At 64.4% G+C, this 87,282-nt stretch carries 97 protein-coding genes and 1 pseudogene; 54 read left to right on the forward strand and 44 right to left on the reverse strand.

What is annotated here, in order from left to right; genetic code table 11:
* Both E4S61_RS26885 and E4S61_RS23080 read right to left on the reverse strand, forming a co-directional pair.
* Positions 1-156, reverse strand: a pseudogene (locus tag E4S61_RS26885) (carbohydrate ABC transporter permease); the annotation flags it as partial.
* Positions 157-197: 41 nt separating this feature from the next.
* Positions 198-1,646: an extracellular solute-binding protein gene (locus E4S61_RS23080; protein WP_135306180.1), complete on the reverse strand. Its 1,449-nt coding sequence runs from the start codon at positions 1,644-1,646 to the stop codon at positions 198-200.
* Between the two features lie 122 nt (positions 1,647-1,768).
* Between E4S61_RS23080 and E4S61_RS23085 the strand changes: the two genes are divergently transcribed.
* From E4S61_RS23085 to E4S61_RS23100, 4 genes are all read left to right on the forward strand, one after another.
* Positions 1,769-2,545, forward strand: a complete 777-nt coding sequence (locus E4S61_RS23085) for an SDR family NAD(P)-dependent oxidoreductase (protein ID WP_135306181.1) — start codon at positions 1,769-1,771, stop codon at positions 2,543-2,545.
* Positions 2,546-2,833: 288 nt separating this feature from the next.
* Entirely contained in the window at positions 2,834-3,865 is a 1,032-nt protein-coding gene (locus tag E4S61_RS23090) for a galactitol-1-phosphate 5-dehydrogenase (RefSeq protein ID WP_135306182.1), read from the forward strand.
* Between the two features lie 251 nt (positions 3,866-4,116).
* On the forward strand, positions 4,117-4,887 hold the full coding sequence (locus E4S61_RS23095) for an IclR family transcriptional regulator (protein WP_135306183.1): 771 nt from the start codon (positions 4,117-4,119) through the stop codon (positions 4,885-4,887).
* A gap of 558 nt (positions 4,888-5,445) precedes the next feature.
* Positions 5,446-6,036: a 50S ribosomal protein L15e gene (locus E4S61_RS23100; RefSeq protein ID WP_135306184.1), complete on the forward strand. Its 591-nt coding sequence runs from the start codon at positions 5,446-5,448 to the stop codon at positions 6,034-6,036.
* A 99-nt stretch (positions 6,037-6,135) separates the two neighbouring features.
* Here E4S61_RS23100 and E4S61_RS23105 read toward each other — a convergent pair whose 3' ends face one another.
* The gene (locus E4S61_RS23105) at positions 6,136-7,107 is read right to left on the reverse strand and encodes a phytoene/squalene synthase family protein (RefSeq protein ID WP_135306185.1); all 972 of its coding nucleotides are present in this window, start codon (positions 7,105-7,107) and stop codon (positions 6,136-6,138) included.
* 247 nt (positions 7,108-7,354) lie between these two features.
* Positions 7,355-8,944 (reverse strand): bacterio-opsin activator domain-containing protein, encoded by a 1,590-nt coding sequence (locus tag E4S61_RS23110; RefSeq protein WP_135306186.1) that lies wholly within the window; start codon positions 8,942-8,944, stop codon positions 7,355-7,357.
* 158 nt (positions 8,945-9,102) lie between these two features.
* Here E4S61_RS23110 and E4S61_RS23115 point away from each other — a divergent pair, with 158 nt between their 5' ends.
* Positions 9,103-9,384, forward strand: coding sequence for a DUF7562 family protein (locus E4S61_RS23115; RefSeq protein ID WP_135306187.1), 282 nt, complete (start codon positions 9,103-9,105; stop codon positions 9,382-9,384).
* A gap of 59 nt (positions 9,385-9,443) precedes the next feature.
* Entirely contained in the window at positions 9,444-10,769 is a 1,326-nt protein-coding gene (locus tag E4S61_RS23120; protein WP_135306188.1) for an RNB domain-containing ribonuclease, read from the forward strand.
* Positions 10,770-10,773: 4 nt separating this feature from the next.
* Here E4S61_RS23120 and E4S61_RS23125 read toward each other — a convergent pair whose 3' ends face one another.
* Positions 10,774-11,130 carry a winged helix-turn-helix transcriptional regulator gene (locus E4S61_RS23125; protein ID WP_135306189.1) on the reverse strand — a complete coding sequence of 119 codons (357 nt, stop codon included), beginning with the start codon at positions 11,128-11,130 and terminating at the stop codon, positions 10,774-10,776.
* Between the two features lie 92 nt (positions 11,131-11,222).
* On the opposite strand from E4S61_RS23125, the gene E4S61_RS23130 reads away from it, so the two are divergent.
* From E4S61_RS23130 to E4S61_RS23135, 3 genes are read left to right on the forward strand one after another with little or no spacing between them, the layout of a single operon-like run.
* Positions 11,223-11,972: an ABC transporter ATP-binding protein gene (locus tag E4S61_RS23130; RefSeq protein ID WP_135306190.1), complete on the forward strand. Its 750-nt coding sequence runs from the start codon at positions 11,223-11,225 to the stop codon at positions 11,970-11,972.
* Positions 11,969-12,184: a hypothetical protein gene (locus E4S61_RS26410; RefSeq protein WP_245180921.1), complete on the forward strand. Its 216-nt coding sequence runs from the start codon at positions 11,969-11,971 to the stop codon at positions 12,182-12,184. The genes E4S61_RS23130 and E4S61_RS26410 overlap by 4 nt, the downstream gene beginning before the upstream one ends.
* 2 nt (positions 12,185-12,186) lie before the next feature.
* Positions 12,187-13,587 (forward strand): hypothetical protein, encoded by a 1,401-nt coding sequence (locus E4S61_RS23135; protein WP_245180922.1) that lies wholly within the window; start codon positions 12,187-12,189, stop codon positions 13,585-13,587.
* Positions 13,588-13,593: 6 nt separating this feature from the next.
* On the opposite strand, the gene E4S61_RS23140 is transcribed toward E4S61_RS23135, so the two are convergent.
* A complete protein-coding gene (locus E4S61_RS23140; RefSeq protein WP_135306191.1) occupies positions 13,594-14,211 on the reverse strand; it encodes a transcription antitermination protein in 618 nt (205 codons plus the stop codon).
* 70 nt (positions 14,212-14,281) lie between these two features.
* Between E4S61_RS23140 and E4S61_RS23145 the strand changes: the two genes are divergently transcribed.
* A complete protein-coding gene (locus tag E4S61_RS23145; RefSeq protein WP_135306192.1) occupies positions 14,282-15,457 on the forward strand; it encodes an MBL fold metallo-hydrolase in 1,176 nt (391 codons plus the stop codon).
* On the opposite strand, the gene E4S61_RS23150 is transcribed toward E4S61_RS23145, so the two are convergent.
* The 3 genes from E4S61_RS23150 to E4S61_RS23160 form a co-directional block, all read right to left on the reverse strand.
* A complete protein-coding gene (locus tag E4S61_RS23150; RefSeq protein ID WP_135306193.1) occupies positions 15,454-15,747 on the reverse strand; it encodes a DUF6432 family protein in 294 nt (97 codons plus the stop codon). The two genes, E4S61_RS23145 and E4S61_RS23150, sit on opposite strands and share 4 nt — an antisense overlap.
* Before the next feature lie 72 nt (positions 15,748-15,819).
* A complete protein-coding gene (locus E4S61_RS23155; protein WP_135306194.1) occupies positions 15,820-16,113 on the reverse strand; it encodes a hypothetical protein in 294 nt (97 codons plus the stop codon).
* Between the two features lie 484 nt (positions 16,114-16,597).
* Positions 16,598-18,004: a PKD domain-containing protein gene (locus E4S61_RS23160; protein ID WP_135306195.1), complete on the reverse strand. Its 1,407-nt coding sequence runs from the start codon at positions 18,002-18,004 to the stop codon at positions 16,598-16,600.
* A 171-nt stretch (positions 18,005-18,175) separates the two neighbouring features.
* On the opposite strand from E4S61_RS23160, the gene E4S61_RS23165 reads away from it, so the two are divergent.
* Positions 18,176-19,051, forward strand: coding sequence for a DUF7093 family protein (locus E4S61_RS23165; RefSeq protein ID WP_135306196.1), 876 nt, complete (start codon positions 18,176-18,178; stop codon positions 19,049-19,051).
* Between the two features lie 38 nt (positions 19,052-19,089).
* Positions 19,090-19,482: a DUF5611 family protein gene (locus E4S61_RS23170; RefSeq protein WP_135306197.1), complete on the forward strand. Its 393-nt coding sequence runs from the start codon at positions 19,090-19,092 to the stop codon at positions 19,480-19,482.
* A gap of 225 nt (positions 19,483-19,707) precedes the next feature.
* Here E4S61_RS23170 and E4S61_RS23175 read toward each other — a convergent pair whose 3' ends face one another.
* The 4 genes from E4S61_RS23175 to E4S61_RS23190 all read right to left on the reverse strand — a co-directional run bounded on the left by E4S61_RS23175 (position 19,708) and on the right by E4S61_RS23190 (position 22,583).
* Positions 19,708-20,463 (reverse strand): ABC transporter permease, encoded by a 756-nt coding sequence (locus E4S61_RS23175; RefSeq protein WP_245180929.1) that lies wholly within the window; start codon positions 20,461-20,463, stop codon positions 19,708-19,710.
* 128 nt (positions 20,464-20,591) lie between these two features.
* Positions 20,592-21,536, reverse strand: coding sequence for an ABC transporter ATP-binding protein (locus E4S61_RS23180; RefSeq protein ID WP_135306198.1), 945 nt, complete (start codon positions 21,534-21,536; stop codon positions 20,592-20,594).
* Between the two features lie 96 nt (positions 21,537-21,632).
* Positions 21,633-21,992 carry a cell division protein SepF gene (locus E4S61_RS23185; protein ID WP_135306199.1) on the reverse strand — a complete coding sequence of 120 codons (360 nt, stop codon included), beginning with the start codon at positions 21,990-21,992 and terminating at the stop codon, positions 21,633-21,635.
* Positions 21,993-22,103: 111 nt separating this feature from the next.
* Entirely contained in the window at positions 22,104-22,583 is a 480-nt protein-coding gene (locus E4S61_RS23190) for an RNA-binding protein (protein WP_135306200.1), read from the reverse strand.
* A gap of 150 nt (positions 22,584-22,733) precedes the next feature.
* Here E4S61_RS23190 and E4S61_RS23195 point away from each other — a divergent pair, with 150 nt between their 5' ends.
* Positions 22,734-23,645: a cobalamin-binding protein gene (locus E4S61_RS23195; protein WP_135306201.1), complete on the forward strand. Its 912-nt coding sequence runs from the start codon at positions 22,734-22,736 to the stop codon at positions 23,643-23,645.
* 12 nt (positions 23,646-23,657) lie between these two features.
* Here E4S61_RS23195 and ubaA read toward each other — a convergent pair whose 3' ends face one another.
* Complete coding sequence (gene ubaA, locus E4S61_RS23200) at positions 23,658-24,479, reverse strand: SAMP-activating enzyme E1 (RefSeq protein ID WP_135306202.1); 822 nt, start codon at positions 24,477-24,479, stop codon at positions 23,658-23,660.
* Positions 24,480-24,675: 196 nt separating this feature from the next.
* Complete coding sequence (locus tag E4S61_RS23205) at positions 24,676-26,175, reverse strand: carboxypeptidase M32 (RefSeq protein WP_135306203.1); 1,500 nt, start codon at positions 26,173-26,175, stop codon at positions 24,676-24,678.
* A gap of 159 nt (positions 26,176-26,334) precedes the next feature.
* Here E4S61_RS23205 and E4S61_RS23210 point away from each other — a divergent pair, with 159 nt between their 5' ends.
* A complete protein-coding gene (locus tag E4S61_RS23210) occupies positions 26,335-26,640 on the forward strand; it encodes a hypothetical protein (protein ID WP_135306204.1) in 306 nt (101 codons plus the stop codon).
* A gap of 37 nt (positions 26,641-26,677) precedes the next feature.
* Here the strand turns inward: E4S61_RS23210 and E4S61_RS23215 are convergent, their stop codons facing one another.
* From E4S61_RS23215 to E4S61_RS23275, 13 genes are all read right to left on the reverse strand, one after another.
* Positions 26,678-27,832 carry a M20 family metallopeptidase gene (locus E4S61_RS23215; RefSeq protein WP_135306205.1) on the reverse strand — a complete coding sequence of 385 codons (1,155 nt, stop codon included), beginning with the start codon at positions 27,830-27,832 and terminating at the stop codon, positions 26,678-26,680.
* A gap of 44 nt (positions 27,833-27,876) precedes the next feature.
* On the reverse strand, positions 27,877-28,338 hold the full coding sequence (locus E4S61_RS23220) for a histidine kinase (RefSeq protein WP_135306206.1): 462 nt from the start codon (positions 28,336-28,338) through the stop codon (positions 27,877-27,879).
* Between the two features lie 106 nt (positions 28,339-28,444).
* Positions 28,445-29,224, reverse strand: coding sequence for an urease accessory protein UreF (locus E4S61_RS23225; protein WP_135306207.1), 780 nt, complete (start codon positions 29,222-29,224; stop codon positions 28,445-28,447).
* A complete protein-coding gene (locus E4S61_RS23230) occupies positions 29,221-29,778 on the reverse strand; it encodes an urease accessory protein UreE (protein WP_135306208.1) in 558 nt (185 codons plus the stop codon). The genes E4S61_RS23225 and E4S61_RS23230 overlap by 4 nt, the downstream gene beginning before the upstream one ends.
* Complete coding sequence (locus E4S61_RS23235) at positions 29,778-30,704, reverse strand: urease accessory protein UreD (RefSeq protein WP_135306209.1); 927 nt, start codon at positions 30,702-30,704, stop codon at positions 29,778-29,780. Before E4S61_RS23235 ends, E4S61_RS23230 begins: the two co-directional genes overlap by 1 nt.
* On the reverse strand, positions 30,704-31,321 hold the full coding sequence (ureG, locus tag E4S61_RS23240) for an urease accessory protein UreG (RefSeq protein ID WP_167768625.1): 618 nt from the start codon (positions 31,319-31,321) through the stop codon (positions 30,704-30,706). The genes E4S61_RS23235 and ureG overlap by 1 nt, the downstream gene beginning before the upstream one ends.
* 2 nt (positions 31,322-31,323) lie before the next feature.
* Entirely contained in the window at positions 31,324-31,689 is a 366-nt protein-coding gene (locus E4S61_RS23245) for an urease subunit gamma (protein WP_135306211.1), read from the reverse strand.
* Complete coding sequence (gene ureC, locus E4S61_RS23250; protein ID WP_135306212.1) at positions 31,686-33,392, reverse strand: urease subunit alpha; 1,707 nt, start codon at positions 33,390-33,392, stop codon at positions 31,686-31,688. The genes E4S61_RS23245 and ureC overlap by 4 nt, the downstream gene beginning before the upstream one ends.
* Positions 33,389-33,850 (reverse strand): urease subunit beta, encoded by a 462-nt coding sequence (locus E4S61_RS23255; protein WP_135306213.1) that lies wholly within the window; start codon positions 33,848-33,850, stop codon positions 33,389-33,391. The genes ureC and E4S61_RS23255 overlap by 4 nt, the downstream gene beginning before the upstream one ends.
* Positions 33,851-34,015: 165 nt before the next feature.
* Complete coding sequence (locus E4S61_RS23260) at positions 34,016-34,804, reverse strand: energy-coupling factor ABC transporter ATP-binding protein (protein WP_135306214.1); 789 nt, start codon at positions 34,802-34,804, stop codon at positions 34,016-34,018.
* Positions 34,801-35,595 carry a cobalt ECF transporter T component CbiQ gene (gene cbiQ, locus E4S61_RS23265; protein WP_135306215.1) on the reverse strand — a complete coding sequence of 265 codons (795 nt, stop codon included), beginning with the start codon at positions 35,593-35,595 and terminating at the stop codon, positions 34,801-34,803. The genes E4S61_RS23260 and cbiQ overlap by 4 nt, the downstream gene beginning before the upstream one ends.
* Positions 35,582-35,887, reverse strand: coding sequence for a PDGLE domain-containing protein (locus E4S61_RS23270; RefSeq protein ID WP_135306216.1), 306 nt, complete (start codon positions 35,885-35,887; stop codon positions 35,582-35,584). The genes cbiQ and E4S61_RS23270 overlap by 14 nt, the downstream gene beginning before the upstream one ends.
* The gene (locus tag E4S61_RS23275) at positions 35,887-36,525 is read right to left on the reverse strand and encodes an energy-coupling factor ABC transporter permease (RefSeq protein ID WP_135306217.1); all 639 of its coding nucleotides are present in this window, start codon (positions 36,523-36,525) and stop codon (positions 35,887-35,889) included. The genes E4S61_RS23270 and E4S61_RS23275 overlap by 1 nt, the downstream gene beginning before the upstream one ends.
* Before the next feature lie 105 nt (positions 36,526-36,630).
* On the opposite strand from E4S61_RS23275, the gene nikR reads away from it, so the two are divergent.
* From nikR to E4S61_RS25730, 12 genes are all read left to right on the forward strand, one after another.
* Positions 36,631-37,041: a nickel-responsive transcriptional regulator NikR gene (nikR, locus tag E4S61_RS23280; protein WP_135306218.1), complete on the forward strand. Its 411-nt coding sequence runs from the start codon at positions 36,631-36,633 to the stop codon at positions 37,039-37,041.
* A 99-nt stretch (positions 37,042-37,140) separates the two neighbouring features.
* The gene (locus E4S61_RS23285; RefSeq protein ID WP_245180924.1) at positions 37,141-37,593 is read left to right on the forward strand and encodes a Mov34/MPN/PAD-1 family protein; all 453 of its coding nucleotides are present in this window, start codon (positions 37,141-37,143) and stop codon (positions 37,591-37,593) included.
* A 293-nt stretch (positions 37,594-37,886) separates the two neighbouring features.
* Positions 37,887-39,437, forward strand: a complete 1,551-nt coding sequence (locus E4S61_RS23290; protein ID WP_135306220.1) for a sodium:solute symporter family protein — start codon at positions 37,887-37,889, stop codon at positions 39,435-39,437.
* A gap of 249 nt (positions 39,438-39,686) precedes the next feature.
* Positions 39,687-40,709 carry an AbrB/MazE/SpoVT family DNA-binding domain-containing protein gene (locus E4S61_RS23295; RefSeq protein ID WP_135306270.1) on the forward strand — a complete coding sequence of 341 codons (1,023 nt, stop codon included), beginning with the start codon at positions 39,687-39,689 and terminating at the stop codon, positions 40,707-40,709.
* 231 nt (positions 40,710-40,940) lie between these two features.
* On the forward strand, positions 40,941-42,050 hold the full coding sequence (locus E4S61_RS23300; RefSeq protein ID WP_135306221.1) for an agmatinase family protein: 1,110 nt from the start codon (positions 40,941-40,943) through the stop codon (positions 42,048-42,050).
* 397 nt (positions 42,051-42,447) lie between these two features.
* On the forward strand, positions 42,448-43,776 hold the full coding sequence (locus E4S61_RS23305; RefSeq protein ID WP_135306222.1) for an urea ABC transporter substrate-binding protein: 1,329 nt from the start codon (positions 42,448-42,450) through the stop codon (positions 43,774-43,776).
* A 1-nt stretch (position 43,777) separates the two neighbouring features.
* Entirely contained in the window at positions 43,778-44,665 is an 888-nt protein-coding gene (locus E4S61_RS23310; RefSeq protein WP_135306223.1) for an ABC transporter permease subunit, read from the forward strand.
* Complete coding sequence (locus tag E4S61_RS23315; RefSeq protein WP_135306224.1) at positions 44,666-45,820, forward strand: ABC transporter permease subunit; 1,155 nt, start codon at positions 44,666-44,668, stop codon at positions 45,818-45,820.
* Positions 45,817-46,608: an ABC transporter ATP-binding protein gene (locus E4S61_RS23320; protein WP_135306225.1), complete on the forward strand. Its 792-nt coding sequence runs from the start codon at positions 45,817-45,819 to the stop codon at positions 46,606-46,608. Before E4S61_RS23315 ends, E4S61_RS23320 begins: the two co-directional genes overlap by 4 nt.
* Positions 46,605-47,309: an ABC transporter ATP-binding protein gene (locus tag E4S61_RS23325; protein ID WP_135306226.1), complete on the forward strand. Its 705-nt coding sequence runs from the start codon at positions 46,605-46,607 to the stop codon at positions 47,307-47,309. The genes E4S61_RS23320 and E4S61_RS23325 overlap by 4 nt, the downstream gene beginning before the upstream one ends.
* A gap of 66 nt (positions 47,310-47,375) precedes the next feature.
* Positions 47,376-49,256, forward strand: a complete 1,881-nt coding sequence (locus E4S61_RS23330; protein ID WP_135306227.1) for a PINc/VapC family ATPase — start codon at positions 47,376-47,378, stop codon at positions 49,254-49,256.
* Between the two features lie 312 nt (positions 49,257-49,568).
* On the forward strand, positions 49,569-49,736 hold the full coding sequence (locus E4S61_RS25730; RefSeq protein ID WP_167768622.1) for a hypothetical protein: 168 nt from the start codon (positions 49,569-49,571) through the stop codon (positions 49,734-49,736).
* Positions 49,737-49,877: 141 nt separating this feature from the next.
* On the opposite strand, the gene E4S61_RS23335 is transcribed toward E4S61_RS25730, so the two are convergent.
* Positions 49,878-50,144, reverse strand: coding sequence for a MarR family transcriptional regulator (locus E4S61_RS23335; protein ID WP_135306228.1), 267 nt, complete (start codon positions 50,142-50,144; stop codon positions 49,878-49,880).
* 183 nt (positions 50,145-50,327) lie between these two features.
* Between E4S61_RS23335 and E4S61_RS23340 the strand changes: the two genes are divergently transcribed.
* The 3 genes from E4S61_RS23340 (at position 50,328) to E4S61_RS23350 (ending at position 53,070) form a co-directional block, all read left to right on the forward strand.
* Positions 50,328-50,624 (forward strand): EMC6-like membrane protein, encoded by a 297-nt coding sequence (locus E4S61_RS23340; protein ID WP_167768623.1) that lies wholly within the window; start codon positions 50,328-50,330, stop codon positions 50,622-50,624.
* Positions 50,625-50,627: 3 nt separating this feature from the next.
* Positions 50,628-52,466 (forward strand): ribosome biogenesis/translation initiation ATPase RLI, encoded by a 1,839-nt coding sequence (locus E4S61_RS23345; protein WP_135306229.1) that lies wholly within the window; start codon positions 50,628-50,630, stop codon positions 52,464-52,466.
* 199 nt (positions 52,467-52,665) lie between these two features.
* Positions 52,666-53,070: a DUF7522 family protein gene (locus E4S61_RS23350; RefSeq protein ID WP_135306230.1), complete on the forward strand. Its 405-nt coding sequence runs from the start codon at positions 52,666-52,668 to the stop codon at positions 53,068-53,070.
* 82 nt (positions 53,071-53,152) lie between these two features.
* Here E4S61_RS23350 and E4S61_RS23355 read toward each other — a convergent pair whose 3' ends face one another.
* Positions 53,153-53,368 carry a hypothetical protein gene (locus tag E4S61_RS23355; protein ID WP_135306231.1) on the reverse strand — a complete coding sequence of 72 codons (216 nt, stop codon included), beginning with the start codon at positions 53,366-53,368 and terminating at the stop codon, positions 53,153-53,155.
* Between the two features lie 83 nt (positions 53,369-53,451).
* Complete coding sequence (locus tag E4S61_RS23360; protein WP_135306232.1) at positions 53,452-53,973, reverse strand: archaemetzincin family Zn-dependent metalloprotease; 522 nt, start codon at positions 53,971-53,973, stop codon at positions 53,452-53,454.
* Between E4S61_RS23360 and E4S61_RS23365 the strand changes: the two genes are divergently transcribed.
* The 5 genes from E4S61_RS23365 to fer all read left to right on the forward strand — a co-directional run bounded on the left by E4S61_RS23365 (position 53,968) and on the right by fer (position 57,284).
* On the forward strand, positions 53,968-54,417 hold the full coding sequence (locus tag E4S61_RS23365; RefSeq protein WP_394346469.1) for a UPF0146 family protein: 450 nt from the start codon (positions 53,968-53,970) through the stop codon (positions 54,415-54,417). The two genes, E4S61_RS23360 and E4S61_RS23365, sit on opposite strands and share 6 nt — an antisense overlap.
* Positions 54,418-54,467: 50 nt before the next feature.
* Positions 54,468-55,334: a TIGR01548 family HAD-type hydrolase gene (locus E4S61_RS23370; protein WP_135306233.1), complete on the forward strand. Its 867-nt coding sequence runs from the start codon at positions 54,468-54,470 to the stop codon at positions 55,332-55,334.
* A 65-nt stretch (positions 55,335-55,399) separates the two neighbouring features.
* Positions 55,400-55,789, forward strand: a complete 390-nt coding sequence (locus E4S61_RS23375) for a hypothetical protein (RefSeq protein ID WP_135306234.1) — start codon at positions 55,400-55,402, stop codon at positions 55,787-55,789.
* A 54-nt stretch (positions 55,790-55,843) separates the two neighbouring features.
* The gene (npdG, locus tag E4S61_RS23380; RefSeq protein WP_135306235.1) at positions 55,844-56,509 is read left to right on the forward strand and encodes an NADPH-dependent F420 reductase; all 666 of its coding nucleotides are present in this window, start codon (positions 55,844-55,846) and stop codon (positions 56,507-56,509) included.
* A gap of 91 nt (positions 56,510-56,600) precedes the next feature.
* A complete protein-coding gene (gene fer, locus E4S61_RS23385; protein ID WP_135306236.1) occupies positions 56,601-57,284 on the forward strand; it encodes a ferredoxin Fer in 684 nt (227 codons plus the stop codon).
* A gap of 72 nt (positions 57,285-57,356) precedes the next feature.
* Here the strand turns inward: fer and trxA are convergent, their stop codons facing one another.
* Complete coding sequence (trxA, locus tag E4S61_RS23390; RefSeq protein ID WP_280663826.1) at positions 57,357-57,668, reverse strand: thioredoxin; 312 nt, start codon at positions 57,666-57,668, stop codon at positions 57,357-57,359.
* A gap of 64 nt (positions 57,669-57,732) precedes the next feature.
* On the opposite strand from trxA, the gene E4S61_RS23395 reads away from it, so the two are divergent.
* From E4S61_RS23395 to E4S61_RS23410, 4 genes are all read left to right on the forward strand, one after another.
* The gene (locus tag E4S61_RS23395; protein WP_135306238.1) at positions 57,733-57,888 is read left to right on the forward strand and encodes a preprotein translocase subunit Sec61beta; all 156 of its coding nucleotides are present in this window, start codon (positions 57,733-57,735) and stop codon (positions 57,886-57,888) included.
* A gap of 189 nt (positions 57,889-58,077) precedes the next feature.
* Positions 58,078-58,452 carry a DUF7532 family protein gene (locus tag E4S61_RS23400; protein WP_135306239.1) on the forward strand — a complete coding sequence of 125 codons (375 nt, stop codon included), beginning with the start codon at positions 58,078-58,080 and terminating at the stop codon, positions 58,450-58,452.
* Positions 58,449-59,855, forward strand: a complete 1,407-nt coding sequence (locus tag E4S61_RS23405; RefSeq protein WP_135306240.1) for a DUF402 domain-containing protein — start codon at positions 58,449-58,451, stop codon at positions 59,853-59,855. The genes E4S61_RS23400 and E4S61_RS23405 overlap by 4 nt, the downstream gene beginning before the upstream one ends.
* 43 nt (positions 59,856-59,898) lie before the next feature.
* Positions 59,899-60,261, forward strand: coding sequence for a hypothetical protein (locus tag E4S61_RS23410; protein WP_135306241.1), 363 nt, complete (start codon positions 59,899-59,901; stop codon positions 60,259-60,261).
* Here E4S61_RS23410 and E4S61_RS23415 read toward each other — a convergent pair.
* Both E4S61_RS23415 and E4S61_RS23420 read right to left on the reverse strand, forming a co-directional pair.
* A complete protein-coding gene (locus E4S61_RS23415; RefSeq protein ID WP_135306242.1) occupies positions 60,258-61,658 on the reverse strand; it encodes an LVIVD repeat-containing protein in 1,401 nt (466 codons plus the stop codon). The two genes, E4S61_RS23410 and E4S61_RS23415, sit on opposite strands and share 4 nt — an antisense overlap.
* 50 nt (positions 61,659-61,708) lie before the next feature.
* Entirely contained in the window at positions 61,709-62,290 is a 582-nt protein-coding gene (locus E4S61_RS23420) for an LURP-one-related/scramblase family protein (protein ID WP_135306243.1), read from the reverse strand.
* Between the two features lie 117 nt (positions 62,291-62,407).
* On the opposite strand from E4S61_RS23420, the gene uvrA reads away from it, so the two are divergent.
* The 4 genes from uvrA to E4S61_RS23440 all read left to right on the forward strand — a co-directional run bounded on the left by uvrA (position 62,408) and on the right by E4S61_RS23440 (position 69,091).
* Entirely contained in the window at positions 62,408-65,377 is a 2,970-nt protein-coding gene (uvrA, locus tag E4S61_RS23425) for an excinuclease ABC subunit UvrA (protein ID WP_135306244.1), read from the forward strand.
* Between the two features lie 151 nt (positions 65,378-65,528).
* Complete coding sequence (locus tag E4S61_RS23430) at positions 65,529-67,418, forward strand: S9 family peptidase (RefSeq protein WP_135306245.1); 1,890 nt, start codon at positions 65,529-65,531, stop codon at positions 67,416-67,418.
* 149 nt (positions 67,419-67,567) lie between these two features.
* The gene (locus E4S61_RS23435) at positions 67,568-68,551 is read left to right on the forward strand and encodes a WD40/YVTN/BNR-like repeat-containing protein (protein ID WP_135306246.1); all 984 of its coding nucleotides are present in this window, start codon (positions 67,568-67,570) and stop codon (positions 68,549-68,551) included.
* 96 nt (positions 68,552-68,647) lie between these two features.
* Complete coding sequence (locus E4S61_RS23440) at positions 68,648-69,091, forward strand: DUF5518 domain-containing protein (protein WP_135306247.1); 444 nt, start codon at positions 68,648-68,650, stop codon at positions 69,089-69,091.
* Between the two features lie 163 nt (positions 69,092-69,254).
* Here the strand turns inward: E4S61_RS23440 and E4S61_RS23445 are convergent, their stop codons facing one another.
* Positions 69,255-69,851 carry a hypothetical protein gene (locus E4S61_RS23445; RefSeq protein WP_135306248.1) on the reverse strand — a complete coding sequence of 199 codons (597 nt, stop codon included), beginning with the start codon at positions 69,849-69,851 and terminating at the stop codon, positions 69,255-69,257.
* A 6-nt stretch (positions 69,852-69,857) separates the two neighbouring features.
* Positions 69,858-70,433, reverse strand: a complete 576-nt coding sequence (locus E4S61_RS23450) for a hypothetical protein (protein ID WP_135306249.1) — start codon at positions 70,431-70,433, stop codon at positions 69,858-69,860.
* Between the two features lie 141 nt (positions 70,434-70,574).
* Between E4S61_RS23450 and E4S61_RS23455 the strand changes: the two genes are divergently transcribed.
* Positions 70,575-71,657: a geranylgeranyl reductase family protein gene (locus E4S61_RS23455; protein ID WP_135306250.1), complete on the forward strand. Its 1,083-nt coding sequence runs from the start codon at positions 70,575-70,577 to the stop codon at positions 71,655-71,657.
* 34 nt (positions 71,658-71,691) lie between these two features.
* On the opposite strand, the gene E4S61_RS23460 is transcribed toward E4S61_RS23455, so the two are convergent.
* Complete coding sequence (locus E4S61_RS23460) at positions 71,692-71,940, reverse strand: hypothetical protein (protein WP_135306251.1); 249 nt, start codon at positions 71,938-71,940, stop codon at positions 71,692-71,694.
* An 83-nt stretch (positions 71,941-72,023) separates the two neighbouring features.
* Here E4S61_RS23460 and E4S61_RS23465 point away from each other — a divergent pair, with 83 nt between their 5' ends.
* Positions 72,024-72,251, forward strand: a complete 228-nt coding sequence (locus tag E4S61_RS23465) for a DUF7860 family protein (RefSeq protein ID WP_135306252.1) — start codon at positions 72,024-72,026, stop codon at positions 72,249-72,251.
* A 37-nt stretch (positions 72,252-72,288) separates the two neighbouring features.
* Here the strand turns inward: E4S61_RS23465 and E4S61_RS23470 are convergent, their stop codons facing one another.
* The 5 genes from E4S61_RS23470 to mutL form a co-directional block, all read right to left on the reverse strand.
* On the reverse strand, positions 72,289-73,077 hold the full coding sequence (locus tag E4S61_RS23470) for a YihY/virulence factor BrkB family protein (protein ID WP_135306253.1): 789 nt from the start codon (positions 73,075-73,077) through the stop codon (positions 72,289-72,291).
* An 83-nt stretch (positions 73,078-73,160) separates the two neighbouring features.
* Positions 73,161-74,243 carry a CAF17-like 4Fe-4S cluster assembly/insertion protein YgfZ gene (ygfZ, locus tag E4S61_RS23475; protein ID WP_135306254.1) on the reverse strand — a complete coding sequence of 361 codons (1,083 nt, stop codon included), beginning with the start codon at positions 74,241-74,243 and terminating at the stop codon, positions 73,161-73,163.
* A 38-nt stretch (positions 74,244-74,281) separates the two neighbouring features.
* Positions 74,282-75,523, reverse strand: a complete 1,242-nt coding sequence (locus E4S61_RS23480) for a carboxypeptidase regulatory-like domain-containing protein (RefSeq protein ID WP_135306255.1) — start codon at positions 75,521-75,523, stop codon at positions 74,282-74,284.
* Positions 75,524-75,603: 80 nt separating this feature from the next.
* A complete protein-coding gene (locus tag E4S61_RS23485) occupies positions 75,604-76,548 on the reverse strand; it encodes a PfkB family carbohydrate kinase (protein WP_135306256.1) in 945 nt (314 codons plus the stop codon).
* Between the two features lie 97 nt (positions 76,549-76,645).
* Positions 76,646-78,748: a DNA mismatch repair endonuclease MutL gene (gene mutL / locus E4S61_RS23490; RefSeq protein WP_135306257.1), complete on the reverse strand. Its 2,103-nt coding sequence runs from the start codon at positions 78,746-78,748 to the stop codon at positions 76,646-76,648.
* A 133-nt stretch (positions 78,749-78,881) separates the two neighbouring features.
* Here mutL and E4S61_RS23495 point away from each other — a divergent pair, with 133 nt between their 5' ends.
* From E4S61_RS23495 to E4S61_RS23515, 5 genes are all read left to right on the forward strand, one after another.
* Positions 78,882-79,073, forward strand: a complete 192-nt coding sequence (locus E4S61_RS23495) for a hypothetical protein (RefSeq protein ID WP_135306258.1) — start codon at positions 78,882-78,884, stop codon at positions 79,071-79,073.
* A gap of 75 nt (positions 79,074-79,148) precedes the next feature.
* A complete protein-coding gene (locus E4S61_RS23500) occupies positions 79,149-80,405 on the forward strand; it encodes an HAD family hydrolase (protein ID WP_135306259.1) in 1,257 nt (418 codons plus the stop codon).
* Positions 80,406-80,582: 177 nt separating this feature from the next.
* Positions 80,583-81,089 (forward strand): hypothetical protein, encoded by a 507-nt coding sequence (locus E4S61_RS23505; RefSeq protein WP_135306260.1) that lies wholly within the window; start codon positions 80,583-80,585, stop codon positions 81,087-81,089.
* A gap of 154 nt (positions 81,090-81,243) precedes the next feature.
* Positions 81,244-81,516, forward strand: a complete 273-nt coding sequence (locus E4S61_RS23510; RefSeq protein WP_135306261.1) for a hypothetical protein — start codon at positions 81,244-81,246, stop codon at positions 81,514-81,516.
* Positions 81,517-81,703: 187 nt separating this feature from the next.
* Positions 81,704-82,252, forward strand: a complete 549-nt coding sequence (locus E4S61_RS23515; RefSeq protein WP_135306262.1) for a stage II sporulation protein M — start codon at positions 81,704-81,706, stop codon at positions 82,250-82,252.
* Positions 82,253-82,263: 11 nt separating this feature from the next.
* Here the strand turns inward: E4S61_RS23515 and E4S61_RS23520 are convergent, their stop codons facing one another.
* The gene (locus E4S61_RS23520) at positions 82,264-82,902 is read right to left on the reverse strand and encodes a YIP1 family protein (protein ID WP_135306263.1); all 639 of its coding nucleotides are present in this window, start codon (positions 82,900-82,902) and stop codon (positions 82,264-82,266) included.
* Between the two features lie 197 nt (positions 82,903-83,099).
* Here E4S61_RS23520 and E4S61_RS25735 point away from each other — a divergent pair, with 197 nt between their 5' ends.
* The 4 genes from E4S61_RS25735 (at position 83,100) to E4S61_RS23535 (ending at position 84,860) form a co-directional block, all read left to right on the forward strand.
* Positions 83,100-83,273, forward strand: a complete 174-nt coding sequence (locus E4S61_RS25735) for a hypothetical protein (protein ID WP_167768624.1) — start codon at positions 83,100-83,102, stop codon at positions 83,271-83,273.
* Positions 83,274-83,441: 168 nt separating this feature from the next.
* The gene (locus tag E4S61_RS23525; RefSeq protein ID WP_135306264.1) at positions 83,442-83,942 is read left to right on the forward strand and encodes a hypothetical protein; all 501 of its coding nucleotides are present in this window, start codon (positions 83,442-83,444) and stop codon (positions 83,940-83,942) included.
* A 101-nt stretch (positions 83,943-84,043) separates the two neighbouring features.
* The gene (locus tag E4S61_RS23530) at positions 84,044-84,436 is read left to right on the forward strand and encodes a DUF7344 domain-containing protein (protein ID WP_135306265.1); all 393 of its coding nucleotides are present in this window, start codon (positions 84,044-84,046) and stop codon (positions 84,434-84,436) included.
* Positions 84,437-84,569: 133 nt separating this feature from the next.
* Positions 84,570-84,860: an SUI1 family translation initiation factor gene (locus E4S61_RS23535; protein ID WP_135306266.1), complete on the forward strand. Its 291-nt coding sequence runs from the start codon at positions 84,570-84,572 to the stop codon at positions 84,858-84,860.
* A 190-nt stretch (positions 84,861-85,050) separates the two neighbouring features.
* Here E4S61_RS23535 and E4S61_RS23540 read toward each other — a convergent pair whose 3' ends face one another.
* On the reverse strand, positions 85,051-86,238 hold the full coding sequence (locus tag E4S61_RS23540; RefSeq protein WP_135306267.1) for an orc1/cdc6 family replication initiation protein: 1,188 nt from the start codon (positions 86,236-86,238) through the stop codon (positions 85,051-85,053).
* A 520-nt stretch (positions 86,239-86,758) separates the two neighbouring features.
* Here E4S61_RS23540 and E4S61_RS23545 point away from each other — a divergent pair.
* Positions 86,759-87,282, forward strand: a 524-nt coding sequence (locus E4S61_RS23545; protein ID WP_135306268.1) for an IS6 family transposase, incomplete at its 3' end; no start/stop codon positions are given.

Here is an 87,282-nt window from a genome sequence, read left to right on the forward strand (position 1 = left end):
GAGGTACAGGTCGTAGGCACCGGGGAAGAAGGTGATCATCACCATCACCAGCACCATCGGTGCGATGAACCAGTACGGGAGGTAGTCGTTCCAGACATCCCGTACCCTGGCGAGGGCTGGCTTACTCGTCGTTTCCGTTTGTGTTGGTGTGCTCATGGGTGGAGTGACATATTATGATACGGCTTAGCAGTCACGCGTTAGCCGCTGTAGATGTCCTCGGCGGCCTGCGCCGCATTGGTCATCGCGGCTTCGGCGGACTTCTGGCCGGCGATGGCGCGTTGCAGTTCCTCGGAGTATCGCTGACCCCACTCGGGATACTTGGCGTCGAACGGGTCCGGCTTCGCTTCCTGCAGGGATTCGAGCGTGACCTGCGCGAAGTTGTCGCCGACACGCGAACGGAACTCCTCGTTCTCCCAGACGGACTGACGCACGGAGAACGCGGCGCTGCTATTCAGGTGCATCCACGTGTTCGTCGGCTCCGAGGTCGCCCACAGCATGAACAGGAACGCCTGCTCGGAGTTCTTGGCATTCTTCGACGTGGAGATCTGCCAGTTGAACGCGTTCGGGGCAAACTGGCCGTCGGCCGGTTTGGGTGCCTTCGCGATGCCGATAGAGTCACCAACCGACGAGTCCGAGCCCGTCAATCCGGGCCAGAACAGGTTGGCGTCGCTGACGATGTGACCTGCACGGCCCTCCTGCATGGTCGAGAGGACATCAGACCACGTCTGGCTGGACGCGCCTTCGGGACCGTAGTCCTGCAACAGCGTAGAGTACCACTCCGCCGCGCTGATGGCCCCTTCCGAGTCGAGTCCGGAGTCGTCCGGGAGGCTGTCCCAAAGTTGTGCTCCGTACTCTCGGAGGAACATGTTCTGGATGTAGATGTTCATCCCGTAGCCCTTCTGTCCCCGGCCCACTGTCCCGACGATGTCAGATTCGTTCTCGTGGATGGTCTTAGCGTTCTGCCGGAACTCCTCGAGAGTCTCTGCGACTTCGAGTCCGTGTTTCTCGTAGAGGTCAGTCCGATAGAACTGGGTCAGGACCTCGACGGTAATCGGCAGGCCAGTCCATTTGTCGGTGTAACCACCGCCGTGGGCCTGCACTCTCGACGCTTCGAAGAGGTCGTCCGGTTTGTACCAGTTCTCGTCGTACAGGCTGTTGTCCTCGAAGTAGGGATCGAGGGGCTGTATCCACCCTTCTTCGCGGAATTGGTTGACGACCTGGTCCATGAAGAAGACGTCGAACTGACCAGCGCCCGTGCTGACGTCTGTCTGTCGCTTGGTCCGGAACTGCTGTTCCGGCAGGACGTTCCAGACGACGTCGATGCCGGTCAGTTCCTCGAAGACCGGAACGGCCGGTTTGATGTTGTCGACCCACGCGTGACTGACGGCACCGATATTGATCGACGACCCCTCGAACTGTTTCCACTCGATGTCGGCCCCGGTGTACTTATCGAGCGAGATGGGCAGTTCCCCGTCGTTGCTGGTCCCGCTCGACCCGTTTCCGCTCGATCCGTTACCGCCACCGCCGCCTCCGTCGCCACCGCTACCGCCCCGCGTACACCCGGCAAGACCGCCGAGAAGGCCGACACTGGCCGCTTTGATGAAGTTACGCCTCTTGTGCTGATATCGATTGCGCTCGCTTGTCATTGGTCTCCGCCTCACCTGCCAACGAATCCCCCATAGGCAATAAAGTTAATCATTTGTAGAGTACGATACACGGTGCCCCACCCCCAATCATTATATATTATAGGTGAAAAACCGATTGCTGTATGGAGTACGACTTCACAGACCAGACCGTCCTCATCACTGGAAGCGGCAGAGGGATGGGAAAAGCAGCGGCGGAGAAGTTCGCAGAGAACGGCGCGAGCGTCGTCGTCAACGACCTCGACGCCGAGGTGGCGGAATCGACCGCCGCTGAACTTCGAGATATCGACGCGGACGCCGTCGGTATCGGTGCCGACGTGAGCGACAGCGCCGAAGTCGCCGCGATGGTCGAGACGGCGACCGAAGAGTTGGGCACTATCGACGTACTGCTGAACAACGCCGGCGTCGGCGACGCCGGTCCGTTCCTCGACGAGCAGTACGACGACACCTTCCAGTTGAACCTCGACGTCCACCTCCACGGGTCGCTGAACTGCATCCGCGAAGTCGTCGACGGGATGGTCGAGCAGGGGTACGGGAAGATCGTCAACACCACCTCGATACACACCAAGAACGCCGTCGGAATGTCACCGGCCTACGACGTCGGCAAGTTCAGCCTGCTCGGACTGACAAAGAGTCTCGCGCTGGAGCTCGGCCGAGAAGGTGTGCGGGTCAACGCCGTCGCGCCGGGCTGGGCGGACACACGGATGACGGACGAGTTCAGCGACGCCGTCACCGAACAGATTCTGGACAACAACCCGCTCGGGCGGTTCGCCGACCCGGAGGACGTGGCCAACGCGATGGTGTTTCTCGCGTCGCCGGCCAGCGACTACATCAACGGCCACGAGCTCCGCGTTGACGGCGGGCAGGTCCCCATCGATAGCTGGCGACTGGATAACCGATAACCCCACAGCGACCCCAGCAACAAGCTATTTATCTCGTGACCGGAATAGTTCCCCTCGTTGGACCGAGGCGTCGACTGTCGTCACCGACTGGAAACGGTACTCGGGCGGCGTTGGACTCACAACCATTGGCAACGGGGCACAACGTGACGCGCGACGTGACGGAACTGACCGGTCACGTCACTGGAGCGACGGAACGAACGAACCAAAGCGAGCACCTATGAGACCAGACAGACACACTCCGAAACGCACCGAGCGACCGACCATCAGAGACACCGAAGGAGGCAGATAATGCGCGCATCGACACTGACGGACATCGGCGAAATTACGGTAGAGGAGCGCGAGCGACCGGAACCGGCAGCTGACGAGGTCCTCGTCGAGGTCGGTGCCTGTAGCGTCTGCATGACCGACTACCACATGTACCACGGCACATTCCCCATCGAGACGCCGCTGGTGCCGGGCCACGAGGCGGCGGGTACCGTCGCCGATGCCGGGAGCGACGTTACCGGCTTCGAAGCAGGTGATCGCGTCGCGGTCAACCCGACGGTTCCCTGTAACGCCTGTTCGTACTGCAAACGCGGGGAGACGCACCTCTGTGAGAACAACACCAGTATCGGCGGCGCGGGCGACACCATCCTCGACGGCGCGTTCGCCGAGTACGTCCGCGTCCCAGCCATCAACGTCGAGGACATCGGCGACATGTCCTTCGAACGGGCCGCACTGGCCGAGCCGCTGGCCTGCTGTGTCCACGGCGTCGAGCAGGTAGACCTCACACCGGGAGACAGCGTCGCCATCATCGGTGCCGGTCCCATCGGACTCTTACTGTTACAGGCGTTCCGCAACGCCGGTGCCGCCCCCATCGTCGTCTCCGAACTCGACCCGGAGCGGCGCGAACTCGCGGCCGAACTCGGCGCGGACGCCGTCGTCGATCCCGACGAAGTCGACCCCGAAGAAGCCATCCCCGAGGCCGCCGGCGGCCCGGTGGACGTCGGCGTCGAGGCTATCGGCCTCGTCCCGACTATCGAGCAAGCCAACGCGGTCACTGCCAAAGGCGGGTCTACCCTCATCTTCGGCGTCCCCGAACAGGACGCGACGCTCGAAATCAGCCCGTTCGACGTGTTCTTCGACGAGGTGGGCTATCGGGGATCGTACTCCCTGACCACGGAGGACTTCGAGCGAGCCATCACAATGCTCCGATATGATCGCGTCGACGCCGACTCGCTCATCACGGAGCGAATCGGGCTCGACGAGTTGCCAACGGCCTTCGAGCGGATGGGCAACGCCGAGGGACTGAAGAAAATCGTCGTCCCCGGCCGCGACTGACCGCACCCTCCGTAGCGACGTGTTTTACGTTCCGTCTGTCCAGTCTCCCCACGTAGTCGAGCCGCTATTGCCACGTCGGGACAACGACGCTGTTCTTCTCTACAGAACGAATAGATTTCCGCAGCTACGCGCGCAAACGAACCATATATATCCGGAAAACCATGATAGATTTGGCATGCGAACTGTTGACAAAGTCAGGAGTGTTCTGCTCTAAAGAACAGGTTTTTCACTGTCCCACTCGTGGCGTCTGTATGGACGACACACCGGAATATGCCGTCGAAGCAACCGGAACCTCGCTGTCGATCCTCGAAGCGCTCGTCGCTCACGAGGAACCGCTGGGCGTCACGGCCCTGGCCGACCGCGTCGGCGTCTCGAAGAGCGTCGTTCACAACCACCTTTCGACGCTTCGCGCACGCGGCTACGTCGTCAAGCGATCAGCGGGCTACGAACCGTCGTTGCGGACGCTGAATCTGGGCAACCGGACACGGGAGAAACTGCCCATCTACCGGGACGCGAAGCAGGCCCTCGACAACCTCGCGGCCGCGAGTGGTGAGACCACCACGCTGTTCGTTCTCGAAGCGAGCGCGGCTGTCCCGGCGTACATCTCTCAGCCGTCGAATGGGTGGGATCCCGAGTTCCGGGAGGGCGAACGGCTCCCGATTCACGTCAACGCACCGGGGAAGTCGATACTGGCCTCGCTGTCCGACGACCGCGTCGAGGAGATAGTAGACGGTACCAAACTCCACGCGCTGACTGAGGCCACGATCACCGACACCGACGCGCTCGAAGACCAGATCAGCCGTATCCGAGACGACGGCATAGCGTTCTGCAGAGAAGAACAATACGAGGGGATCGTCGGCGTCGCCGCGCCGATCTACACGGGCGAAGCGGATTACGTCGCCGCGCTCGGTGTCTGTGGTCCCGTCGATCGACTGAGTGGCCGATATCTCGAAGAAGACGTCACTGGCCAAGTGCTCAGTACTGCGAAGTCAGTGCAGGTCACGCTCACGAGCAACGGATAGAACGCACCCAAATAACACCAGTACATGTGTTACTCACGTAGTCTGTCGTACTGGGTCTCGATAAGATCCTGTCGCCCAAATACAGCTGGTGGAAATAGACATTCTAAATATGCCCCCATATTATCACAGATATCAAGAATATGGCCGTGTTTTGGGCGTTACATATTTGAATTTCCCCAAATAAGAATATAATCTGCATAGATCTACCTATTATTCGCTAAAGCGCCGAGAACTACCCAAATATAGCACTATATAGAGAGTGATCGCGGCAGCAGATACCGTTGTCGTTGGAAGTGGCATGCCCGCTTCCATTGTCGTCGTCTCCGCTGTCGCTCGGCTATCGCAGTCGGTCCACAAGTCATCTCCGTCCCTCGTCCACTGTCAGACCGCCACACGCGTGACCACAGTTCGAACTGTTTAAGGGCGCGAATACGGAACAATCGGTAACTCGCTGGACGACGGGCACCAGCGGGCACCTGCGTGTGCAGGTCGGGATGTGAGCCGCCGCGGCACTCGTCGCAGGCGACTTGAACCACGCAACGCCCGTGGTGAAACACAATGGCACGAAGTGCATACTCGTACATCCGAGACGCGTGGCAGAGCCCCAAGGAAGGCAAACTCGCCGAGCTGCAGTGGCAGCGACAACAGGAGTGGCGCGACCAGGGCGCAGTCGAGCGCATCGAGCGACCGACTCGCCTGGATAAGGCCCGCTCGCAGGGTTACAAGGCCAAGCAGGGCGTCGTCGTCGCTCGCGTCTCCGTCCGCAAGGGGAGCGCGCGCAAACAGCGTCACAAAGCCGGCCGCCGGTCGAAGCGTCAGGGCGTCACGCGCATCACTCGCCGGAAAGACATCCAGCGCGTCGCCGAGGAACGCGCCGCCCGAGTCTATCCGAACCTGCGCGTGCTCAACAGCTACTCGGTCGGACAGGACGGCAGCCAGAAGTGGCACGAGATCATCCTCGTCGACCCCGAACACCCGGCGATCCAGAACGACGACGACCTCTCGTGGATCTGTGAGGACCACCAGACAGACCGCGTCTTCCGCGGCCTGACCGGTGCCGGCCGTCGCAACCGTGGTCTCGACACGAAGGGCAAGGGTGCAGAGAAGACCCGACCTTCGATTCGGTCGAACCGCGGCAAGGGCAAGTAAGCGACCGACCGCTCCGTTTTCACGCTACTCTCGCTGTTTTCTCCGTGCGCTCTCAGCCGGGAGTGGCGACAGTGCCGTGGTGAGCGAAACTGGTGGTGTTCACCCGCGCCACGTCGGCTGGCCGTGGCTGGCGACTTCCGTCGGCGTCGTCCCCGAACCGCGTTCAGAGACGGCGCTGACGGCGTAGAACGTGGCTTCGGGGTCGCTGTTGCGCCGCCAGTGCCACCACGTCCGAGCCAAGAGCCAGAGGCGACGGCGGCGGGTCAGTTCCGGCGTCGCCGTGAGTACGTCGTACCCCCGTTCCCGGATGAGCCGATGGTGTTCCGCGTACAGCACCGCCGCCAGCAGGACGCCGAGCTGGCAGTCCTCGGGCAGGTAGCGGATGCCCGTGACGCCCTCGCGGTACAGTTCCTCCGTACGGGTCAACTCCTCTTCCATCACCGCACGGAACGCGTCGTCGACATCGGCGTCTGCGAGTTGCTCTTCGGTGACGCCGTGGCGGGAAAGCGTCTCCTGTGGGAGATACACCCGGCCGTAGTCGTGGATGTCCTCGCGCACGTCACGGAGGAAGTTCGAGAGCTGAAACGCCTCCGCCAGCGCGGCGGCGTGGGGGAGCGCCTCCTCTTTCCCGGGCGGGTCCATCACCATCGTCATCATGTTGCCGACGGCGACGGCCGACCCGCGCATATACCCCCGGAGGTCCTCGAACGTCTCGTAGCGGGCCTGGTCGATATCCATCTCCATCGCGTCGACGAAGACGTTCACTTCCTCGTCGGGGATGGCGTGTTCGGCACGGAGATCCTGAAACGCCGAGAGGACGACGCCGTCGTCGGTGTCGTCCGGTTCGCGGTTTCCAAGTGCAGTCTCCCGGATCGCTTCGAGCCGTTCGTGCTGGACCGCTGGCGACGGACCGTCGGGTTGGTCGACCACCTCGTCCGCGATACGGAAGAAGGCGTACATCACGTAGGTCGGATAGCGGATACGTTCCGGAAGTAGGCGGGTAGCGAGGTGAAACGTCCGACCGGTCTGCTGTTGGATCGATTTGCTGGTGCGGATATTATCAGATGGCATTGAGTTCTGTCGACAGCGTGGTCAGCGGACGATACTCGGAATCTCGACAGCCGGGGGTATGGAACGTGGTCGGTCCCGTCACGCACGCCGCCGGTATTCGAGTTTCGTTCCGCCCGATACTGACGGCGGTATTCGATAGTCGAGTGACACTTCGTCTACATACAAATAGGGAGAGTGCGACTTTAAACTGTGTGCCCAACTGCTTTGGAGGGACGGCGCGGCGGCTCGCCTGTCGGACCCGGACGTGTCACCAGGTTTCGAAGACCGCTTCGAGCAGTTTCCGCTCGCCAGCGCGGAGGTGCTGGTGGAACGTCGAGGGGCAGATGTCCATCGATTCGGCCAGTTCCTCGCCCGAGACGTCACGGGGCCACTCGAAGAAGCCGCCGAGGTACCCCTTGCGCAGCGCCGTCAACTGGCGGTTGGTTAGATTGTCTTCGAGCGTGGCGAGAAACGCCTGCCGCGACATCGGCGGTTCGTCGCGGTCACGGACCGACAGCAGGTCCGTCCCGGGGTAGACGTCCCGGACGTGTTCGACCACAGCACGGGTCTCGGTGGCGGCCGGGAGCATCACGGTAACGACGGCGTGGTCGGGTGTCACGACGATGTCACGGGTCTCGGCCCCTCGGTCGGCCAGTAGCGAGATGACGGGTGGGTCCGCGACGGTGAACTCGAACAGCGACATCGACTCCGCCGTCGAGACGTGTGTGACGGCGCTGACCTGCGGGTGGTCGGCAGCCGTCGCACACACCGTCGAGGGGTCGTCGGTCTCGACGAGGAAGAACATCGCTGACTCCTCGTCGCCCGCGACGCTGCCGCCGTACTCCAGCCGACAGCCCAGTTCGCGGGCCAGCGAGACGAAGAAGATGTCGTCGTCGCGTATCTGGAGTTCCAGTTCGGTGAAGTTGTCAGCCCTGAGCAGGCGGCTGGTCTCCGTCGCGTCGATCGCCGTCGAGACCGCCTGTCCGACGGCTCCGAGGACGGCCCGTTCGCGCGAGTCAAACACGTCGCCTCTGTCGGCATAGACGGTGAGTACGCCGTAGAGTGACTCCCCAGCGACGAGCGGGACGGCCGCCAGCGACTCGACATCCTCGCCTGCGAGCGTTCGGTGGACAGCGCGTATCTCGCCGGTCTCGACCTGCGTCGACTCGGTTCGGGCGGCGACTGCAACAGGGTCGTCGTCGGCCATCGGGATACCGACGTCCGTCTCGCCGTCGGTTCCGTCAGCTGACACCGCCGCTGGACGAAGCGTCTCGTCACGGACATCGAATTCGGCGATCCACGCGAAGCGGTAAGAATCGACAGTCGCCAGTCGGTCGACGACCGTCTGTTGAATCTCCGAGCGCGACCCCGCGGTCATCACGTCGCCGACGACCGCCGTGATGAGGCCGTCGAGTCGGTCGACGAGGTGTTCCAGTTTCGAGCGCTCCGCTTGCAACTGCTCACTGCGGCGCTCGGCGTCCAACTCCGCTAGTTTCCGCTGTGTGATATCGACGTGCGCGACGACGACGCTGCCCGCTTCCTCGGGTGGCAACGGCGCGACGCGCATCATGAACCACTGTTTCTCCTCGGGGGAGTGACACGGATACTCCAGAGTAAAGAGGTCGCGATCGCCGTCCATGACGTCTTTCAACCCTGCGACGGCCTCGGCGGCGTACTCGTCGGCTTCGACATCCGTCGTCTCGAAGTAGTTCACGCCCTGCATGTCGCCGTCGTCCACGCCGGCGAACTCTTGCCAGGCACGGTTCGTCACGAGGATCGTGCCGTCGTCGTCGAGGACGGCGACGTTGATGGGCAGCGTATCGAGCGTCGAACGCGCGAGTGTCTCTGGTGGCTTCATCGCGGTAGATCCGGCACGGATGGGCCGATAGCTGGTGTAATGGCGGCAGGCGAATAAACGTGTGGACGGCCAGCCCCATCAGATAGGTATCAGAAACGTCCCCCCGAGGAGTTGCCCGGGCGGAAAAATCTATACCGTGGCAGTCGCTATCTCGAGGTATGTTCGGCTCCCGGACAGACCGGGAGATGGTGACCTGCATCGCCTGCGGGGAACGCCTCTCGCGGTCGGACGCCCGCGAATACGACAAGCACGGCGACCGGTGGGAGCGCCGTGATAAGACCTTCGAGTACGTCTGTAAGGCCTGTTTCAGCGAGATGTCTCGCCATCCCAGAGGCGACCTCGAAGCGACGCTCGACGCCGCCGGCGCGGGTGAGACCGACCGCGGGACCTTTCTGGAGCAGTTTCGGGAGTTGTCTCGGAGCGGATCGGAACGAGAGTAGCGAGCGGCCGAAATCCCCACCCCGACAGTCCTAACTACACCCTGGGCGTAGCCGGGGGCATGACCACCGAAGACGCCCAGTCGGCCGCAGGGACGCCGGAGGGGCAGGGCCCCGTCGAAATCGACGAAGAAGTCGCCCGCCATCTGGAGAACAAACGTGAGGAACTGTTCGAGAAGTTCGGCATCCGCGACGAGTTCCCGCCGGAAGTCCTCGAAGAGGCCAAAGCACGCACACAGGACGTGCAAGCCGAGATTCAGGAGGAAGGCGAGGAGCGCCGGGACCTCCGGGACCTGACGACGTGGACGACCGACCCAATCGACGCCCAAGACTTCGACGACGCCATCTCCGTCGAGGAGCGCGACGACGAGTACGTCCTGTGGGTCCACATCGCCGACGTGACCCACTACGTCAACCCCGACACCGCGATGTGGGACGAGGCCGTCGAGCGCGGCAACACCGTCTATCTGCCCGGTTACACCATCCACATGCTCCCGCCAGTGCTCGCGGAGACCGTCTGCTCGCTGGTCCCCAACGAGGACCGACTGGCCCACACCGTCGAGATGCACCTCGACAAGGAGGACTTGGGCTACGACGAGATCGAGATCTACAAGTCCATCATCGAGAGCGACGCCCGTCTGACCTACACCGAGGCCGAGAACTTACTCGACGACCCGGACACCGCCGGGGATCACTTAGAAGACGAAGCCGTCGACCTCGCCGAGAAGACCCGCGAGGTCTGGGAGTTGGCCGACCGGATGCACGAACAGCGAAAGGAGGAGGGGTCGCTCGTCCTCAACCCCGCGCGGGACCGCGCCCACACCATCATCGAGGAGTGCATGCTGAAGGCCAACAAAGCCGTCACCCACGAGCTCATGTGGGGCCGCGGCGTCGAGGCGATGTACCGCGTTCACCCGCAACCCAGCCCCGACGAGTGGGACGAGGCATTAGTCGAGATTCAGGAACTCGACGGCGTCTCCATCCCCGGCTCGGCGTGGGACGACCCGCGCAAGGCCGTCAACGCGACGCTCGAAGACGCCCCACAGCGCCAACTCGATAAGATCCAGTGGGCCGTGATGAAGGTGATGCCCCGCGCGAGGTACATGAACGACCCCTTCGGCGGCCACCACGCCCTCAACTTCGAGATCTACGGTCACTTCACCTCGCCCATCCGCCGACTCTCCGACCTCATCAACCACTGGATCGTCTACACCAACGACGTGCCCGAGGACCTCGTAGCGCTCTGTGACCGGGCCAACGACCGACAGAAGGACGCCGAGCAGTGCGAGCGCGAGTACAAACAGTTCCTCGAAGAAGTGGGACTGGACCCGTCCGCGGTGAACAACCGCGGCATCGAGATCGTCGACGAGGACGAGGAAGAAGAGTAGCGAATCAAGACGGCGCTTCGTTTTCCGGGAGATACTGCTGACTCCACTCCCACAGTTCGTCGATGACCGGCCCGAGGTCGGTGCCAGCGTCGGTCAGTGCGTACTCGACGCGGACGGGTTTCGCGTCGATGACATCGCGGCTGACCACGCCGGCGGCCTCCAGGTCGTCGAGCGACTCCGAGAGCACCTTATCGGAGATGCCCTCGACGCATGCTTTGAGGTCGTTGAAGCCGATGGGGCCTTCTCGCTGAAGAGTGTGGATCAGGATTGGGTGCCACTTCTTCCCCAAGATGGCGGTTGCCCGGCGGAGTTGCTGGCGTTCGCCGGCGCGTCTCCCCACCCCCTCCCCATCGGAGTCCATGCTTTCGCGTTCAGGTGGGCCGAACATATAGGTACTGGCAGTCCCGAGGCGAGTGGACAAGACCTATTGAGCAGTCGGTCGGCATCGGAAATATGTGCCCTCCACCAGCGATCTCCACAGAGAACCTGACCAAACGCTACGGCAACGCCGTCGCCGTCAGTGACCTCGACCTCACCGTCGAATCCGGCGAGGTGTTCGGCTTCCTCGGTCCCAACGGAGCTGGCAAGACCTCGACCATCCGCATCCTGACAACGCTGACCGAACCCACTTCTGGGACGGCGCACGTCGCCGGCCACTCGGTGAACGACCGTGCCAGCGTCGTCGAACACATCGGCGTCCTCCCCGAGGACCCGCCGCTGTACGAGGAGCTCACCGGCCGCGAGCAACTGGAGTACATCGCGGGGTTGCGCGGCTACGAAGACTGGGACCGCGTCGAATCCCTCCTCGAACGGTTCGACCTCGCCGCGGACGCCGACCGCCGCGTCGGGACGTACTCGAAGGGGATGAAACAGAAGGTCGGCCTCGTCCAGGCGCTGTTGCACGAACCCGAGGTGCTCTTTCTGGACGAACCGACGAGCGGCCTCGACCCGCGGGCGGCCCGGACGGTGCGTGACACCATCAGCGAGGTCGCCGCGGCCGACACCACCGTCTTCCTCTCGACGCATATTCTCCCGGTCGTCGAGGAACTGGCCGACACCGTCGGCGTGCTCTACGACGGCGACCTCGTCGCCGAAGGTGCACCCGCCGACCTGACCGACGACGTCGAGGCTGGCAGCACGCTCGAAGACGTGTTCCTCGACGTGACGAGCGAGCACGAGCACGAGCAATCGGCGGAACGATGACTCGGCCGAACGCCCGTCGCGTCCGACTCGTCGCTCGCACCGAACTGCGCCGCACGTGGCGCAATCTCCGCGACAGCACCCGCGGCGTCGTCATGCTGCTCGGTGGCGGGCTCATGATTCCCCTGTATAGCCTCGGTATCGGCGCGTCGCACACTTCGGCGCGAGTGCGCTCGCAGAAACCGACATACAGCAGCTACGCTCGGCCGCACTGAGCGTGCTGGCGATGTTGCTGGCGCTCGTCGTCTTCGTCGAACTCCAGCGCTCGGCAAAGCAGATCGGTGAACCCGACGGACTCGACGGTCTGCTGACCACGATCCCCTACACCGACGTACTCGCAGGGGTCCTCACTGCCGAGTTCGGGAGAATACTCGGTGCGCTCGGGGCCCCACTGCTCGCACTCGCCGTCGGACTGACGGTCGGGACCGGCCACCCGCTCGTCTTCCCGGTGGTCCTGCTGACGACGCTACTCGTGACCGCGCTGGGCACGCTCCTCGGCTACGCCGGTGGGCTGGCGGTGAAGCTCGCCGCCGCTCGCTCGGAATTCGTCGCCCGGCACCGTGCCAGTATCGGCTCCGTCGCCTCGATGGGCCTCGTTATCGGCTGGATCGGCCTCTCGACGGTATCGTCCGTCCAACAGTCGGTGCTCCGAGCAGTCACGCACTCGCCGCTCGTCTGGATTTCCGACGTCGTCCTCATCGCGTTGCCGAACGTTTCGGCCGCCCCGCTCGCAGCGGCCGGCGGCGGGGCGCTCCTCCTCGGGAGCGTCGTCGCTGCCGCCGTCGGGACCAGATGGCTCGCCCGAGCAGTCTGGTACGTCGATCCCGTACAACCGGACCACGATTTCGACGCGGACGAGCGGACACTCTCCGACCGCCTCCTCACCGGACGCGTCTCGACGGCGACCCGCGTGGTCGCCCAGAAGTCCTGGCTCCGAGCGAAGCGCTCGCCGTTCACCGTCCAGTTCGCCGTCGCGCCGCTCTTCCTGCTCGTCTATCAGGGTCAGTTCCTGCTGACCGGTGGCCCGGCCCCGGTGACGCTCCCGCTGACGGCGGGACTGGCCAGTGCGTCGGCGTTCGGCGCGGCGTTCACGCTCAACCCGCTCGGCGGCGAGGAGCGCGTCCTCCCGCTGACGTTGACTGCGGACGTCTCCGGCCGGGAGTTCCTCACGGGGCTCGTTCTCGCAGGTATCCTCCCGGGCCTCCCCGTGACGATGGCTCTGGTCGGGAGTCTCGGCGTCGTCGCCGGACTCGACCCGACCGCGCTCGGCACCGTCCTCGCTACGGCGTTCGTCACGACGCTCGCCGCCCCCGCGATCGCCGCCGGAACAGGCATCGTCTTTCCGAAGTTCGAGACCTCGTCGGTTCACGGCCGCGAGGTGACCGTCCCCAGCAGTTGGGCATTCCTGTCGTACTTCGTCCTCCTCGCCGTTGCCGTCCTCCCGGCGAGTGTGGCGTTTCTGTTCGCCGTCGATCCGCCCTTCTCGGTTTCCCTCCCCGTGAACACGGCACTCTTGCTCGGCGTCGGCTTCGGCGTCACCGTCGTTCTCCTCGGTGCCATCGGCGGCCTCAGCTACCGCTACGCCGCGACCCGCGTCGCCACCTACCGTCTCCCCTAACCCGGCTCAACAGATCGGTTTCGGATCCAGCCCCATCTCGGTCAGCGTCTCAGCGTACTCCTCGTACGCGACGTCGATCGCTTCGATAGCCGCGTCTCGGGCCGTCTCGCACCCCTCGTCGTCGAGTTCCGCGAGCGCGTCTCGTGCCGGGTCGAGATCACTCGCGTCGGCGCGTATCTCTCGGAACGTGTCGGCACTGTTCTCGTCGGCTTCGTTGACGAAGAAGCTCACAACCTGCAGATAGAATCGGTCGGCGACGAGCGGGGCCGCCACGAGTCCTGCACCGACCCGAGCGGCCGGCCCCTGGACTGTTTTGAGGTGCGTCGAGAGCGCGTCCACCTCATCCGCCGTTCCGACCTCTGACACGGTGTCGATACGGTCAGCCCGCTCGGTCGCCTTCGAAGTCGCGTCGGCGAAGCGGTCCCCGACCGAGCCTTCGCTCTCATCGGCCCACGTGGCCAGCGCGCTCGCTCTCCCACGTTCGCGTGCGATCGCAGCCTCGCGGACAGCATCGCTCGTCAGATTTGCGCCCGTCACCGCGACGAGCAGCTTGTCCGATCCAAGCCGTTCCAGTTCGCTCGCGCTCGCCTCTCGCACCGCATCGAGTGTGTCGACCGCGTCCATACCGTCGAGAGGGGCGCTCGGCGCATAGAACCTCCGCCCGATTTATCGCCCGGCGGCACCTAGCTCGCGTATGGCTGAGGAGCACCCCGACCCGCCGGCCGACCACCCGTCGCTGTCGGCGGCCGACCTAAAACGCCGCCTCGACGCCGGCGACCCCGTCCGCCTGCTGGACGTTCGTGACCGCGACGAGTTCGAGCAGTGGCACGTCGACGGCCCGTCGGTCACCGCGACGCAACTCCCGTTCAACAAGTTCCTGCAGGCGAAAGTGACCGACGGCGTGGCGGACCTCGCCACGGAGATTGCCGGCGACGGCCCCGTCACGGTCGTCTGCGCCCGCGGCGAGGCGAGTGCGTTCGTCGCCGGTCTCCTGACCGACCACGGTTTCGACGCCCGCAACCTCGCCGATGGGATGGAAGGCTGGGCCCGCCTCTACGAGAGTCACGAGATTCCCTGCGACGACGCTACCGTCCTTCAGTACCAGCGTCCCTCGTCGGGCTGCCTCTCGTATCTGGTGGTCAGCGACGGCGACGCCGCCGTCGTCGACCCGCTCCGGGCCTTTGTCGACCGCTACACTGCCGACGCCGCCGACCGCGACGCCACGCTCCGCTACGCCGTCGACACCCACGTCCACGCCGACCACGTCAGCGGTCTCCGCAAACTCGCTGTCGACCACGGCGTCGAACCGATGTTGCCTACTCGCGCTGCCGACCGCGGCGTTGCCTTCACCGTAACCGAACTCGACGACAGTGCTGCGATTGCCGTCGGGTCGGCGACGCTCGCCGCGGTCCCCCTGCCCGGCCACACAACCGGCATGACTGGCTTCGCCGTCGGCGACATCCTCCTCACCGGCGACAGCGTCTTCGTCGAGAGCGTCGCCCGGCCTGACCTCGAATCTGATGCCGACGGGACCCGCGACCTCGCGCGCTCGCTGTACGAGACGCTGACCCAGCGACTCGCCGATGTCCCCGACGAGACGCTCGTCGCGCCGGGGCACTACTCCGAGAGCACCAAACGCGCCGACGATGGGACGTATACCGCCCGCTTAGGAGATATTCGTGAACACCTCCCCGCTTTCGAGATGGACCGCAAAACGTTCGTCGAGCGCATCTGTGCCGACATCCCGCCGCGGCCGGCCAACTTCGAGCGCATCGTCGCCATCAACCTCGGGACCGACGACGCCGACGCGGACACCGCTTTCGAACTCGAACTCGGTCCCAACAACTGCGCGGTCGCGCCGATGGACTAAAACGGGAGCCGCCGGCGAAGCTGTTCGAACAGCGAGGTCTCCTCCTCCGTCTCCGCTGGCCCGACGACATCCTCGTCGGGTAAGATGACCGTCCGCTCGCCGTTGTCTTCGACCTCGATGAGGTCGTCCTCTTTGAGTGCCGAAAGCGCCCCCTCGATCTGGTCGATGGTCACCTCCGCCCGCGACCGAATCTCGAACACCGTCATCCCCTCCTCGTGGCGGTCCGCGAGCGCGTCGAGCACCGCAACCTCCGTCTCGTCCCGGTCACGGTACTCGGGCTTCGCTCTCATATCCCCCTCTATACCCGGATGGCTCTTGGGTCTGTCCCTCATCGGCCCAAGCGACAGCCCGTCCAGCGAGCGTTACGATGGCTCTGCTTCTGTTGTGGAGGGAGTGTAATGCGGCGACCCCGGTCCGTATTCCAAGGTCCGGAGGAACTCTGCCCAGTAGCGAATCCCGCTCCACTCCTCGCTGAGGAACTTGTTCGCCATCGACTCGTTGACGTATGTCGTCCGATACAGTTCGCCATCGCGTTCGAGGACAGCGCGATGGTTCACTCGTTCCGGGACGTAGCTTTCGTCGACGGATTCGAACGTATCTGTTCGGTAATCTTCGACGAGGAACGCATAGATCCGTATTAGCGAGAAATCTTGCATTTCTAAATTCTCTAAGTCAAGAAGATACGTTATCGTGACACTCTCATTCGACGGATCAACAGAACTGTCGATAACGGAGACATTCCTATCTCCCAGAGCACCGCTGTAACTCCAAACGAACGTTTCATACTTTTGATACTGAGCCGGTTTTTCAGTCGATAGATTGGCAGACGAACTAGGAGTGGCAGTAGCAGTCGGTTTTTCTTCAGGAGTATCAGTAGGTGCTTGAGTTGAGCCCGGTCCGACTGATGCTGTCGACACTGGTTTATCACTTCCCTCAGGCGTTGGTTGAATTGAGTCTCGGTCTGTAGGAGTGTCTGAATTCAAGCCGGTATCGAAGGCACTACAGCCAGCGCTCACTAGAAGAAGAGTGATGACGGCTATCTTCCAGAAACTCCGTAGTATATTTTTTGAGCTATCCATCACCTAAGCCACCCTGGCACCATACTTTTCATCCATTTTCTATCACTATATTAGTATTTGTTCAGAGGTTTATCCAATCCGATATTCCACCTAAGAGACCTTCTTCAGATTCATCTGAAGAATCACTCTTCCCATCATTTAGCGAACTATCACTCTCCTTTTCAGCGTGGCAGGTATAGCACGCTCCTGCGCCATTCGATGGAGGCTCGTATCCACTACCTCCGCCATTATCAGTCTCTACGACATTGTTGCTGGGCGGCCCTTCTGCCGAAAGATGATCTTCGTAGCCCCACGTCCCCGCAGAAGAAGCGCCATCAGTCATATCACTGACAGTCTCGCTTCGAGAATCGGTAGAGCTGTAATCGTGCTCTCCACCTCTGTCGTAATCGGCCACCTCAGTATCTTGATTAGTGTCTGCAGAGTCTACTGGGACAGTACTTATCTGGGAACTTCCAGCAGAGGGGGGCACATATCCCGATTGGTTATCGGTTGAAGCGGCTTCAGGATCCCAACCGACTGTACTATCTTGATCTTTTTCCTCAATCGTCTCTTCCGCTGCCTCAAGCATTGCATCGACGTTGTACCCGGTTTGCGGACCATTCCGATAGTCCTCGATCGTCTCGTTTCCGAGGAAGGCACCAACATCTGTTAGCTCTCCGCCGACGTGCAGCTGAATTTTGTCGTCGTTGTTTACGTCAAGGACAGTTCGATTGCCGCTCCCGTCGCTGTAGATCATATCAGCGCTATTCATACAGCCCTCGAACTTCCCATCGGTGTAGAGGGGTGTAATGCCCTGCGCACAGGGATTGTTACCGCCGCCGGTGCCCGACGCTCGGACGAGCAGCGGCTGGGTCGCCGTGCCGCTGTAGCCCAGTTCGTCGTAGGCGACGGCGCGAATGGGGACCCGGCCAGCCGTCTCGAACGTGCTCGTGAGGATACTGGTCGCGTTCTCGCCCGTGGTGGACTCTTCTTCGAGGACGGTGCCGTTGAGCAACCACGCGACCCGTGTGACGTTCGTCGCCGTCGCGTTGGCAGTCGCCACAAGCGTGGTTTCGCTTCCGCGAGTCGTCGTGGCCGGACCGGAGATTTCGACCGTCGGTCCTCGTGCGGGCGTGACCGAGACGTACAGCGTGTCTGTGCGAGTCGCGCCGTCGTCGTCAGTAGCGCGAACTGTAACGGCGTACCGACCGGTCGCGTTGGGACTGAACTCGGTCTGGCGGCAGGTCGGACACGCCGGCATAGTGGTGTTTCCGGATGGCGTCTCGATGGTCCACTCGACGCGGGCGATCGCGCCGTCGGGGTCACGCGAGCCGTTCGCATCGAGGAAGACGGTGGTGTTAGCCGTGACTGTCTGGTCGAGGCCGGCGTCGGTCAGCGGCGGTTGATTCTCGGCGGCGACGGCCGTACCAGTCGCAGTTGTGACTACGAGCACGGCGAGCGCGGCGACGACCATCCTTGCCGAGCGCATCGGTTCACGCTGGGGTTGCTTTCGCTTATAAAATTTCGTTTTTCCCTTTCAAAAACCAATCCGGCTCGGGAATTTTTCAACGAGGAGGGCCTGTCGTGACTCGTCGGTCGTCGCTCACCTCGCGCGACCGACAGACAGGGTTTAAGTAGGTCACGGCGGCAATCACTGACAATGGGTCTCAAATGTTCCGTCCTCGGGCACACGTACGGTGAGACCACCGTAGAGCGCGAGCGCGAAGAGCAGGGTAGCGAAGTCGTCATCACCATCCAGGAACGGGAGACCTGCGAGCGGTGTGGAAAGACGCGAATCGTCTCGGAGAACAAGGAAGTGACCTCGATCGAGACGCCGTCGGACATCGCGGGCGATATGGTCACCGACGAAGCCGAGAGCGAATCGGCAGCCGGCGAGGAATCGACGGAGTCGGTAGACACCATCGACTCGTTCGCCAACAGCGAACCGTTGGACGGCTCGGAGACGGAGACCGACGAAGCGGAACGAGACGACGGCGAGGAATCGGCGTCCCAACCGGGAACAGAGGCGGAAACTGAAGTCGAGGCCGAAACCGAGGCAGTCGACCCCGACGCCGACGACGCGGAGATCTTAGACGACAGCGACGACGACGACGACCGGCGCGGCGACAGCGAACTGGAGAACCCGACGACGGACGTGGCGGTTCCGGACGCCGAGACGGAAGCGTCCGTCACCGACGAGGAGACCGACCCGGAAACGGACGACGCCGTCATCATCGACGGTGACGAGGACGACGCGGCGGGGACGACCGACCGCGAACCCGGACAGTGGCCAGAAGAGCCGGGCGACGACGGTGAGAACGACGGGTGGCGACCCGAGACAGATCTGACCGCCGAGGAGCCCGTCGACGGGTCCGCTGCGGCCGAGTCCGCAGAAGGCGAGGCAGTCACCGTGCCAGCAGGGCAGTTCCGCTGTCCGGAATGTGGCTTCACGACCGATGTCGAGGCGAGTTCGCTCAGGGCGGGTGACTTCTGCCCGGAGTGCCACAGAGGCACACTGGTCACCGGTAGCGAGTGAACGCAAAGGGTAAGACGGGGCCTCGCAAAACGAAGCCCATGCGAGAGTACAAGATGCGGCGGGGTGAACACCTTGAAGACCGCGTCCCGGACATGGAAGCGTTTGTCGAGGAGCACTTCGGCGAGATTACGGACACAGAGGAACACAACGGGAGTGACCTCCTCGTGGTAGACGAACCGGACAACCCCGTGTTCGACCGGGTCGTCGCTGGCACCGTCAGCTTCGGCAGCAAGAAAGATAAACTGGCGCTCCACATCGACGAGAAGCCCGCAGAGGAGGTCATCGCCGAGGGGCACGTCGATGCCGCCGAAGACGCCGTCACCGTCAAGAACGACTTCTTAGAGGGCGCGACCGGGCGCGACGCGAAGGCGCGACGGGACTCCCTCAAGCGATCCGTCGAGGACGACGCGGACAAACCCGACAACGTCTGAGCACGGCGAGATTTTTCTTCGGCCGAGAGCGAGCGTGGCGGTATGCATAAATACGTACATGTCATATGTTCACACACGCCCTTCCCGGAGGCGCGTGAAAATATCCGGGTCGTGGAGTCGCCTGAACAGGCGACTCGACGTGGCACCCTGTCATAGTTTGCCGCCCCGCCGGAGGCGGCCCCAATCCGGCATTCGGCACGGCTACTTTGGGCGTCCGCTTCGGCTTCAGTCCACCAGTCCGTAGCCACGCCGGACCAGTTCGATGTCGAGGGCGACGACGGTGACGGTCAGGCCGGAGAGAACGACCAGCGAGAGTTCTGGCGAGATGTCGGCGGCCTGTGGAACGACGCCGTAGCGGACGCCGTTGACCATGTACACCATCGGGTTCAGCAGTGTAACCTGTCGCCAGATGCCCGAGAGCGCCGACAGCGGGTAGAACACCGCGCCGAAGAACACCAGCGGTCGGATGATAAACTGGGTCAACACGGTGAGGTAGTCGAAGTCCCGCGCCCAGAGGCCGCCAATGACCCCAAATCCGGCGAACAGCGTCGGGATGACGAGCGTGAACGCCACCAGATAGAACGGGTTCGGAACGGAGACGGGCGTAAAGATGAGGCCGACACCCCAGATAATCGCACCGACGACGATTCCCCGTAGAGCCGAGGCGGCGACGTAGGCCAGCACCATCTCGGTATGGGAGAGCGGCGAGGTCTGTACCTCGTGAATGTACTCGTTCCAGCGGCCGTGGAAGATGGAGAATGAAGCGTTCTCGAAGGCGTTCGAGACCATCCCCAGAACGACGAGTCCGGGGAGAATGAAGAGGATATAGCCCGCGCCGCCGAAGGCGTCGGGGTCGCCGCCGCTGATGCGCTGCCCGAGGACGACGCCGAAGACGGTGAAGTACAGCACGTTCGTGATCATCGGCGGCAGGAACGTATTGCGCGGGCGGCGGACGTAGCGGAGTATCTCCCGGTGAAGCAGCGTCCAGAAACCGACGAGGCGAGCGCGAGCCCCCGTCGGTGCGCCGCGTTCGCGTTGGTCGCCCTCGGTGGCGGTGCTGCCGTCAGCGACGGCGATGGCCTCGTTCCCGCCGTCTGTGGCGTCTCGGCTCACGCCGATACCTCCGCGTAGTCGCGGTCGTCGCGGGTCATGTCGACGAACACCTCTTCGAGCGACGCCCGGCGGATGTTGAGCGACGTGACCGTGTGGCCCTGGCGTTCGAGTTCGCGCATCAGTTCGGGCGCAGTCTGACTCCCGCCAGCGGCGGTGACGCTGAGGCCGTCGTCGGTGACCGCGACCTCGCTGACACCGTCGATGTCCAATCGCGGCGCGCTCCGGGGCGGATCGGCGAGTTCGAGTTCGATGGTGTCGGTGCCGCGCGCCATCAGGTCGTCGGGCGCGGCGACCTCAACCTTCTGACCGCTGTCCATGATGGCGACGCGGTCACAGAGGCGTTCGGCCTCCTCGATGTAATGCGTCGTCAGCAGGATGGTCGTCCCGGCGTCGTTCATCCGGTTGATGATGTCCCAGAGGTCGTGGCGTAACTGCACGTCGACGCCAGCGGTCGGTTCGTCGAGAATCAACAGATCTGGATTCGAGACGAGCGCTCGCGCGAGAACGAACCGTCGTTTCATCCCGCCGGAGAGCCAATCGAAGCGAGTGTCTCGCTTCTCCCAGATGCCGACGGTCTTCAGGGCGTCTTCCGCTCGTTCTCGGGCGGCCTTCTTGCCGATACCGTGATAGCCGGCCTTATGGTGTAAGACTTCCCGAATCGGGAAGAATCGATCGACGTTGAACTCCTGTGGCGCGAGACCGATGCGGTCGCGGGCCTCGCGATAGTCGTCTTCGACGTCGAAGCCGAACACCTCGGCGGTGCCGCCGTCCTTGTGGACGAGGCCGACGAGCGTGTTGATGAACGTCGTCTTGCCCGCGCCGTTAGGACCGAGCAGTCCGAAGAACTCGCCGCGTTCGACGGTGAGGTCAAGTCCGTCGAGCGCCTGCACGTCGCCGTAGTCTTTCCGTAAATCTCGTACGCGAATCGCGGGAGCGGTCATTGTCTACGCAAACACAGCGACACCGAAAAGCGCGTTGAACGCGGCGGTGCAGGCCGCTTAGTCGCGTGAGAGAGTATCGAACAGAGAGCGAATCAGTTACTGCCCGAGTCGCTCGCGTGAGATGACCACGTCGCTCGGTGTGATGATGAGCTGGTCGTCGTCCTTCTGGACGATGTCCCCGCCGACCTCGTTGGCGACCTGCTTGAGTTCGTCGCTGATGTGTTCCATCGTGCGGTCCTGCGTGGAGTGGCGCGTGATGTCGGCGATGACGACGTCGCCGTCGTAGACGGCGTCTTTGATGTCGATGACGTCTTGCTTGTCGCTGATGCGGGCGATGCGAATCTGTCGTTCGGCCTCCGCGCTGGCGGTGTCGTACTCGTTGGCCTGCAGTTCGACGTAGTCCTCGGTGTTGCGGGACGAACCCGTCTCGCCGAGAATCTTGCTCATCAGTCCCATGTCACTCACGGCGAGCGCAACCCGTTTCAAGGTTTCGTCAGACGAAGTCTCGTGCCAGACGACCGTCACGGAGCGGTCTTCGGCACGATTTCTCGGTCGGCGTCGGCGAAGCTACACCGAGAACTCGAAGAGGTCGTCACCGACGTGGTGAATCGACTCGACGACCTTACCCGAATCGCCGACCATGTCGTCGCCGTCGGTCTTCGCCCGGCCGACGGCGAGGAACTTCCCGTGGGACTCCTCGTTGATGACGACGAGGTCGCCCGCGCTGATATCGGGGTCGGCCTCGGTGATGCCCGGTCGCATCACGTCCGCGCCGTCGGAGACGAACGAGACTGCGCCCGCGTCGACGGTGACGACGTGCTTCTGTGGCGGATAGACGTTCGCGCCCTGTACGGTGAGGAACGGCTCCTCATCGATATAGAGGACGTGTGGCTCGCCGTCGACGAGGACGACGTCCCAGTCGCTGTCCTCGAATTCGACCTTCTCGAAGCTGTCGGCGTCCAGTTCGACGCCGAGTTCGTCGGCCAACGCCGACTCGATGGCGTCGACCTCGTCCGAGCGGAGGTGGTGCCGGGACTTGACGTTCATACGAACCTCTGCGACGGGGCCGGGCGTAAGCGTAACGAACGACGGGCGAGCGAACGCGGCGTTCGTTGGCTGACCGACCGCGAGGTTCGAGGGGGAGACCACGACTCTCGGTGCGGGGAGGCTTTTGACCCGACGGTCCGTAGCCCCCGTATGCGCGTCGTCACGCTGCTTCCCTCTGCCACGGAGATCGTCTACGCCCTCGGAGTCGAACCAGTCGGTGTCTCCCACGAGTGCGACTACCCGCCGGCGGCCCGCGAGGTGCCGTCGGTCAACCGCTCGCGGGTCGACCCTGAGGCGTCAAGTAACGAGATCAACGAACAGGTCGCCGAGGCCGAATCGGGTAACGGCGTCTACGCCATCGACCGCGAGGCGCTGGCGAGTGTGGACCCGGACGTAATCATCACGCAAGGCGTCTGTGACGTCTGTGCCGTCGACCACGTCCAGGTCGAAGCCGCCGTCGAGTCGCTGGGACTGGACGCCGACGTGGTGACGCTGGACGTCCACAGCCTCGCGGATTTATTCGAATCCATCCAGCGCGTCGGCGTGGCCATCGACCGCGAGGCGGCGGCAACCGACCTCGTGGCTGACCTCCGCGAGCGCGTCGCCGCCGTCGAATCGACCGTCGAACGCGCTCCCGACACGCCCAGCGTGGCCGTCCTCGACTGGCTGGACCCGGTGATGGTCGCCGGTCACTGGGTTCCGGAGATGGTCGAGAAAGCCGGCGGCACCTACGGGATGGAGGACGCCGGCGCGCACTCCCGGCCCCGTGAGTGGGAGGAAGTCCGTGCGTACAATCCCGACGTGCTCGTGGCCGCGCCCTGTGGCTTCGATATCGAGCAGACTCGCGAGAACCTCGCTGACGTTACCGAGCGGCCGGGATTCGACGACCTGACCGCGGTGCGGGAGGGACGCACGTACGTGATGGACGGACACCACTACGTCAACCGCTCGGGGCCGCGGCTCGTCGACACGCTAGAGTTTCTGGCGGCTGTGATGCACCCTGGCCTGTTCGACACGCTGCCGCGGGACGCCGTGCAGGAACTGCCGGCGCTCAGGGCGTAGCGTAACTCCGATTTACTCCCCGGTCAGCGCACAGCGGCCCTCGTAACTGGCGTCGGCGACGCTTTCGATAGCCGGCTCGGACCCGCAGACCGGACACTCCGGGTTGGGCGCGATGGGCACCTCGTCGACGCTCATCTCGGCGGCGTCGTAGGCCAAGAGTCGACCGTCCAGCGACTCGCCATAGCCGAGGGCGACCTTGACGACTTCCGTCGCCTGCAAGCAGCCGATAGTGCCGGGGAGCACGCCCAGCACGCCCGCCGTCGAGCAGTCGGGGACGGTGCCCTCCGGCGGCGCTTTCGGGAACAGACAGCGGTAGCACGGGCCTTCATCGTCGCCCGTGAAGGTCGTCACCTGCCCCTCGAAGCGAAACACTGCACCGTGAGAGAAGGGGACGCCAGCCAGCGTGCAGGCGTCGTTGACGAGAAATCGCGTGGCGAAGTTGTCCGAGGCGTCGACCACGATGTCGTAGTCGGCCACGAGGTCCGTGGCGTTCTCGGCGCTGAGTCGCAGTTCGTGCGCCTCGACGGTCACGTCGGGGTTCAGTCCCGCGACGAACTCCCGCGCGCTCTCGACTTTCGGTCGCCCCACGTCGTCGTCGCCGTGGATGACCTGTCGCTGGAGGTTCGAGCGCTCGACGACGTCGTCGTCGACGATGCCGAGCGTTCCGATGCCCGCCGCCGCGAGATACTGCAGGACCGGCGCGCCGAGACCGCCCGCACCGACCACGAGCACCGACGTATCGAGCAGCGCCGCCTGTCCGTCCGGCCCCACGTCGTCCATGATGATGTGCCGTGAGTAGCGGTCGAGTTGCTCGGGGTCCAAGTCCGGTCGCATACGCGAGCGTATGTCTGCGCTCGGGGATAAGGTGTCGGATAGTGAGTTCGGGACCGGCGAGTCGCCAACCGCCAAACGGAACGTCGAAGCCGGCCAAAAAATCCCTTCTGTAGCTGGCCAATCAACCGACACGGGTGGGGTTTCTGGCTGTTCTGCGTTGTGTGCCCGTCGGATTCGCTATCGGCTGCTCCAGTTGCTAGCAGTCGTAGAGGTCGTGATACTTCTCGTCAGCGTAGTCCAGGAAGTAGTCGGCAGTGAAGGACTCGCCGGTGGCTTCCTTCACGAGGTCATCAGTTTCGTAGCGCGCGCCGTGGCGGTGGACGTTCTCGGTCAGCCAGTCGTGGATGGGGTCGAAGTCACCCGCCCGAACGAGTGAGTCCACGTCGCCGACATCCTCGCGGAGGTGGTGGTCCAACTGCGCGGCCAGCACCGAGCCCAGCGAGTAGGTGGGGAAGTAGCCGATCGCGCCGTTGGTCCAGTGGATGTCCTGCAGACAGCCCTCGGCGTCGGTGTCGGGACGCACACCGAGATACTCCTCCATCTTGTCGTTCCAGACCTGCGGGACCTCCGAGACCTCTAAGTCGCCCCGAATCAGGTCGCGCTCTATCTCGAAGCGGAGGACGATGTGCATGTGGTAGGTGAGTTCGTCCGCTTCGACCCGAATCAGGTTGTCCTCGTACACTTCGTTGGCGGCCTCGTAGAACTCGCGGGGCGTGGCGTCAGTTCCCAGCTGCTCGTTGGCGGTGTCGGTAAAGAGGTCCCAGAAGGGGCGCGTGCGACCGACGTGGTTCTCCCAGAACCGAGATTGGGACTCGTGGACGGTCAGGTCGCGGTTGTCGCCCAGCGGCGTCCCGTAGTCCTCCCGCGGCAGGCCGAGCGTGTAGGTGGCATGACCGAACTCGTGGATGGTCGACCCGACGGCGTCCATCGGGTCGTCGGGCTTGAACCGGGTGGTGACGCGGGCATCGAACTGCGTCCCCGTCGAGAACGGGTGCGGGGCGGTGTCGAGGCGGCCGTGATCCCAGTCGTAGCCGAGCACGTCCAGCGCCTCCTCGACGAGTTCGTGCTGCACGTCGTCGTCGTAGGTGCCCGAGAAGGGGTCCGCGAGCGTCACGTCGCTGTCGTCGATGTCGTCGATCAACGGCACGAGTTCGTCGCGCAGTTGCGTCAATACCTCCTCGGCGGTGTCGATGCCGAGGTAGGGCTCGTACTCCTCGAAGAGGACTTCGTAGGGGTCGCGGTCAGGGTCGATGGCCTCGGCGTACTCCCGGCGGAGCTGTACCATCTCTTCGAGGGTGTCGGCGTAGTGGTCGAAGTCGTCCTCGGCTTTCGCCTGCTCCCAGACCGGCAGGGCGTTCGAGGAGGCCTCCGAGATGCGCTCGACGAGGTCCGAGGGGACCCGGACCGCTCGCTCGTGGTCGCGGCGGACTTCGCGGACGACGGCTTCCTGTTCGGGGTCTAGCTCCGCGCTTTCGAGGTCGTCCAGCCACTCGCTCAACTGGTCGTCGGTCAGCAGGTCGTGATGGAGCGTCGAGAGTGCGGAGGACTGCTTGGCGCGAGCGGGGGTCCCGCCCTCGGGCATCATCACTTGCTGGTCCCACTGGAGGACGCCCCCCGCGTCGCCGACGTAGTGGAGGCGCTTGACGTGGTCGAGGAACTGTTCGTAGGTGGAATCTATCTCGCTAGTCGTTGCCATGGCATGCCGTTGGGTCGGGTGTCCTAAATGTGCAATGTCGGCGGTAAGGCGTGCACGGCAGCCCCGCAACCTCTCGGGCGAGGCGATAAATCCGCCAAGAGACACCTCCGAAGATGGCCCAAAAGACCGATACGGGGGAGTATCGAACAGCGTGCTATCGTGACTCCGAACGTCACCGGTATCGGCCCGGTCGTGGTGTACCTCGCCATCCTCGGCTTCGTCGGTATCCAGTACCATCGCGACAAAGTGACGACCCGTCGGTTGCCGCTACTGGTCGGAATGTGCCTCATCTGGCTCGCGTCCGGGCTGTTCCAACTCGCCACGAACGGGACGACGCTGGGCTACGCGTTCGACGGTCTCTCGGTCCTCACGCTGGTCGGGGGACTGTACGGTCTCTACTGGTGGTGGCGACACCGGGACACCGAGACGCCCGGCCCGAACCACGACGACCGAGAGTCTCTCTGAGATTCCGGCGGTCGAGCGGTCCCGCCGGCTCGAAACGTCATCCGAGCCACGACGTGGCGACAGTCTCGTAGATGTCCCGACACCGTTCGAGTACCTCGATAGCGACGCTCTCGTCGGCAGTGTGGGCCTCGCCGGGTTCGGCCGCGCCGACGACGACGCAGTCAGTGCCCGCCGCCGCGAGCCAGCCCGCGTCGGTGGCGTGTGGCTTGACGACGTGTTCGGGGCTGGCGTCCTGTGCGGCGGTCGCCGCGTCGAGAACCCTGTCGGCGAACGCGCGGTCCCCGCAGGCCATCGGCGGCAAGTCTTGGTCGACCCGCACCGAGACGCCGTCGATAGATTCGACGCGGTCGAGCGGCGCGCGTTCGTCGGGGACCGTGCGCTCGTCGACAGTCAGTTCGCACTCCTCGGGAATCACGTTCCACGCCGACCCGCCCGCTATTTCCGTGACGGCGACGCTCCCTCGCAGTTCGTGACCCAGCACCTCTGTCGTCGGGAAGTCGAGGTCGCGGACGATATCGACGGCATCCGTGGCGCGGTAGATGGCGTTCTCGCCGGCCTCGGGTTCGCTCGCGTGAGCGGCCGCACCCTCGGCGACGATGGTCGACCCGCGCCGGCCCTTGTGAGCGACGGCGACGTCCGTGACCCCCGCCGCGGAGTAGCCCGTCGAACCTTCACCGACGACGGCGTAGTCCGGTGCGAACCCACCGGCAGAGCGGTTCCCGCTCTCCCGAGCCTCCGAGTCGGCCGACTCGGAGACCCCTTCGATGGCGGCTCGGCAGCCGACGCCGCCCCGTTCCTCCCCGGCGAACGAGGCGAAGACGAGTTCGCCGTCGCTCGGCGTGCCCGCGTCTCGGAAGGCCAGCATCGCCGCCGCGAGACTCCCTTTCATGTCGGCCGTCCCTCGACCGTAGAGGCGGCCATCGCGCGCTTCGAGGACGTACGCGCCGTCGGTTTCGATCTGCGAGTCGTCCGGCGGGACGACATCGTGATGACCGACCAGCGCGAGCGACTCGTCGCCTTCGCCGCCTCCCTTTCGCGCGAAAACGTTACCGTGGTCGTCGTACTCGACGGCCGCGTCGGTGTGTTCGCGGAGCCACGCGGCGACGTACTCGCCGGCGGCGGACTCGTCGCAGTCCGGCCCGTCGTGGCTCGGAATCGAGACCAGCTCCCGAGTGAGGGCAGCAACGTCCATACCTCGACGATGTGGTCCGAACGGTTTGGTTCTTGCCGGAAACGTCAGCGGAGCGCCGCGTACGTGACGCCTAGCACGCCACCGTAGACGACATGCCAGAGCAGGCTCGGGACGGCGAAGTTCGGGAACGGCGGGGCCTGCGGGAAACCGACCACGCCGAGCCACAGCGGCATCACGAGCGCCGCGAGCACCAGCCACGTCAAGACGCCCCAGACGACGCCGAGACCGAGCGTCGTGCCGATAGAGCGGTCGGCGGGCAAACCGCGCTCGGCGATGGCAGCGAAGGCGACGCCGAGAACCGCCCCGTGCGAGAGGTGGACGACCCACCCCGCGACGCCGCCCGAGAGCCCGTAGAGGCCGGGAATCGCACCCTGTAGTACGGGCGGATTCATCAGCGAGATGAGGACGGCCATCACGGCCGCACCGAGGATACCGCCGAGCACACCGGCTTGCCAGTCGGCGAGCGTTACGTCCGTCTCTGCCGCAGTCGTGGATTCGGTCGCCATTGCGTCTGTCGATGGTCGCGGTGCTGTCAAATAGGCAACTTGTTCGAGCGGCGGGCGCACACGACCACGGTAGCTTAAAGTGGTAGCATCTACCAACCGAGACGGCTCAGCTCACGAACAGGCGGCGCTGCGCCCGTTCGTGGTCGGCCGCGAGTACGTCCACCAGCGGTGCGAACGGTGTCATGTCGTCCAGCGTGCGGTCGGCACTGTCCTCGATGACGTCGATCATCACCGGCCGCAGGTCGTCGAGAATCCGCTGGGCGTCGGTGTGACCCAGCGAGAGGAGGCGCTGAGCGGCCCCCAACAGGCCGGTTACGAACCCGTGACAGCACAGCAGACACGCCGCTCGCGCGTCGATTCCGGCGAGCGCCGTCGCCGCGCCGAGGACGACGGCGTAGTTACCCGGCGCATCGTCTCCGGCGGTTCCACCGCCGCTGTTCGAGGCGCTACGTTCCTCGCCCCCTCCAGCGGTTCCACCGCCTCCGTTCGAGATGCTTCGCACCTCGCCATCGACGCGTTCTGCGTACCGCTCGAAGATGTCAGACTCGCGCAGGTCACGCTGGAGCGAGAGCAGTCGAGCGCCGGAGTGCTGCGCGCTCTCGCGGAACTCTGCTGCCAGCGTCGCCGCCGCGAGTCGGCGGTCGGCAGCACAGATTCCGTCTACCTCGCTCTCGCGCGCGGCGGCGTGAGCCGCCCGCAGCGCCACCAGTTCGGCGGGACCGACCTGCCGTCTGAGGTACGTCTCTAAGAGCGCGCGCAGGTCGTCGGCATCGGTCACCCGGTCGTCGGCGACGAACTGTTCGAGACCGTAGGAGACGGTGTAGGTGCCGACCGGGAGAAACGAGTCGGCCAGCCGGAACGCTTCGAGGGTCGCCTCGTCGTTCATTCGCCCGCTCCGTCGATGGTTCGGACGCCGTGCGTGTGGTCGTGGTTGTGCCCGTGGTCGGTGCCATCGTGAGCGTGGCTGTGGTCGCCTCCGTCGTCGAACGTCGTCGGTGGAACCCGCTCGTAGCGGGTCGTGACGCCCTCGGGAAGCAGGTCTGCGACGGCGGTATCCATCCGCTCGCGAGTGTCGGGCACCGGAAACAGCGCCTCCTCATCCCGAATCGAGAGGTCCCAGTGTCGGTTGCCGAGCGCGTGGCCCAGTTCCAGCGCGACGACGGCGGACACGTCGGCGTCGGCGAAGTCGAGGACCAACGCGTCCACCGCGGCGAGCTCGACCACGACCAGCGTCCCGTCGTCGGTTTCGAGCACGTCGCCGTCCGCGAGGTCCCGAGCCACGACGATGCCGAGATCTTCGCCGTCGGTCGTCTCCGTACGCAGGCGCGAGCGCCGCCGGTCGGTGTCCGAGAGGACGACCCGAAGCGGGTCGGCGTCAGCCAGTCGGTCGGCAATCGCGGGGTCGTCGCTGTGGCCGAGATAGCTGTCGGCGACGCGCATCAGAACTTCCTCCCGGACGGTGCGGGTGCGTCGATGAGAGTCCGGCGGGCACGGTCCCACGCGGCGTGCAGCGCACTCTGGACCGTCTCCGCGCGGTCGCCCAGCGCGCGGACGACGACGCCCGCGTCGTTGGGGAGGGTCGTCGCGCCCGCGCGGGCCTCGCAGTCGGCGACGGCCTCGTGGAGCTTGTCGCTCATATCGGCGGTGTCGGTCCCGGGCGCAACGACGAACAGCGTCCCATAGACCGTGAACTCGCCGAAGATGCCCGGCTCAGTGGGGTCGCTCTCGCCGGGCGCGAGGTGGGTCGCGTCCTCGAACAGCAGGCCGTTCGGTCCCTCGGCGCGAACCCGCGAGAGGTACCGCTCGAACTCGAAGCGCTCGCCGCGCGCGAGGCGACCGGGAACGACGATATCGCCGAGGACCGCCGTCGAACCCGTATCGAGCGAGAGCGTCAGGTCCTGTGAGTAGCGCGCATCGGCGTGGAGAATGGTCGGTTCCGGAACGTAGTCGAGATGCCCACCCGCGCCGACGGAGAGAGATGCGTCGGCGGCCGCGTAGTTGTGGGTCATCGACTGCACCTTCGTCGAACTCTGCGTCGAGACGTGTGCGACCGAGTTTCCCTCGACGGAGATAGCGATTTCGTGGCGGTCGCCCTGCGCGACGCCACCTGTCGGCGACTGGACGAACACCGTCGCCGCGTCGGGATGGGGGTCGTGGGCGAGCGTCCCCGAGACGTGGAACGGCACCGTCGCGTAGTCGTGGACGAGCGTCGTCCTGTCACTCGTCGGCGCGAACGTGAGTTCCAGCACGCCGTCCTTGCCGGGCATGCCGACAGCAGCCTGTGGCGGCGATTCGGCTGCGTACCCCTCGAAAGACGGGTGCGGGGCGTCGGCAACGTCTGCGGAGTCCGTCGCCTCCCTGGCCATCAGACGAACAACACCCCTTCGTGGAGGTGCCGAAGGACCTCGTCGATTCCCTCTTTCGCCTTGCAGTCGGTGAGAACGAACGGGCCGTCACGAACCTCGCGGGCGTCGCGTTCCATCACGTCGATGTCAGCGCCGACGTGCGGGGCGAGGTCCGTCTTGTTCATCACCAGCAAGTCGCAGTCGACCACGCCGGGACCGCGCTTTCTCGGGATGTCGTCGCCTTCTGCGACCGAGATGACGTACAGCGAGTAGTCGGCGAGTTCGGGGTTGAACGTTGCCGCGAGGTTGTCGCCGCCGCTCTCTATCAGCACGAGATCGAGTTCCGGGTGAGAAGCGAGGAAGGTGTTTATCTGTTGGAGGTTCATCGAGGGGTCCTCACGGATACCGGTGTGTGGACACGCGCCCGTCTCGACGCCCGCAACGAGGTCTTCGGGGACGACGCCTGCGAACCGCTCGCGCAGTCGCTCGGCGTCCTCCTGCGTGAGGATGTCGTTGGCGATGACGCCCACGTCGAGCCCGTCCTCGCGGAGTTGCGGGACGATTTCCGTCAGCAGCGAGGTCTTACCCGACCCGACCGGGCCGCCGACGCCGACCGTCGCCACGTCGCGGTGCGTCAGGCTCACGATTCAGTCACCTCGCTCCCGTCCGCCTCGCTGTCCCCGTCCAGTCCGCCGACGCTGTCGGAGCGAATCGGGTCGTGGACGGTGACGAGTTTCGTCCCGTCGGGGAAGACCGGTTCGACCTGAATCATGCCGATCATCTCGGGGACCCCTTCCATGACATCTTCGCGGCCCAGCAATTGAGACGCGCCGGCGCGAATTTCTGCGACGCTTTCGCCGTCGCGGCCGCGCTCGATGCACCAGTCGCTGATGTACGCGACGGCTTCGGGGTGGTTCAGCGGGACGCCGCGGTCCTTGCGGCGTCGCGCGACCGCTGCAGCGGTGAAGACGGTGAGCCGTTCTTGCTCTTTGGCTGTGAGTTTCATAACATGTACCGCTGTGCGAGTGGCAGTTCCGAAGACGGTTCGCAGGTAACGTGTTCGCCGTCGACCCGGACCTCGAACGTCTCGGGGTCGACCTCGATGTCGTCGGGACAGTAGTCGTTGTAGACCATGTCGTCCTTGCCGGGCGTGCGCGTGCCCTCGACGGGGACGAGGGGTGTGTCGAGGCCGTACGCCTCGCCGACGTCGGCTTCGGCGGCCGCGGGCGAGACGAACGAGAGCGAGAGGCCGTGTTTAGCCTTACCGACGGCCCCCGCGCGTTCGCGCTGGAGGATGGGTTCGCAGGTCATCAGCGACCCGTTGGCCTCGCCCATCTCCGAGTGGACCGGGAAGCCGCCCTTGAACGTCATCGCGGGTTTGACGCCGAAGAACGCGGGGTCCCACAGCACCACGTCGGCGAGTTTGCCGGGTTCGAGCGTCCCGACGTAGCGTTCGATGCCCGCCGAGATGGCGGGGTTGACCGTGTACTTCGAGACGTAACGCTTGATGCGATGGTTGTCCGCGTCGGTGCCTTCGTCCTCGGGCAGGGGCCCCCGCTGGGACTTCATCTTCGAGGCCGTCTGCCAGGTACGAGAGACGAGTTCGCCCATCCGCCCCATCGCCTGAGAGTCCGTCGTCATCATCGAGATTGCGCCCATGTCGTGGAGCACGTCCTCGGCGGCGATGGTCTCCGCACGAACCCGGGACTCCGCGAAGGCCACGTCCTCGGGTACGTCGGGATTCAGGTGATGGCAGACCATCACCATGTCCAGGTGCTCGTCGAACGTGTTGTCGGTGTAGGGCATCGAGGGGTTCGTCGAGGAGGGGAGCATATTCGGCTCGCCGACCATCTCCATGATGTCCGGCGCGTGGCCCCCGCCGGCCCCTTCGATGTGGAACAGATGCATCGTCCGGCCATCGACGGCGGCGAACGTGTTCTCGACGAACCCGGCCTCGTTGAGCGTGTCCGTGTGCATACAGACCTGTACGTCCTCGTCTTCGGCCACGTCGAGGCAGGTGTCGATGGCGTCGGGCATCGACCCCCAGTCCTCGTGGAGCTTCAGCGCACAGGCACCCGCCTCGACCTGTTCGCGCAGCGGTGCCGGGTCGGAGGCGTTACCTTTGCCGTAGAAGCCGACGTTGACCGGCCACGCTTCGGCAGCCTGCAAGAACCGCTTGATGTTCTCGGGACCGGTCGTACACGTCGTCGCGCCGCCGCCGTAGCCGCCGCCGAGCATCGTCGTCACGCCCGTCGAGAGCGCGTGTTCGTGCAGTTGTGCGGAGTTCCAGTGGACGTGGATGTCCAGCGCTCCGGCAGTGGCAATCTTCCCCTCGCAGGGGTAGACATCCGTCGCCGGGCCGACGACCATGTCGACGCCGTCCATCGTCTCGAGATTCCCCGCTTTCCCGATACCCGCAATTTCGCCGTTCCGGATGCCGATGTCGGCCGAGACGATGCCGAGGATGGGGTCGATTATCGTCGCGTTCGTCAGCACCCAATCCAGCGCGCCTTCCTCCTGTGTAACGCCGGAAGCCATCCCGAGGCCGTCCCGCAGCGTCTTCCCGCCGCCGAAGACCGCCTCGTCGCCCTGGGTCCGCAGGTCTGCCTCGACTTTTGCGAATAGTTGGGTGTCGCCGAGCCGCACCTTGTCGCCCTCTGTAGGCCCGTAGAGTTCCGCGTAGGCGTCGCGGTCGATGTCGCGTGTCATTCCTCATCCGCCTCGCTATCGTCGCCCGGCTCGCGGGTCGTTCCTCCCCGCTTGCTATCTCGAGGCGCGCTCTCCGAGCGCGCCTCGCTATCCTCGAAACCGGCATCTCGCAACCGTTCGAGCGCATCACTCGGGTCGCCATCGACACTTCCGTTGACCATCCCGTTCATCCCGTGGGCGACGCGCTTGCCGCCGATGGCGACGAGGTCGACGGTCTGTTCGTCGCCCGGTTCGAATCGGACTGCGGTACCGGCGGGAATGTTCAAGCGCATCCCGAAGGCGGCCTCGCGGTCGAATTCGAGGGCGGCGTTGGCCTCGAAGAAGTGGAAATGTGACCCGACCTGCACCGGGCGGTCGCCAGTGTTGCCGACCCTCACCTCCGCCGTCTCGCGGCCCTCGTTCAGCGTCAGCGTTCCCTCTCCGGGTATCACTTCGCCGGGGACGAGGTCCTCAGCCACGACGCACCACCTCGACCAGCGTTTTCGACTGTTCGTCCATCGTCTGCGTGTGAGTTTGGACAGGTGTGATAAGCAGCTTCCTCTCGGTGCAAATAGCGCCACTCGTTTCGGTATTTTATCTAGTCCGTCACTCTACAATCCGTTCGGCTGGACAAACGTCCATCGTCACCCGTCCAGTCGGGTGCGCGCCTCGGCAACCGTCAACGGCACGTCTTCGCGCCCCTCGAACAGTCGGACGACCTGCGGCGGACGGAGGTCGCAGTCGGCCAGCAGGTCGGCGTCGGTCAGTATCTCGCGGGTCAGACCGCGAGCGGCCACCTCGCCCGCGGCGTCGAGCAACACGACCCGGTCGGCGACGTGCGGGACGAGTTCCGTCTCCGGCGTCGACGTGACCAGCGTGACCCCTGCCGCCGAGAGGTCGTCGAGCAGCGACAGAATCTCGGCGCGGTTGGCGGCGTCGACGTTGCTCACGGGTTCGTCCAGTAAGAGTACGTCGGGTTCGACGGTGAGCGCGCTCGCCAGCGCCGCGCGGCGCTGTTCGCCGCCGCTGAGCCTGAACGGCGGTTTCGACAGCAGTCCGTCGAGGTTCAGCGAGTCGGCAAGGCGCTCGATACGGCGGTCCACCTCGCTACGCGAGATATCCTGTTGGGCCGGGCCGTACGCGAGGTCCTCCCTGACCGTCGGATTGAACAGGTACTCGGCGGGGTCCTGCGTGAGGACGCTCAGTCGCTCCCGGACCGAGTCGGCGTCGGTCGTCTCCCCGAAGTATCGGACCGTCCCGGCGTCCGGTTCGACGAGGCCGCCGAGCAGTTGGAGGAGCGTGCTCTTGCCCGCGCCGTTCGGTCCGAGCAACGCGACCCGTTCGCCTGCGTCGATCGTCACGTCGACGCCGTCGACGGCGAGCGTCCCGTCGGGGTAGGCGTATCGGAGTCCCGTCGCCTCGATAGCGGTCACGCGAGGCTCACCCCGACGATAGCGGCGGCGACGACGACCGCGAACCCGAGGTCGGCCACACCGAGCGAGTCGTGAGAGCGAGTCGGCGTCGGTCCCGTCCCGCCGCGGGCGCGGGCGGCCCGCTGGACGCTTTCGCCACGTTCGAGGCTCCGCAAGAGGAACGTCCCGACGAAGTTTCCGGAGTCGCGCCATGTCCGACGCAGGTCCGGGTCCGCGAGCGTGCGGCCGCGCCGAGCGCGGACCATCCGTTCGAGTTCCGCGAAGAAGAGCAACAGATACCGGTAGGTGATCGCCAGCAGCGAGACGGCGATCGCGGGGGCGCGCAGGCGGCGAAACGCGGCCAACAGGTCCGCGAAGCGCGTCGTCAGCAGGAGGACCGAAAGGAAGGCGACGCAGGCGGCCACGCGGACGGTGAAGACGGCGACGTACTCGACGCCAGCGACCGACAGCGGCGTCCCCACCAGCGTCGGGCCGCCCATCAGGACGGCCTGCGGCGCGACGGCGACCACCGCGAACGCGGCCGGACCGGTCGCCCGTTCGAAGAAGGCCCGGACGGGAACCCGAGAGAGAAGGGCGAGCGCGGCTGCCAGTCCCGCGAGGAGGGCGACGCTCGGCAGGTCCCGTCGGGTGACGGTGACCGCGACGAGGGCGACGACGCCGACCAGCTTGACGCTCGGCGCGACGGCCTGCAGGAAGCCGGCCCGCTCCGGGACGTCCTCGGCGAGCAGGAACCACCGGGCGCGGGCCGCGACGGCCGCGACGGTGCGGTCTAAGAGGTCAGTTCGCGCCATCGGAGTCGGTGCCCAGAAGTCGACCGAGGCCGGCCGCGACGAGCAGCGTCAGCGCCGTCCCGACGACGGCCGAGACGAACGTCCCGCTCGCGCTCCCGAGTCCGGAGACGCCGTAGTCGGAAAGCGGCGCGACGCCGCTGGATTCGGCGTGGTCGGTCGCGCCCGTCGCCTCGGCGGCGTTTTCGAGGGGCTCGGCGTAGCCAACCGCGCCGGCCGCCCACCCGAATACCGGAGCCAGCAGCGTGAGGACGAGTAGCGCCGCGAGCGCGCGCGGGAGCCAATTGGGGACCATCAGGCGCTCGCCTCCCCCACGGCGGTCGGTCGGAGGTCCGGCCGAGCGTCGGCGAGATAGCGGTAGACGACGGCCGTGATAGCCCCCTCGACGAGGCCCAGGACGAGGTGGCCGACGCCCATGAGCGCGAGCGTGGTCAGTAGCTGATACTCGAACGCCGAGGAGAGGCCCAGCTGGAGTCCCGCAGTGAGCGCACCAGCGGTGATTCCGAGCCAGCCGGCGGCGAAGGCCGCCCGAAACTCGCCGTGAGGCGCGACCGCGCGATAGACGGCGTAGCCGACGTACACCTCGACGATTGCCATGTTGAAGACGTTCGCGCCGAGGACGACGAGGCCGCCGTCACCGAAGACGAGCGCCTGAATCGTCACGACGGTTGCCATACAGAGCGCGCCGAGATGTGGACCCAACAGGATGGCGGCGAACGCGCCGCCGACGAAGTGGGCGCTCGTCCCGCCGGGGATGGGCCAGTTGAGCATCTGTGCGGCGAAGACGCTGGCGGCGACGACGCCGACCAGCGGCGCGCGGGCGTCGGATATCTCGCCGTCGACTCGCTTGGCGGCGTACCCGAGCACCGCGACGGAGAGCGCGCCGAACAGCAGCGCGAGAGACAGATCGACGTAGCCGTCGGGAATGTGCATGTCACTGCGTCCCCACCCATAGAGGATAATACTTTCTCATCGCGCAGTATTACTGGCGTGGCGACGGTAGCCACGCATATTACCCCCACTCGCATACGCCGGGGTATGAGCGACGACATCGACCGTATCAGCCTGACGCTGCCGTCAGCGATGGTCGAGCGACTGGACGGGATCGTCGACGACTGGGAGTACGCCAGCCGCTCCGAAGCCATTAGAGACTCGCTTCGGGACTTCTTCGCCGATTACGAGTGGGAGACCGCCGGTGACGAACAACACCACGGGACGATCGTCATCGTCCACGACCACCACGTCTCGGGCATCGCCGACGACCTCCAGACCATCCAACACGAGATGGCCGACGCCATCACCTCCGTCCAGCACATCCACCTCTCGCACGATACCTGCATGGAGACGCTCGTCGTTGAGGGCGCGGCCAGCGACATCACCGAACTCGCCAACCGCCTCCGCGCGCTCGGCGGCGTCCAGCAAGTGAAGGTCGTCCTCGTCGGCCAGTAGTCGCCCGCGCTCGCCGACGGAGACGATGTCGCGAAACAGTGACCTGTCCGAGCGACGCGAACGAACACACCTATTTTCGAGGCCGTCCTTGTCGAAGCCGTGTTCCCGCGTCGGATTCGCGGCCTGGTCGTGCCAGCGCCGATTCGAGAGCGCCTCGCGGCGGCCGTCGAAGCCACACACCCCAACGAAGCCGGCGGCTTCCTCGCCTGTGAGCGCCGCGGCGACCACTTACACGCCGTCGAGCACGCCGAACTCGACAACGAAGCCGAGGAACCGACACGACGATACGTCACGACGGTCGACGACCGTGTTCCCACTCGTCCGCGCGTGTTCTACCACTCGCACACCTCCGCGGCGTCGCCGTCCGGGCTGACGAGAACGGACAGACAAAATATTCCCGAGCGGTTCGCCCTCGTCATCTTCGCCCCCCACGGCGAGCCCTACAGCTATCGCCTGTTCCGGCGAGGGCTCCTCCCGTGGCGCGAGCTCCCGGCCGAGGCGGCGGCGACCGACGAGTCGCCGACGCGCGCTCGCCTCCCGCGACTCGTCTGAAGCGGCGTCGCTCTCGCGACCACCTTATACAGTACAAGGAGTTCCAGGACGTACACATCGTTTCTACCTACTGGAACTGTTCGAACGTCCATCTGTCTCATGGGATGGTTTGGGGACGTGCATGGACGACCACAGACGGTAAACAATCACAGGAGAAGGCCTTTTTACTGTGGATGGGTCGCCACTTCTGTGAGACATATTCGACCAAACGTACACGAAATATGCAAGAAGGTCCGCGTATTGCACATCCGTTCGCGTGAAACGGCTCGATTCGTCAACCGGAGGGCGGACCGGTGAGCGTCATCGTCTACGGACTGGCGGCCATCGTGGTCGTGATGCTCGGCGTGGGTCTCTACGTCTCAAAATACATCAACGGCGACAGCGTCAACTACATCATCGCCGGCCGGGGACTGATTCTCCCGCTCGCCGCCGCGACGCTGATGGCCCAGTCACTCGACGCGAACGCGACGCTCGGTAACACCGACCTGACCGCCTCCTTTGGCTTCTGGGCCGGGGCAGCGCTCCCCATCGGACTGGCACTGTGTCTGTTCATCACCGGTCTCTTTTTCGCCAAGCCGATGAACCGGATGGACCTCGTCACGCTTCCGGACTTCTACCGCCGGAAGTACGGTCGGGGCGTCGAGATACTCGCGAGTCTCATCATGGTGCTGAGCTACGCCTTCTTGCTCGCCGGCAACCTCGTCGCCGGCGGCTACCTCTTTCAGACGTTCGTCGGCACCTCCTACTTCACGGGCGTCGTCGCCATCGCGGCCATCATCTTCACCTACACCATCGCCGGCGGCCTCTTCGCGGTGGCTTACACCGACGTGATTCAAGCGTTCGTCGCGCTCGCCGGATCGCTCGCGCTCGTCGCTTTCGTCGCCATGAACTACGGAATCACCATCCCCGAGGGGATGGGACCGACGGCGCTCGGCCAGCTCACCAACCCCTCGAAGGGCGCGTACGTCAATCTCGCCACCATCGCGGCCCTCGGTCTCGGGGACATCGTCGCGTTGGACTTCATGGAGCGCGTCTTCGCGGCCGACGACCCGGAGACGGCACAGAAGGCGTGTTTCATCGGCAGCCTCGGAACGCTCGTCATCGGGATTCCGTTCTCGATGGTCGCGCTCTCGGCCGGATCCATCCTCCAGTCGATGGGCATCCAGGCCGGCGAGCAGGCCGTCCTCTACGTCCTCTTACAGAATGCCGTCCCACCGTGGTTGGCGGCGCTCGTCCTCGGCGGTATCGTCGCCGCCTCGTTTTCGACGGGCGACGGCGCAATCTTAGGTACTTCGTCGGTCATCGCCCGCAACATCGGCGACATCCGCATCGACGAGAAGACCGAGGCCGACCCGACGGCGGCCGACGGCGGCTTCTTCAGTCACAAGAGCGACAAGCTCCTGAAGGTCACTCGACTGATGGCGGTCCCGATCACCGTACTCGGCGTGTTCTTCGCGCTTCGCGTCCCCGCGACGGGGATGTTGCTCGTCCTCGCGTTCGACATCATGTTCGCCGGCGCGCTCGTCCCGCTGGCGCTCGGTCTGTACTGGCCCGACGTGGCGACGACGCCCGCGGCGCTGGCCTCGATGATTTCGGGGAGCGTGACGCGACTCGCCTTCTTCGTCTTGATCCCGGTTACCTACGGCTACGAGAACACGCTCCTGTACGTCCAGAACGATATCTTCACCGCGGCGTTCGACGGCATCCCGACGTTCATCGCGCCGACCGTGAGTCTCGCAGTGTTCCTCGCCGTCGGCTACGCCACGCGGGAGAGCTACGGCGTCCGCACCCTCGACCGGCAGGGCCAGCGGACCATCGTCGCCGGCGGTGACGACGATGACTGACCACTCGGCCGGGGACCGCTTTTTCCTGTTCGGCCTCGCGCTGGTCGTCACCCTGTTGATCCTCGCGTTCGTGCTCACCGGAACCGGAGGATAAGATAGAAAAAAGAAATATCGACAGGCCGCACGTATTGTGCCAACCGAAACCCGAATTTACTATCCGATCGTGTGTCTTATTCGAATAGAGATGAATGCTCGTCCAATGGCCCTCTCGGCGAGGAGTGCCCTGTCGTGAGCACCGATTACGTCCGCGTGAAACGGAAGGTCCAACAACTCGGCTCCTCGACCCTGGCGGTGACCGTCCCGGCCGAGTGGGCGCGCCACCACGACATCGAGAAGGGCGACGAAGTCATCGTCCAGCGCGACGAGAACGGCGGCTCGCTGCTGTTGGTCCCCGAAGAACCGACCATCGAGGATACGGGCGCGACTATCGACGCCGACTCGCTGTCGCCCGACGCGCTGGGCCGAGCCGTCGTCACCCAGTACGTTCTCGGCCGGCAGCTCATCCGCGTCGAGTCGTCGTCGCCGCTCTCGCCCGACCATCACGACGCCGTCTTCCGGACGGAGCGACAGCTCATGGGACTCGGCATCGTCGAGCAGGCGAAACAGACCGTCACCGTCCGGTGTTCGGTCGCGCCGGGCGACTTCGACCTGCCGACGCTGCTGGGCCGTCTCAGCCGAACGGAGGCGACGATACGGACCGAAAGTATCACCGCTCTGATCGAAGGCGACGTCGAACGGGCGCGAGCGGCGTCGAGCCGCCACGGCCAGGTCGAGAAGCTGTTTTACCTCTTCTTGCGCCTGGTCTTTGCCACCTACCGGAACCCACAACTCAACCAGGAGGTGGGACTCGACACCGGCTTTCCGCTCATCGGCTTCCGGTCGGTCGCACAGGACGTGTCGCTGATGGCCGGGCTGGCTCGGGACATTGCCGACCTCGCCGTCGAGAGTGACGGAGAAGCGCCGGACGACGAGACCGCCGAGAAACTCGGTGACCTCGGCGAGGCGCTCGACGAGGCGGTGTGTGCGACCATCGACGCTGTCACGACCCCCGACTACGGAGCCACCGAGACCGCCCGCGACCGACTGGCGGCCGTCGACGAACACGTTACCGCCTGCAACGACCACCTGGCGAGCGAGCGCCCCGAACCCCTGTTGGAACTCCAGCGAGCGGTCGTCTTGCTCGAACGCTGTGCTCAGCACGCGCGCGACAGCCTCGACGTAGCGACCCACCTCGCGTTCCGAGCCTCGCCGGACCTCGTAGCTAGCGAGTGACATCCGCCACTTTTCTCGACAGCGCCGCCACGAGCGACAGCCACGTCGTGCGGCCACCTGGCCCGTCCTAGTACACCTAAAAGAGACTCGAACGGTACATGCCGACGGATGTTCATCCCGGTGGGTATTACACATCCGAAGGAACGCTTTTCAGTAATCACCAATCATCCACTACTGTCGCAAAAATCGGGCGAAAGACCAACCGATATCCGAAATAGCACCACGATTACCATGTCTGAAGAACGCAACGGCGAAGATATCTACGGCGAGAAGCACAAGGAAGCGAACGAACCCATCTTCAGTGGCGTCCCGACGTTCCTGAAGCTGCCCGAGGCCGAGCGGGACGAACTCGACGAGGAGGACGTAGACGTCGGCATCCTCGGCGCACCGCTGGACACGGCGACGACCATCCGTCCAGGGACTCGCTACGGGCCGCGTGCGGTCCGCGCCGCCTCAACGGTCCCCTCTCCGCCCTACGAGCACTTCAACATCGAGACGGGCATCGATCCGTTCGACACCTTCAGCGTCGCCGATACCGGTGACGCCACGGTGTCGCCCGGAGATACCCGACAGAGCCAGCTGAACATCGAGGACGCCGTCTACGAGATCAGCGAGCAGGCGACGCCGGTCGTCATCGGCGGCGACCACTCCATCTCTTACCCGGACATCAAGGGCTGGGCAGAGGCCAACGGCTACGAAGACATCGGGCTCATCCACTTCGACTGTCACGCCGACACCGGCGAGGACGGGCTCACTGGGTTCGAGTACGACCACGGCGCGTGGGTCAAGCGCGTCTACGACGAGGGCATCATGGCCGGCGAGAACTACACGCTCATCGGCCCGCGCGGGTTCTGGCCCGGTCCCGACACTTACGAAGACATGCGCGACGCCGGGATGAAGTGGTACACCGCGATGGAGGTCGGCAACATGGACCTAGACGACATCGTCGCAGACGCCGTCCAGCGTGTGACCGACGGCACCGACGCTGTGTGGGTCTCCTTCGACGTGGACGTGATGGAGCCGGCTTACTGCCCGGGCACCGGCGAACCGGAACCGGGTGGGCTCATCCCCCGTGAGGCCATCTACATGGTCCGGGAAGTCGTCAAGGCGCTGGACCCCAAGGACTTCGGCTTCGACGTGGTCGAGGTCTCACCCGCCTACGACGTGAGCGACTCGAACTCCTACAACGGCGGCATCACCAGCGGCTTCGCCAACCGCCTCATCATCGAGGTGCTTGGCAGCATGGCGCTGGCGTCGAAGGGCCTCGAATCGGGCGACCCAATCAAGCCCAAGGAGCCGCTCGGGCCGAGCGAGGCGGCCGAGACGCCCGCCGACGACTGAGCGGCTGCAACTGATCCCGGTTCGACACTGGCGGACATCTTTCAGCCGGGCCGACCGCACGCTCTCTTGTCAAACCGCGGCGGCCCACGCCATCTTTCCGCCCGCGAAACGAGTCGATTCTCCGTGTCGTCCGAAATAGTTCACATTCTCCTATTCTGGGCCCTATTGTTCCAAACATGTAGCAAAAACCCACTCACCTTTGAGTTCCTAATACACACGGGTATATGGTTGGACATCTATAAGATTGAATTGCAAACCCTTATTTACCATCTCGGAAATCGAAGGAATGTCATAAGATGTTGGACGAATACCCACATATTGCACATAATTCGTACATGATAGCTCAGAATTTCGCAGAATTTAGTACTGATTGTAAACTTAACTCGGGTGATTTCGCGTGAGTCGGAAGGACATCAGTCGTCGGCGGTTCGTCACCGCGGGCGGTGCCGCGGTGGTCGGGGGGCTCGCCGGCTGTTCACAGAGTAGCGGGAGCGGCGGCGACGGGAGTACCGGCGCGTCGACCGACGGGAAGAGCAGCGGTGAGACCGTCAAGATCGGCGTCTTGGAGGACCGATCGGGGACGTTCGCACTCAACGGCACGCCCAAGTGGCAGGCCAGCAAGCTCGCCATCGAGGAGATAAACGCCAACGGCGGCATCAACGGGGCCCAGATCGAGTTGTTCGATCCGGACCCTCAGTCCGACAACTCCCGGTACAAACAGCTCACTCGGAAGATGACCCAGCAGCGCAACGTCGACGCGCTGTGGGCCGGCTACGCGTCCTCGACGCGGGAGGCGATTCGCCCCATCATCGACCGACAGGATCAGCTCTACTTCTACACCACCCAGTACGAGGGCGGCGTCTGTGATAAGAACGTGTTCGCAGTCGGGCCGACTGCCCGCCAACAGCTCGGTAGCGTCCTCCCGTACCTACGCGAGGAGTATGGCCCGAAGATCTACACCATCGCCGCCGACTACAACTTCGGCCAGCTCTCTGCGGACTGGGTCAAGGTGCTCGCAGACGAGAACGACGCCGAGGTGATGGGCGAGGAGTTCATCAGCCTCGACAGCTCGCAGTTCAGTTCGACGATCAACAATATCCAAGAGGCGGACCCGGACTTCGTCATGTCGATGCTCGTCGGGAAGAACCACACCGCCTTTTACAAGCAGAAGGCTTCGGCCGGCCTGGACGTGCCCATCGGCACCTCGACGGCGATGGCGCAGGGCTACGAGCACCGCCGTCTCGAACCGCCGGCGATGAAGAACATCTACGCGGGCGTCAACTACATGGAGGAAATCCCGAGCGAGAGCAACACGAGAGACGGCGGCTTCGTCGACCGGTTCTACGAGATGTTCCCCGACGCCCCGTACATCAACGAAGAAGCCCAGACGAACTACTTCTCGACGTACATGTACAAGAAGGCTGTCGAACAGGCTGGCACGTTCGAGCAGCCGGAAGTCCGAGAGGCGCTCGAATCCGGGATCAGCCTCGGTCCGGAACACGCACCGGAAGCGCCCGAGGGCGGCTCGATAGAACTCGACGGCGCGACCCACCACGTCGACCACCACATGTGGGTCATGAAAGCCGACGCCGAGCACAACGTGACGGCGGTCAAAGACGAGAAGATCCCCGAGAAGTTCCTCTCCGAGACGGTCGGCTGTGACCTCACGCAGGAAGACGAGGAGACGCAGTACACCCCGCGAGACTACTTCGAGGAGGCCGAGTAGGATGGTCAACGGGCTGAACCTCGCCTTCCAGTACCTCCAGCAGTTCTCAGTGCTGGTGCTCGCGGCCGTGGGGTTGGCCATCATCTTCGGTATCATGGGCGTCATCAACCTCGCACACGGGGAGTTCATCATGGTCGGCGCGTACGCCACCGTCTTCGGCTACCACGACCTCGGGCTCCCGCTGCTCGCGTCGATGGTACTCGCAGTCGTCGTGACGGCCGCCTTCGGATTCGTCGTCGAACGCCTGCTCATCAAGCGGACCTACGGGCGGTTGTTCGACTCCATGGTCGTCACACTTGGCCTCAGTCTCGTCTTGTCACAGGGGATGCTCGTTCTCCGGGGCACCTCCGAACCGTCAATCCCGACGCCCTTCGGGACCATCACCTACGGGGCGTTCTCCCAGTCGCTGTACAAGGTCGCGCTCGCGCTGGTGGCCGTCGGCGTCCTCGCCGTCGTCTACTGGCTGTTCACGCACACGGAGTACGGCATTCGAGCCCGCGCGACGATTCAGAACGAAGAGATGTCCCGCTCGCTGGGCGTCACGACCGAGCGCGTCTACAGTCAGACGTTCGCCATCGGCTCGGCACTGGCCGGGCTGACGGGCGCGTTGCTCGCGCCGCTGGTCTCGGTCAACCCGACGATGGGCGGAACCTACCTGGTCAAGTCCTTCGTCGTCGTCGTGGTCGGCGGTCCCTCGGTCGTGCTCGGCACCGGGCTATCGGGTGGACTGCTCGGTGCCGTCGACGCCGGCGTGACGTATTTCTACGACCAGACGATGGGGAGTATCGTCCTGCTGGTCGTGACGGTGTTCGTCATCCGGTTCTTCCAGGACGGAATCACCGGGTTCGTCGAGCGCGCCCGCGACCGTCTCGCAGCGGAGGGAGCGTAGATGGCTGACGACCACACCGTCCCCGGTCTCGGCGGGCGCTTCGAGGGACCGAACACGGTCGGGAGCGGCCGCGGCTTCTGGGTCGCGCTCGCGGTCGCCGTCGCGGTACTGTTCGCGTACCCGTCGCTCACCAGTATCTATCAGGCCACCCAGCTGTCGCGGTATCTCGTCGCCGCATTCCTCGCGCTGTCGCTGGCATTCGTCTGGGGGTACGCCGGTATCCTCAGCTTCGGACAGAACGCCTTCTACGGCCTCGCAGCGTACGCCTTCGCCGTCACCGTCGGCAACCTCGCCTCGCCGTTGGGGACGACGGCAGCCGTCGTCGTCGCCGTCGCCTTTGGCGCGCTCGCGTCGTTCGTGCTGGGCTACTTCATGTTCTACGGCGGCGTGCGCGACGTGTACGTGACCATCACGACGCTGGTCGTCACCGTCGTGTTGAACACCTACGGAACGACCGCCAGTCAGGTGTTCGTCGGCTCGGTCAACCTCGGGGGCGACACCGGGATCGGAATCTCTGACGTCGTCCTCGGCGCAGGCCCGATGACCGTCACCCTCGTCCAGCCGCTCACCTACTACGTGATTGCCGCGCTCCTGGTGGCGACGTACCTCGGCCTGCGTGTCTTCGTCAATTCTGACTTCGGCCGCGTGATGGTAGCGATCCGCGAGGACGAGGACCGCGCCGAGATGTTCGGTTACGACGTGAAGTTCCGGAAGCTCGTCGTCTTCACCACCGGGGGTGGGCTGGCCGGCTTGGGCGGCGTCCTCTACATGTTCCAGTCGTACTCGGTCACGCCCGAGACGGTCTTCAGCGCCGCCGCCGCAGCGCTCCCGGTCGTCTGGGTCAGCGTCGGCGGTCGAAAGACGCTACTCGGGCCGATCGTCGCCGCCATCGCCATCGAGTGGGTCCGAACCGCGGCCGCCGTCCAGTTCCCCGAGGTGGCCCAGATCGGCGTCGGTCTCCTGATGATCGTCTCGATCCTGCTGCTGCCGGAGGGTGCCGTGCCGGGCGTTCGAAACGTCTACGGCTACTTCGACCGACACGGCCTCGTCGACGGAAGCCGACGGGCGACCGAACGGGCCAGACGCTTGCTGGACCGAAACGTCCGCAGGCGGCTCCCCGGTACCGAGAACTCGCCGGAGGTGGCCCGCGAATGAGCCAGAGCACGTCCGGCGACCCGAACGTCAGGAAGACCGCCGCGCAACTGGCGACCGGGACGAACACCGAGACGCTGTTGCAGACCGACGATGTGGTTAAGCGATTCGGCGGGTTCACCGCGACCGATCACGTCGACTTCAGCGTGAAGGCCGGCGAGATACGCTGTCTCATCGGTCCGAACGGCGCGGGCAAGAGCACACTGATGAAGCTCATCACGGGTCAACACCCGGTGACCGAAGGGAGCGTCTACTTCAACGGCTCCGAGATCACCGACGACGACCCCCACGAGCGCATCGACCGCGGCCTCAGCATGAAGTTTCAGGTGCCGAGCGTCTTCGAGGAACTGACCGTCCGTGAGAACGCACGGCTCCCGATTCAGCGGTTCGCAAGCGGCGACGACCGACGCCAGCGCGTCGACGAATCGCTCTCGGCCGCCGGTCTCGACGACGAGAGCGACACGCGCGCTGGCGACCTCTCACACGGCCAGCAACAGCAACTGGAGATCGCGATGGCCGCCTCGCTGGAACCCGACCTCCTCCTGCTCGACGAACCGGTCGCCGGGCTCTCGACGGAGGAGCGCCGGGCCATCGCCGAGCGAATCGAGACGCTCAACGAGGAACGGGGCATCGCCTTCATCGTCATCGAACACGACACCGACTTCGTCGAGCGAATCTCCGAAAAGGTGACCGTCCTCCACCAGGGGTCGGTGTTCCGAGAGGGGACTATCGGCGAGATAAAGGCCGACCCAGCGGTCCAGCGGATCTACCTCGGAGGTGACGGGGAGTGACGCTCCTGTCGCTCTCCTCGGTGACCGTCGGCTACGAGTCGACGCCGATTCTGCGGGATGTAGACCTCTCGATCGAGCGCGGCGAGATCGTCGGCGTCATGGGCAAGAACGGCGTCGGCAAGACGACGCTGATGAAGACGGCCATCGGCCTCCTCGAACCGTGGCAGGGGACAATAACCTACGACGGTGCCCACCTCACGACCCGCAGCGCGGACGAGCACGCCCGTGCCGGGATGGGATACATCCCGCAGGGTCGGGACGTGTTTCCCGACCTTTCCGTCGAGCAGAACCTCAAGATGGGCGAACACGTCAACGCCGGCTCCGACGACTACCTCTACGACGAGGTCTACGACTTCTTCCCGGTCCTCGAAGAGCGGGGAAGTCAGGACGCTGGGACCCTCTCGGGCGGCGAGCGGCAGATGCTCGCCATCGCCCGTGCACTCGTCTCGAACCCCGACTTGCTGTTGCTGGACGAACCGAGCGAGGGCGTCCAACCCTCCATCGTCGACCAGATCAGCGCCGACATGCGCACCATCAACGAGGCACTCGGCACGACGATCCTCTTCGTCGAGCAGAACCTCGGGGTCATCCGCGAGATGGCCGATCGCTGTTACGCGATGGAGCGAGGCGAGATCGTCGACGAACTCGAAGGGGCGCAACTGGACGACGAGGGCGCGATCGCCAGCTACCTGGCGGTCTGAACGCGACCCCTTTTTGACCTCTTTCGAGACGGACGCGCTTTTAAATGGTCGTCCCGAACACGGGGTATGGAAATCGTACCGGACACGAGCGTGGTCATCGATGGCCGCGTGTCCGAGCAGATAGAAGCCGATGCCGACCCGGATTCGGACGTGGACGGCATGGGCTTTGCCGGCGCGACAGTCGTCATCCCAGAAGCCGTCGTCGGCGAACTCGAAGCACAGGCCAACGACGGCCGGGAGACCGGTTGGGAGGGACTCGAAGAACTCCAGCGACTCGTCGACCTCGCCGAGGACGGCACCGTCGACGTCGAGTACGTCGGTCGCCGCCCCGACGCCATCGAGAAGCGTGACGCGGGCGAGGGAGAAATCGACGCGCTCATCCGCGATGTGGCACAGAACCGCGAGGCGACGCTGGTGACGAGCGACGACGTGCAGGCCGAGGTCGCCCGCGCGAAGGGGCTCGACGTGGAGTTCATCGAACCGCGCGGTCGGACGATCAACCGCCTCCAGATAGAGAACTTCTTCGACGAGGGGACGATGAGCGTCCACCTCAAGGTCGGCGTCAAGCCCTACGCGAAGAAGGGCTCCATCGGCGACATGCACTACCAGCCGATTCGGGACGACCTCGCCACGGAGGAAGAACTCCGCCAATATTCTGAGGACATCGAGGAGGCCGCCCGCTCCTCGCCCGACGGCTTCCTCGAACTCGACGAACCGGGGATGAGCATCGTCCAGTTCAAGGACATGCGTATCGCCATCGCCCGGCCGCCGTTCTCCGACGCACGCGAGATCACCGCCGTCCGGCCGATCGTCAAGACGGAGTTAGACGACTACGAACACGCCGACGAACTGCGCGACCGCTTCACGGAACACCAGCGTGGCGTCCTCATCTCGGGATCGCCCGGTGCCGGGAAGTCGACGTTCGCGCAGGCAGTCGGCGAGTTCCTCGTCGACGCCGACTACGCGGTCAAGACGATGGAGAAGCCACGGGACCTGCAGGTCGGACCCGAAATCACCCAGTACACCGCGCTGGGTGGGTCGATGGAGAAGACCGCCGACTCGCTGTTGATGGTCCGGCCGGACTACACCATCTACGACGAGGTGCGAAAGACTGACGACTTCGAGGTGTTCGCGGACATGCGACTCGCGGGTGTCGGGATGGTCGGCGTCGTCCACGCGACGCGGGCCGTCGACGCCCTCCAGCGGCTCATCGGTCGCGTCGAACTGGGTCTCATCCCCCAGATCGTCGACACCGTCGTCTACATCGAAGCCGGCGAGGTCCACACCGTCTACGACGTGACGACCGAGGTCAAGGTCCCGCAGGGGCTGATGGAAGAGGACCTCGCGCGCCCGGTCATCGTCGTCCGGGACTTCGAGACCGGCCAGCCGGAGTACGAGATCTACACCTTCAACCGGCAGGTCGTCACCGTCCCCCTCAACGAGGACGACGACGAACAGGATTCGGGCGTCGACCGACTGGCCAAGCAGGAGGTCGAGCGCGAGATTCGGGCCATCGCCCGCGGTCACGTCGACGTCGAACTTCGCGGACCGAACAACGCCGTCGTGTGGGTCGAAGACGACGACATCCCGCAGGTCATCGGTAAGGGCGGCGGCCGCATCACCGACGTGGAGAACCGATTGGGCATCGACATCGACGTGCGAACCCTCGATGAGAAGCCCACCGGTCCCTCTGGCGGCCCGCAGACCGACAGCGGCGGCAGCAAGCAGGGCGAAATCGTCCAACCCGAAGTCACCTCTCGGCACGTCATCGTCCCCCTAGACGGACACGCGGGCGACACCGTCGAGGTGCAAGCCGACGGCGAGTACCTCTTCACCGCCACCGTCTCTCGCGGGGGCGAGATTCAGGTATCGCGCGGCTCCGGCATCGCCGAGGAGTTAGAGCGGGCAATCGACCGCGGCATGACGATTACCGTCGTCCCGTCGTAAATCGGGTAGTCGGTTGCAGTGCGGTTCGGGACCGTGAGGCCGTCCCGAACTGACTGCGAGACAGCGCCGAGCAGTCAGCCGTTTTCGTCCAGATATTCAGGTCGAACGGGACAGCCGCTGTCCTCCCGCCGAGAGCCGTTCGTGAACGGGGTCGACTGCGAGTGCCCGAAAACACATACGTCAAGTATATCCCCACAGAAATGGACGTTAGAACCGTATCCGTGCAGACTATTGTATTATGTACCACTATATAAGGTACCTATACGGCATTCGAACATAGCTATTTAGTGCTGTCGCAGTGGTACTTGTATTATGGACCTACCCGACGCTACCCCTGGTTCGGACCTCCATTTCGACACCGACAGCCACCGCTCGGCCCACGACGGCGACAGGTACTGTCGCCACTGTCAGGAGATTGCGCTCGTATTCGACCCCCACGCTAACCGGGCGCGCTGTCGCGCCTGCGGTGAACTGGCCTGAGAACGATGCGCCTCCGACAGCGACTACGCGGGAGTATTCGACGCGAGCCGACCTACGAGTGTGCGTTCTGTCGCTTGACGTTCGACGACGAGCGAGACCACTGCCCAGCCTGCGGCTGGACGGTCAGAGAATGTAGCTGAGTCAGTCCGAGACGGCCGCATCGGCCTGTTCTGCGGGCTGTTCGGTTATCTCGTAGAGGTTCTGTCGGGCGTCGGCGAAGTAGACGTCTTCTTCGATGACACCGACTTCGTCGAGGCGTTCGAGGGCGTAGCGGACCGTGCGTGCAGAAAGCATCGACTCCTCGACGATGCCCTTCTGGGTCAGCGGCCCGTCGTATTCCAGCACCTTGTAGACGAGCTTCGCGCTCGGTGGAAGGTCTGCGATGGCCTCCCCATCGGATTCCGTCATTACCTGTTACGAATGTCGCCGGATGCATAAAGATTGAGGAGTCAGTTCGGCAGACGGGCGAACACGGGGAAACGTAAGAGTCGTCTGTCGGTTAGCGACGCTTCACCGACGTCCGGACTGTGGCGGGCCGACCGGGGTACTGGAACCGCGCCCCTTTTGGTGGAGGGTAGTTCAGTACTGCGTATGGCAACGGAAACGGCGGACGGCATGAGTTCCCACATGCGGGGACTCACTGTCACGACGATAACGGCGGTCGCGGGCATCGCGGCGGCGTTGGTTTCGGACGCCGTGGCGACGGCCCCCGGTGACATCACCGGCATCGTCGTCGTCGCAGTCGCCGTCCTCGCACAGTTCCCGATACTTCGGGTCATCGGCATCGGTCCGGACGACCTCTCGACGAAGGACGTCCTCTACGTTGCGTTCATGACTTTCGCGCTCTGGTTCGTCTCGTGGGGCATCCTGCTGACCGCGGGGGTGTAATCGATGGCGGAGGACAGCATCGCGGTCGTCGACCTAGACCGGTGTCAGCCCGACCGCTGTAACTACGAGTGTATGAACTACTGCCCGCCCAACCGGAGCGGGAAAGAGTGCATCGTCAAGCGCGGCGACGAATACGAAGAAGACGAGGAGTTCGAGGGAAAACCCGACCAGGTACGCATCTCCGAGGAGATCTGTCTGGGCGAATCCTGCGGTATCTGCGTCAACAAGTGTCCGTTCGACGCGATCGAGATTATCAACCTCCCGCAGGAACTGAACGACGACCCCGTTCACCGCTACGGCGAGAACTCCTTCGCGCTGTACGGCCTGCCGACGCCCCAGGAGGGACAAGTGACGGGTATCCTCGGGCCGAACGGCATCGGGAAGACGACGGCCGTTCGCATCCTCGCCGACGAGATGTCGCCGAACCTCGGTCGCTATGGCGAGCCGGTCGGGTGGGACGACGTACTCGACGAATACCGCGGGACCGCACTACAGGACTACCTCGAACAGCTGCGTGACGGGGACGTCTCTGTCGCGCGTAAACCGCAGTACGTCGACCGCATCCCCGACCAGTTCGACGGGAAAGCGCGGGAGCTGCTCGAACAGACCGACGAACGCGGCGAGCTGGACTACCTCATCGACCGCACCGACATCGGTCCGGTCGTCGACAGCAACTTAGACGACCTCTCCGGCGGCGAACTCCAGCGTGTGGCGCTGGTGGCAACGCTGGCCCGCGACGCCGACTTCTACTTCCTTGACGAGATTACGCCGTATCTGGACATCGGTCAGCGGATGACCGCCGCGCGCCTGATTCGGGAACTCGCCGAGGACGGCGACCGCTCGATGCTCGTCGTCGAACACGACCTCGCGATCCTCGACTTGCTGGCGGACAACATCAACGTCGCCTACGGGTCGCCCGGCGCGTTCGGTATCATCACGTCGCCGAAATCCACGAAGAACGGCATCAACGAGTACCTCTCGGGGTATCTGGAGAACGAGAACATGCGCATCCGGCAGACGGAGATCGAGTTCGAGGAGCACGCGCCCCGAACGGCCTCCACCGGTGACGTTGTCATCGAATACCCCGACCTCACCAAGCGCTACGGCGACGGGGAGTTCTCCCTCGACGTGGACGCGGGCACCATCCGCGAGAGCGAGGTCCTCGGTGTGGTCGGTCCGAACGGTATCGGGAAGTCCACGTTCGCGAAGATGCTCGCCGGCCGACTCGAACCCAGCGAGGGAAGCGTCGAGTCGGATCTCGACATCGCCTACAAGCCACAGTACATCGAGATCGACCAGCCGATGCGGGTCGACGCGTTCCTCTCCTCGATTACGGACGACTTCGGGACCTCCTACTGGAACACCGAAATCGCCCAGCCGCTCCAGCTCGACGCCGTGATGGAACAGCAACTGACGGACCTCTCGGGCGGCGAGCGACAGCGGGTCGCCATCGCGGCCTGTCTCTCGAAGGACGCCGACCTCTACCTCCTCGACGAACCGTCGGCCCACCTCGACGTCGAACAGCGGGTGCTCGCCACCTCGGCCATCCGCCGCTACGCCGAGAACCACGACGCGACAGCGATGGTCATCGATCACGACATCTACATGATCGACCTGCTCGCGGACCGACTGCTCGTCTTCGAGGGCGAACCCGCGAAACACGGTTACGCGACCCCGCCACAAGGCATGCGTGAGGGGATGAACGAGTTCCTCTCGAACCTCGACATCACGTTCCGCCGCGACGAGCGGACCTCTCGCCCGCGCATCAATAAGCCGGGGTCCCAACTTGACCGTGAACAGAAGAACTCCGGCGAATACTACTACTCGCCCGACGAGAGCTGACGTTCCCGTCGGAGGCGGCTTTTTCGGGACGACGGTCACAGAGGCAGCTCTGTCGCCTGAATACACCGGTTGACAGAGTGCGTACCAGTTAAATCCAAGTACGTACCATATAGATTCAGAATAGATATATTTACATATCATTCTATATATTCCCGAGTGTGCAAAATCATTAAGTTTATTCGCAGTCATATCCGAGACTATGACAAGTTCTGGTCCCACGAAGCCGATTCCGGATGGGGCGAGGCAACTGACGGCCCACCTCCGGAACAGCATCGGCGACCGACTCCGAAGTGTCATCTGGTATGACAGGGGGGACCACGATGTGCTTTATGCTCGGCAAGACGTGGCGGCGGCATATACCGAGGAAGAGGTCAAGGCCGTCGTGGACGAACTCTCGATGGAGTCGTGCACGCGACCGATCAAGGAAGAGTTGTACACGCACGGGGGCCTCAGGTGTACCGTGGAGTGCTACGAGGACGGCATCGAGATGCACTTTTGCATCGCCGACGGTGAGGGGGTCGCCGTCGGGATCGAACCCGTCGCGTTCGTCGAGGAGGGGACGTTCATCGGCAACTGCCTCGAAGCGGCGGAACTCGTCGAGTGAACGGAGGTCGCCGCTTCAGTAGATAGCAGTCGCTGCCGAGCGCTGCCTACCTCTCGAAAAGGGGACACGCTCCCGGAACCGATTACGCGGCGGGGTCGCTGGTGTCGCCGGTTTCGGACCCGGCGACGGCGTCGTCGAGTCCGTCGGCGACCTCCTCGGGGTCGAACTCCTCGTCGGGGCGGAGCTCCCGGTCGGGGGAGTCGCCGTCCTGTCGTTCAGTGACCGATTCGTCGCCGGTGACCGAGACGAAGATGTCACCCAGTTCCGCAGCTCGGTCGCCTGACTGACTTTTGCTCATTCGCAGTCGTTGCTAACAGGTAGAGGGGGTTAGCTCCATCACCTAACTCGTTAGGTGGGTTGCAGTCGGGCGATTTCGGCCGTTCAGAGGACGTTTCGCTGGCAGGAGCCACACAGCGACGGTTCTTTGACGTCCACTTGTCGAACCGTCGGCGAGAAGTTCATCACGCAGCGCTTGTTGTCACAGTGTTCTAATCCGAGCGTGTGGCCGATCTCGTGGACGACCTCCTTCCGGACACGGGCGGCGAAGATGTCGCTGGCCGACTGATTCGAGAACCCGCCGTCAGAGGAGGTCTGAAGGCGATACGTCGAGATGACACTTCCCGAGCCGCCGAGGTAGGCGAGGCCGAACACGTAGTTGCGGCGACGGTAAAAGAGGTCTTTCGGGGTGATGGCGATGTTCTTCTCGCCCGCGCCGATGCGACGTGCGAGGTCGATGAACTCCTCGGCGCGGTACTGGTCGCGGTCGCCATCGTACGCACCGGCGGGGATCGACTGCGGTTCGTGCATGGAGACGTCGCAGTCGTAGGTGGTGCGAAGGCCCTCCGATGCCTCGCGTTTCACCTGGGCAGAGACGTCGCCCACCGGGACGATGTCGACATGCATGAGAATGCATATGAGATGGTGGCGCTTAAACATCCCGACGTGAGCGACGCAGAACGGACCCTCGTCGGCCGATTGGCGACCACCGATAGCGTGGTAGAGGTTGGCATCGGCAACCACCCCGACGTAGCCGCGGCCCTCGCCGAACGGGGTGTCGACGTGACGGCGACAGATATCACAGCACGCTCGGTTCCCGACGGCGTGGCCTTCGTCGTCGACGACGTAACCGACCCCGAGTTGGCGGTCTACGAGGGAACCGACATCGTCTTCGCGCGGAACCTTCCGCCGGAGCTCCATCGGCCGACGCGAGCGGTCGCCCGACGCGTCGGCGCTGACTGCTGGTTTACGACGCTCGGCGGCGACCAGCCAACAGTGCCCGTCACGCGCGAGCAACTCGATGGACGAGTGACGCTGTTTCGGGCCACGGACGGTTCGGGCGGCCGGTAACGCGTAGCTGACATAGTAAGGCGCTTCAACGACGACGACGACGGGCGAGTATGCAAGTCGACGCGGTCGTCTTAGACATCGACGGCGTCCTCGTGGACGTCGCCGACTCCTACCGGCGGGCCGTCATCGAATCCGTCGAGCGAGTGTACGGAGACTCCATCGAACGGGCCGACATCCAGCGGTTCAAGGACGCCGGCGGGTTCAACAACGACTGGGAACTGACCGACGCAGCGGCGCTGTACGTCCTCGCCGACCGCGAGGGGAGCGTCGGCGACGTGACGAGTTTCACCGACGCCATCGCCGAGCGCGGCGGCGGCCGCTCGGCAGCCGAAGCTGTCGTTCGGGACCGACTGAACGAGGTGACTGCCGAGCGAGTGTTCGATGCGTGGGACCCGGAACAACTCCGTGACGTGTTCCAGACGCTGTATCTCGGGAGCGACCTGTACCGAGACCTCGAAGGCGGCGACCCGGTGTTCGACGCGCCCGGCTACATCAACGACGAACCGATACTGGTCGACGCCGAGACGCTGGCGGCGTTGCAGGACCGCTACGCCGTCGGCGTCGTCACCGGCCGACCCGCCGCGGAAGCCGACATCGCCATGGACCGCGTCGGCTTGGACCTGCCTGATGCGCACCGCTTTACGATGGACGACTGGGAGGAGGGGAAGCCTCACCCCGCCGCCCTCGTGACGTTGGCCGAGCGCTTCGACGCCGAGCGCGTGGCCTTCGCGGGTGATACGCTCGACGACGTGAAGACGGCGGTCAACGCCGACGCCGCGGACGACGAGCGAGTGTACTACGGTGTCGGCGTCCTGACCGGCGGGCTGACTGGCGAGGACGGCCGCCGAAAGTACGCCGCTGCGGGCGCAAGCGCGGTAGTCGAGACGGTCAACGACCTCACTGACCTGCTTGAGTAGCTCGCTCGACGGATAGACGACACGAGAACGGCAGGGATTTCCCGGCCGAAGTGAAACTCGGCGATATGGGACGGAAGGCGATGGTCGCGTGGGCGCTGTTGGTGAGCATCTGGGCCGGTCTCGTGGGCGGGGCGGCGGTGTTCGAGCCGTCTATCGACTACGTCCCTCTGTACGCCATCGCCTTCACCGTCGTCGCGTTCCCGGCCGCGTACTGGGCGATCGCATCGAACCGAGCGATATTCGACTCGGCTCACCGCCCGGGCCGCATGGCCATCTTCATCCTCGTCATCTTCCTCGTCACAGTGGTCCTGGCCACACCGTTCGCGTTCTTCCTGGGGCACACCGGGCCACTCGGCATCGTCGTCCAGTTGCTCGCCTACGTCGTCGGCCTCGCAACGGCGCTGTACGTCGCCTACGGCGGCGGCTTCGACCTCGCCTGGGAGCGATACACGTAGGCAAGCACCACCGGTCGCACAACGCTTATTCACCGGTCGGTCTACCCGATAGACATGGACATCGCGCTACTCGGCGGCACCGGCGATATCGGCGAGGGACTCGCCCTGCGCTGGGCGTACGACACGAACCACGACGTAATCGTCGGGTCCCGAGACCCGGAGAAGGCCGAAAACAAGGCCGAGGAGTACGAGACCGAACTCGCCAGTCGCGGCATGGACATCACCGTCGAGGGACTGGGCAACGAGGATGCCGCCGCCCGCGCGGACGTGGTCGTCGCCGCCGTCCCCGCCTACCACCTTACCGACACCATCGAGGCCGTCGCCGACCATCTAGACGACGCCATCCTCGTCTCGCCCGCCGTCGGCATGAAACGCGACGAGGACGGCTTCCACTACAACCGCCCCGGCGTCGGCAGCGTCACACAACTGGCCGAACAGGCCGCCCCCGAGGACACACAGGTCGTCGGCGCGTTCCACAACCTCGCGGCAGGCCGACTGGCGAACCTCGACGCGGAGATCGATTGGGACACGATCGTCGTCGGCGACGAGACGGACCCGAAAGACACCGTCTGCGAACTCGCCGACGGCATCGAGGGCCTGCGCCCGCTCGACGGCGGGCCGCTCTCGAATGCCGCCGAAGTCGAGGGGCTGACGCCGCTGCTCATCAACGTCGCCCGCCACAACGACGGGATGCACGATCTCGGCGTCACGTTCCAGTAGCGCTCTCGACAGGTCTGCAAGAAGCACCGCTGTGGGCCGCGTTCACACGCATGAAGGAGCACTTTTGCCGACCGAGTCCTATCGCTCGTGTGTGGCGTCTCCATACGAGATTCTCGGTGTCGACCCCGACGCGGACGAGGACGAAGTCTCCGACGCCTACCGGGAACTGGTCAAAGAGGTCCACCCCGACCAGGGCGGGTCCACCGAGGAGTTTCGCGCGATCCAGCGTGCCTACGAACGCATCCAGAGCGGCTACCAACCCGGCGACGAGATTCGACCGGCCGGAACGGCGACGGCCCGAACCCAGACCGCCGCTGCCGACGAGGAGCAAGAAGCCGAGCAGACGGAACCCGAGGGCGTCAAAGTCGAGTTCCTCAACTACGAGGCGATGGAATCACACGGCTGGCAGCTAACCGACGACGACCTCTTCGAGAAGGCGGCCACTGACGAACTCGGTGGCGAAGCGTACGGCTATTTCTACGTCGAAGAGAACGAAACGTTGCTCGAAGCCGCGGAGGACGAAGGGTACGCGTGGCCCTTCGCCTGTCGCGGCGGTGCCTGTACGAACTGCGCCGTCGCTATCGTCGACGGCGAGATGCCCTCGCCCGCGAGCCACATCCTCCCGAAGGAACTCCACGACCGCGGAATTCGCCTCTCCTGTATTGCCGCGCCGACGACCGACGCGAAGATCGTCTACAACGTCAAGCATCTGCCGGCGATCCGTGACCTCCTCTTGCCCGCGAGTCGGTTCGAGCAGACCTCCTCGACGGACTGAGTCACGAGCAAACCGATCGCCGTCGGCGAGCGTCGGCCAGCGGCGAACCCGGGCAAGAAAGAGTTAGTCGCCTTACGCTCCAGCCTGCGAGAGGGCGTCCTCGATGTCGTCGGCCTGTGTGACGCCGACGAAGCGCTCGACGACGCCGTCGTCGTTCTCGACGATGAGCGTCGGCAGGGAGCGTACCTGATACTCGTTTGCGACATCTTGCTCTTCGTCGACGTTGATCTTCTCGAACTGGACGTCAGTCCACTCCTCCTCTAAGTCTTCGAGGATGGGGTCTTGGGTCTTGCAGGGGCCGCACCAGTCAGCGTAGAAGTCCTTGAGCGTGACCGTCATGGTTCTCTTCGAGATAATCTGTGGGGTCTGATAAGGGTTATCCATAGGTGCGTGACGGGCACGCGAACGAACCCGAAAAGCTTACTCCGCGCGAACGGAGAGGAAAGATATGAGCAGTGACAGCGGCGGGCTGATGTCGAGTGCCGGACTGGTCCGGTACTTCGACGCCGAGGACCAGAACACCATCCGTATCGACCCGCGAACCATCGTCGCCTTTGGCGTCCTGTTCGGTGGCCTGATTCTGGTCCTAAACGCGATGGCCTGAACGGGTCATACTGGCGTTTGTTTTCGGAAAATCAGATTATTCGTGCCCTATCCGGCGAGAGTGGGCGAGTGGTGAGCCGACACGAACGGGGCTGCATCCGCGCGATTCGGGTCAGCGACAGACAGCGAGTGCAGACCGAACCGCATCGGAGTCCGCGACGTTTTCTACCTCCCGCTAACAAAGGCGAGTATGCACTTCACGCAGCGCGAACAGCGCGCGCTCCGACAGGCAGGCGTCAAACAGGAGACAATCGAAGCGGCCTCAGAGGCGGTCGTCGCCGCGACGGACGCGGCCGCCGCCGACCTCGAAGCGTTCTTCGCCGACCGGGAGACCGTCTACTCAGATATGGACCGAGCGCACAGCGCCTCGGAGATCCAGACCCACGCCGTCGAGTACCTCGACCTATTTACCCACGCCGACGACATCCGCGGCTACCTCCGATTCGACTCGTGGGGCGTCCCCGTCGAGGGCGGACGCGTGCTCTCCGATAACGTGGTCGAACTGCGGTTGGGACCGACCGTGAACGGCCGGGTCCGCTTCGCGGCCGACGAGGACGCCCTATGAGCGTCCGGGTCAGGGGCATCTACGCGACGGCGCTGACCCAGTTACTGAGCGACGCCGGTCTCGACGTGGTACAGGCCTCCGGTCCCATCGAGGAGCGATTCGACGCGGACTTTCCGACGGAGCGAGCGGCGGCGACGGTGACGACCACCGACGACCGACAGGGCGTCGGCGTCAGCGGCGACAGCGAGACCGTCGACCGCGTCGTCGGCCACCTCGCCGACCTCGGCCGAGATACACTCCGCTGGACCGACCCGTTACCCGCCGAAGCGGTCTACGACGGCGAAGTGACGGAGACGCTCGGAAGCGGCGCGGTCGTGGACTGTGGCGACGGCGAGGGCTTTCTCCCCTACGCAAACGCCGACGACCGCGTAGAGGCAGGCGACTACCTGCGCGTACAGGCCGTAGAGGGGAGCGCCCCGTGGACCGGTGGCCGGCCGATTCTCGATACGACGGTCGCGGTTCGCGGCGACCTCCTGACGCTGGAGCGCGGCGGGTCGAACAGCGCGACGGCGGGCGGACCGGCGATGCTGGACGTCATCGCCGCGGACCCTCGCGAGGGCTGGGGCGTCTCGTGGGAGCGCGAGAGCGACGATGCGAGTTTCGACGCGCTCGCGGACGCTCTCTCAGCAGCCAACGAGCGGGCGGAAGCCATCGACGCGGCGCTCGACGGGGCGGGGACCGCTTCGGAGAGTGCGCCGTCCCAGCGATACGACGGCGGCGCGACGACGTGGGTCTGGTTCGGTCGCGAGAGCCGGTTCGCGCTGGACGAACAACGGCGAGCGGTGACGACGACGATGGCCGGCCACCACCGTGTGAAGGCGGGCGACGACGCCGCGAGTGCGGCCGTCGACTACGTCGAAGCACTGTGTGCCGACCCCGGTGCGGACGGCGAGACGGACTTTCCCTTCGCCGTGACTGCCCGGCAGTTCGGGCCGCGAGCGGGCGGGTCGCTCACGCTCGGTCACGGCAAACCCGACGGCCGACTCATCACGCTCGGCCGGGCCGACGTGCAGTCGGTCGACACCGACGGGACGGTCACGGTCGAACGCGAGATGTCGCCGGGCGGCGAGTACGACGCGCTGGGCGTCCCGAAGGAGGGCGGCGATATCGCGGAGACCAAGCTCAAGGAAGGCCGGTGGTGGTATCCGACGGTGTACCGCGACAGCGACGGCGAGCGCAAAGGCACCTACGTCAACGTCTGTACGCCCGTCGAGATATTCCCCGACACCGCTCGGTACGTCGACTTACACGTCGACGTCGTCAAACACACTGACGGCCGCGTCGAGCGGGTCGACGACGACGAACTCGACGCGGCCGTCGAGTCGGGCAACGTCCCCGAAGAACTGGCAAAGCGCGCCCGGAGCGTGGCCGCGGCGGTGGCGAGCGCACTGGGCCCGAAATAGTTAGGCACTCAGGATATACTCCCTCTCGATAACTGTTGGTCGTATGTCCACAACAAACTGGAAACTATACGTAGAAGACAACGTCCTCGTCGCGGACTTTGCGGAAGGGATGCCGAGCGACGCCGAAGAGTACCAGCGTGTCAACGAACGGTTCGAACGACTCGCCGGCCGAAACGAGGTCGACGCCCACATGTCGGTGCTGAATATGTCGGCGTCGCTCAACGGCGACGTCTTCCAAAAGGCACAGGAGGCCGCGGAGGTCGGCACTGAGTACGGCATTACGAAGTGGGCCATCGTCTCGGACGGCATCAAGAGCCTCGCTCTCAAGGGGAAAGTCGAGGAGATGGGCGTCGAGACGATGACCAGCGACGACGAGGCGGAAGCGCTCGACTGGGCGCGGAACTAACTGTCGCGGTTTCGACCGGACAATCCTGCGAGACCGACGCCTGCGAGCGCCGCAAGCGCCGCGGCGATCCCGAACCCGTCGCCGGCGGCACCGACGAGGCTGCTGTCGCCCCCGACGGCCTCGGCCGTCCCCGTCGGCGGCTCGATTCGGGGGTTGGGGAAGACGTAGACGCCCGGTTGCGCTTCGCTTCCCGCGTTGGCGTTCGTGTTCGAGGCGAGGAAACAGCCGGTACCACGCTGGGCGGTCCAGAACGAGGTGGATTCCGAGTCGCGCCACGCGAACACCTCCCGCGGGTCGGCTGGGTCCGAGAGGTTGTGGACGCGGACCCCGCCCATATACCACGCGGAGTAACAGCGCCCGTCCGTGAGTTCGAAGTTGTGCGCCGTCGTCAGCACGCCGCCGGGCGACGGATCGCTCGTCGGCGGCGGGTCGATGGTGGCGAGCGACTCGGGAGCGGTCGGCTCGGAGATATCGAACAGTTCGATGCCGCTCGGACCGCCCGACCCGTCGCCGCCGCGGTCCCACGACTCCCCGCCGACGCCCAACAACGTGGCGTCGTCGTTCACGGTGACGAAGTGGTCGTTACCCGGCGGTTCCGTACGCTCCAGTCCCGGGTCCTCGATGGCCGACAGCTCTGACGGTTCCCGGCCGCGGACCCGCGAGACGAGCGAGATGTCGGCGGGGTCGGAAACGTCTAGAATCCACGTCCCGGCGTCCCAGTACGCGAGGTATGCCCGACCATCCTGAACCCACACGTCGTGGAGCGGTCGGAGACCCGCCGGCGCTTCTGTCCACGCCTCGTCGGCGTCGAACAGCGACCACGTCCCGACTTCGCGTTCGCGGTCGGTATCGACCACGAGGAGCGGGTTTCCGTCGCGCCCGTTGGCGGTCAGGTAGGCGTAGCGGCCGTCGAAGTCGCAGTTGTGGATGCGCGTGTCCGTCTCGTAGCCGAGGACGCGCTCCGGGTTCTCCCGGTCGCTCACGTCGAAGACGACGAAACCGTGAGCGCCCTCTGTTGGGTGGGCCGGGCCAGCGACGAGCAGTCGGTCGTCTGCGACGGCGACATCCTGCACGATTCGCATCGGCCCGTCCTCGCTCTCTCCGAGCAGGTCGGTGCGGTGTTGGATGAGTCGCGGCGCGGTCGGCGAGACGACGTCGACGAAGGCGACGCCCTCGCCGGTGGCGACGTAGGCCGTGTGGCCATCGGGACTGGTGACGAGTTCGCGGGCACCCGGCAGGTCGAGCGTTCCCAACACGTCGCTCCCAGTCAGCGTACTATCCGATGTCGTAGGCGTGCCGTCGTTGGTCGGCAGTGGATGAGCGCTTGCGGTGCTCGTAACGGTACCGACACCGGCGGTTCCCGCACCGAACGCTCGGAGAAACGTCCGACGGCGCATACGCGAAGTCGGGGACCGGCAGCAAGAAGCCTTCCGGTGGGTCGAGTGGCTCAGTTGCCCTGAATCGCGTCGATAACCATCGCGGCGGCGACGATGGGCTCTTTCGGGACGGAACTGGCGTCGTCGATAGTTATCTCGTAGCGGTCGCGGAAGGAGAACTGCCCGTTTATGCTGCCGACGTGGCCGCCCTCAGCGTCGGTAATCTCGTACTTGTGGGGAATCCACGCACCGAAGGGAAGGACGTTCCGCGCGAGGGTGACGACCGCGCCTCGGGAGTCGATCTGTGCGAGTTTCTCGCCGGTGTCGGCGTCACGGATGCGCCAGGAGTCCTGCAGGATCGAGAAGTCGTTGTCGAGGACGACGAGCTCCTCGCCGCTCTGGGAGTCGGTGAGAACGTAGTTGCCGGCCACGTCGAGGTAGCCGGCGGCGTCTACCTGAAAGGCGTCGTTGCCGTCGCCGTCGACGAACGGGAACGACTCCTTGAGTTTGAACATCTTCTGCTTGCCCCGGAGGACGACGTTGCCGTCGGCGTCGAGTGCTTTGTACTTGTTCCGAACGAGGCTCTGCTCGACGGTGTAGCTGTCGTCGGTGAGTTCGATCGCGCGGATGTCGTACTTCTGGGCGGTACTCATATGCCCCACTCCTGCGGAAAGTGCCTTGAACCTTTCCACGAGCGTTCATATCAGATGAGAAGACACGAATACGCAACCGACAGGGTTTCACGGGTCCCCGCCTTGGGGAACCCATAGATGAGCAAGGACGTCATCGAGGTCAGGGGTGCAGAGGAACACAACCTCAAGGACGTCGACGTGGAGATTCCGCGCGAGGAACTCACCGTCGTCACGGGGTTGTCCGGGTCGGGCAAATCCTCGCTCGCCTTCGAGACGGTGTACGCCGAGGGCCAGCGACGCTACATCGAGTCGCTGTCGGCGTACGCCCGAAACTTCCTCGGGCAGATGGACAAACCACAGGTCGAGAACGTCGAAGGACTCTCGCCTGCGATTTCAATCGACCAGAAGAACGCCGCCAACAACCCCCGCTCGACGGTCGGGACCGTCACCGAACTGCACGACTACCTCCGCCTGCTGTACGCCCGCATCGGCGTGCCACACTGCCCGGAGTGTGGCCGCGAAGTCGGCGAGCAGTCGGCACAGAACATGGTCTCGCGCATCCTCGAACTCCCCGAAGGGACTCGGGCGAAGATCTGTGCGCCGGTCGTCCGCGACCAGAAGGGCGCGTTCGAGGACTTATTCGACAACCTCGTGAGCGATGGCTACGCCCGCGTCGAGGTCGACGGCGAGTCCTACGACCTGACGATGGACCGACCGGACTTAGACGAGAACTACGACCACACCGTCGACGTGGTGGTCGACCGCGTGAAAATCAGTGCTGACGCCCGGTCGCGCATCAACGACTCTGTCGAGACTGCCCTAGAGGAAGCAGACGGCACGCTGAAGGTCGTCTTGCCGGACCCACCCGAAGGAGCCGCCGACACCCTCGGGGGGTCCACCGCGCGGGCAACGGGCGACTTAGCGGACGCCGAGACCGACGAGACAGCGGACGACGACCGACTCGTCGTCGAACTCTCCGAAGAACTGGCCTGTACGCACTGTGGCATCGACATCTCCGAAATCGAGACGCGGTCGTTCTCCTTCAACTCCCCGCACGGGGCCTGTCCGGCTTGTGAGGGACTTGGCGAAACCAAAGAGGTCAGCGAAGACCTGGTTATTCGAGACACCTCGAAGCCCCTGAAACACGTCTTCGAACCGTGGAGCTACGACCGGACGTACTACTCCCGGCAACTGGACAACGTCGCCGACCACTTCGGCGTCAGCCTGCAGACGCCCTTCGAGGAACTGGACGAGGAGATACGGCGGCAGTTTCTGCACGGCACGGACGGCGTCGTCCACTTCGAGTGGCGGACGAAAAACGGCACGCGCGAGAAGACCGAGCGCTTCGAGGGCGTGATTCCGAACCTCGAACGCCGCCACGTCGAGACCGATTCCGACCGCGCGCGCGAACACATCGAGGACGTCATGGCGACCACGACGTGTCCAGTCTGTGAGGGGACGCGATTGAAGGCTGAATCGCGGGCGGTGCTCGTCGACGGCACCTCGATTACGGAAGTCAATCGGATGTCAATCGGTGACGCGCTTGCCCACTTCGAGGGCATGGAAGCGGATCTCTCGGCCCGCGATACGAAAATCGCCGAAGAGATTCTCAAGGAGATTCGCGCCCGGCTCGGATTCATGAAAGAGGTCGGCCTCGAATATCTGACGCTGGACCGCGAGGCGTCGACGCTCTCGGGCGGGGAGAGTCAGCGTATCCGACTGGCGACCCAAATCGGGTCGGGACTCGTCGGCGTGCTGTACGTACTGGACGAGCCCTCCATCGGCCTCCACCAGCGGGACAACGACCGTCTGCTGAACACCTTAGAGGAACTGCGCGACCTCGGAAACACGCTCATCGTCGTCGAACACGACACCGAGACGATGCGGCGGGCCGACCAGATAATCGATATGGGTCCCGGGCCGGGCAAGCGTGGCGGCGAAGTCGTCGTCAACGGCCCGCAAGAGGAGTTGATGGCGACCGAGGAGTCGGTCACCGGCAAGTACCTCGCCGGCGAGCGGGCGATTCCGGTCCCCGACGACCGCCGAGAGGGTGACGGCTATCTCACCGTTCGAGGCGCGCGCCAGCACAACCTCGCGGACCTCGACGTCGAGTTCCCGCTCGGGACGTTCACCGCCATCACGGGCGTCTCCGGGTCCGGGAAGTCCACGCTGATGCACGACGTGCTCTACAAGGGACTGGTACGCCGGATGAACGACACCGACGTCTATCCCGGCGAACACGACGACATCGAGGGTATCGACCAGATCGAGACGGTGCGGCTCATCGACCAGTCGCCCATCGGCCGCACGCCGCGGTCGAACCCCGCGACGTACACCAACGTCTTCGACCACGTCCGCGAGCTGTTCGCCGAGACCAGCCTCGCCAAACAGCGCGGCTACGAGAAGGGGCGGTTCTCATTCAACGTCAAGGGCGGCCGCTGTGAGGCCTGTGGCGGCCAGGGGACTGTCACCATCGACATGAACTTCCTCTCTGACGTGGAGGTGCCCTGCGAGGAGTGCGACGGCGCGCGCTACAACGACGAGACGCTCGACGTGACCTTCAAGGGCAAGACCATCGCGGACGTCCTCGACATGACCGTCGAGGAGGCCTACGACTTCTTCGAGAGTCACACCGGCATCCGCCGCCGACTGAAGCTCCTGAAAGACGTGGGCTTGGACTACATGCGACTCGGCCAGCCCTCGACCACGCTCTCGGGCGGCGAGGCCCAGCGCATCAAACTCGCCGAGGAACTCGGCAAGAAAGACTCCGGTGAGACGCTGTATCTGCTCGACGAGCCGACGACCGGACTCCATCCGGAGGACGAGCGAAAGCTCATCGACGTGCTCCACCGACTGACCGACAACGGCAACACAGTCGTCGTCATCGAACACGAACTCGACCTCGTGAAAAACGCCGACCACGTCGTCGACCTCGGCCCAGAGGGCGGCGAGCACGGCGGCGACCTCGTCGCCGCGGGCACGCCCGAGGCCGTCGCCGAGACCGAGGACTCACACACCGGCCGGTATCTCCGTGACTTGCTCCCCGACGTCGAACTGGATGGGCCGCGCGCCGACAGCGACGTGGCCGCGCCCGCCGCAGACGACTGATACGGATTGTTGTAGTCTCCTACCGGTATCGCCGGCTCCCGTACGGCGATTACCGGGAAACAGCTACAACAATTCGTATAAGCAACCGTCCGGGGTGCCCCCGTTAGCTGACAGAAAAGCTAACTTACTGCCGACCAACGGTCAGGAGGCAATGCCCGACTCCGAGACTGACGACGTACTCGAAGCGCTCGCCGGTCTGCCGACGCTGGCCCATCCGACAGCGTCGCCGGATGGCAGCGAAGTCGCGTTCTACTACGACGGGAGCGGCCGCAACGAGCTACACGTCTTAGACATCGAGAGCAGCGAACACGAGCGCTGGAGCGACGGTGAGGTCCCGCGCAACGCCCGCTGGTTCCTCGAATGGGGGGCCGACGGCGACCGCGTGTTCTTCCACCGCGACGAGGGCGGCAACGAGCAAAACGATGTCTACGCCATCGACCGCGAGGGGGCGGTCGAACCGGTCGTCGAGATGGACGGACAGGTCCAGATACAGGACGTGAGCGAGGACGGCGAAACGCTGCTGGTCGGGTCTACCCGCGACGGCCAGATGAACCTCTACGGTCACGACCTCGCGAGCGGCGAGACGACGAAGCTCACGGATTACGAGCGAGCGGTCTGGACCGGCCTGCTCTCGCCCGACGGCGACCGACTGGCGTTTACGACCAACGAGGCCGACGACTTCGAGAATATGGACGTCTACGTTGCCGCCGCCGACGGGTCAGACCCTCAGAACCTCGACCTTGGCGAGACCGGTGCCGAGACCGGCGCGGTCGAGTGGGGACCGGACGGCGACCGACTGCTCCTGACCGACAACAGCGAGGATATCCCGCGACCGGGCATCTACGACACCGAGCGCGACGAGGTGACGTGGTGCGGCGGCGAGTTCGTCGAAGCCCCGCAGTGTTTCCTCCCTGACGGCGACCGATTCCTCGCACTCCGGACACGCGAAGCGTCGAAGGTGCCCGTCGTCTACGACATCGAGTCGGGCGAGTCGCGTGAGCTTGACCTCCCCGACGGCGTCGGCGGGTTCGGACGGGCGGGCGACAATCTGCTGGCCGACGGTCGCATCCTGCTGACTCACACCACCCCGACGCGCCGGCCGAGCCTGCTCGCGTACGACCTCGACACCGACGAGACCGAGACGCTGCTGGAAGCCGAGTACGGCCCTTTCTCGCCGGAAGACTTCGCCGACGCGGAGTACTTCACGGTCGAGTCCGACGGCGTCCCCGAGACCCGACAGGCCGCCGTGGACCACGACCCCTACGAGACGCTCGAAATCGGCGCACTACTCTACGATTCCGGCGAGCGCCCGTCACCGCTAATCGTCAATCCTCACGGCGGCCCGCGCGGGATGGACACGAAGTCGTTCGACCTCTACACGCAGTTTCTGGCCCAGCGGGGCTACTCGGTGTTGCAAGTGAACTACCGCGGCTCGACCGGTCGCGGCCACGCATTCGTCAAGGCGCTGTACGACGACTGGGGCGGAGCCGAACAGGGCGACGTGGCGACGGCCGCAGAACGCGTCCTCGACGACCACGAGTGGGTGGATGACGACCGGGTCGCCGTCTTCGGGGGCTCCTACGGCGGCTACTCTGCGTACTGGCAACTAATCCAGTACCCCGACCTCTACGACGCCGGCGTGGCGTGGATTGGACTCACTGACCTCGCGGAGATGTACGAGACGACGATGCCGCACTTCCGCACCGAACTCATGGAGAAGAACCTCGGGACGTCCGAGGAGAACCCAGATCTCTATCGAGAACGCTCGCCCAGAGAGTACGTCGAGAACCTCTCGGCCCCGCTGTTCATGCTCCACGGCGTCAACGACCGTCGGGTCCCCGTCTCGCAGGCCCGGCTGTTCCGCGACGCGCTGGAGGAAGCCGGTTACGCACAGGGAGACGACGGCGACTACGAGTACGAGGAACTCGGCAAGGAGGGCCACGCTTCCTCGGACATCGACCAGAAGATACGGCTGTTCCGCCTGCTCGGTGACTTCCTCGACCGCCGCATCGGCGTCGACACGGTGGCGGCCGACGACTGATACGGATTGTTGTAGTCTCGTACCGGCATCCTCGGGCCCGGTGCGACGCTTACCGGTAAACAGCGACAACAATCCGTATGAGAGAGGACGACCGACGATTGGCGCGATCCGGCCGACACGTTTCTTCCGTCCGAGCGCGTAGCGCGGGTATGGACACCTGCTACGCCGCGCTGGACGACCGAGTGCTGGTCGGCGACGGGTTGTCGTGGACCGAGACGCTTCGCGATCACGACATCGAGTGCGTCGCCGCCGTCCCCGAGTCCCCCGACCGCGCGTTCGTCGGGACGGTCGATTCGGGCCTCCAGCGAACCACCGACGGCGGCGAGACGTGGCGAAGCGTCGAACCGCGTTCGACGGCGGCACTCGGCGGGGGCGACCGCGTGACCAGCGTCACCGCCAGCCCGCACGACCCCGACGTTGTGTGGGCTGGCACGGAACCTAGCGCTGTCTACCGTTCGGTGGATGGTGGCGAGTCGTGGACCGAACGCGAGGGTCTCACCGACCTCGACTCCGAGTCGAGTTGGGCGTTCCCGCCGCGGCCGCACACCCACCACGTCCGCTGGATAGCCCTCGCGCCGGACGACCCCGAGCAGTTGTACGTCGCCATCGAGGCCGGCGCGTTCCTCCGGAGCCCCGACGGCGGCGAGACGTGGATAGACCGCCCCGGTGGCGGCCGCCGGGACAACCACACGCTTGCAGTCCACTCCGACGCGCCGGACCGCGTCTACACCGCCGCCGGCGACGGCTACGCACAGTCGGAGGACCGCGGCGAGACGTGGACCTACCCGCAAGGCGGGCTGAACCACCGGTACGTCTGGGGACTGGCGGTCCATCCGGACGATCCCGACTGCGTTGTCGTCTCGGCCGCCCACGGCCCGCAGTCGGCTCACTCGACCAGCGGCGAGAGCTACGTTTACCGCCGGACTGGCGAGCACTGGGAACTAGCGATGGACGGCCTTCCAGACCCGAACGGTCTCACTCGCCCGGTGCTGGCGGCCGATAGCGACGGCGATGGGTTCTACGCGCTGACGAACCACGGGCTGTTCCGATCGGCCGACGGCGCGACGTGGGAATCGGCCGGTTCGTGGGACGAGGCGTACGAGCAAGTCCCGCGCGGCCTCGCAGTGGTCTAGCGGTGACCCCTCTCACTGCTCTTGTCGAGATGCGGATCATGCTCCGTTCGTGTCTTCGAAGATGAATTTATGTGCGCGGGGCGAGAAGATTCGACGGTGACCCGAATTGGTCCTCCTCTCCCCCGCGAACTCAGCGCGACGTGGAAGTACGCCCTGCTGGGCGGACTCCCGATAGTCCCGCTATCGCTGTGGAGATACTGGCAGTCCGAAACCGCCGTGGAACCGGTGGGGCTCTGTCTCGCGGCGCTGATCGCCGGCTATCTCGCGAAACGCCGCAGCATCGACGCGACGCCGGTCGGGTTCCGCGCCGGCGTCGTCGCCGCCGCGCCCGCGACGCTGTGGGGCACTATCGACCTGATCCGGTTCGTACTCGACCTCTCTCAGCCCGCCTGGTTCACGGGTCTCCAGCTTCTGCTGTTGCTGGTCTTCGTTCCCCTCTTCGTCGTCGTCGCGGCTTTCTTCGGAGGACTTTCCGCACGGATCGGCGGTTGGCTCGCGGAGCGGGTCGGCCGGCAACGACCGCCCGCAGCCAGTAGCTGAGGGGGCCCACGGAACCGTCTTTCCGACGCTGTTGAAACCCTCAATACCTGACAGACCGGGTCTACTGAATACAGAAAATGGCTGCAGTATGTCGGTCTCGCAGTTATACTCACAGCGGTAGACGTTTGTCTACTCAGTCAGGCCTCGTTCAAGTGGTATCAGATCATAACCGCTCTCGGAAGAACCCAATTAAACCAGACACGGGGCCGGCCCCCCAGACGGCCACGATCACGGCCCCGACGGTATTGGCGATCATGTCGGTCACGATGTCGTCGATGCCATAGACGGGGATGAAGTCACCCAAGGCGAACTCCAGGACCTCCCAAACGATCCCGAACGCGAGGACGAACACCACGATGAAGACGGCACGGAACTCGTCGGGTACCGAAATCTCGTCCGAGTGGAGTTCCAGTGCCCGAAAGGCGGCATAACCCAGAGCCGCGATCAGGGCCGAAGAAACCGTGTGCGTGATTTCGTCGTACCACTGGTACTGTCCGTAGATACCGAGGCTACCGACGGAGTGGAGGAAGACGGCCACGGTAATCCAGAGGACGAGCCCGCCGTTCATGGCGTAGTCGTACTCCCGACGGAGCAGCGCAGGAACGAAGGAGATTCCGAGGCCGACGACCGCGGCAGCGGCGATACCAACCTCGAAGTTGAGCAGACCGTATCCGCCGAGTACGACCAGCGCGAGTTGCAGACCCCTGACGAGGCGGCGTTCAGTCGTATCCGAGAGGTCGAGAACTGAATCGAGCCCCATGTTCGATCACCCCGATGGGGGCCGTTCGAACGACCCCACGGGTTCGAATCGGTCGAGGTACCATTCCGCGAGGATACCCAGCGCGACGCCGACGGCGGTGACGTAGACGATATCCCACTGGAGTTCGGTCTGCGAGACGAGGAACCTCGTCCCGAGCCACTGGTCGGAGTAGTACTGGGCGACGATCCAGAACGCCTGGAGAGACATGGTCGTCATCGTGGCGAACACTACGGCGAAGCGGCGACTCAACTCGACCCTGGTGTAGACGTCGAGCTCGACGACGAGCAGCAACGCAATCGTACCGATGGCCACATACCCGGTGATGTCGGGATAAAACTCGAATGTGCGGAGCACCACGGCCACCGCAGCGACGAAGGGAATCGGCCAGGGGACCATCGCGGCGGGACGACCGGTTACGGCCGAGGGGAGGGCGATAATCGAGACGATGAGTACAGCCAGACAGCCCCACAGGAAGGCGTCCATCAGGTAGCTCTCGATAGCCGCCAGAGCGATGATACCGGTCATCCCCCAACCGAGGACGGCGTTCAATCGTTGGTCGGAAACGAGCGTATGCAGGGCCACCACCTGATTATTCGTCCTGAGGAGGCAAATATGCTAGGCCGATGCTGTAATCGGTTGTCCCGATATCGCCGAGAGAACGTCGGTTATCCCGCTCGATGCGAATCGAGAAAGTACTTGGCTCGTGACGCCGAGAGAGGGTGTATGCACGACGTCGTCGTCGTCGGGGCCGGCCCCGCCGGGTCGCGGTACGCTCGGCGAGCGGCCCAGCAGGGACTCGACGTACTCGCCTTCGAGCAGGGCACCGTCGGCGAGCCACTGGCCTGTTCGGGCCACGTCAGCACCGACATCTGGGAGTATACCGACGAGGCCCGCGAGGAACTCCTCCAGAACGAAATCTCGGGCGCGCGATTCTATACCGACGGGCCGGGTGGCGACGCCCATCCCTTCTACAAGGACGAGGTCATCTCGAACGTCATCGATCGGGTCGGACTGGACCGTCATCTCGCTGAACTCGCCCGCGAGGCCGGTGCAGACGTCCGCGAGCAGCACACAGTGGTTGGCGTCGAAGAAGAACGAGACGGCGTCACCGTCGAGGTGAAGGGACCCGACGGCGTCGAAACGCACCGCGCGAAACTGGTCGCCGGCTGTGACGGCCCGAAGAGCCGCGTTCGCCGGGAACTGGGGCTGCCGGAGCCGGACGAACTGCTCCACGGCGTGCTCGGCTTCGACGAGACGGCTGATCACGGCGACTTCGTCGACGTTCACCTCACCGTCCCGCGCTTCTTCGCGTGGCGCATCCCCCGGAGCGAGGCCGGCGTCGAGTACGGACTGGCGGTGCCGCCGGGCGACGACGCTCGGGCGCGCTTCGAGGCGTTCACCGACGGCTACGGCGCGAACGTGACCCGGCGCTGTTCGGGACTCATTCCCATCGGCCCACCGAAGCGCGTGACCGGCCGACGGTCGTTCCTTATCGGTGACGCCGCCGCCCAGACCAAGCCGTTCACCGGCGGCGGCATCCTCTATGGGATGACCGCCGCGGACCACGCCGCCCGCGAAATCGACCCCGACGAACCGGGGACGCTCGGCGACTACGAGCGCGCGTGGCGCGAGGACCTTCGACGGGAGATTCGACTCGGCCGCGCGGTGCGCGCAGGCTACTCGGTTCCCAAACCGCTGCAGAAAGCCGGTATGAAGGCCTTCGAGGGCGAGATCGGCGTCCACATGGACCGACCGAGCACGCTGTTCTCGCGCGAGCAACTGAAGGCGTTGCTATCGCGGTCCTGAACTGCCAAGAGCTGTCGAGAACGAATCTATACCGTTAGTTCGGGGTACCCCGAGTCAGCATCGGAGCGAGCACGCGTTGGTAGCCGAGCATGTACACACCGGCGTACAGCAGTATCGTGCCCATCCAGAGCTCCCACAGTCCCATGGTCGACTGGCCGGCGAGGAGGTCGGTCAGGCCGGCGCTCTCGGTGAGCGCACCGACGACGGTCAGCAGGCCCGCGACGAGCACCGACGCGACCATCCCGAGTAGTTCGGCGAGCGATTCGGAGAGTAGTGCTGTCATCGCCGCCAGATTTGTCGAAGCGGACTATAGCCTTTTCGACCGAAAACAAAAAGCGTTAGTCAAGCCGGGGGCAGAAAAGGTGTATGGCACAGTATCGAAGCATGGACCACGCGGCACTCGCCAAGCGAGGGTTCCTCCTCGGCGTCGGCCTGTTCGTCCTCGGCATCGTCGGCGAACTCGTCGCCCCCGCTGTCGTCGGCCCGCTGCCGGGATGGGGACAGATGGTACTGACAGACATGGAAGGAATCGGCATCTTGCTCGGCCTCTTCTCGCCGCTCGTCTTCGGCATCATCCTGCCACTCATCGAGTGAGCGCGGGCGGAGAACTGTGACGACGATCCGCGTTCGACTATCTATTTCTTCCCAGTGGGGCGATCACGTCCGAAAGCGTCGCGTTGACGACGTGGCCGATCATGAGGAGCGCCGCGGCGGCGTAGAGACTCGTGAGAATGAGGATGACGCCGCTGAGGACGCCGAAGACGGCGTACGCCCCGGCGTTCTCGGCGTAAAACCGTATCCCACCCAATAAGACCGTCCATCCGATCGCGGCGGTCACCGCTCCCGGAGCGGCAGTCGATAGCGAGTTGATGTCTCTCGACGGGAGATAGTATAAGGGGAGAAAGGAGACGGTGAGCGCGGCGGGCAGCGCGACGAGACCGCCCGTCAGTACGAACGGTGCGTCGGGCAGCAAGACGAACAGCGTGCTGACGAGGAGGACGGAGACGATACCGAAGACAAGCGAGCCGAGGACGCCGACGCCGTCGCGGAGATGCCCGGTCAACGATCGGTCGATCTCTCCCTCGACGTCCTCGACGACCGTCTGGAAGCCGGCAGTGATGTTCGCGCCGCTCCAGAGGAGGACGGCGACAGCGAACAGCGTCGCGCCGACCCGCCCCTGCGAGTCCGTGAGCGCGTCGCGGACCAGTTCCTGTGCCGCGGGAGTGAGATATTCGAGTGCCACGAGCTGGACCTCCGCGGCGGCCGATTTACCGAGAACCGCGAGCAGGATGACCAACAGCGGCAGGAGCGAGACGAAGCCGTAGTACGCGAGCGCGGCCGCTGGATACTGGATGTCTCGGTTGATAGACGTCCGCACGATGTCGAGGACGGTTTCGGACGTACGCTTCCAGCCGACCATACCGGTTGTAGCGTTCTGCGTCGGATAACGCTGTTCTCGACTGGGCCGGAATCGGACCCGGCACGAGAATCGACTCGTCGCTGTCAGTACGTCGGCAGTCGCGCCGAGGTCGCCGACCCCTCGACGAAGGGAAGCGACGTTCGCTCGGCCTCGACCGCGTCGCCGTCGACGCGGACCGTCAGCGCCGCCTCGGGCAGGTCCCAGTCGACGGCGGCGAGCGCGAGGGGAGCCTCGCGCATCGGACTGTCGACGGCGCGGGTGACCTCGCCGACGTGTTCGTCGCCAGCGAAGACCGCCGCACCGGGTTCGGGACGGGCCCCGACGGTCAGGCCGACGAGCCGCTGTGTGGGATGGCCCCGGTTCTCGATCCGAGAGACGACCTCCTGGCCGACGTAACAGCCCTTCTCGAAGTCCAGTGCGTTTCGCAGCCCGAGGTCGTTCGGGAGGCGACCCTCGATCTCCGTCTCGAACAGCGGCGACCCGGCTTCGAGCGTGAGCGTCTCCCACGTCCGGTAGCCGAAGGGGACGGCGTTCAGGCCGCGGTTGACGAGCGTATCGAAGACGGGTTCGGCGTCCTCGGCGGCACAGACCACGTCGTAGCTCTCCTCACCCGACAGATTGTCCGTTCGGATGACGGTCACGCCCGCGTCGCCGAGTTCGCCGCGGTTGAACGAGAGCAGTTCTTCGGGCGAGGACGCTTGGTGCAGGACGCTCGCGATTTTTTCGGTGGACTTCGGGCCATGGACGCCGAAGACGGCGAAGTCGTCGGTGGCTACGCTGATCTCGACATCCTGGATGAACGTCTTCTCGCTCCACTCCTCGGCCAGCGACTCGGCTCGCTGTGGTGGCGTGAACACCAGCAGTCGCTCGCCTGCGTTGTAGACGTACATGTCCGTCTCGACGCGGCCGTCCGGGTCGAGCAACAGCGCGTAACAGCCGTGGCCGTCGTCGGTCGGGACGTCGTTTGAGATGGCGTTGTCGACGTACTCGACGCGGTCCTCGCCGGTGACGACGAGGACACCGTAGCCGAACTCGCAGACGCCGACGACGTTGCGAACCGCGCGGTGGGTCCGCTCGGAGCGGCCGTAGTGGTCGACGACGCGGCGGCCACCCACCTCACGGAACGTCGCCCCGTGGACTTCGTGGACCTCGGAGAGAACAGTCATTGCCCACGAATGGGGGCCTCGCGCTGAAAAGCGTCCCGCTACCGACGCCGGAGCGCGAACACCGCGAGGAGTGCGAGTGCGACCAGCGCGGTCACACTGGTGAACCCGGGCCCGCCGCTACCCGTACTCGTCTGCGTGTCGGTGGATGCCGGTGTCGCCGTGGCCGTGGGCGAGGCTGTCGCAGTCTCGGTGTCGGCCGCGGCCGCTTCGACGCCTTCGACGGTCGCCGTCGCCGAGAGGTCGCCGCGCTCGACGGTGAACGTCACGTTCCCGGCCGAGGGGACGGGCGCGACGGCGACGCCCGAGGCATCCGTCGTCCCGACCTGGTCACCGCCCTGGCTGACGGTGGCGTTCGGAACCGGGTTGCCGTACTCGTCAGTCACCCGGAGGCGGACTGGCTCGTCGACGACGACGCGCCGGCTGTCGGGCGAGAGAGAGAGCGCCGGCGTCCGCTGGATGGAGACGTTGGCCGAGGTGTCGGTCTCGCCGACGCGGAGCCGCTGTTCGACGGTCTCGTAACCGTCTTTCGTCACCGTCAGGTCGTACCGGTCGTTGACCGGCAGACGGATGGTTACCTGCCCGTTCGACAGCGTCTGGACGGTCCCGACCGACGGGACCTGAACTGTCGCGTTCTGGACTGCTCGCGGGTCGTCGAAGTGGTCGTCGGAAACGGTGACGGTTAGCAGCGCCGTCCCCTCTTCGATGACGCTCCGTGCTTGGGTCTCGTCGGTCACCTGTACTCGCGTTCGGTTCCAGTAGTACCCCTCCTTGCCCACGGTGAGTCGGTACTCACCCGCTTCGACCGCCGGCGTGGTGACGGTACCGTCGGAGCCGGTCCGCTGGTCGGTGACGAACTCGCCGTCCCGATAGAGGAGGACACGAGCGTTCGAGACCGGGTCCCCGTCGCCGCCGACCACGGTGACGGTCGCTGTCGCGATCTCGGAGACGGGAACTTCGACAGTTCTCGCGGATGCGTTCGTCACGCGAAACGGTTGGTTGCGAACCCACTCGTCACCGCGGACGCGGATGGTCACGTCCGCACCCGCTGGGACGTCGACGAGGGCCTGTCCGTTTGCCCGCGTCGTCTCGTTGACCGGTCCGCCGTCGCCGTCGTTCCACGTCGCCGAGATGGGGACGTCGCTGACCGGGTCACCGTTCTGGTCGACGACGGAGACGGTCAGCGTGGCCCGGTCTTGTTGTGCGATAGCACTTCCGGGGACGGCGGCCATACCCACGAGCGCCACGATGCAGAGGACGAACGCCGACCGAGACGGAGCCATAGTGAAATGATAACGTGGGCTAACCTTAACAGTATGGTCAGCTTACACGCGGTAACAGACACGATATCTGGGAGGTCGCGTCAGCGGCCGCGGCCGTCGTGGTCGGCGACGAGGCGTTCGATCTCGTCGGCTTCGATGGGGGTGAGCGGTCCGGGCATCGTCCGAGCCAGCGCCGCGGCGGCCGCGCCGTGGGCCAGTGCCTCGTCGGTCGGCGAACCCGCGACGAGTCGCTGGAGGACCGCTCCGACGAGCGTCGCATGTTGTCCGGTGCTATCGGTCGCGTCGGTCTCGAAGGCGTCCTGCTCGTGGACAACGTTGTCGTGGTAGCCGACGACGCCGTGTTCGCTCCGGGTGAGGACGACCCGCGAGAAGTCGTAGTCGGCGGCGATGGTGTGGACTAGCTCCCGTGGCGTCCCGGTTCGGTCGAAGACGGCCTTGGCCTGGTCCTCGCTGGCGAACAGCAGATCCACCGCGCCGAAGAGGTCTTCGAGCGTGTCGTGTGCCGCCTCGGCGCTCCAGAGCCCGGGATGGAAATCGAGGTCCAGCGCCCGGATCCCCGGCGACGCGCGGAGCAACGCGCCGGTCGTCTCTGCTGCCGTCGCAGAGAGCGCCGCCGTCGACCCCGCGGCGAACACCACGTCGGCGTCCTGCATGCGCCCCATCGGGAGTTCGCCGGGCGTGAGCGTCGCCATCGCGGTGTCAGTGCGGTCCTGAAGCAGTCGGTCTTCGCGGGGCGCGGCGGCGTCCTCGTAGAAGGTCAGCCCCTGCCGGCCAACCTCGGGGTCGGCCCACACCACGTCAGTCTCCAGTCCGTGTTCGTGCAGTTCCGCGACGACCCGCCGACCCAGCGGCGTGTCGGGTAGTTTCGAGAGCCAGACCGCATCGCCGCCGAGTCTGCTCGCTATCGCCCCGACGGTACTCGCCGTGCCGTCGGCCCGCATCTCGACCTCGCGGGCTGTCTCGAATCGCTGTCCGTCCGGCGGCGAGAGTCGAAGCGCCGTCTCACCCAGTGTCACCAGTCCCATACCCGCCCATCGGGTGACTCCGGTTTAATTCAACCGGTGGTTTCGGACAGAATTTGACCCAGCACCCGCCGCTCGCGGCTCTCTTCAGCCGAGCCGATCACTCCCTGCGGCCGCCATGGCCCGGATAGTCGCGCTCGAACCGGTCTTCGAGTTCCTCGTGAGAGATTTCGATGACCGTCGGTCGCCCGTGTGGGCAGGCGTAGGGGTTCTCGCAGTCGTCAAGTGCCGCCAGCAGGTCCCGCACTGACCCCTCGGTGAGCGACGTGTTGCCGGTGACGGAGGGGTAACAGGCGAGGTCGCCGAGCAGTTCGTCGGCGGCGGCCTCCACCGTCGTCGTGACCGACCCCTCGCCACTGACGAACGCACTCAGCACGTCTCGGACGATGTCCGGCCCGGCGGCGTCGGCGATGACGCCCGGGAGCGTCCGGACCGCGACGCTGCGCTTGCCGGTGCGAGCGGTGTGAAAGCCTAGACTCGCCAGCGCGTCGCTCCGCTCCTCGAAGACGGCGGCTTCCCGGGCCGTGAGTTCGAGTTCGACCGGGTCGGCGAGCGCTTGCGTCGTCGTCTCGCCGGTGAACTGGGCCTGCAGTCGCTCGTAGTTGACCCGCTCGTCGGCCGCGTGCTGGTCTATCAGCACCAACCCGTCGTCGGTCTCGGCGACGACGTACGTCTCGTGAAGTTGGCCGAGGATGTGCATCGACGGGAGGGAGTCGTGGGCCGTCTCCGGGTCGTCACCGAGTCGGGCCTGCTCGTGGCCGCCCGAGAACTTCCGGTCGGGCGACGGGTCGCTCGCGCCCGAACTGCTGCCAGTCTGCGCGGTCGATCCGTCGGCAGCGTCACCGGCTGACTCGTCTGTTGTCTCGGTCGGCATCGAATCGGCAGACGAATCGGTCGAAGTGGCATCGACTGGGGGCGAAGTCGACGGCGTGTCGGCCCGCTGGTCAGCCGTCCCGGTGGCCGATGGAGCAGGATCGTCGGTGGTCGAAGCCGTCTCGCTGGCCTCGACCGATTCGGCGTCGGCGGCGGTTCGACTCGAAGCCGCGCCGTCGCCGGTTTCACCGCCAGACTCGCTATCCGCGGGGGCTGGCGTCTCGCTCTCTTGCTCCGTCGCCATCGCTTCGGTCTCCGCTCGTTCGGGCGAAATTTCGGTCTGTTCTGGCTGTGACCGGCCGCGCGGGGCCGATGAGCGGAGTAGGCCCTCGTCGAGAAGGGCGTCGGCGACGGCGGTCCGGACCTGTTCGTGGACCCCCTCGTCGTCGGCGAAGCGGACCTCCATTTTCCGAGGGTGGACGTTCACGTCCACGTCGCCCGCTGGCACGCCCAAGAAGAGGACGGCGAAGGGGTAGCGGTCGGGCGCTATCTGGGTGCCGTAGGCGTCCACGACGGCGTCGTGAGCCGTCTTCGCCCGGACGTAGCGGCCGTTGACGTACGTCGAGAGGTACTCTCGCCCGGCGCGGGTAGTCTCGGGGTGGGAGACGAGCCCCGAGACGCCGTCGAGGGGGCCAGCGGGCAGGTCGTCGCCCTCGACGGGGATCATGGACTGAGCGACCTCGCGGCCGTACACCGACATGACCGTCTCGCGCAGGTCGCCCTGTCCGGTCGTGGCGAACGTCTCGCGGCCGCCGTGAGAGAGCGAGATGGCCACGTCGGGGTTCGCCAGCGCGTAACTCGTCACGATGGTGTTGACGTGAGCGAACTCCGTCGAGGCCTGCTTGAGGTACTTCCGGCGGGCGGGGACGTTGTAGAAGAGGTCCGCGACTTCGATGGTCGTCCCCTCGGGACAGCCGGCAGGACCGACCGACGTGACCTCGCCGCCCTCGACGACGAGTTCGGTCCCTACGTCTCCTCCGCGCGGGCGGGTCGTGACAGTCAGGCGCGAGACGGCCCCGATAGCGTGGAGCGCCTCGCCGCGGAAGCCGAGCGTGCCGACGCCCCCCTCTAAATCCTCGATATCGCGTATCTTCGAGGTTGTATGTTGCTCGACGGCGCGTTCGACGGCCTCGCGGTCCATGCCGACGCCGTCGTCGGTCACACGGATGCCCTCGCTCCCGCCGCGTTCGACGACGACGTCCACCCGATTCGCGTCGGCGTCGATCGCGTTCTCGACCAGTTCCTTCACGACCGAGGCCGGTCGCTCGACTACCTCGCCGGCCGCGATGCGTTCGACCGTTCGCTCGTCGAGCTGCCTGATGTCCGTCATGGCGTCCCCCGCATAGTCTTGCCCTGCGGTAGCGGGCGCGGCGACTTGAGACTGTCTGCTGTCGACATCGTCGGTCGGCGAGTATGGAAATAGTTAACACGGCACAGCCGAGACGTTTGATAGGTGAGACCCGATGTGTCACCACAGAGGCTACACCCCAGAGTGGCGGAGTGAGCGTCCCGAGACAGCGACAGACGAGACGGAAGACGAGACGGCTACCGACGAACTACCGTCGTTCCTCAACGACGAGGCGGCCGAGGATGTGGAAGTGCTGACCGACGGCGGCGACGGCGACAACGGAGACAACGGCGACGACTCGGCGTAGCGACCACCCCGTCTTTTCGCCGGTGTACCGCACAGTGAAGTGCGCTCGCAGCGAGACGACTACCAACGCCGACAGATGGAACAGTACGACCAGCTCTATCGACTGTACGAGAGCGCAGATACGGAGACGCTGCGGGCCTATCAGGAGTTCGTCGACCTCTTTCCACCGCTTCGGACCCGTGTCGCGCTAGACCGCTGGGAGAGCGTCCGCGAGGAACTCGACGAGCAGAAAGCCACCATCGCCGAGGAGTTCCCGGCGACGGGCGAGACGTACGCCGAAATCGCCGCACGGCTAACACGCGAGGAGGCTTTCACCGCGCTCGACCTCTACGCGAAGTACGGCCGGGCCGTGAACGTCCTCGTCTTGGACGTCGACGAGACGCTCCGGTCGGCCGGCGACACCGACAACGAGATTCCCCGCGAGACGCTGTACCTCCTCACCGAGTTCCACGAACGGGGCGTTCCCATCGTGGTCTGTACCGGGCAGACGTTGGAGAACGTCAAGGGGTTCTTGATTCAGGGACTGGGCAACGAAGTCGTCTCCTCGGGGTCGGTCAGCATCGTCTACGAGTCGGGCAACGGCGTCTTCACGCCGAAACACGGTTCCGAGACCAAGCAGTTGCTCTACGAAGACCTCGATTCGACCGTCGTGGACATGTTCGACGCCGTGCGGGGCCGCGTGCTCTCGGAAGCCCCCGACAGCGTTCGCCACGGCTGTCACCTACAGGGCAACGAGTTCAACGTCACGCTCAAGCCCAACGCCGAGGTCGGCAGTGAGACGGCCGTCGAGATTATCGACGAGGCGCTCGGCTACCTCTGTGGATTAGTCGGCGAGGTCGTCGTCGACGCCGTCGACGCGTCTGTCGAGGACCCCGCCGCGCTCGCCCGGACGTACTTCGCTCGGGACCCGGAGATACAGGCAGTGCTGGACGCCGCCGGCCGCTCGACCGACGCCGACGTGGACGCTGCTCCGGCTGCCGTCGTCGATATCTTCGAGCGCATCGACATCGGCTACTACGAGGGCGACGCCGCCGAACTCGTCAGCCTAGAACTGGACAAATCCGCTGGCGTCGAACAGGCCTTCGAGGTGCTCGACATCGACGACCCATTCGCGCTGGTGATGGGCGACAGCAAGAGCGACCTCCGCGTGATGGAATGGGTCGCCGAGAACGACGCCGGCATCGCTGCCGCGCCCCACCACGCTTCAGCAGCCGTCTTAGACCACGTACGGGACCAAGACGACCTCGTCTACGAGGCCGGCGAGGCCAGTTCCATCCTGAACGTCGTCTACGGACTGGCGCTGCTCGCGGAACTGGGCGAGCGTCGCTCCTGACTATAGTAGCCATTGAAAATCAATGCACACCCGACCACACTGCCGTCGTGTGGTCGGTGTGTAAATCGTTTCAATTGTTACTATAGCGGGACCGCAGTTCGCCACCACCATCCGGCTCCAAGTTCGTGTTACACGTCACCACACAACAGTTAGACGGCTCCGCATCGAACGCTACCTATGGCGCTCGAACAGGTGTTCAAGCAGGTCCCGGACCCGCGCTCGCACTCGTTCCCGGAGTACACGCTCGGACAGGGCGACCCCGTCCGCCCGATCGCAGTCACCACCGACGAACTGACGGCGCTGCTCGATCTCTACGAGCGGTTCGCCGCCGTCGACCCGAGCGGCTTCGACAGCAATCCCTTCCTCCAGGCGACGAGTGACTTCCTGAACCAGACGTTCGGGACGACGCTCAAGCGACCGGACGAACAGTTACACGACGACATCGCGGCGATGCTCAACGACTTCTCCGACGACCTCGGTGGTCGTTCGCTCGGCGTGGTCGACGCGACCCCCGCGCACCACCGCACGCTCTATTTCTTCCTGACAAGTTGCAAAGCCTACCACCTCGCGCCGCACATCCGCTTCTCGCCGGACGAAGCGGCCGTCCAGACGCTGTACGACGTCTACGAGCGAGTCAGCGACCAGGAGTTCTACCTGAAACGGCCCGAGACCGTATTGGAGTGATGGGTTTCTCAGAGGACGATAGTCGAGCTAGAGCCCATCTGCACTGATACGGAATGGGAAGGAGTGAAGACAACAGATATATCCACACATATTAGATATAATGTGAGAAATTTTAACTCTCTGCGGATTAGAAAATCAGCTGAAGTGTAGCGCAATGATAGATGAAATCCAGAGCGAACTGTCGAGCTGCGAACTGCTAGGTATCGCACTACTAACGACCGTCGCTCTCGCGTTCGGTGGTGTCGGCACCGTTTCGGCCGCTGCGTATTACGGCTATACCGGAGCGATGGGGGCTGCTGCCGTCGGTGGCGTCGCAACGGTCGGCGCAGCAGGCGTGAACGGTCTCGCAACCGCCGGCGCTGGCGTCGCTGTCGTCGCTGGGGCTGCAGTCGTAGCTACCGGTGGCGTCGCCGGCGCTGCGGCATAACCACTCTCTATCTATTTTATGGCAGAATTAAACACAGTCGTCTGGCTCGGTATCGCAACTATCGGGACGACGGCACTCTGTGCAATGACGAACATGCTCTTGTACGAATACAACCGAAACGGTGCCGTTGCCAGAACAGTCGTGCCCGCAGCGATCGTGGGAGGGTTCGGAGCGTTGCTACTGGTCTATGTTTCCTTCCTTGCCTGAGAGCTACCGGTGCGCACTCGCTCGTTCGCGGAGCGAACTCGTCGCTGCTCTCTTCTTCTTTCTCCTCGGAGTAATAGTCGGTAGTTCGGATCCAAGCGCCGGTGCCAGCAGTGGGACACTACCGGAGTTTACCGTCGGCTATTTCATCCGGCACAACACTCGGGTACTGTTCGGATTGTGGCTCGGTGCACCGCTGTTTGGAATACCGACGATCGTTGGACTCATCCTGAACGGCACTATCTTTTCGAACGCCGTTGTTACTTCGCACGCCCCGTTGACGGAACGGTTCGCGCTCTTGTTCCCGCACGCGGTGTTCGAACTCTCCGGGATTCTCGTCGCCGGTAGCGTCGGCTTGAAACCCGTCTTTACCTTCGGGAGATACGTGCGTGAAAAGCAATCACGTCCCCTAGAAGCTCTCGACGTTCGTGATACGTTGCGTCTCGCGATTATCTCGCTCGTACTCATCGGCGTTGCGGGCGTCCTCGAAGCGCTCGTCACTCCTCTCGTCTACCAGACGGTTGCAGGATAACCCCACGCAGTTCAGATGATTGAACTCAGCGGGAGAAAGAGCCAAAGGAGCGTTGGAACAACGACCGAACCGCCCGCTACTCGCCGCGAAACGTCGTAGAGGTTCTTTACCGCGAAGAACCACAGAAGCCCTTGCCAGAGCGTGAACGTGACAAACAGGAGCCGAGAGGTGAAGAAAATCGGATTGTTCCGAAGACTCGAAAAAAGCGCGGAGAACTGAGCGGGGTCGCTCGGGAACGAGACTTGCGTATACACGAGAAACGTGGCGACACCGGAGACGAGTCCAGAAAAGACAGCCGGCGTAAATCCCCACCCCACGAGTTTGAAGAGATCGCGGAACGACTTCTGTGAAGCATTCAATTTCTCCATTGTTACGTAAATGATCGCCGTGACGGCGAACCACATGAGAAACACGCCGACGATGCTCAGCACGAGTATCCTGACGTACGAGAATACCAGTATAAGTTGTGTCGTCGACGTTTTACCGAGCGCTGTGATGATTTGTGAGGTGACGACAGCAACGCTCAGAACGTTGGCAATAGCTGTAGCGATAACTATCAGTATCGGGCCGGTGAGAGACGGGTCCTGACACTTCCGCCGAAAAAACTGTCGGGACTGTGAAGGAGGGCTATCATTTACGTATATCCCGATATAATATCATCAAGTATAAGATTTTATTTATTTAAATTGTGACTCCTTTTATACTGCGTGCCGATTGCTCTTTCCGCCACTCGGAGGCGACAGAGTGGCGCTGAACTCGGTCGTCGCCTTTTCCCAGCCCGAGCGCGGGATCACCGCACTGAGCGGCGAGACGGACAACATTTATCGACGCAGTCAGTTACGCCGGTATGGTCCACTGCCCTGAATGCGACGCGACCCTCGACCGACAAGACGACGTGGAGTCCGTGGAGATGGACGCCGAAACCGGCTTCTTCAAGGCCTCCAAGCGGTTCTATCTCGTCGCCTGTAACGACTGCGGCGCGGCAATCGGTAGCGGCGTCGCCGGCGCGAAGGCCCGATAGTGATTACTGTCGGTCTGTTCCCCATCGACCGCACGAAGTCGTTCGGTCGTAGCGGTAAATCGCTACAGTAATCACTATGAGTACCGTCGCCGTTCTCGGAACTGACCTCGCAGTGATCCGATAGCGACAGCCACGACACATATCAGCATGGGCGGCGAACGGTGGGGTATGCCACTCGACGTGCCGGTTCCAGACCCGCCGTCACTACGCGGGCCACAGCCACGAGGCGAGTACGAGGCCATCGGTAATCCGGTCGAAGACCCCGAAGACGACTACCGCAGGGAGGAGATAGAGGGATTCCTCCAGTCGGGCGCGTGGGCCGACGCCTTCGAGGAGTGGACGACACAGACAAGTCTGACCGAAGCGGACTTCACTGTCGTCACGGAGTACGACCTCGTCGAGCAACTGGACTTCTACTGGGACCCCGGCGTCGACGAGGTGGGATATCAGTCCCCGACACTCCCCGAGGAAGCCGAGGACGAAGCCGACCTCGACCCCGGTGAAATCGACGAAATCGAAATCGAGGTAGATTCACTCGGTCGCGTCGTCACGGAGATGCTCGAAAACGACTACCTCCGCCGGGACGACGAGACGTTCGGCTTCTTCGCCGACGACGCGCCGGAGAACACCTTCGACTACGAGGACGACGACCTGGGCGAGGGACTGTAGGCGACGACAGCCGGCAGTATCTGCACTGAAACCGCAGAAGCGCGGCGACCATCTAATTGTATTCACAAGTAATAATGCCGGTGACGTTATCGCCTTCGACAATGGACGGCGAACGCGGACTCGGAGAGTTAGAGACGATACTGGCCGACCGACGGCGGCGCTATCTGCTCTACTGCCTTCACCTCCACTCGACGCCGCAGTCACTGCCCAGTATCGCTGATCAGATTACGGTCTGGGAGACCGGTGACCCGGCGACCGAACGACTCGACGAGCGTCTGGAGATCTACATGTCGCTCTATCACGATCACCTCCCGGAACTCGTCGAAACCGGCGTCATAACGTATCACCAGGCAGATGACGCCGTCGACTGGGACGGGCGTGTTACCCCGGAGCGGCTCGACTCGGGTCTCGAACGACGACTGTGTGAGGAACTCGACGCGCTGCTGGAGGCCGAGACCTGCACGTTTGACTGCGACGACGACGAAGACGTCTAGAGCGGCCACCGCCTCGAATCCGCAGTGTAAGGGACCGATGAGGGGAGAGCGGTGGTCAGCGCTCTCGACCGTCGGCTGGTCGAGTGCTGCCGTGGCAACGTTCTTTCGGCTTCGCCTCCTACTCGAATACACAGTGTCAGACGAAGACCCGTTCGACGACCTCGACATACCAGAAGACCCGACGGCGGACCTGGACCGTGCGACCCAACGGCTCACGGTCCGCACGGAAGAGCGCCGCTACGGTAAGAAGATGGTACTCGTCGAGGGGTTCGAAGACGAGGGCGACATCCAGGACCTCGCTTCGGACCTGAAGTCGTCACTCGGCACCGGTGGAACCGTCAAAGACGGACGCATCGAACTGCAAGGTGACCACGCAGAGCGCGTCCGGGACCTCCTCGAATCGAAGGGCTATCAGATAGCCTAACGTCCAAACGGCAGCCCCTTTGAGAGGTGTGGGTCAGTAGGACGAACCAACGAATCGACGGAAGAGAGACGCCGTCGTACAGTCGATCTATCCCCCATGATTCGTAACAGCGGAACCAGTGGGGTAGAAAGTCAGTAACAGCGGAACCAGTGGGGTCGTGAGAGTGTCACTAACATCGGAACCCGTGGGGTCAGGGCGTCGTCTCGAGGAGTTCAGCTAACCCGGTCTTCACCGACGAGATCGACTGTTCGAGTTCGTGCTCTTTGTACTTGCCGCCACCTTTGCCGCGGTTGTACTCCGTCGAGGAGATGATACCGAGTTGATCGAGTTCACCTAGATAATCTCTGACGGACCGTTCCGAAACCGGATCCACGCCCTCCTCAATGGCGACCCGTTCGTACGCGCTGAGGATGTCCTTCGTTCGCGCGGGTGTATCGCCCTGTTCGGCGAGCAGTGTCACTGCGTACAGGACGAGCTGGCCGTGATCGGAGTAGTTCCGAATCCCCTCGACGACCTGGTCCGTCTGAAGACGCTGCCGAGCGCGACGGACATGTGATTCCGTGACGAGTTCACCGTTGTTCTCGCGGGCCAGATCACCGGCTTCCAGCAGCAAGTCCAGTGCTTGCCGGGCGTCCCCGGAGTCTTTCGCGCCGTAGGCCGCACACATCTCGATGACGCCGTCGTCTAACACGTCGTCTTTAAACGCCACGGCCTCTCGCTGCTGGAGGACCAGTTGCAGTTCCCGGGCGTCGTACGCCGAAAAAGAGACTTCCTTTTCACAGAGACTGGAGCGGACCTTCGAGGAGAGTTGGTTGCGGAAATCGAGGTCGTTCGAGATTCCGATTACGCCGAGTTTGGCGTCGGTGACGTCGCCGTTAGAACGGGCACGTGGCAGTTTGTACAGCAGCGAATCGTCCCGGATGTGATCGACCTCGTCCAGTACGATCAGGACAGTCCCGCCCACCTGATCGAGTTCGTTGAACAGGAACTGGTAGACGGATGCCTGCGGGTAGCCGGTGTTGGAGATTTGGTCGGCTGGATCCCGGAGTTCGTTGACCAGCGCGACGGCGACCTGGTAGCTCGAATTGAGTCCGTCACAGTTGATTTCGATTGTATGGAGATTCAGGTCCGAGACCGGTTCGGCGTCGCGTTCGAGCGCCTGAAGGAGATAGCGCGTAGCGGCGGTCTTGCCGACGCCGCTTTTGCCGTAGAGAAAGATGTTCGAGGGACTCTCGCCGTTGATCACTGGCTGGAGCGCCGCGTGGAACCGTTCGAGTTCCTCGTCACGGCCGACGAGTTCGTCAGGGGTCCACTCCTCTAAGAGGGCCTCACGCTGCTCGAAAATCGAAGACGTCGGTGAGAACGTGATATCCGTCATTCACCACAGGGTGAGCGGTGTAGCGGTATTAACCTTCGGTTCCGCTGTTTCCGTTGTTGTGGTTGGTTTATATATGTGTAACCCCACCACTTCCGCTGTTACCGGGGGACGGGGTTGTTTGTCTCGGGAGATGAGAGAGACCCCCACCCCACCGCTTCCGCTGTTAGCAGGGACGGAGGCAATATCTGCAAGTGACTCGCAGCCGTGTAGATTTTCATCTGATATAGATAAGTTCAAGTATTCGTATTAGAAACCATATCCGTACGCTGTTTCTCACCGAACGATGCCACACCCCCTCCCATGGGGGTGGGGCTACTCGTTCCGACCTAACAGCGGAACCAGTGGGGTGGGAGGGTGGTTCAATACCCGGTTCTGCCAGCGCGACTCACCACTCGGCCCCGTACCCGATGCATCCGCAATCCGATACTCAGCGTGATTCGAACTGGTAACGCAAAAGAGAGCAGGGCACTGTCTAGTTAGCGGAAATTGAGGAACGAGCAGTTCGTTGGTTTAGGTGTCTATGCTCAACCAAGAACTGCTCAAAGAGACGTTAGAGACGGCGAATCTTGAATGTTGGGAGCGTGAGCGGACGGCGACGCCCGTCAGGGCGTTCGCCGTCCGCCTCCACACGACCGGTTGTTCACTCAGAGAAACACAAGCAATTCTCTCGCTGCTGGGCGTAGAACACTCGCATCAAGCAATCTTTCAATGGGTTCATCGAGTATCTGACAGCGTTGGCGACCCGCCGATGGCGACGCCGAGGCGGGTCGCCGTCGACGAGACCGCTGTCAAGATCAACGGCGAGCAGTCTTGGCTGTATGCTGCAATCGACACCGAGACAAAATTGCTCCTTGATGTCGCTGTGTTTGGTCGCCGTGGCACCGATCCAGCAGCGGCGTTTCTGCATGGAGTGGCCGAGAAACACGATCTCTCCGAAGCTGTGTTTCTCGTCGATGGCACCGGCTATCTGACTGCCCTTGCTCGATTAGATCTGAGCGGTCGGCTTGACTACGTCGACCGAAACCTCATCGAAAAGTGGTTTCA

The sequence above is a fragment of the Haloarcula amylovorans genome (assembly GCF_004681185.1).
GTDB classification, from domain to species: domain Archaea; phylum Halobacteriota; class Halobacteria; order Halobacteriales; family Haloarculaceae; genus Haloarcula; species Haloarcula amylovorans.

Coding starts and splice junctions, on each gene's coding strand:
- E4S61_RS23130 (WP_135306190.1), top strand. CDS start 11,223: ATGTGCCCTCCACCAGCGATCTCCACAGAGAACCTGACCAAACGCTAC.
- E4S61_RS23495 (WP_135306258.1), top strand. CDS start 78,882: ATGTGTCACCACAGAGGCTACACCCCAGAGTGGCGGAGTGAGCGTCCC.
- E4S61_RS23510 (WP_135306261.1), top strand. CDS start 81,244: ATGATAGATGAAATCCAGAGCGAACTGTCGAGCTGCGAACTGCTAGGT.
- nikR (WP_135306218.1), top strand. CDS start 36,631: ATGAGCGACGACATCGACCGTATCAGCCTGACGCTGCCGTCAGCGATG.
- E4S61_RS23485 (WP_135306256.1), bottom strand. CDS start 76,548: ATGGGACTGGTGACACTGGGTGAGACGGCGCTTCGACTCTCGCCGCCG.
- E4S61_RS23335 (WP_135306228.1), bottom strand. CDS start 50,144: ATGACGGAATCCGATGGGGAGGCCATCGCAGACCTTCCACCGAGCGCG.
- E4S61_RS23365 (WP_394346469.1), top strand. CDS start 53,968: ATGCATGAGAATGCATATGAGATGGTGGCGCTTAAACATCCCGACGTG.
- E4S61_RS23215 (WP_135306205.1), bottom strand. CDS start 27,832: ATGGACGTTGCTGCCCTCACTCGGGAGCTGGTCTCGATTCCGAGCCAC.
- E4S61_RS23220 (WP_135306206.1), bottom strand. CDS start 28,338: ATGGCGACCGAATCCACGACTGCGGCAGAGACGGACGTAACGCTCGCC.
- E4S61_RS23180 (WP_135306198.1), bottom strand. CDS start 21,536: ATGACCGCTCCCGCGATTCGCGTACGAGATTTACGGAAAGACTACGGC.
- E4S61_RS23455 (WP_135306250.1), top strand. CDS start 70,575: ATGCACGACGTCGTCGTCGTCGGGGCCGGCCCCGCCGGGTCGCGGTAC.
- E4S61_RS23185 (WP_135306199.1), bottom strand. CDS start 21,992: ATGGGACTGATGAGCAAGATTCTCGGCGAGACGGGTTCGTCCCGCAAC.
- E4S61_RS23245 (WP_135306211.1), bottom strand. CDS start 31,689: ATGAAACTCACAGCCAAAGAGCAAGAACGGCTCACCGTCTTCACCGCT.
- E4S61_RS23360 (WP_135306232.1), bottom strand. CDS start 53,973: ATGCATGTCGACATCGTCCCGGTGGGCGACGTCTCTGCCCAGGTGAAA.
- E4S61_RS25735 (WP_167768624.1), top strand. CDS start 83,100: ATGGTCCACTGCCCTGAATGCGACGCGACCCTCGACCGACAAGACGAC.
- E4S61_RS23225 (WP_135306207.1), bottom strand. CDS start 29,224: ATGAACGACGAGGCGACCCTCGAAGCGTTCCGGCTGGCCGACTCGTTT.
- E4S61_RS25730 (WP_167768622.1), top strand. CDS start 49,569: ATGGACCTACCCGACGCTACCCCTGGTTCGGACCTCCATTTCGACACC.
- E4S61_RS23110 (WP_135306186.1), bottom strand. CDS start 8,944: ATGAAGCCACCAGAGACACTCGCGCGTTCGACGCTCGATACGCTGCCC.
- E4S61_RS23410 (WP_135306241.1), top strand. CDS start 59,899: ATGTCCACAACAAACTGGAAACTATACGTAGAAGACAACGTCCTCGTC.
- E4S61_RS23370 (WP_135306233.1), top strand. CDS start 54,468: ATGCAAGTCGACGCGGTCGTCTTAGACATCGACGGCGTCCTCGTGGAC.
- npdG (WP_135306235.1), top strand. CDS start 55,844: ATGGACATCGCGCTACTCGGCGGCACCGGCGATATCGGCGAGGGACTC.
- E4S61_RS23375 (WP_135306234.1), top strand. CDS start 55,400: ATGGGACGGAAGGCGATGGTCGCGTGGGCGCTGTTGGTGAGCATCTGG.
- E4S61_RS23435 (WP_135306246.1), top strand. CDS start 67,568: ATGGACACCTGCTACGCCGCGCTGGACGACCGAGTGCTGGTCGGCGAC.
- E4S61_RS23140 (WP_135306191.1), bottom strand. CDS start 14,211: ATGGACGCGGTCGACACACTCGATGCGGTGCGAGAGGCGAGCGCGAGC.
- E4S61_RS23340 (WP_167768623.1), top strand. CDS start 50,328: ATGGCAACGGAAACGGCGGACGGCATGAGTTCCCACATGCGGGGACTC.
- E4S61_RS23095 (WP_135306183.1), top strand. CDS start 4,117: ATGGACGACACACCGGAATATGCCGTCGAAGCAACCGGAACCTCGCTG.
- E4S61_RS23105 (WP_135306185.1), bottom strand. CDS start 7,107: ATGCCATCTGATAATATCCGCACCAGCAAATCGATCCAACAGCAGACC.
- E4S61_RS23100 (WP_135306184.1), top strand. CDS start 5,446: ATGGCACGAAGTGCATACTCGTACATCCGAGACGCGTGGCAGAGCCCC.
- uvrA (WP_135306244.1), top strand. CDS start 62,408: ATGAGCAAGGACGTCATCGAGGTCAGGGGTGCAGAGGAACACAACCTC.
- E4S61_RS23090 (WP_135306182.1), top strand. CDS start 2,834: ATGCGCGCATCGACACTGACGGACATCGGCGAAATTACGGTAGAGGAG.
- E4S61_RS23445 (WP_135306248.1), bottom strand. CDS start 69,851: ATGGGGCTCGATTCAGTTCTCGACCTCTCGGATACGACTGAACGCCGC.
- E4S61_RS23515 (WP_135306262.1), top strand. CDS start 81,704: ATGTTTCCTTCCTTGCCTGAGAGCTACCGGTGCGCACTCGCTCGTTCG.
- E4S61_RS23330 (WP_135306227.1), top strand. CDS start 47,376: ATGGAAATCGTACCGGACACGAGCGTGGTCATCGATGGCCGCGTGTCC.
- E4S61_RS23160 (WP_135306195.1), bottom strand. CDS start 18,004: ATGCGCTCGGCAAGGATGGTCGTCGCCGCGCTCGCCGTGCTCGTAGTC.
- E4S61_RS23350 (WP_135306230.1), top strand. CDS start 52,666: ATGACAAGTTCTGGTCCCACGAAGCCGATTCCGGATGGGGCGAGGCAA.
- E4S61_RS23270 (WP_135306216.1), bottom strand. CDS start 35,887: ATGGTCCCCAATTGGCTCCCGCGCGCGCTCGCGGCGCTACTCGTCCTC.
- mutL (WP_135306257.1), bottom strand. CDS start 78,748: ATGACGGACATCAGGCAGCTCGACGAGCGAACGGTCGAACGCATCGCG.
- ubaA (WP_135306202.1), bottom strand. CDS start 24,479: ATGCGACCGGACTTGGACCCCGAGCAACTCGACCGCTACTCACGGCAC.
- E4S61_RS23405 (WP_135306240.1), top strand. CDS start 58,449: ATGAGCGTCCGGGTCAGGGGCATCTACGCGACGGCGCTGACCCAGTTA.
- ureC (WP_135306212.1), bottom strand. CDS start 33,392: ATGACACGCGACATCGACCGCGACGCCTACGCGGAACTCTACGGGCCT.
- E4S61_RS23120 (WP_135306188.1), top strand. CDS start 9,444: ATGACCACCGAAGACGCCCAGTCGGCCGCAGGGACGCCGGAGGGGCAG.
- E4S61_RS23310 (WP_135306223.1), top strand. CDS start 43,778: ATGGTCAACGGGCTGAACCTCGCCTTCCAGTACCTCCAGCAGTTCTCA.
- E4S61_RS23080 (WP_135306180.1), bottom strand. CDS start 1,646: ATGACAAGCGAGCGCAATCGATATCAGCACAAGAGGCGTAACTTCATC.
- E4S61_RS23500 (WP_135306259.1), top strand. CDS start 79,149: ATGGAACAGTACGACCAGCTCTATCGACTGTACGAGAGCGCAGATACG.
- E4S61_RS23150 (WP_135306193.1), bottom strand. CDS start 15,747: ATGAGAGCGAAGCCCGAGTACCGTGACCGGGACGAGACGGAGGTTGCG.
- E4S61_RS23315 (WP_135306224.1), top strand. CDS start 44,666: ATGGCTGACGACCACACCGTCCCCGGTCTCGGCGGGCGCTTCGAGGGA.
- E4S61_RS23155 (WP_135306194.1), bottom strand. CDS start 16,113: ATGCAAGATTTCTCGCTAATACGGATCTATGCGTTCCTCGTCGAAGAT.
- E4S61_RS23320 (WP_135306225.1), top strand. CDS start 45,817: ATGAGCCAGAGCACGTCCGGCGACCCGAACGTCAGGAAGACCGCCGCG.
- E4S61_RS23085 (WP_135306181.1), top strand. CDS start 1,769: ATGGAGTACGACTTCACAGACCAGACCGTCCTCATCACTGGAAGCGGC.
- E4S61_RS23275 (WP_135306217.1), bottom strand. CDS start 36,525: ATGCACATTCCCGACGGCTACGTCGATCTGTCTCTCGCGCTGCTGTTC.
- E4S61_RS23230 (WP_135306208.1), bottom strand. CDS start 29,778: ATGCGCGTCGCCGACAGCTATCTCGGCCACAGCGACGACCCCGCGATT.
- E4S61_RS23460 (WP_135306251.1), bottom strand. CDS start 71,940: ATGACAGCACTACTCTCCGAATCGCTCGCCGAACTACTCGGGATGGTC.
- E4S61_RS23465 (WP_135306252.1), top strand. CDS start 72,024: ATGGCACAGTATCGAAGCATGGACCACGCGGCACTCGCCAAGCGAGGG.
- E4S61_RS23395 (WP_135306238.1), top strand. CDS start 57,733: ATGAGCAGTGACAGCGGCGGGCTGATGTCGAGTGCCGGACTGGTCCGG.
- cbiQ (WP_135306215.1), bottom strand. CDS start 35,595: ATGGCGCGAACTGACCTCTTAGACCGCACCGTCGCGGCCGTCGCGGCC.
- E4S61_RS23530 (WP_135306265.1), top strand. CDS start 84,044: ATGGACGGCGAACGCGGACTCGGAGAGTTAGAGACGATACTGGCCGAC.
- ygfZ (WP_135306254.1), bottom strand. CDS start 74,243: ATGACTGTTCTCTCCGAGGTCCACGAAGTCCACGGGGCGACGTTCCGT.
- E4S61_RS23170 (WP_135306197.1), top strand. CDS start 19,090: ATGCGAGAGTACAAGATGCGGCGGGGTGAACACCTTGAAGACCGCGTC.
- E4S61_RS23420 (WP_135306243.1), bottom strand. CDS start 62,290: ATGAGTACCGCCCAGAAGTACGACATCCGCGCGATCGAACTCACCGAC.
- E4S61_RS23235 (WP_135306209.1), bottom strand. CDS start 30,704: ATGGCCAGGGAGGCGACGGACTCCGCAGACGTTGCCGACGCCCCGCAC.
- E4S61_RS23480 (WP_135306255.1), bottom strand. CDS start 75,523: ATGGCTCCGTCTCGGTCGGCGTTCGTCCTCTGCATCGTGGCGCTCGTG.
- E4S61_RS23165 (WP_135306196.1), top strand. CDS start 18,176: ATGGGTCTCAAATGTTCCGTCCTCGGGCACACGTACGGTGAGACCACC.
- E4S61_RS26410 (WP_245180921.1), top strand. CDS start 11,969: ATGACTCGGCCGAACGCCCGTCGCGTCCGACTCGTCGCTCGCACCGAA.
- E4S61_RS23115 (WP_135306187.1), top strand. CDS start 9,103: ATGTTCGGCTCCCGGACAGACCGGGAGATGGTGACCTGCATCGCCTGC.
- E4S61_RS23145 (WP_135306192.1), top strand. CDS start 14,282: ATGGCTGAGGAGCACCCCGACCCGCCGGCCGACCACCCGTCGCTGTCG.
- E4S61_RS23470 (WP_135306253.1), bottom strand. CDS start 73,077: ATGGTCGGCTGGAAGCGTACGTCCGAAACCGTCCTCGACATCGTGCGG.
- E4S61_RS23300 (WP_135306221.1), top strand. CDS start 40,941: ATGTCTGAAGAACGCAACGGCGAAGATATCTACGGCGAGAAGCACAAG.
- trxA (WP_280663826.1), bottom strand. CDS start 57,668: ATGGATAACCCTTATCAGACCCCACAGATTATCTCGAAGAGAACCATG.
- E4S61_RS23355 (WP_135306231.1), bottom strand. CDS start 53,368: ATGAGCAAAAGTCAGTCAGGCGACCGAGCTGCGGAACTGGGTGACATC.
- E4S61_RS23345 (WP_135306229.1), top strand. CDS start 50,628: ATGGCGGAGGACAGCATCGCGGTCGTCGACCTAGACCGGTGTCAGCCC.
- E4S61_RS23195 (WP_135306201.1), top strand. CDS start 22,734: ATGCGCGTCGTCACGCTGCTTCCCTCTGCCACGGAGATCGTCTACGCC.
- E4S61_RS23415 (WP_135306242.1), bottom strand. CDS start 61,658: ATGCGCCGTCGGACGTTTCTCCGAGCGTTCGGTGCGGGAACCGCCGGT.
- E4S61_RS23430 (WP_135306245.1), top strand. CDS start 65,529: ATGCCCGACTCCGAGACTGACGACGTACTCGAAGCGCTCGCCGGTCTG.
- E4S61_RS23400 (WP_135306239.1), top strand. CDS start 58,078: ATGCACTTCACGCAGCGCGAACAGCGCGCGCTCCGACAGGCAGGCGTC.
- E4S61_RS23540 (WP_135306267.1), bottom strand. CDS start 86,238: ATGACGGATATCACGTTCTCACCGACGTCTTCGATTTTCGAGCAGCGT.
- E4S61_RS23190 (WP_135306200.1), bottom strand. CDS start 22,583: ATGAACGTCAAGTCCCGGCACCACCTCCGCTCGGACGAGGTCGACGCC.
- E4S61_RS23505 (WP_135306260.1), top strand. CDS start 80,583: ATGGCGCTCGAACAGGTGTTCAAGCAGGTCCCGGACCCGCGCTCGCAC.
- E4S61_RS23125 (WP_135306189.1), bottom strand. CDS start 11,130: ATGGACTCCGATGGGGAGGGGGTGGGGAGACGCGCCGGCGAACGCCAG.
- E4S61_RS23525 (WP_135306264.1), top strand. CDS start 83,442: ATGCCACTCGACGTGCCGGTTCCAGACCCGCCGTCACTACGCGGGCCA.
- E4S61_RS23205 (WP_135306203.1), bottom strand. CDS start 26,175: ATGGCAACGACTAGCGAGATAGATTCCACCTACGAACAGTTCCTCGAC.